Origin of the sequence: Bradyrhizobium betae, from assembly GCF_004123905.1 — a bacterium.
GTDB lineage: Bacteria > Pseudomonadota > Alphaproteobacteria > Rhizobiales > Xanthobacteraceae > Bradyrhizobium > Bradyrhizobium betae_A.
The window spans coordinates 164,895-276,671 of the sequence record NZ_MZXW01000016.1 but is presented as its reverse complement, the minus strand read 5'-3'; the positions used below and the strand labels follow the sequence as shown (position 1 = coordinate 276,671).

Sequence of the window (111,777 nt, the reverse complement as noted above, 5' to 3'; positions counted from 1 at the left end):
TGCTCAGCAGCGGCCTTCTCCTGCGCTTTCACGAATTCGGCCTGTTGGCGCTGGGATGTATCTTCAAGCGATCTAATCCGCGCCCGGATGTCGGTGCGGATATCGCGAAAATCGAGAGGCTTTCTAACTGTGACTGTCATGGCGAGAGTGTACATATCTGAGTGGGTCCATACGTGCAAGCCCATTGGGGGCAAGTGGGGTGGTTTGTTCACGAAAATTTCCTGACTGGCCTCAAGGCTACTGAGGCCAGTCATTGGTCAGTTAGTCTGACCCATTTGGTGAGTTTGCTACCTAATGCCGGAATTGCTCGAAGTCTCGATGATCGCGTCCGTCGCGGGCGAAATCAAAGGCGGCGCGCTGACGGCACAGCGGCCGTTCCGCAGCCCGCATCATTCCGCCAGCATGGCCGCGCTCACCGGCGGCGGCATGCGGGCAAAGCCCGGCGAGATCTCGCTCGCGCATCAGGGCGTGCTATTCCTCGACGAGCTCCCGGAGTTCGATCCGCGCGTGCTGGATTCGCTGCGCCAGCCGCTCGAGAACGGCGAGGTCGCGGTGTCGCGCGCCAATCATCGCGTGACCTATCCGGCGCGCTTCATGCTGGTCGCGGCGATGAATCCCTGCCGCTGCGGCAATGCGTTCGAGCCCGGCTATGCCTGCAAGCGCGGCCGCATTGATCGCTGCACCGGCGACTATCAGGCGCGCATCTCCGGTCCGCTGATGGACCGCATCGATCTGCGCATCGAGGTTCCCGCGGTGACCGCAGCCGATCTGATCCTGCCGCCGCCGGCGGAAGGCTCTGCCGAAGTCGCGGCACGGGTGGCGGCGGCGCGCGATATCCAGCTTGCGCGTTACGCCGGTGCGGGCATGCCGCATGTCCGCACCAATGCCGAGGCGCCCGCATCGGTGCTGGAAGAGATCGCCAAGCCGGACGCGCAGGGCCAAAAACTGCTGCGCGATGCCGCCGAGACGATGCGGCTGTCGGCGCGCGGCTATCACCGCGTGCTGCGGGTGGCGCGCACGCTGGCCGACCTTGATAGCGCCGACAAGATCGGCCGGCTGCATCTCGCCGAAGCGCTGTCCTACCGCGCACTCGCGGAGGATGTGCGCCAGATGGCATGATCATTCCGCGCATCAACCCGGCGGTAACGAGTTTCCTTTACGCTCTGCAAACCATAAGGCCCAAAGAGTTCCCGTGCGAGTTTCACACAGGGCCTGGCGAGTAGCGTGTCATGTTGCGTTTCAAGATCCTGGCTTCGGCCGTTCCCCTGTTGGCCGCCGCGATATTCGCCCGCGCCGAGGTCGGATCGGTCTCGCATCCCTGCATCGCCGTTGGCGACATCTCGGTCGAGCTGACGTCCCTGTTCTGGACCGCCGGCGTCCATGTCGCCTTCACCGACGATCCGTCGCGGGCCACGGTGCGGGTCCGGATCACCGAAGATGCCAACGAAGCCGACTTCACGGTCGTGGATGACGGTCTCGGCTCCGAGACGGACTCCTGCGAGGCCCATCCGGCGAACCGCCTGATTACGATCGCGGCGCAACCCGTCGATGGCGGTCCGGTGATCTATCTTTCCAACGACGGTCCGGCCGATTACCGCATCTATGTGCGCTCGAAGACCTTTTCGCAGCGCGAGGCCGCAGCCCTGATCGTCGGTGCCCATGGCGGCCAACGCCCGCTCCCGCTCCAGGCCGCCTCGCTTTAAGGCGTTAACACCTCGCTAACCCCGTTTGGAGGCCGCCCCAAAGCCTCAAGCTGTTCGCAAGGTCGGCAAGACATCGTCGCACCCGGCGGTGGCGGGATTTCGGACAAGAGTCGGGGTCGGTGACGATGGATCGGACGTTCCGGATCAAGGTGCGCATGCGCCGCTTCAGGCGACAGCATCCGCGCATCGCCTTCGCCATCCGCTCCTTCATGATCTTCTCGGCGACCTTTGGCGGCGCCTATGGTTTCGTCTCCGGCAGTCGCTCCGAGAACTCCGGCTACGACCCCAACACCTTCGCGATCGGCGCCAGCTTCCTGTTCGCGCTCGCCTGCCTTGGCCTCGCCACGCTCAGCATGCGGCTGCGCTTCGTCAACAAGCGGATGCGCGCGCTCGCCGCGCACAACGAGGCGCTGATCGACCGCAATTGGGAGCTGAAGGAAGCGGAAGAACGCGCCCGCAGCCTCTTTGAACAACAGGGCGATCTCATCGTGCTGCGTGACCATCAGGGCCGCATCACCTTTGCCAATGACGCCTATTGCGCGCTTGCCGGACAGGAACGTGGCGCGCTGGTCGGCACGCGCTTTGACTTCGACGTGCTGGAGCAGGGCGACAGCGCCCGCGAGAGCAACGGCACACGCATTCACGACCAGAGGATCACCACACCACTCGGCGCGCGCTGGATCGCCTGGCGCGAGGGCTATGTCCGCCTTGACGCCGGCCAGGCGGCCGAGTTGCAGAGCGTCGGGCGCGACGTCACCGACCGCACCGAGACCGAACGTGCGCTGTCCGACGCACGCGACCAGGCCGACGCCGCCAACCGCGCCAAATCGCGTTTCCTCGCGATGGCCTCGCACGAGATCCGCACGCCGCTGAACGGCATCATCGGCATGGGCGGGCTCCTGCTCGACACCACGCTGACGCCGGAGCAGACGACCTACGCCCGCGCAGTGAAAACCTCCGGCGAGGCGCTGATGGCGCTGATCGAGGAGCTGCTCGACTATTCCAAGATCGAGGCCGGCAAGCTCGATCTCGAGCAACGCCCCTTCGCGCTCTCGACCCTGATCGAGGAGATCACCGAGCTGTTGGCGCCGCGCGCGCAGGCCAAGCAGCTGGAAATTGCCGCCTATGTCGACGAGCGCCTGCCGCTCGAAGTCGTCGGCGATGCCGCGAGGCTGCGCCAGGTGCTGCTCAACCTCGCAAGCAACGCGATAAAATTCACCGCGAGCGGCGGCGTCGCGCTGATCGTCGAGCCCGGCATCTGGCCGAACGAAATCAGCTTTCTGGTCCGCGACACCGGCATCGGCATCGCAGCCGACGCGCAGCAGCGCATCTTCCGTGAATTCGAGCAGGCCGACGAGCGCGTCGCACGCACCTATGGCGGCACCGGGCTTGGGCTTGCCATCAGCGAGCGCATCGTCAAGCGCATGGGCGGCCGCATCACGCTCACGAGTGAGCCGGGCAAGGGCTCGACCTTCGAGGTCGCAGTGCCGCTCGCGCCATCGCAAACAGGCAGAGGTCAGACGGCGTTCCCGAGCCCTGACCTCTCGGGCAAGTCGATCCTGCTGATCGCCGAGGGCATCGAGGCCTCGCTGATCGCGCGGCGCCTGGAGCGCTGGGGCGGCCAGACCTGCCTGGTGACCGATGTTGCCGTGGCAGAGGCGCTGCTGCCGGAACGCTCATGGCACGCGGTCTTGGTCGATCGCTCGATCGGTCCTGCCATTACCGACCGGCTGGGCGAAGCGGCTCGCGCGCATGCGCTGCAACGGCTGGTGCTGCTGACGTCGAGCTCGCGCCATGACAAGCTCTCAGCGGCCTTCACCGGCTTCCTGATCAAGCCGCTGCGCGCGGCCTCGCTCGCCGCGCGCCTGGCGCTGACACCAGAGGTCGCCTCGCCCGAGCTCGCGCCGGAGCCGCCGGCCGAATCCACGCGCGCAGCGCCAGCAAAAGGGCTCTCGATCCTTGTCGCTGAAGACAACGAGATCAACGCGCTGTTGATGCGCTCGCTGCTGACAAAGCTCGGCCACCGCGTCGTCATCGCCGTCCATGGCGAGGCCGCGCTGGAATCGTGGCTTGCCGCTTCATCGGCCGGCACGCCCTATGATCTCGTGCTGATGGACATCCAGATGCCGCAGCTCGACGGCATCGAAGCGACAAAACGCATCCGCGCCCACGAGGCCGCCATCGGCGGCCACCACACGCCAATCCTCGCGCTCACCGCCAATACGCTGGTGGAGGATCGCTACGCCTGCTTCGAAGCCGGCATGAACGGGTTCTTGATCAAGCCGCTCGATCGCGACAAGCTGGAAGAGGCACTTGCCGGGCTGGCGGCGTCACGGCATCCGGCCGTCTGATCCAGCATTTCACGGGAACCTGATCTCGACCGGCAATCTGCAATTGAAATCGACTGCACGGCGCGCCACCATCCTCTGGGGCATTTGCATAGAGGATTTTGCGCATGCGTTTGCTTTTCCGCCTCGCAATCATTGTCCTTCTCGCTGGCCTCTCCCGGGCCGCCGCGGCCGATACGCCGGAACTCATCTCGTCGCTCAAGCAGGGCGGCTACGTGCTGGTCTTTCGGCACACCGCCACCGATGACAGCCAAAAGGATGTCTACCCTTTCAGGTTCGACGACATGAGCGCGCAGCGTCAGCTGAGTGAAAAGGGCAGGGACATCGCCCGCCAGATCGGGGCGGCGCTCAAGGAGCTCGCGATCCCGATCGGCGATGTCTACACCAGCCGGCTGAACCGCGCGATCGAGGCCGGCAAGCTGATGTCCGGCCGCGAGGTCAAGCCGGTCGATGCGTTGACGGACAGCAGCAATGCCAGCGCATCGGGAATGGCAAACCCGGCGGGTGCGAATGCAAAGGCTGGACAGGCCGTGCGTCAGTTCGTCGATGCATCTCCGCAGGCAGGCACCAACACGTTTCTGGTCACCCACAAGACGAACATCGCCGATGCCTTTGGCAAGGACGCCGGCGACGTGCAGGAAGGCGAGGCTTTCGTTTACCGGGCCAACAACCCCGGGCCCGCCATCTTTGCTGGGCGCATCAAGCCTGCGGATTGGATCGCCAAGGCCAGCAAGTAAACGACCCATGCGTCCGGCCGGAATGTGCCGTCCGGCGGCTTTGCCGGCTACGCGGCGTGAGCGAGAAAACGCGGCGCAGAGAGCCTATCCGGCGACCCCATGGTGCCCTTGAATACGGTGTCTGCCTGGGCTGCGCGCTTGCAATGCGGGCACACGAAAAGATGCGCGATGATCGGGGTGGGCTCGTCCGCCAGCAGTTCCGATCGGTACCATTTCATCTCGATATGGCAGTCCGGGCATGTGGGCGCTTCGAGTTGTTCCGCAGCGCTTCTGAGACGATCAACCATGGAGTCCCTCGCGTTTTCGAAGCCATAATCGAATACCCCTTGTCGGTCTGCAACAAAAGACACTCAGCCCGAAATTTTGCGAAGCCCACGTGCCGGCGCGTCTACAGCCGCCTGAGCGCCACGCTCTCCACCACGTGGTCGGGGCCCTTTTTCAAGATCAGCGTCGCGCGGGGGCGGGTCGGCAGGATGTTGTCCTCGAGATTGGCGAGGTTGGTGCGTTCCCAGATCGCGATTGCGGTCGCGGTGGCCTCCTCGTCCGACAACAGCGCGTAGCGGTTGAAGTAGGACTTTGGGTTGGTGAACGCGGTGTCGCGCAGTGCCAGGAAGCGCTTGATGTACCACCGCCGCAGCGCCGCTTCGTCGGCATCGATATAGACCGAGAAGTCGAAGAAGTCGGAGACCACGGGCACCGCCTTGCCGTCGCGCGGCAGCTTGCCGGTCTGCAGCACGTTGACGCCCTCGACGATCAGGATGTCGGGCTGGTCGATCTCGGCCCACTGGTTCGGCACGATGTCATAGGTCAAATGCGAATAGACCGGCGCGCGCACGTGGCGGCGTCCGGCCTTGATGTCGGACAGGAAACTCAGCAGCAGCGGCAGATCGTAGCTCTCGGGAAAGCCCTTCTTCTGCATGATGCCCTGCCGATCGAGCACCGCGTTGGGATAGAGAAATCCGTCGGTGGTGATCAGTTCGACCTTCGGGCGCGGCGACCAGCGTGCCAAGAGCGCCTGGAGCACGCGGGCCGTGGTGGACTTTCCGACCGCGACGGAGCCGGCGACGCCGATTATGTAGGGCATCTTGCGGTCGCGGATATTGAGGAACTGGCGCTCCGCGTAGTACAGGCGCTGCATCGCATCGACATAGATCGACAGCAGGCGCGACAGCGGCAAATAGATGTCCTCGACCTCCTGCAAGTCGAGGCGGTCGTGCAGCGAACGCAGCCGGTCGAACTCACCCGGCTCCAGCGTCATCGGCGTATCGTCGCGGAGTCGCGCCCAGTCCTCGCGCGTATAGACGCGGTAGGGATTATATTGCTGCTCGGGTGCGCGGATATCCATGACGCGACTTCTCCACCTCGGCTAGTTGCCGCTTTTGCGCGACGCCTTCTCTTCCAACCCTGACATGTTCGTCCGCTTGTCCAGCGCGGCCTCGACCTCTTCCAGCTTTACGCCGCGGGCCTTGAGCAGCACAAGGAAATGATAGAGCAGATCGGCGCCCTCGGCGATCAGATGCGCGCGATCGTTTTCGACTGCTGCGATGACGGTTTCGACTGCTTCCTCACCGAACTTCTTGGCGCAATGCTCGGCGCCCTTGTCCAGGAGCTTGCGGGTATAGGAGCCTTCGCCCCCGGCCGCGGCGCGGGCATCGATGGTCTCGGCCAGATCGTGGATCGTGAAACGCGACATCGGACTACCCGGAAACACACTTGGCAATAAACTTGGCCACGGAGGCCATTCCCCGTACGGCCTGTGTAGCATTTTTATGAGCAGGAGTCGTCAGGCATCCAGGCGCATGGGCAAGCCCCGCCGGGACATGTGCTCCTTGGCCTCGCGGATGGTGAATTCCCCGAAATGGAAGATCGAGGCGGCCAGCACGGCGGTGGCATGCCCGTCGCGAATGCCGTCAACGAGATGATCGAGATTGCCGACGCCGCCCGAGGCGATCACGGGAACAGGAACGCTGTCGGCAATCGCCCGGGTCAGCGGGATGTCAAAGCCCTGCCTTGTCCCGTCGCGATCCATCGAGGTGAGCAGGATTTCGCCGGCACCGAGCGAGACGACCTCTTGGGCGTATTCGATGGCGTCGATGCCGGTGGAGTTTCGACCGCCATGGGTAAAAATCTCCCAGCGCTCGCCGCCGCCCGCGCGCTTGACCCGCTTGGCGTCGATCGCGACCACCACGCACTGCTCGCCGAATTTCTCGGCCGCTTCCTTGACGAACTCGCGCCGCGACACCGCGGCGCTGTTGATCGAGACCTTGTCGGCGCCGGCGCGCAGCAGCGTCTTGATGTCGTTGACCTCACGCACGCCGCCGCCGACTGTCACCGGCATGAAGCAGGCCTCCGCCGTGCGCCGAACCACGTCCAGCATGATGCCGCGATTCTCATGGGTCGCGGTGATGTCGAGGAATGTCAACTCGTCGGCGCCGGCCGCGTCATAGGCGATCGCGGCCTCGACGGGATCACCGGCATCCCTGAGATCGACGAAGTTGACGCCCTTGACGACGCGGCCGTCCTTGACGTCGAGGCAGGGGATCACGCGCACCTTGAACATGTGACGTCTCCTAGGCGGCGCGCGCGTTGCGGATCAAAGTCAGGGCTTCGGCGGGATCGAGCCGGCCGTCATAGAGCGCACGGCCGGCGATCGCGCCGGCGAGCTTTTTGGCGCGCGGCGTCAACATCGCCTTGACGTCCTCGATCGAGGCGAGGCCGCCGGACGCGATCACCGGAATGGAGATGGCGTCGGCCAGCGCGATGGTCGCATCCAGGTTCAGGCCCTTGAGCAGGCCGTCGCGCGCGATGTCGGTGAAGATGATGGCGGCAACGCCGGCATCCTCGAAACGTTGCGCGATCTCCAGCACCGTCACCTGTGAGGTCTCGGCCCAGCCTTCGACCGCGACCTTGCCGTCGCGTGCGTCCAGCCCGACCGCGACGCGGCCGGGGAATTTTTTCGCAGCCGCCTTCACCAGCTCCGGATCGCGCACCGCGGCGGTGCCGATGATGACGCGGGTGATGCCCTTCTCGAGCCAGGCTTCGACGGTCGCGAGATCGCGAATGCCGCCGCCGAGCTGCACCGGGATCCTGATCGTCTTCAGCATCGCCTCGACGGCCTGCGCATTCACCGGCTTGCCGGCAAAGGCACCGTCGAGATCGACGACATGGAGATACTCAAAGCCCTGCTCGACAAAGCTCTGCGCTTGGGCAGCTGGATTGAGGTTGAACACGGTCGCGCGCGCCATGTCGCCTTGCTCGAGGCGCACGCACTGGCCGTTCTTGAGGTCGATCGCGGGAAAGAGAATCACGGTTTCCATCGCAAAAAGTTCGAGATCAGGGCCAGGCCAAAGCGCTGGCTCTTCTCGGGGTGAAACTGCGTGCCAATGGCGGTGTCCCTGGCGACAATCGCCGTGACAGGTCCGCCGTAATCGGCGCGCGCGAGCACGTCCGCCTCGTTGGCGGCGTTGAGGTGATAGGAGTGCACGAAATAGGCGTGCTGGCCCTTGGGGCCGAGCGGCAGCCGTTCCAGCACCGGATGCTCACGCAGCACCTCGAGCGTGTTCCAGCCCATGTGCGGGATCTTCAGGCTCTCGTCTCGCGGCGTGATCTTCTCGACGTCGCCGCCGATCCAGTTCAGGCCTTCGGTGATGACGTGCTCCTTGCCGCGGCTCGCCATCAGCTGCATGCCGACGCAGATGCCGAAGAAGGGCCGCGCCTTGACGCGCACCGCTTCGGTGATCGCCTCGACCATGCCGTTGACCGCATCGAGCCCGCGCCGGCAATCGGCGAACGCGCCGACGCCCGGCAGCACCAGACGGTCGGCTTCATACGCCCGGTCCGGATCGCTGGTGACGAAGACCTTTTGCGGATTCTCAAGGCTGCGCGCCGCGCGCTCGAAGGCTTTTGCGGCGGAATGCAGATTCCCGGAACCGTAATCGATGATGGCGACGCTCATCTTGACCCTCCCGGTTCTGGAAATAATCCAATGATGCCGCCGGCCGGAATTGGCGGCGGGTTCGAGAATTGCTGACCCGGCACACCGCGGGTCGGCGGCGGGCCGCCGCGATCGACGGCCCATTGATCGTTGACGATGCCGCGCTGTTTCTGGCTCCAGCGCTCGAAGAAACGGCGCTCGGCGGTGTCCTCGTCGTCGGCAATCACGACGTCGAGCTGGCGCCATTTGCCGCGCGACAGGGTCCAGCGGCGCAGGCTCGATGCTTCGAAGCCCATCAGCAGCGCGACGATGGTGTTGGCAAAGAAGATCGCGCTGCGGCCGACGCCGAGACTGGACAGCCCGGCGTCGAACGCAGCCAGGACAACCACCCAGCCGATCAGCGCCAGCCAAAGCCTGTTCCAGAGCAGCCAGAACGGCCCGAACACCATCGCCCAGAAATGGAAGCCGTCGCGCACGAACACGAACTTGTCGGTCGCGCGCAGATCGGCTCCGGCAGGAGAGGGAGCATGGACTGTGTAGACAGGCATGGTGATGCCCCGTTCTCTGAATTCAGTGATAGACGGCGCGTGCCGTCGGCCGAGAGGTCAGCCGCCGAGCGAGCCCTTGGTGGACGGGATTTCGCCCACAGCCTTCGGATCGATCGCGACGGCCGTGCGCAGCGCCCGTGCCAGACCCTTGAAGCAGGACTCGGCGATATGGTGGCTGTTATCGCCATATAGGGTCTCGACGTGGAGAGTCACGCCGGCATTCATGGCAAAGGCCTGGAACCACTCGCGGACCAGCTCGGTATCGAACTCACCGATCTTGTCGCGGGGGAAGTCGGCCTTGAACACCAGGAACGGGCGGCCCGAGATGTCGATGACCACGCGCGACAGCGTCTCGTCCATGGGCATGTGCACGCCGGCATAGCGGGTGATGCCCGCCATGTTGCCGAGCGCCTGCTTGACCGCCTGGCCGAGCGCGATGCCGGTGTCTTCGGTGGTATGGTGATGATCAATGTGCAGGTCGCCAACCGCCTTGACCGAGAGGTCGATGCGGGAATGGCGGGCGAGGAGATCGAGCATATGGTCGAAAAAGCCGATGCCGGTCGCAATATTGGCCACGCCGGTGCCGTCGAGGTTCACGGTGACCTCGATGTCGGTTTCCTTGGTCTTGCGCTTGATCGTCGCGGTGCGCATTGAAGGCTTTCGCTATGGTTTGGGCCGAAAACGCCGGTCTTTTAACAGCCAAATGACGCCTTCGCTACTGCGGGAACGGCCGGCCGGGCCTCTACTTCTGCCTATGGTGAGCGAAATTGGGCCCGGAGCGGCCCGTTGTGCCCCAGCCTCTGACCGCCTAAATCTGGCCGGACAACGAGGTATTTCATGCAGGACTCCCAAAACAGCTCGCCGGGCTGGCACGGCACCACGATCTTGACGGTCCGCAAGGACGGCAAGGTGGTGGTCGGCGGCGACGGCCAGGTCTCGATCGGCCAGACCGTGATCAAGTCCAACGCCAAAAAGGTCCGGAAACTCGGCAAGGGCGACGTCATCGGCGGCTTTGCCGGCGCCACCGCCGACGCCTTCACCCTGTTTGAGCGGCTGGAAGCCAAGCTCGAGCAGTATCCGGGACAGCTGACCCGGGCAGCCGTCGAGCTGGCTAAGGACTGGCGCACCGACCGCTATCTGCGGCGGTTGGAGGCCATGATGATCGTGGCCGACAAGGACGTCTCCCTGGTCCTGACAGGCACCGGCGACGTGCTGGAGCCCGAGTCGGGCGTGATGGCGATCGGCTCCGGCGGCAACTACGCGCTGGCCGCGGCCCGTGCGCTGCTCGACACCGACAAGGACGCCGAGACCATCGTCCGCCGCTCCCTCGACATCGCCGCGGATATTTGCGTCTACACCAACCGGAATTTGACGATTGAGACGCTGACGGCTGGGTAGGCGATGGCGCCAGCCTACACCTTCCGTCCAATGACTACGGCCGACCTGCCGCTGATCCGGCGATGGCTGGGCGAAGCGCATGTGCGGGAATGGTGGGGCGATCCGGACGACCAGTTTTCGCTCGTCAGCGGCGATCTCGATGAACCGGCGATGGACCAGTTCATCGTGTTGGCCGGCAACCGGCCGTTCGGCTATCTTCAATGCTACAAGCTTACCGCCTGGAACACGGGCCTTGGGCCGCAACCGGAGGGCACGCGTGGGATCGACCAGTTCATCGGCGAAGGCGACATGATCGGGCGCCGCCACGGTTCGACGTTCATCCGCGCGTTTGTCGATGAGCAGTTTCGCAGCGGCCTGCCGCGCATGGTCACCGATCCCGATCCGCGGAATGCACGCGCCCTGCGCGCCTATGAGAAGGCCGGCTTCGTCCGCGACCGCGTGGTCGAGACGCCCGACGGGCCGGCACTCTTGATGGTGCGCGAGCCATGACGCTGACGACCACGCATGAAAGCAGGGCCGCGTTCCCGCCCCTCGCCTGGGCCGGCATCGCATTGTTGCTGCTGGCGCTACAGGCCGCGATCCTGTTCGCGATGGGGCGCGTGCCGATCTGCACCTGCGGCTATGTCAAGCTCTGGCATGGCGTGGTGAACAGCTCGGAGAATTCGCAGCACGTCGCCGACTGGTACACCTTCTCGCATATCCTGCACGGCTTCCTGTTCTATGGCTTGACCTGGCTGCTGTTCGCGCGCCTGCCCTTCCTGCAACTGTCCTGGCCTGCCCGCCTGATCATCGCGATGCTGATCGAGGGCGCCTGGGAGATCGTCGAGAATTCGCCGTTCATCATCGAGCGCTACCGTGCCGGCACGATCTCGCTGGATTACTTCGGCGACAGCATCGTCAACTCGGTCTCTGACAATCTGTTCATGATGCTGGGTTTCCTCGCCGCACGCATGCTGCCAGTCCCGGTGACAGTCTTGCTCGGGCTCGCCTTCGAAATCATGCTCGCGCTCCATATTCGCGACAATCTGACGCTCAATATTTTGATGCTGATCCATCCGATCGAGGCCGTGAAACAATGGCAATCGGGTCCGCCCATCATCTGACAGCCAAAAAAGCAGCTTGTCGCCGCCCGCATCTGACCCTAGCTAAGGCCCTATGACAGACTTCTCGCCCCGCGAAATCGTTTCCGAACTCGACCGTTTCATCGTCGGCCAGGCCGACGCCAAGCGCGCCGTCTCGATCGCGCTGCGCAACCGCTGGCGGCGACAGCAGCTCGAAGGCTCCTTGCGTGAGGAGGTGCTGCCGAAGAACATCCTGATGATCGGCCCCACCGGCGTCGGCAAAACGGAAATCGCGCGGCGATTGGCAAAACTCGCGAACGCACCGTTCCTGAAGGTGGAAGCGACGAAATTCACCGAGGTCGGCTATGTCGGCCGCGACGTCGAGCAGATCGTGCGTGATCTCGTCGAGGTCGCGATCGCCCAGGTGCGCGAGAAGAAGCGCAAGGACGTGCAGGCGCGCGCGCAGCTCGCCGCCGAGGAGCGCGTGCTCGACGCTCTCGTCGGCGCCAATGCCAGCGCGGCGACGCGGGAGTCGTTCCGCAAGAAGCTGCGCGCCGGCGAGCTTAACGACAAGGAAATCGAAATCGAGACGCAGGGCTCTAGCGGCGGCATGCCGATGTTCGAGATCCCGGGCATGCCGGGCGCGCAGATGGGCGCGATCTCGATCGGTGACATTTTTGGCAAGCTCGGCGGCCGCAGCAAGACGCGGCGGCTGACGGTGGAGAGCTCGCACGAGATCCTCGTCAACGAAGAGTCCGACAAGCTGCTGGACAGCGAGCAGCTGACGCTGGAAGCGATCAGCGCGGTCGAGAACAACGGCATCGTGTTCCTCGACGAGATCGACAAGATCTGCGCCCGCGACGGCCGCGTCGGCGGAGATGTTTCGCGCGAGGGCGTGCAGCGCGATCTGCTGCCGCTGATCGAGGGCACCACGGTCTCGACCAAGCATGGCGCGGTGAAGACCGACCACATCCTGTTCATTGCCTCCGGCGCTTTCCACGTCGCCAAGCCGTCTGATTTGCTGCCGGAATTGCAGGGTCGTCTGCCGATCCGTGTCGAATTGCAGGCCCTGACCCGCGACGACATGCGTCGCATCCTGACCGAGCCCGAGGCCTCGCTGATCAAGCAATATGTCGCGCTGATGCAGACCGAGGGCGTCACGCTCGACATCACGCCTGATGCGATCGACGCGCTGGCCGACGTCGCGGTGGCCGTCAACTCCACCGTCGAGAACATCGGCGCGCGGCGGCTCCAGACCGTGATGGAGCGGGTGCTGGACGAGATCTCCTTCACCGCCCCCGACCGCAGCGGCGAGACCGTCAGGGTCGATGCCGATTTCGTGCAGAAGCACGTCGGCGACCTCGCCAAGAACGCGGATCTGAGCCGGTTTATTTTGTAATTTGTGGCGGTCGCGCTATGGATGCCGCGTGACCGCACCCATCCTGCAAAACCCCTGGCGCCTCCTGCTCGCGATCAACGCAGCGGTCATCGTCGGCGTGTTCGTCCACAAGATCCAGCTGCCGCCTTACGTCCCCTACATCCACCTCCTGGTCGACTACCATTTCGGCTTCATCAAGCGCGCGCTGATCGGGGCGATCGTCGCGCTATTCACGGACAAGGTGCCGGTCTCGCTGGTGTTCACACTCGGCGGAGCGACCTGGCTGGTGACGCTGGGGCTCTACGCAAGACTGTTTCAGAAGACGTTCAGCTTCACCGCGAAAACGCTGCCGCTGTTCGTCTTCATCGCGGGCTCGCCGTTCTTCCTGAAGAATTTCATGCACACGCTCGGCCATTTCGACATCTATGGCTGCGTGCTGGCGATCATCCTGCTGCTGATGCCGGCGGGCTCGCTGCTGTTTGTTGCGACGGCCGCGCTGTTCGCGATCATCCTTGTGCTGATCCACCACATCCATCTGCTGATGTATGTGCCGACGATCATCGCCATCGTCGTGATCAGGCATTATCTCGCCTATGGCTACAATCGCAGCAATGTCGCGTTCGGTGTCCTCGCCTTCGCCCTCGTCTCTGCACTGTTCTTCGCCGCGCAATTCCTGGGAACGATGCCGATCCCCGAAGCGGATTTCGTGGCGTATCTGAAGACCCGGATGGCCGATCCGTCCCGCACCGATCTGCTGCAGTTCGCCTACATCTGGTACCAGCCGCTGGCGAAGGAGATTTCGGACACCTGGGGCCGCCTGCCGCACAACATCCTGGGCGTGCCTGTCTTCGCGCTGCTGATCTGGCTGCACACGCCGCTGTGGCGTTTCTTCGCGAACCTGATCCGCGCGCTTGCAAGCGAGATGCACCGCCGCCTCGTCGTCGCGGCACTGATCGGTATCAGCCTCGCCTATCTCGTGATGTTCGCGATGGTGTTCGACTATTCGCGCTGGATCTCGAACTGGGCGGTCTGCATGTTCCTGATCCTGCATGCGGTCAAGATGCTGCCGGCGAAGCAGGAAGCGCCGCTGATTCCGGCGGAAGATCAGAAGACAAACATCTTCGGCCTGATCGTCACTTTGATCCCGCGCGTCGGGATCGTGCGGCCGTTCTAGAATCTCGCCCGGCGAATTCGCACATAAAGCGCGCCCTCGCCGCCATGGCCGATGCCGGCCTCCTCGAACCCGACCACGAAGGCGCGGAATTCCGGCAAGCTCAGCCATTCCGGCACCTGGCGGCGCAGCACGCCGCTTTCGCCGCCGCTGCGGCCCTTGCCGGTGATGACGAGCACGAAGGTCAGGCCGTCATGATGGGCGCGGTGCAGGAAACCGGTCAGCGCGCGATGGGCGCGCATCTGGGTCATGCCGTGCAGGTCGAGCCGTGCCTCGATCTCGCTGCGGCCGCGCGACAGTTTTGTGCGCTCGCGCTTGCCGAGCGGCGCCAGTGGCGGCATCGCCGGTTTTGGCACGCGCGGCGCAGGCGCAGCGGCAGTCGGACGTGGCGATGGCGCAGGTCTCGCCACCGGTGCTGCGGGTGAAGGCTCAGTGCGTGGCGGGGCGTGCGTCTTTGCCACGCGATGCTTCCTCAGCGGCTTGACCTGCTTTGCGACAATGTCCCACAGCTCGCGCTCTTCCTCGCTCAGCGCACGACGGCGCGGCGAAGGACGAGGCTCCAGCACGGGCGGACGGGACGATCGCTTCATTGCTGCCGATGGGGACGATTCTTCGCGGGCCGGCGCGGCTCGGGAGTGGGCTCGATCACGGGGCGCGGCACCGGCAACGGGACTGGACCAGCGACAGCGACCGTCTCACTCTTGTCCGGCGCCACAGCCGCCGGCTTGGCCTGATCGGTCTGCGGAAACAGCTTTGCGATCTTCACCGAGGGCCGCGGGTCCGGAACCGGCAGCTTTGCGGCACGCGCGCTTGGATCGAGGCCCTTCGGCACCAACATGACAAAATGCATGGGATGGCGCAGCCGGCCGGAGACCCGGCCGGCATCCGCGCCGGCACCGAAATAGAGATCCGCGCGGGCAGGTCCAATGATGGCGGAACCAGTGTCCTGCGCGATCATCAGCCGATGGAACGGCGTCTTGGCGCGATCGGACTCGATCGGCAGTTCGCCCTCGATGAAGAACGGCGTGCCATAGACATGCAGCGATTTGTCGACCGCGATCGAGCGGCCGGCCGTCAGCGGGATACCTTGCGCACCCACCGCCTCGTCCTTGTCGGAGAGGTTGACCTCCCGGAAGAAGATATAGGCGCGGTTCTGGCGCCGCAGCTCCTTGGCGCCATCGGGGTTCTGCGTCATCCACTCCCTGATCTTCTGCATCGACATCTCTTCCCTCGGGATGATGCCGCGCTCGATCAGGATGCGCCCGACGGCCGTGTAGGGATAGCCGTTATAGGCGTCATAGTTGAGCCGGAGGGTTGTGTCGTCGTCGAACTTGATCCGGGCCGAGCCCTGGATCTGGGCGAACAGCAAATCGGTCGGGTCCTTCAACCAGGCGATCTCCAGCCCGCGGCCGGCGATCTTGCCGTCCTCGATCTCGCCGCGATCGTAATAGGGCACCAGCTTGCGGCGGCCGATCTTGCGGTAAACAGGTCCCTTGTTGGGCAGGCTGACCGAATCCTGCTTGTAGCCGCGCACGAACAGGTTCGATGGGCGGCGATAGACCGGAACGTTGTAGACGTCAGTCTGCGTCCGCGATCCCTCCAGCACCGGCTCGTAATAGCCGGTGACGAAACCGTCGGGCTCGCCGAGGCGTGAGATGCGTAGCGGCGCAAAATTCTCCTCGAAGAAGGTCCTGGCTTTGGCGTCGTCACTGAGCTCCAGCGATTTGGCGGCCCGGCATGGCTCGCTCAGCGAGCCGGCAAGTGCCTTTGGCTCGGCCGCGCCGGTCTGCGCATTGATCGTCCGGCAGCTCGCGCGAAAGGTCTTGTAGGCGGCGAGATGATCGTCGTCGCTCCAGCCCTTCACGTCGGCCCAGGCCAGCGGCAGATATTGCGCGCCGGGGATCTCGAAAGGCAGGGGAAGCTGCGGATAGGGCAACGCCCGCGGCGGAGCGGCAGGCAGTTCCGGGAGATGATGGTGATGGCTGCGATAGTGGCGCCGCGCCGCCTCGGCGCCGAGTGAAAACGACGACAGCACGACGGCACCCGCGCAAAGCGCCGTCGCGCTGTTCTTCAAAAAGACCTTAATTCGCGCTTCCGGTGCCAACCAGCTTCCAGTTCGGATCGCGAGAGGTGATGTCGCGGGCGAAAGTCCAGATGTCGGTGATGTCGGCGACCGTGTCGGCGCTGCCGTCAACGATGTTGCCGGCCTTGTCGCGGGTGGCCGAGATCATCTGCGAGACGAAGCGGATCGTGAGCTGGGCCGTGCGGTCGCGCAGCTCGGCGCCGACGAGCTCAGCCTTGTCGATCGAGACGAAGCGCGTCTCGGTCTTCTGCTCGTTCTTCTCGCGCTCCTTGATGGCGGCGTCGAAGCTCTCATAGACCTCCGACGACAAGAGATCACGCAGCGCGCGGCGATCGCCATTGGCAAAAGCCAGCACGATCATTTCATAAGCGCCGCGGGCGCCGGAGATGAAATGGCGGGGGTCGAAGGTGGAATCCTTGTCGACGATGGCGTCGAGACCCTGGGCGAGCGCGGTGCCCGGTTCAGTCAGGCCCTTCCAGCGGTCGGCGGGCGGGGTCGGCTCGGCCGTCGGCGCCAGCGGCGCCTGGTCAATCACCTTGCCCGGCATGGTCACGACGTTCTTGTCCTGGGCACCCCCCAGCGCGTTGCGGGCAGCAGTATGGTCGAACGGCGGCCGCTCGTTGCCCGTGCGCTGCCCCAGCACACTGCGCAGCCTCAGAAAGATGAAGACCGCCAGCGCCAGGAAGATGATGGTGTAGATGTCCACGTCGTATTCGCTTTCTGGTCTTCGCGAGAAGGGGCCGACTAGAAGGGTTCGTCGCCGGGAAAATCAATCCGGCCAGTAGACCGTTCCATACGGAAACGGCAAGTCTACATCACCATTTTAGGTCCGCGCGTCAGGTCCGTGGGATGTAGGCACGAAATCTCGCCCGGCCAATGGCGCCTTTTGGCACAGCGCCGAGTGTAGCGCGTTTTATGCTTAAGGGGAAACCCGATCCGGCCCGGAAATCGCGCATCTTCAAGCGTTTAAGGCGCAATTTCGTCGAAAGACCACCTCGAACGTCACAGTTGTGGGCCCGGTCTGGATCCCCCGTCCGGGACCGTTCGTCCTTGTGGAACGAGGCGGCCCTATGTTAGCCAACCGCCGCGAAATTCAGCCCCAATCGGGTAAGGAGACACTTTGATGACCAACGGTAACGGCACCCCTCCCGAGGCGGCCCAGGCTCCCCAGCTCAACGTGCTGGCGCAGTACACCAAGGACCTCTCGTTCGAAAATCCGAACGCGCCGACGTCGCTCCAGCAGCAGGGCCAGCCGCCCCAGATCAATATCCAGATCAATGTCGGCGCCAACAATCTCAGCGACACCGAGTTCGAGGTCACGCTGTCGGTCGAGGGCAAGGCCGAGACCGCGGGCAAGATCATGTTCTCGTTCGAGCTCGCCTATGCCGGCGTGTTCCGGATCACCAACGTGCCGAAGGAAAACCTGCATCCGCTGGTCATGATCGAATGCCCGCGCCTGCTGTTCCCGTTCGCCCGTGAGATCATCGCCACCGCGGTGCGCGACGGCGGGTTCCCGCCGCTGATGCTGGATCCGGTCGACTTCGTTGGCCTCTATCGTCAGAACATGGAGCGGCAAATGGCCGCTCAGCCGACCAGCGGGCAGGCCTAACCGGCCGGAGGCGTGGCTGGAGCGGGCAAAAACTCGTTCCAGATCGCCTTGTCGCCGAGCGTCGCGATGAAGGCCCGGTGGGCCTCGCGCTCGGCATCGGAAACCCGCGGCGCGAGCGGCACCAATCGCTGCCGCCGCGGCGTATCGCCAGCGGCATTAACGCGAATATCCTCGCCTTCCGACGCCAGCAGCAGCTGCGACTGCCGCGCCCCGACCAGATCGACATAGACTTCGGCGAGCAGTTCGGCGTCGAGCAGCGCGCCGTGCTTGGTGCGGTGTGAATTGTTGATCGAATAGCGCGAGCAGAGATCGTCGAGCCGGTTCGACACGCCGGGATGCTTGCGCCGCGCCAGCAGCAGCGTATCGACCAGCCGCTCACGCGGGACCGCGGGGCGCTTGATCTTGTCGAGCTCGGCATTGATGAAGCCGATGTCGAACGAGGCGTTGTGGATCACCAGCGGCGCATCGCCGATGAATTCCAGAAAGTCGTCGACGACCTCGTGGAACAGCGGCTTGGTCGAGAGAAACTCGGCCGACAGCCCGTGTACCGCGAACGCTTCCGCCGGCATGTCCCTCTCAGGGTTGATGTAGACGTGATACGTCTGTCCCGTCGGCATGCGGTTAAGTATTTCGACGCAGCCGATTTCGACCAGGCGATCACCGCGGAGCGGATCGAGGCCGGTGGTTTCGGTGTCGAGGACGATTTCGCGCATGATTTTGGGATGCCGTGCAAGAAGCCGTGTAAGAGCGGCGAATCAGGCTCGCCGCTGCGGCATCTTAACGACCTCGGCCAGGATGTGCGCGATTTGGGCGCGCACCGGTTCAAGTCCGTGTGACGTATCCACCACGAAATCGGCCCGCTTGCGCTTCTCGGCATCCGGCGTCTGCTTGGCGATGATGGCATCGAGCTTTGCCTCGTCCATCGTGCCGCGCGCCAGCACCCGCTCGCGTTGAATTTCTGGCGAGGTCGAGACCACGACGATGGCGTCGACCCGCTTCTCACCGCCGGTTTCGAACAGCAGCGGAATGTCGAGCACCACGACCGGTGCCTCGGCCGCTTCTGCGTCGGCAAAGAATTTTTGCCGGGAAGCGCCTAGCATCGGATGGACGATCTGCTCGAGTTGCTTGATCGCGGCGGGATCGTGCACCACGCGCGCCGACAATTTTGGCCGGTCGACCTTGCCGTTCACGGTGGTGCCGGGGAAGGCGGCCTCGATCGCAGGCGCGGCCTCGCCCTCGTAGAGCTGGTGGACGGCCGCATCGGCGTCGTAGACGGGCACGCCGGCCTCCGCGAACAATTTCGCGGTGGTGGATTTGCCCATCCCGATCGAGCCGGTTAGTCCCAGGATCCGCATCAGCGCCCAGCCATATTTATCGTCTACACCGCAATTAGCTGTTCGCTCCGCAGGAACGCAAGCAGCGGCAGCAGCGGCAGGCCGAGAATGGTGAAATGATCGCCCTCGATGCGCTCGAACAGGTGGATACCCAGACCTTCAAGCTGATAGGCGCCTACGCTTGTCGTGACCGCATCGCCGGCGGCGTCGAGATAGGCCGAGAGCTCGGCCTCGGTCAGCACTCGCATGGTCATGCGGGCCACCGAGACATCCTCGAAGACAATCTTGCCGTCATGCGCGACGGCCACCGCGGAATTCAGCTCATGGCTGTTCCCGGCGAGATCCCGCAGCTGTGCCAACGCCTGCGCGCGGCCGGCGGGCTTGTTGAAGAGACGTTCGCCGAGCGCCAGCGTCTGATCGGCGCCGATCACATAGCTTCCGGGACGATTGGCCGAGACCGCCTTGGCCTTCTCGCGCGCCAGCAGCAGGCCGATCTCGCGCGGATTGGAAAGTTTTGACGCAGCCTGGATGCCGCGCTCGTCGATGTCGGCGGTCACAGCCTCAAATTCGAACCCGGCATTGGCCAGCAGCATTTTTCGCGCGCTGCTTTGCGACGCCAGGATCAATGGAGATTTGCCGCGCCACAGACCCATCGTGAAAACTAGTCCCAAGACTATTAAGAGGGCCGGTTACGCTGGCGATCGCTGTAGAGTTTCATGATTGCCGCCGCGGTTTCCTCGATCGAGCGACGCGTGACGTCCAGCAGCGGCCAGTCATGCTTGGCGCTCAGCTTGCGCGCGAACGCGACCTCCTCGGCGACCAACTGTTTGTCGGTGTAGGAGTCGCTGCTGGAATCGGCACCCATCGAGAGCAGGCGGTTCTGACGCACCTGGATCAGGCGTTCCGGCGTCGCGTGCAGGCTCACGACCAGCGGTCGCGTCAACGTCTCCAATTGCGCCGGAACCGGAATGCCGGGAACCAGTGGCACGTTCGCGGTGCGGATGCCGCGATTGGCGAGATAGATCGATGTCGGCGTCTTCGAGGTGCGGGAGACACCGACAAGCACCACGTCGGCATCGTCGAGGCCTTCGACATGCTGACCATCGTCATGGATCATCGTGTAGTTCAGCGCGTCGATGCGTTTGAAATATTCCGCGTTGAGCACGTGCTGGGCGCCGACGCGGCCGGTGGTCGCTGCTCCAAGATAGGCTTCGAACAACTGCATCACCGGACCGATGATGGACAGGCTCGGAACGTTGATCCCTTTGCACTTGTCCTCGAGCCGGGAGACCAGATCTTTCTCCAGCAGCGTGAACAGCACGATCCCTGGTGCCTCCTCGATCTCGTCGAGCACACGGTCGAGCTGTTTCTGGCTCCGCACCAGCGGATAGACATGCTCGACCGGGGTGACATTGGCGTACTGCGCCGCGACGGCGCGTGCGACCGTGATCAGCGTCTCGCCGGTGGAGTCGGAGACCAGGTGCAGATGGAAATAATTGGTCGAGGTCGGCACAAAAACTCTTTGTATGAGGACGGTGTGGTTTGTGGATTTCTGTGGACCTTAACCCCTCGGAAAGGGATGTGCGACAGCAGGGGCGGGACAACTGCCAATTTTGTTCACACCACTGCCCATCGGAACAAGTCCGACACCCCGCCGAGAGGAAAACGGGATTGCGCGGACAACCCCCTTGATAAGCTGCCGACAGAAACCCGCAAGTCTTTGAAGCTGGATGGCTTATCGCGAGCCGCCGGAGCTATCCGGGATATGTTGATGGATGTGAACAAGCGCGGGTGGACCGGCGGATGGAATTGCATGAGTCCAATCCACCGTCACATAGACTCAAACCTTAAGAATCTAAGATTCTTAGATTTAGGAGGAGCGCTGCGGACGGATATGTGTGCAGGTAAGACCTTAACGAGTTCTTACTATCCCCAGCGTTCCCTGATCTGAGCGAAGCCGGATGCAAAACATGTTCGAAGACGTCTACCTCTGGATCAAGGCGCTGCATGTGATCGCCGTCATCTCCTGGATGGCGGGCATGCTCTATCTGCCCAGGTTGTTTGTTTATCACTGCGAAGCCGAAATCGGCTCGAGGCAGTCGGAAACCTTCAAGGTGATGGAGCGCCGGCTGCTCAAGGCCATCATCAATCCCGCCATGATCGTCACCTGGCTCGCCGGGCTCTATCTCGCCTGGTCCGGCCATTGGTTCACATTCGGCTGGCTGCACGTAAAACTGGCACTGGTCCTGGCGATGTCCGCGGTCCACGGCTTTTTTTCCCGCTGGGTGAAGGACTTCGCCGCCGACCGGCGCCCGCGGAGCCAGAAATTCTATCGGATTATCAATGAGGTGCCGACCGTCCTGATGATTCTCATCGTCATCATGGTGATCGTGAAGCCGTTCTAGGCAGGGTTCGTGAATGATCGCTCAGCGCTTCGGCTTGCGGAGTGGGAAGCGATTTTCTATATTGAGGTTATCCCACCCAACGCAGGCGGATGTGGTTGTGTCTGAGCTTTCCAGAGGCCGGACACCGCATCAGGTTTGAAGCCTCACCGGCACTTAACCTTGCCAGACCTGCGGACCTTATCTTTCTCACGTCCGCATTTCAGAGCCTCCTCGCACCCCCTCCCAAGGTTACCCCACAGGACCACCCCAATGCGGGAAATTAAACTCCAGGACCTCAAGTCGAAAACCCCGGCCGAGCTTGTCTCGTTCGCGGAAGAGCACGGGGTCGAGAACGCCAGCACGATGCGCAAGCAGGAGCTGCTGTTCGCCATCCTCAAGCAGCTTGCGCTGGCTGAGACTGACATCGTCGGCGAAGGTGTCGTCGAGGTGCTCTCCGACGGTTTCGGCTTCCTCCGCTCGCCCGATGCGAATTATCTGCCGGGCCCGGATGACATCTACGTTTCGCCCTCGCAGATCCGCCGTTTCGGGCTGCGCACCGGCGACACCATCGAAGGCCACATTCGCAGCCCGAAGGAGGGCGAACGCTATTTCGCGCTGCTGAAGGTCAACACGCTCAATTTCGAGGATCCGGAAAAGGCCAAGCACAAGGTTAATTTCGACAACCTCACGCCGCTGTTTCCGAATCAGCGCTTCCGCATGGAAATCGACGATCCGACGCGAAAAGACCTGTCTGCAAGGGTGATCGACATCGTCGCGCCGATCGGCAAGGGCCAGCGCGCCTTGATCGTCGCTCCGCCGCGCACGGGTAAAACCGTGCTGATGCAGAACATCGCGCACTCGATCACGCACAATCATCCCGAATGCTATCTGATCGTGCTCCTGATCGACGAGCGTCCGGAAGAAGTCACGGACATGCAGCGTTCGGTGAAGGGCGAGGTCGTGTCCTCGACCTTCGACGAACCGGCAGTGCGTCACGTCCAGGTCGCCGAGATGGTGATCGAAAAAGCAAAACGTCTGGTCGAGCATGGCCGCGACGTCGTCATCCTGCTCGATTCGATCACTCGCCTCGGCCGCGCCTACAACACCGTGGTGCCGTCATCCGGCAAGGTGCTGACCGGCGGTGTCGACGCCAACGCGCTGCAGCGCCCGAAGCGATTCTTCGGTGCCGCCCGCAACATCGAGGAGGGCGGCTCGCTGACCATCATCGCGACCGCGCTGGTCGATACCGGCAGCCGCATGGACGAAGTCATTTTCGAAGAGTTCAAGGGCACCGGTAACTCGGAGCTGATCCTGGACCGCAAGGTCTCGGACAAGCGCACCTTCCCGGCGATCGACATCTCGCGCTCCGGCACCCGCAAGGAGGAGCTCATCACCGATCCGCAGGTGCTCAAGAAGATGTACGTGCTCCGCCGCATCCTCAACCCGATGGGCACGATGGACGCGATCGACTTCTTGCTCGACAAGCTGCGCTCGACCAAGAGCAATTCGGAGTTCTTCGATTCCATGAACACCTGAGCCAGGTGCAGCAAAAAAAGTGCAGCAAGAAATCAGAGGGCGCCTTCGGGCGCCCTTTTTGTTGGGCGCCTTTGCTGCAGCAAATGCGCAGCATGGACAAAGGTCCAACCCGGATCAGAATTTCACTTAAGATATTGATATATAAATATAATACTTGACCACACGAACGAGCGTTCCGTCGGAGAAAAAGGATTTCGCAGCGAGAATGCTGCAGCTATGTTGCGGTGCAATATAGCGGTCTTGCTGCAGGATTTGCTGCAGCAAAATCGCCCCGCCTGGTGATCGAAACGGGTGTTTGCCTTTTCGGCGGCAGCCGGACAAATAGGCCATGCACCCGCGAGACCAGACCATCTTCGCGCTGTCGTCCGGCCGTCCGCCGAGTGCGATCGCATTGGTGCGCGTGTCCGGACCGCAGGCTGGCCTGGCGCTGACGACCCTGGCGGGCAAGTTGCCCGCGCTGAGGCAGGCCAGCCGCCGGCTGCTCCGTGACGGCGCCGGCCAGCCGATCGACGACGCCGTGGTGCTCTGGTTTCCGGGGCCGGCAAGCGCGACCGGCGAAGACGTCGCCGAATTCCACGTCCATGGCGGACGCGCGGTGCTCTCGGCACTCCTCGCCGCAATTTCGAATATTCCGAATACGCGCGCGGCCGAGCCCGGCGAGTTCACGCGGCGCGCCTTCGAGAACGGCAAGCTCGACCTCACCGAAGCCGAGGGCCTCGACGATCTCATTCATGCCGACACGGACCGCCAGCGCCGCCAGGCGCTCCGCCAGCTGCAAGGCCTGCTCGGCGATCGCGCGCGTGACTGGCGCGAGCGCATCATCGAGGCGTCCGCGCTGATCGAGGCCGGCATAGATTTTTCCGACGAGGGCGACGTGCCCGCCGAGTTGAGGGCGCCGGCGGTGAAGGCGATCAAAGCGCTGCATGACGAAATTGCAAAAGTCCTTGCGGCACAGGGACAAGCTGAGCGCCTCCGTGACGGCCTGGTGGTTGCAATTGCCGGTCCGCCGAACGTGGGCAAGTCGACGCTGATGAATCAGCTCGCACGACGCGAGGTCGCGATCGTCTCGCCGCACGCCGGCACCACGCGTGACGTCATCGAGGTGCAACTCGATCTCGATGGCTATCCGGTCACAGTGATCGATACCGCCGGCATTCGCGAGACCGATGATCCCGTCGAGCAGGAAGGCGTGCGCCGGGCACGGGCACGGGCCGAGGACGCCGATGTCGTGTTGTGGCTTACGGGCCCCGAGGCGAAGGTCGAAGAGCGAGCGACTGGGACCGCGCCGGTCTGGATGGTCCGCAACAAGATTGATCTCGGCGTCTCGGCGGTCGGGGTGGACGCCGACAGGTCCTTCGCGATTTCGGCGCGGCGAGGGGACGGATTGCCGGAGCTGATCAATGCGCTGGTTGAATTCGCGGCCGAATGCTTTGGAACCAGCGAGGGCGCCCTGGTGACCCGGACACGTCAGCGGGATCTCTTGCATCGGGCATCAGACAGCTTGCGTCGAAGCCTGGAGCTTGTAGAGGAGGGCGAAGAGCTCGCCGCCGAAGAGCTGCGCGCCGCCGCCTATGCCCTGGGCCGGCTGCTCGGTCGGGTGGACGTCGAGGACGTCCTTGGAGCCATTTTCCAGAAATTCTGTATCGGAAAGTAGTGCTAGTTCTTCAATGTAGAACTAGCACTTGTTCCATTGTTTGCGTTTCACCTCAAACACGAGGCGGTTCCAGCTGTTTCACGTGAAACACGTCTGATTTACTCCCGCGGCGAGAGCAGGGGTGCTGGGAGCGGAGCGCACGCCCCAACCTCGTCATTGGGAGGAGCCTTGCGACGAAGCAATCCAGGCTATCTCCGCGGTGGGATTCTGGATTGCTTCGCTCGCAATGACGGAGTTTGCGGCAATAGCCCTGCTCGACTGCTCGTTCCATCCGCCGTGCACGACCCATCTTGTTTCACGTGAAACAGCAGTCCTTCCCACGCCCTCCTACTGTGCATGGGGTTGTTTTCGCGAAAATGAGTCCGGTACCCCCCGGCCACCCGCGTTTCACGTGAAACAGCCGCCTCGGCCAGTTTCCACTTCCGGCTTTTTCCGCTCTGGGATAGAAGTCCCCCATGCGAACAGTGCGAGAGAGTTTCGACGTCATCGTGATTGGCGGCGGCCACGCCGGCTGTGAGGCCGCGGCTGCGTCTGCCCGGATGGGCGCGACCACCGCCCTGGTGACGCACCGTTTCGCCACCGTCGGCGCGATGTCCTGCAATCCCGCCATCGGCGGTCTCGGCAAGGGCCATCTGGTTCGCGAGGTCGACGCGCTCGATGGTCTGATGGGTCGGGTCGGCGATGCCGGCGGCATCCAGTTTCGCGTCCTCAACCGTCGCAAGGGTCCAGCTGTCCGTGGTCCCCGCGCCCAGGCGGATCGAAAGCTCTATGCCGCTGCGATGCAGGCCGCGATCCGGGAGACCGAGGGTCTTTCGGTCATCGAGGGCGAGGCTGACGAGCTGATCGTGGTCGAGGGGCGGGTGACCGGACTGCGCCTGGCGGACGGCCGGGAGCTTCAGGCGGGGGCGGTGGTCGTCACCACCGGCACCTTCCTTCGTGGTCTGATCCATCTCGGTGAGAAGAACTGGCCCGCCGGCCGCGTCGGCGAAGCGCCTGCGATGGGTCTTTCGGCCTCCTTCGAGCGGGCCGGTTTCACCCTTGGACGGCTCAAGACGGGCACTCCGCCGCGTCTGGACGGCGCCACGATCGACTGGTCTGCGGTCGAAATGCAGCCCGGAGACGAGCCGCCGGAGCCGTTCTCGGTCATGACGGAGCGGATCACCACCCCGCAGATCCAGTGCGGCATCACCCGGACCACGGCTGCCACACACGAGGTGATCCGGGCCAATGTCCATCGCTCCCCAATGTACTCCGGCCAGATCAAGAGCTCCGGACCGCGCTATTGCCCCTCGATCGAGGACAAGATCGTCCGCTTTGGCGATCGCGACGGCCATCAGATCTTCCTGGAGCCGGAAGGGCTCGACGACAGCACGGTCTATCCCAACGGCATTTCGACCTCGCTTCCTGAAGAAGTTCAGCTCGCGATCCTCGCTACCATCCCCGGTCTGGAGCGGGTGAAGATGGTCCGTCCGGGCTACGCCATCGAATATGATCACATCGATCCCCGTGAACTCGATCCGACCCTCCAGACCAAGCGTCTGCGTGGTCTGTTCCTAGCCGGGCAGATCAACGGCACCACCGGATACGAAGAGGCCGCCGGGCAGGGCATCGTGGCCGGTCTGAACGCGGCTTTGGCCGCGAGTGGTGCCGCACTGACGGTGTTCGACCGTGCCGACGGTTATCTCGGCGTGATGATTGATGACCTCGTCACCCGCGGGATCAGCGAGCCCTATCGGATGTTCACCTCAAGGGCGGAGTACCGGCTGACGCTACGGGCCGACAATGCCGATCAGCGCCTGACCGAGAAGGGGATCGCGCTTGGATGTACCAGCAATGCCCGGACCCAGCATCATCGTGCCAAGATAGAGGCGCTGAACGCGGCCCGGACGTTGTCGAAGTCGCTGACCATCACGCCGAACGAGGCGATCAAGCACGGCCTGTCCCTGAACCGGGATGGCCAGCGCCGCTCGGCCTTCGAGCTGATGGCCTATCCCGATATCGGCTGGAGCCAGGTCCGTGCGATCTGGCCGGAATTGTCGGGCATCGACCCTGTGATCGCCACGCATCTCGAGATCGACGCCAAGTACGACGTCTATCTTGAGCGCCAGAGCGCCGACGTCGAAGCCTTCCGGCGCGATGAGGGGATGGTGCTGTCGGAGGTCGACTACCAGCAGGTCCCCGGTCTCTCCAATGAGGTGCGGGCTAAGCTGGAGAAGGCGCGGCCGTTCACGGTCGGCCAGGCCGGCCGGATCGACGGCATGACGCCGGCGGCACTCGGCATCCTCGCGGCCTATCTCCGCCGCGAGGCCCGGAAGACTTCCAAAGCAATCGCATAGGCGTTTCACGTGAAACAGCGCGGATCGGGCGGGGACAAACCGCTATCGCGACGACCGGGAGCGGGCGAGGGCGCTGCTCGTCGTCCGGACCCGGCGCCAGTCAAACCGAAGCTCGACAAGGGCAGCGCCAACGACCAGGCGCTCGACGCCATCATCGCCGCGGACAAGCGCGCGGCGCTGAAGCTCGCCCCCGTTTCACGTGAAACCGAGGATCGGCTCGATCGCTACATCGCGCTGTTCCGGGAGTGGCAGGCCAAGACCAATCTGGTCGCGCCCTCGACTCTGCCAAACCTCTGGACCCGGCACATCGCTGATTCGCTTCAACTCGTTGATCTTGCGCCAACTGCAAAACGCTGGGCCGACCTCGGCAGCGGCGGCGGCTTTCCCGGCGTCGTACTGGCCTGCGTCATGGCCGGGACGCCCGACGGCCGCGTCCATCTGGTCGAGCGAATCGCCAAGAAGGCCGCATTTTTGCGTGAAGCGATCCGCATCACCACATCACCAGGAGTCGTACATCTCGCTGAGATCGGGGATAATGTGGATAGAATCACCGGCCCCGTCGATTGCGTCACCGCGCGCGCACTAGCTCCGCTACATCAACTTATCGGCTTTGCGGAGCCGCTGATGCGCCAAGGCGCAAAGGCGTTATTTCCAAAGGGTCAAGATGTAGAGGCTGAATTGACCGAAGCCGCTAAATATTGGATTATTCAGCCGCAGCTCCACCGAAGCCGTACCGGCGATGGTTGGATCGTGGAGCTGACATCCGTCGACCGACGCGGCTGAGGCGTTCAGGGGTTGAGTGGGGGAATTTGCGATGAGCGTGATTGACGAACCGCAGCAAGGACAGACCGCTGAAGTCCCGCATGGTCACCCGCGCATCCTCGCGCTGGCGAATCAAAAGGGCGGTGTGGGAAAAACAACCACAGCGATCAACCTCGGTACAGCACTCGCGGCGATTGGCGAGCGCGTCCTGATCGTCGATCTCGACCCGCAGGGCAACGCCTCGACCGGCCTCGGCATCGACCGCCGCAACCGCTCCTGCTCGACCTACGACGTGCTGATCGGCGAAGCGAATTTGCGCGAAGCGGTGGTGTCGACAGCGGTGCCGCGCTTGCATATCGCGCCCTCGACCATGGATCTCTCCGGCCTCGAGCTCGAGCTCGGCACCACGCCCGGGCGCGCGTTCAAGCTGCGCGACGCGATCGGCGCGCTCAACAACAACGTCTCGCCTGATGCGGATTACACCTATGTGCTGATCGACTGCCCGCCCTCGCTGAACCTGCTCACAGTGAATGCGATGGCCGCGTCGGATGCGATCCTGGTGCCGCTGCAGTGCGAGTTCTTCGCGCTCGAAGGTCTGTCGCAATTGCTGCAGACGGTGGAGCAGGTGCGCTCGACACTCAACCCGAACCTGTCGATCCACGGCATCGTGCTGACCATGTTCGACTCGCGCAACAACCTCTCGAACCAGGTCGTCGCCGACGTCAGGCAGTTCATGGGCGAGAAGGTCTACAAGACCATGATCCCGCGCAATGTGCGCATCTCGGAAGCGCCGTCCTACGGCAAGCCGGTCTTGGTCTACGATCTCAAATGCGTCGGCAGCGAAGCTTATCTGCGGCTCGCGACCGAAGTGATCCAGCGCGAGCGTGAGCTGCGGGTCACGCATTGAAGCGACGTTGATTCGTAGGATGGGTAGAGCGAAGCGAAACCCATCATCACACGCACGAACAGCGATGGGTTTCGCTTCGCTCTACCCATCCTACAAGTTTCGATAATTCAGTTCTGGAGTGCTGCACCGTGAATCCAAGGGAGCTGGCGATGGCCGACGAAGCGCGTTCGCGACTGGGCCGGGGTCTTGCAAGTCTGATCGGTGATGTCGGCGGCGAGGCGCAGCATGTCGATCGTCCGCGCGCACAGCGCAAGGTGCCGATCGAATTCATCAAGCCCAACCCGCGCAATCCGCGCCGGACTTTTTCGGACACCGAGCTGAGGGAGCTGAGCGACTCCATCAAGCAGCACGGCGTGATCCAGCCGATCGTGGTGCGGCCGGTGAAGGGCGCGCAGGATCGCTTCGAGATCATCGCCGGCGAACGGCGCTGGCGCGCCTCGCAGATGGCGGGTCTGCATGAAGTGCCGATCGTGCCGGTCGACATCAGCGACAGCGATGCGCTGGAATTCGCGATCGTCGAGAACGTGCAGCGCGAAGACCTCAATCCGATGGAAGAGGCGCTCGGCTATCACGCGCTCGCCAACGAGTTCAAACGCAGCCAGGACGACATCGCAAAGGTCGTCGGCAAGAGCCGCAGCCATATCGCCAACATGATGCGGCTGACCAAGCTGCCGGCCGAGGTGCAAGCCTTGATCACGAGCGGCGAGCTGACCGCGGGTCACGCCCGTGCGCTGATCGGCGTGCCCGATCCGCTCGCGTCCGCCAAGCGCATCGTCGAGGAAGGCCTCAACGTCCGCCAGGCCGAAGCGCTCGCGCATGGAGAGGGCGTGCCGGAGCGCAAGCCGCAAAAGGCGCGCAGCACCGGGGGCAAGGAAAAGGACCCGGACACGATTGATCTCGAAAAGCGTGTCAGCGACGCGCTCGGCCTGAAGGTCACGGTGAGCCACCGCGACCCCGGCGGCTCCGTGCAGATCAACTACCGCAACCTCGATCAGCTCGACGAAGTGATGAAGCGGCTGGCGAAGGGCGTGCTGTAGGCGCCCGCACTCTCCACGTCATTGCGAGCGTAGCGAAGCAATCCCGAGTCTTTCCGCGAAGGGATTCTGGATTGCTTCGTCGCAAGGGCTCCTCGCAATGACGTGGATAGAGTCGCGTTTAGCCCCGCCGCTTCGCGTTCGCCGCGATCGCCATCAGCGTGCGCTGGGCGATGGCGGCGGCCAGCGTCGATTGCTTGCGGGTGTCGAGCGCAGCGGTTGCGAGCTGCTCGATGATGCCGGCAAGCCGCGCCACGCTGAAATTGCGCAGTGCTGTCTCCACCGCCGGCTTTCGCGAAAAATGCAGCCGCGGATAACCGCCGTCGAGCACGGCGGAGGCAGGCTGGCCGTCGGCGATCGCGAGCGCGGATTTGTGCAGCCACGCGGCCTGGCGCTGTGCGGCGGAGATGATCACGCCGGGATAGGTTCCGGCGATCATGGCTTTTGCGAATTCGGTCTCGACGATGTCGGGCCGGCCGGCGAAGGCGCCGTCGACGATCGGATCGAGCTTCAGCTCGGACGCGTCTGCGACCACGGACATCACATCGTCCAGCGTGATCTCGCCGTTGCCGTGGGCATAGAGGGTGAGCTTGCGCAGCTCGTTGCGCGAGGCCTGGCGATCGCCGCCGAGCAACGACATCAGCGCGGCGCGGGCATCCTGCGCGATACGCAGATTTGCGATGCGCAGCTCGTCTTCCATCAGCTTGGTGAGGTCGCGCTCGGTGTCGGGATAGCAGCCGATCGCCACGGCTGCCTTGGCCTTCTCACAGGCTTTGCGCAGCGGCGATTCCGGGCGCAGCTCGCCGGCCTCGATCACGATGCGGCAATCCTTCACACCCATCTCCGCCAGCGTGTCGACTCCGCTGGCAAAGCTGCGCGAGCCGGCGCGGATGCGGACGGCGCGGCGGCCGCCGAACAGCGGCACCGTCATGGCCTCGTCCACAAGGCGCGACGGCTCGGCCGAGAGCTCGTCGCCGTCGAGTTTTACAAGCGAGAAGGGATCGTTGGGATCGTCGACGGCCGAGGCGATCAGCGCATCGGCGCGCTCACGCACGAGGCCGGCGTCGGGACCATAGAGCAGGATGATCGGTCGGCCCGCATCGGGGCGGGCGAGGAAGGCATCGATCTCTTTTCCGCGTAGCGCGACCATGCCGCCTCAAGCGCGTCATCCAGGGCGGCCCTGGGGCGCCCCGAGATAACGGGAATGAACTGAACTAAGTGCCCGCGGTGAAGAACGAGGCGAGCCGGGTATTGATGTTCTCGGCAATCTCGTTGGCGGCACGATCCTCCGCATCGCGCACGGCGCGGTTGCGGGAGAAGCGCTGGTAGGAGCCGGGCATGTCATAGGACACGCGCGAGAATGTGGTGCCGGTCATCACCGACTTGCCGCTCGCAACCTCGATCAGATTGTACTGGCAATCGATGCCGTAATTTTCAGTTGTTGGCAGAGCGGTGCTGGGATCGACGATCAGAGACGATCGGCTGGAGTTGAAGCGGATCACCAGGCGGTGGGTCGGCGGCATGCCGGTGGCTGTGCCATAGAGCTTGAAGGCGAGGGCGTTGCGGACCTCGACGCCGACGCGGGCCTCGCGGGAGGCGTTCGCCTTGTCGATCGGCGGCAGCTCGACGCCCATCAGCTTCTCGCGCAGGCCGGGGATGCCGTCGGTGCGCTCGGCATACATCGGCTGGAAGCAGCCAGCCGTCAGCGCCGCCAGAGCGGCGACCGCCAGCAAGCGGGCTGCGATGCGGATCCTAGCCGACAACATTCACGATCCTCTTGGGGACGATGATCACCTTGCGGACGGGCTTGCCGTCCAGGGCCAGCTTTACCGCATCGAGCGCCAAAACGGCAGCCTCGATTTCCGGATTTTGGGCCGCTGTTGCAACTGTGACCTCACCCCGCTTCTTGCCGTTGACCTGGACCACCAAGGTCACGGCGTCTTCAACCAGCAAATCGCGTTCGATTTGGGGCCAATTGGCCTGCGAAACCAGCCCGGAGTGGCCCAGCACCTGCCAGCACTCCTCGGCCAGATGCGGCATCATCGGGGAGAACAGCTGGACCAGGATCTGGCTGGCCTCCCGGATCGCCCAGGCCAAGTCAGGGGTAGGCTGTTCGGGGCGCTGGAGCACCTCCGAAAACGTATTGGTGAATTCACGGATATGGGCGAGGCAGACGTTGAAGTGCAGCCGCTCGACGCCGGTGGTGACCTTGTCGAGCGCGCCATGGGCGGCCTTGCGCAGGAGGAGCGCATCCGGACCGAACGAGGCCGGCCGGGCCGCGGGGGCCGCCTTGCCCGGTTCCACCGAATCGTTCACCAGCCGCCACAGCCGCTGCACGAAGCGCGAGGCGCCCTGGACGCGCTCGTCGCTCCAGATCACGTCGCGGTCGGGCGGGGAGTCTGACAGCATGAACCAGCGGGCGACGTCGGCGCCGTAGGTCGCAATGATGTCGTCGGGGTCGACCGTGTTCTTCTTCGACTTCGACATTTTCTCGATCGCACCGATCAGGACGTCCTCGCCGGTCGCGAGCAGCGTTGCGCGGCGGCCGTTGCCGCCGACCTCGATCTTCACCTCGGCCGGCTGCACCCAGCTGCCGTCGGCCTTCTGGTAGGTCTCGTGCACCACCATGCCTTGCGTGAACATGCCGGCGAACGGCTCGTCCAACGCAATGTGCCCGGTCGCCTTCATCGCGCGCGTGAAGAAGCGGCTGTACAGCAGATGCAGGATCGCGTGCTCGACGCCCCCGATATACTGGTCGACCGGCAGCATCCGGTTGGCGACGGCCGGGGTCGTCGGCGCGTTCTCGTTCCAGGGATCGGTGAAGCGGGCAAAATACCAGGACGAATCCACGAAGGTGTCCATGGTGTCGGTTTCGCGCTGGGCCATGCCACCGCATTTGGGGCAGGTGACGTGCTTCCAGGTCGGGTGATGGTCGAGCGCGTTGCCCGGCTTGTCGAAGCTGACATCGTCCGGCAGCACCACCGGCAGGTCGGCGTCCGGCACCGGCACCACGTCGCACTTCGGACAGTGGATGACGGGAATCGGGCAGCCCCAATAGCGCTGGCGTGAAATACCCCAGTCGCGCAGGCGGAAATTGACCTGTCGCTCGCCGACCGGCGCGTTGCCGCGCAGCTCGTTTTCAAGGCGTTTTGCGACTTCGTCCTTGGCCTGATCGATGGTCATGCCGTCGAGGAAGCGCGAATTGATCATGCGGCCGTCACCGTCATAGGCGGTGTCGGTGATGACGAAGGTCTTGGGGTCCTGGCCCTCGGGGCACACCACCGGAACGTTGCCGAGGCCATACTTGTTGACGAAGTCGAGGTCGCGCTGGTCATGCGCGGGGCAGCCGAAGATCGCGCCGGTGCCGTATTCCATCAGCACGAAGTTGGCGACATAGACCGGCAGCTTCCAGCTCGGGTCGAACGGATGGACCGCGCGGATGCCGGTGTCGAAACCCTGCTTCTCCGCGGTGTCGATGATCGACTGGGCAGTGCCGATCTTCTTGATGTCGGCGATGAACTCCGCGAGTTTCGGGTTCTTCGCGGCCGCGGCCTGCGCCAACGGATGATCCGCCGAGATCGCCATGAACTTCGCGCCGAACAGCGTGTCCGGTCGCGTCGTGAAAATCTTCAGCTCGCTCTCGCCGGCCGGCGTCGTCGCCGGATCCAGCGCGAAGCGGACCAGCAAGCCTTCGGAGCGGCCGATCCAGTTGCGCTGCATCAGCCGCACCTTGTCGGGCCAGCGATCCAGCCCGTCGAGTGCGTCAAGCAGCTCCTGCGAGTACTTCGTGATCTTGAAGACCCACTGGCTCATTTCCCGTTGTTCGACAACGGCGCCCGAGCGCCAGCCGCGGCCGTCGATCACCTGCTCGTTGGCGAGCACGGTCATGTCGACGGGATCCCAGTTGAGCTTGCGCTTCTCGCGCTCGGCGAGGCCGGCGCCGAGCATGTCCAAAAACATCTTCTGCTGATGCTTGTAGTAGCTGGGGTCGCAGGTCGCGAATTCGCGCGACCAGTCCAGCGACAGCCCGATCGAGCGGAGCTGCTTCTTCATCGCGGCGATGTTGTCGTAGGTCCAGGCTTTCGGCGCGACCTTGCGCTCGATGGCGGCATTCTCGGCCGGCAGGCCGAAAGCGTCCCAGCCCATCGGGTGCAGCACGTTGAACCCCTTGGCGCGCATGAAGCGGGCCAGCACGTCGCCGAGGGTGTAATTGCGGACATGGCCGATATGGATGCGCCCGGACGGGTACGGGAACATCTCGAGCACATAGTATTTCGGCCGCGAATCGTCGTTCTTCGAGACGAAGATCGCCTGCTGGTCCCAGGCAGCCTGCCAGCGTGGTTCGGCGTCGCGGGCGTTATAGCGTTCGGAGGTCATGGAATCGTTGGGTTTTCGTGGATTCGGCCGTCTAAAGAGGCCGGACTAGGCCATAGAAGTCCTCGGGGGGTCAATGGGTTGCCGCAGGCCGCGGCACCCCGCAATGCTGGTCCGCAAAAGTACGGAGCGGCCTATTGGGACCGGATTAAGGGGTCGGTGCGAGGTTGGCTGGCAACAGCACCCGCCAGGCGATGGATTCAGGCTTCGACGATCTCGATTACGACTACGCCGCGTCCATCGCCGGACGGGCGGTGCGGAGCATGGCCGAACAGCGGATTCCGCCGACGCCGACCAATTTTGCCGTCTGGTTCCAATATTTCGCAGGCAGCCATGACGATTTGCGCAACGCCATCGATCTCCTGATCGACCATAACCGTCCCTTCGATATCAGGACCAATCAGGATCTGTTCGAGACCTACGTCGCGCCCCAGGCCGCCGCCATCGGGACGTCGGAGCGGCTCCATGCCCTGATGGGCGCCGCGAAGGAGTTTCTGGCGACTGCGATCGCCGACAACCATTCGCAGATGCAGGCGATCAGCGGGGTCGCCGACCAGGGCAAGGCCGGTGTCAACCCGAAGGCGCTGGTCGCCCAACTCATGGACGAGCTGGCCCGTGCCGCCACGCGGACGACGCGTCTGGAGGCGGGCTTTGCTGAAAAGGCCCGCGAGCTCGACGTCATCAGGGATTCGCTGTCCAAATCCGAGGAGCGTGCGCGGACCGACACGCTGACGGGGCTGGCGAACCGGCGGGCACTCGACGAATTCCTGCGCAAGGCGCAGGTGACTGCGGACTGGGGCGAGCCGCTCAGCGTGTTGATGCTCGACATCGATCACTTCAAGGCTTTCAACGACGATTTCGGCCACGGTGTCGGCGACCAGGTGCTGCGTCTGATGGCGAAGGTGTTGCGCGAAAAGGTTCGCGAGCCGGATCTGCCGGCCCGCTATGGCGGGGAGGAGCTGATCACCGTGATGCCGGGTGCCGATCTCGCCACTTGCGCCGTGGTCGCCGAGCGCATCAGGCGCGCGATCGCCGAATGCACGATCACGCGCCGCTCGACCGGCGAAATCCTGCCCAGCATCAGCGTGTCGATCGGTGTGGCGCAGTATCGGTCCGGTGAAGCGATCACCGATCTCATCGAGCGCTGCGACCGCGCGCTCTATCTCGCCAAGGGCGGCGGCCGTAATCGCGTGGTGACGGAAGCCGAGGTCGATCGCGTCGGAGCTGCGGGCTAGGCGCTCGCCGCCAGCATCATATCCGTTGCGCCGTGGTCGATCACCATGATGCCGTGCTCGACGACGTTGTTGCGGCCGCGGTGCTTTGCGGCGTAGAGCGCGGCGTCGGCGGCTTCGATCAGGTCGCCGGGGCGCAGGCTCTCATTCGGCTTCGTCGCGGCGACGCCGATCGAAACGGTGACGATCATATGGGCGGAGGTGATGTGCGGCAGGCAAAGTCTCAGCACGGCCGCGCGCGCCTGTTCGCCGATCTCGACGGCGCGGTTCACATCGGTGTTCGGCAGCAGCAGGCAGAATTCCTCGCCGCCATAGCGCGCCGCAAAGCCCATCGTGTCGGCGGCGATGCCGGAGAGCGATTCGCCGAGCCTGGTCAGGCAGGAATCGCCTTCGAGATGGCCGTAGGTGTCGTTGAAGAGCTTGAAGTGGTCGACGTCGATCATCAGCAGCGCGAGGTCGCTGCCATATTGCTGCGCGCGCATCCACTCGAAGTCGAGCCGGCTCTGGAAGCCGCGGCGGTTGGCGAGGCCCGACAGCATGTCGATCGAGGCCATCACGGTCAGGCGGTCATTGCTTGCGATCAGCTCGCGCTCGCGCTGACTGAGCTGCGCGGCCATCGCATTGAAGGCGCGCGCCAGCGGCACGAACTCGGCCGGCAGGCGATTGCGCGCCGCGCGCGCCGACAGGTCGCCCTCGCCGAGGCGCTTGGCCATGTCGGCCAGCATCTCGATCGGCTTGATCACGAGCTTTTCAGCGGCGATGAGCGCGCCAAGCAGGACGAACACGACGACGAAAGCGAGCTGGAGATAGGCGGTGCGGATGTCGCGGCTGACCGCCGCGGACACCTTGTCCTCGTCGATGCTGGCGATCAGGCGAGCGTTGGTGCCGGCGATGCGGATATAGCTCACCGCGCGGCGGGAGCCGTCGGCGGCGAGGAAAGAGAGCGAGCCTTCGTCCTGGTCCGACCGCAGCGCCTTGTCGGCAATCGCCGACATCAGCGGCATGTTGTCGAGGGGACGGCCGATCGCGCTGTACTGGTCAGCCGGTGCGGCCAGCACGGTGCCGGCGCTGTCGACCAGCACGGCCGTGATGCCGGCACGGCCGCCGAGATTGTTCATGACCTTCGACATCCAGTCGAGGTTCACGGTGGCGAGCACGACGGCATCGGCGACGCCGCTGAACGCAGACACCGGGTAAACCGCCATGACGGTCGGCGACGGCACCGGCCGCGACAGGATGAAATCGCTCAGCACGAAACGGCCGGTTTCCTGCGCCTGCTGAAAGTAGGGCCGGTCACTGAGATCGAGGCCGACATACATGTTGTTGGTGGCGCACTGGATGCGTCCGTCCTGACCGGCGATGAGAAGCGTGCGGATCCAGGGCAGGTTCGACGGCAGGCTCGCGCGCAGCACGTCGCAGCTCTTGCTGATGCCGCCGGCGGAGGCGCGGATGAAGGCTTCCGATTTCAGGATGGTCTCGACCGACGAGATCACCTCGCGCTGTGCATCGGCGCTGTGTCTTGCAACGGTGGTGAATTCGGCCGCGGCCTGCGCGATCTGCTTCGCGCGGGTGTCTTCGAGCGAGCGGACGCGCTCGAACATCAAGGGCGTCACCAGAATCACCGCGAGCAACGCGAGGCGCGCCCGGATTCCGAGAACCTGCTTGAGTTTCGCTCGTTTGCGGTTGAAACTGAGTTTTGCCATATCCGCTGCCCACCCCGCGGGCTAAGGTAAAGCGAAGGGTTCAAAAACTCTTTCTTGAACTCGGTAAAATTAGAAACAGCACCGCAACAATCCGGTCCGATCCGACGTCATGACAGAAGAAAACGCCGCGCCGGTAACCGGCCATTCACCAAACGGGCTCGCCGCGGTCGAGGCCGAAATTGCACGCGCCTGCAAGGAAGCGCGTCGCGATCGCACCTCCGTCACGCTGATCGCGGTGTCGAAAACTTTCGACGCGGATTCAATTACCCCGGTCATCGCCGCTGGACAGCGCGTATTTGGTGAGAATCGGGTGCAGGAGGCCAAAGGCAAATGGCCGGCGTTAACGTCTGCTTACTCCGGTATCGTGCTGCATCTGATCGGGCCACTGCAATCCAACAAGGCGAAAGAGGCGGTGGCGCTGTTCGATGCCATCCATTCGGTTGACCGTCCGAGCATTTGCCAGGCGTTAGCCAAAGAAATCGAATCCCAGAAAAAGCACCCGGAACTGTTCGTCCAGATCAACATCGGCGAGGAGCCGCAGAAAGCCGGCGTCGCGCCGGGCGAGGCCGATGCCTTCCTCGCGAGCTGTCGCGACACCTACGGGCTGACGATCTCGGGGTTGATGTGCATCCCGCCGGTTGACGAACCGCCGGCCGCCCATTTCGCGCTGACCGCCAAGATCGCCGCGCGCAACGGTTTGAAGAAGCTCTCAATGGGCATGAGCGCGGATTTCGCCACAGCCATCATGTTAGGTGCCACGCATGTCCGGGTGGGGAGTGCGATCTTCGGGCATAGGTAGGAGCCGTCATCGACGGCCGCGCGCCATACGAACTCTCGATTTCGTCATTGCGAGCGAAGCGAAGCAATCCAGAATCTTTCCGCGGAGGGACTCTGGATTGCTTCGCTTCGCTCGCAATGACGCGTGGAGAGAGGCGCGCTCGCAATGACAGCGGAGTGCGTGGCGGCCTACACAAACCCCACCGACGCCTTCCCCAACACCCCAAAATCCACCGCAAAATGATCGCCGGCCCGGATCGGCAGCGGCGGATGGCATGTGCCTGTCGTGACCACCTGCCCTGCCCGCAAGGTGATGCCGAGCCCGCGCAGCTCGTTGGCAAGCCAGGCGAGCGCAACGCGGGGATCGCCGAGCACGTTCTTGCCATGGCCGAGATAGTGCTGGCCGCGCAGCGTGATCTGCGGCCGTTCCTCGACGAGATCCATCGCGCGCCAATTCGCCGATGTCGCCGCGCCCAGCACGAACAGATGCGCGCAGGCATTGTCGGCGATGAGCTGCGCCTCACCGGCGCCGGCGAAATCGGAAAAGCGCGAATCCGGAATCTCGATTGCGGGATGCAAGCTGTCGACGGCGGCCAGCACCTCATCGACGGTGTAGGATGCCGCGCGCGGCGGCAGATCGCGGCCCATGCGGAAGGCGAACTCGGGCTCGCCGACGCGCATCTCGTTGCCCTTCATCGGAACGGTGCCGCCATCGGCAATCAATGTGTCGCTCATGATGCGACCGGCCAGCGGTCCCGCGACATTGATGTGCTTCTGTCCCGATTCGCTAGTCGCCGCGATCTTCCAGCCGAACAGGTTTCCAAGCGATTGGGTCTCGAGCACGGCCTGCACGGCATAACCATCAGCGCGGCTCTGTGGTCGCAACTTTGCCTCCAGCGCATCACACTTGGTGCCGTCACGCCAATGTTTGACGAGGACGTGCGAAGCGGTGGCGATCTGATCCTTGTCGAGCATGTGCCTTCACCCGATGATGATTTTTGTTTTTGGTCCCAGCCGCCGCAGCAATTGTAGCATCGCCGCCCTGGTCATGGAGACGCAGCCCGCGGTCGGCCCGAAATTGTCGCGGGCGAGGTGCAAGAACACCGCGCTGCCGTGGCCGGCGATGCGCGGCCTGGTGTTGTGGTCGATTTCGATGATGAAGTCATAGAGATGGTCGGCCCGTTTGAGCCGGTCACCGCCCTGCTCCCGGTCGAGCCGGATAGCCTGATTGTAATGGCGGTCGTTGGGGTCCTCGCACCAGGCATCTAGGTCGCCGATGGTCCTCGCCGGCAAAAAAGTCCTGGGACGGCTGTGCCGGTCGCCCCGCCACCACAATTGCCTGGGACGAAAACTGCCCCTGGGCGTGCCGCCATCGCCCTCGCGCTTGTTGGCCAAAATGCCGCCGCGCCCCAGGGCCACCGGAATGGTGAGCGCTCCGGCCGTCAGCCAGCCCCGGCGTGGATTCCCGGCGGCAGGCTTAACGCGGATCGCGGAGAGTGGTCCGGAGCTCCGATTTCGGCTATAACTAACTGACACAGCTTTGTTTTTCATGTGAACGTGCGATGTCGAATTCATTACAGGACATTCATCAAAACGCCCTGCTATTTTGAGTTAGAGTGGTTCTGGCTTGTGAATCGGTAACAGCCCACTACTTCAAGACGAACAACAATAATAACGGCGACCCCTAAACTTCCCTCTCGGCTGGGTGCAGCATGGATGCGCGCCGCGCCGGACCCCAAAAGGATGACCCCCTATGGCCAATGCCCGCAAGATCCTGATCGTGGATGACGATACCGATCTGCGCGATACGTTGGTGGAGCAATTATCGCTGCACGAAGAATTCGAAGCCTCCGCCGTCGATACCGGCGCCAAGGGTGCCAGCGCCGCAAAGGCCAATTCCCCCGATCTCGTCCTGATGGATGTCGGCCTGCCCGATACCGACGGCCGCGAAGTGGTCCGCTCCCTGCGCAAGGGCGGCTTCAAGGCCCCGATCATCATGCTGACCGGGCATGACACCGATTCCGACACGATTTTGGGCCTGGAATCCGGCGCCAACGACTATGTCGCAAAGCCTTTCCGCTTCGCCGTGCTGCTGGCTCGCATCCGCGCCCAGCTTCGCCAGCACGAGGCCAGCGAGGACGCGGTGTTTTCGGTCGGCCCCTATTCCTTCCGCCCGGGCTCCAAGATGCTGACCGCGGCCAATGCGCGAAAAGTCCGGCTGACCGAGAAGGAAACCGCCATCCTCCGCTTCCTCTACCGGGCTGGCCAGATGCCGGTGTCGCGCGAGACCCTGCTGCAGGAGGTCTGGGGCTACAATTCCGGCGTCACCACCCACACGCTGGAAACCCACATCTACCGCCTCCGCCAGAAGATCGAGAAGGACGCCGCCAACCCGGAGATCCTGGTCACGGAAGCCGGTGGCTACAAGCTGGTGCCGTGATACGTTCCAAGGGTGTGCGAATCGTTTTAGATCGCGTGCCCTTGAACCTCGGATCTGAATGTCAATCGACGACGACGTAGCGCTTCTCGAGCGTGTCCCGACACTGCGCCTGTTGGGAGATGCCTCGTTGCGCATGCTGGCGATCGGCTCCGAGCAGCGTAACTTCGTCCGCGGCGACACCCTGTTCAATCTCGGTGATGATGCGGATGCCGGCTACGTGGTCCAGCGCGGCACCTTCCGGGTCGATGACGGCGCCGGCGCCGAGATGATCGCAGGTCCCGGCGCGCTGATCGGCGAGCTCGCGCTGGTGGTGCCGATGAAGCGGCCGTCGAGCGCGACCGCGCTGGAGCATGCCTCCGTCATCCGCGTCGCGCGCAGCCTGTTCCAGCGCGTGCTCGAAAGCGATCCCGCCGCCGCCGTTCGTCTCCGCGACGAATTCGCGGTGCGCTCCAGCCAGATTGCGAGCGATATATTGATGGCAGGTGCGAAGCTGACCAGCTGAGAGCTTCGCTCCATCCGGGCTACGGGACCTCAGACTTCCAGCGTCACCGTCACCGGGACATGATCCGACGGACGCTCCCAGCTCCGCGCGTCGCGAAGAATCTTGAAATCGCTGACCGCATCCTTCAGCGCGCGCGAGACCCAGATGTGATCGAGCCTGCGGCCGCGGTCGCCGACGGTCCAGTCGGCGGAGCGGTAGCTCCACCACGTATAGACCTTTTCCGACATCGGGATGCGCTCGCGCGCGACATCGATCCATTCGCCGGCTGCGAGCGCCGCTTGCAGCTTCTCGGTCTCAACCGGCGTGTGCGAGACCACTTTCAAAAGCTGCTTGTGCGACCACACGTCGTTCTCGTGAGGGGCGACGTTGAGATCGCCGACCAGGATGTGGCGATCCTCACCGCGCGGATGCAGCGGCTCGCACGCCTTCATCTCGTCGAGGAAGCGGAGCTTGTGGTCGAATTTTTCATTCAGCGCGGGATCGGGAATGTCGCCGCCGGCGGGCACGTAGAAATTATGCAGCACCAGCGGCTTTGCGATACTGGCCTTCCCGCCGAACGATACCGAGATGTGGCGCGAATCCACCTTGTCGCAGAAGGTACGGATGTCGGTGGACTCGAACGGAATCTTTGAGACGATGGCGACGCCGTGATAGCCCTTCTGCCCGTTCAGCGCGACGTGCTCATAGCCGAGCCGCTTGAAGCGCTTGAGCGGAAAGGCATCGTCGATGCACTTGGTCTCCTGGAGGCACAGCACGTCAGGCCGCGCGCTCTTGAGGAATTTCGCGACCAAATCGATGCGCAGCCGCACCGAATTGATGTTCCAGGTTGTCAGGGAAAAACGCATGAGGGCTGCGTCTTAGCATGGATCGGCGTGGGGAAAGCACCTGTGCGCTATAGGCCGGTTCGGCCATCCACGACAATCTCTCGTGCCCCGGACGCTGCGCGGCACGAAGTGACGCGCTGCTGAGCCGGGGCCCATCTGAGCCGCGCATTGGATCCCGGCTCTGCGCAGCAACGCCAAGAGCGTTGCAGCGCGTCCGGGACACGAGACCTAGCCCGGCGACGGTCCGTAGTTGGTGAAGTCGATCTTGAACATGCCGGGATCGAGCTTCTTGGTCGCGTCGAGATTGTAGACCGCGATCGTGGTGTCGTAGCCCTGCGGGTCGGTGACGGTCCACTGCTTCAACTGGCCGTCCTTGGCACCGAACATCAGCATCAGGCGGCTGGTGCCGACCAGCGCCTGCTTCTCTTCGATGGTGACGCTGACGAAGATATCGTCGGCGGAGACGCTGACGACGTTGGTGTCCTTCATCAGATCGATACGGTCGGACAGCAGGAAGCGCAGCGGCGTCTGCGACAGCGGATAGACATCCTGGGTCGCGAGCTTGCGGTCGCGCACCACCAGCGAGGATCCGTCGGCGACGATGTCGATCGGGCTTGGCGCGTCATATTCGAAACGCACCTTACCGGGCTTCTGGATGTAGAAATCGCCTTGCGTCTTGCTGCCGTCGGGGCCGACCTGGACGAAATTCCCGACCAACGTCGACAGCGACGACAGATAGGCGCTGACCTTGGCCGCTTGTGCCTTCTGGTTGGCATCAAAGGTCTGGAAGATGCTGCTCGGGACGTTGCGGCGCGGATCGGGGATGACCGGATTCGGCGGCGTCTGGGTCGCGCCCGTGACAGCCGGCCCGCCGGCCGATGCTCCGGCATCGCGGCCCTTCGGCGCGGGTTTCGGCACGGGCACGCTTTGCGCGAACGACGCCGCGGTCACCATCGCGGCGGTGACGAGAAGCACGCCGGCCACGCGCGCGCTTCGCGCGGCGATGGTGGCAGCGAATCGAATGTCCGGATGTCTGATCAACGCGTCGTCCTGTATGGCTGGGCGCCTTTTTAGCGTGATTTCGGGCAAAAGCAGATAACGATTTCGCGTGAAATCATGTTTTGAGGCCCCTCGCCTCACATATGGCTGTCTTCTTCCTCGACCAGAATCTCGCGCTTGCCGGCGTGGTTGGCGGGGCCGACGATGCCTTCCAGTTCCATCCGCTCCATCAGCGATGCGGCGCGGTTATAGCCGATCTGGAGCCGGCGCTGGATGTAGCTGGTCGAAGCCTTGCGGTCGCGTTTGACGATGGCAACGGCCTGCTGGAAGAGATCGCCGCCGCCATCCGCGCCCATGCCGCTGGCGTCGAACACGGCGCCGCCGTCCTCGTCCTCAGTCGGCTCTTCGGCGGTAACAGCTTCAAGATATTCCGGCTGGCCCTGCGTCTTGAGGTGGCGCACCACCTTCTCGACTTCGTCGTCCGACGCAAACGGTCCGTGCACGCGGCTGATGCGGCCGCCGCCGGCCATGTAGAGCATGTCGCCCTGGCCGAGCAGCTGCTCGGCGCCCATTTCGCCCAAAATGGTGCGGCTGTCGATCTTGGAGGTGACCTGGAAGGCGATGCGGGTCGGGAAGTTCGCCTTGATGGTGCCGGTGATGACGTCCACGGACGGACGCTGCGTCGCCAGGATCACATGCAGGCCAGCGGCGCGCGCCATCTGCGCGAGGCGCTGCACCGCGCCTTCGATGTCCTTGCCGGCGACCATCATCAAATCGGCCATTTCGTCGACGATGATGACGATGTAGGGCAGCGGATCGAGCGAGAGCTTCTCTTCCTCGTAGATCGCCTTGCCGGTCTCCTTGTCGAAGCCGGTGTGCACCGTGCGCGTCGGCTCTTCGCCCTTGGCCTTCAATTCGAGCAGGCGCGTGTTGTAGCCGTCGATGTTGCGCACACCGAGCTTGGCCATGTTCTTGTAGCGCTCTTCCATCTCGCGCACGGCCCATTTCAACGCGACCACCGCCTTCTTCGGGTCGGTCACGACGGGGGTGAGCAGATGGGGAATGCCGTCATAGACGGAGAGTTCGAGCATCTTCGGATCGACCATGATCAGCCGGCATTGATCGGGGCGCAGCCGGTAGACCAGGCTGAGGATCATGGTGTTGATGGCGACCGATTTGCCGGAGCCGGTGGTACCGGCGATCAGCATGTGCGGCGTGCGCGCGAGGTCGATGATGACGGGGTCGCCGCCGATAGTCTTGCCGAGGCAGAGCGGAAGTTTCGCAACCGAATCGACAGTCTCTTTGGTGACCAGCAGTTCGCGCAGATAGACCTTTTCGCGATGCGCGTTTGGCAGCTCGATGCCGATGGCGTTGCGGCCGGGCACGACCGCGACGCGCGCCGACAGCGCGCTCATCGATCGCGCGATATCGTCGGCGAGGCCGATCACGCGCGACGACTTGATGCCGGGCGCCGGCTCCAGCTCGTACAGCGTGACCACCGGACCCGGATTGGCCTTCACGATCTCGCCGCGCACGCCGAAATCTTGCAGCACGCCTTCCAGCGCGCGCGAATTGGCTTCCAGCTCGGCCTTGCTGAGCGGCTGGCGATCGCCGGCCTTGGGCGCGGCCAGCACGGAGACGGACGGAAGCTCGAACTTGTCGGAGGATTTTTTGGAAGCCGCTTTTGGCGCAGCTTTCTTGCGTGGGGCACGCGCGGCGGGCTCTTCGTCTTCCTCCTCGTCTTCCTCTTCTTCGTGCTCCTCCTCGTAGTCCTCATCTTCGGACTGCGGCGAGATCGGTGGTGCCGCGCGGCCGCCGCCGAGATTCGGCTCATGGCGGCTGAACGCAACGGCCTTGGTCTTCGGCCCGCTCGAAACCAGTGAACGGTAAGCGGCACCACACAGCCAGATCAGTCGTGCCTTGGTACTCATCAGCGCATGGAACAACCAGCCCAGTGACACCGAGCCGCGATCGCTCTCTTCGTTTTCGTCGAGCGGCTTGTCGTCATCCTCGATGTCCGCGAGCTCCTCGTCGTGCTGGCGCGCGCCGAGACCGCAGGCGATCAGGAAAGTCGCGGCCATGCCTGCGAACAGGATCACACCGAGCACCGTGCGATAGATCGTGCCGGGTGGCCCGAAAATCACCGCAGGCGCGCGTACCAGCGCATCGCCGACCACACCGCCTAAACCGGTCGGCAGCGGCCATGCGCCGCCATGCGGCCAGCAGCTGACAAAGCCTGCCGCGATCACCGTGCAGAGGATCCAGCAGCCGAGCCGTAGCGCTTCGCGGTCGAACGGGCGATGCGTCATCATCCGCCAGCCCCAGACCGCAACGGTCAGAACCAGCATGATCGCGCCGAGCCCGAGGATCTGCATCGCAAGGTCGGCGCCGATTGCGCCGGCATAGCCGAGGATGTTGCGGATCGGCCGCGAGGTGGCGTGGCTGAGGCTCGGATCCTGCACCGACCAGGTCATCATCGCCGCCGAGGCGAGGCCCGACAGCGTGATCAGGCCGAAGCCGGTGAGCTCGCGCACGCGTCGCGTCAACGCCTCGCGGATCGACGGCGGCAGATGGCCCACCAGTGGAATGACACGTTCGATTGCCGACATGCTCACGGGCCCCGCCTAACCCAGAGTCTCGACCAGGCGATGCAGCGCCGCCGCCGTGGTCTCCCCATCCTGCACCAGCGCGAGGCGAATGTAGCCTGCGCCGGGATTGAAGCCGTCGGGCTGGAGCCGCGCCAAAAAGCTGCCGGGCACCACGCGCACGCCTGCTTCCTTGAAGAGTCTTAGACACACCGACACGTCGTCGCCGAGCTCGGACGTGTTGAGCCAGACGCAGAAGCCGCCGTCGGGCCGGCGATAGCCGTAACGATTGCCGATGATCTGGTCGGCGAGATCGAACTTGATCCGGTAGAGCCTGCGGTTCTCCTCGACATGCGCTTCGTCGCCATAGGCAACGGTTGCGACATGCTGGAGCGGCACCGGCACCTGGGGCGCTGCGATGTTGCGCAGCTCCAGGAACATGCCGATGAATTTTTTGTCCCCGGCGGCGAAGCCGACACGCAGGCCCGGCAGATTGGAGCGCTTCGACAGCGACTGGAACGCGGCCACGCGGGTGAAATCGGGGCCGGCGCATTCGAGCGCGCTGCCGGGGGCCTCGCGGGTGTAGATCTCGGAGTAGCACTCGTCGCTGAGGATCATGAAGTTGTAGCGATCGGCGAGTTGCTTCAGGCGCGTGAAATAATCGCGCGATGCGACCGAGCCCTGCGGATTGGCTGGCGAGGCCAGATAGAACGCCACGGTGCGCGCCAGCGTCGTTTCGTCGATCGCGTCGAGATCGGGCAGGAAGCCGTTTTCGACGGTGGTCGGCAGATAGACCTGTTCGCAAGCTGCGGCACCGGCGCCGGCGCCATAGACCGGATAAAACGGGTTCGGCATCAGGATAGCGGGCTTGCCGGGCTTCGGGCCGACATAGCGCGCTGCCGCGATCGCGGCGAGGAACAGCCCCTCTCGGCTGCCATTAAGGACGAGCATCTCGCTCTTGGGGTCGAGCGCGCGCGGCAGCCTGAAGCGTGATGATAACCAGGCGCTCGCTGCATTCCGGAACGGCTCGGTGCCCTGGTTCATCGGATAACGGCCGAAATCGGCGATGTGCTTGGCGAGCACCGGGCCGACGAAATCGGGCACCGGATGCTGCGGCTCGCCGACCGCGAGCGAAATCAAGGGCTTGCCGGGCTGATGCGGCGCCAACAGCTCGTTCAGCCGGACAAAGGGCGAGCGTGCTGAATCGGAGCTACCACCGCCCTGCGGCGCACGGGATGAAGCGGTCATAGCCATTCTGGGCGCCAGTACTCTTGGAACAGCCGGTCGCACCAAGGCGCCGGCGGGAAGCGGTTCAGTTCACCATAGATAGGGCGAGGTTAAGACGCGATTAACCATCGGCTTTCCGCGCTATCAAGAGTCATTTGCGTGACCCGGCCGCGTCCCTGAAACGTGGATGCCCGGGACAAGCCCGGGCATGACGAGTTTCGCGGTATAGGCGCGGCTAGTGCCCCGGCAGCTTCTCGAACGTCGCCATGCCTGCGGGGATCGCGTGGAATTCCTGCTTGTCGCAGGTGTAGATCGCCATCTGCGGCTGGAACTGGTTTGGCTCGTCCAGCGTGCCGACCTTCAGGATTGCGGCGGGCAGGCCCGGAACCTTCGTCACCAGATGCGTGCCGCATTCGGCGCAGAATTCGCGCGTGACGGCGCGCTCGAGGTCCTTGCGGGTGAACTGCTTGGGTTGTCCGGTGATGTAACTGAAGCCGGCCGCCGGCATCGCGATGAAGGTGTTGGGCGCACCGCCCGAGATGTACTGGCACTCGCGGCAATGACACTGGGCCTGCATCATCGCATCGCCCTCGGCGACATAGCGCACTTCGCCGCAATAGCATCCGCCTTCCAAACGCATGACGACCTCCCGATTGTTTTTCGTTGTGGTCGCTATTTCTGCGCCGGCAATCTGGAATGGCAATCGTTTTCTTCTGCGCGCGAGACAAAAAGAAAGGGGCTCCAACTTGCGCTGGAGCCCCTCAACGGTCGGGGCATTGCCGGGTATGTGCCCAAACCGTAGTTGTGGACGCGGCCCCGAGGAGAGCCGCGCCCGGGAGGATCGTTACATGTTGTAGGCGCGCTCGGTGTGCTCGGTGATGTCGAGACCTTCACGCTCGGTCTCGACATTGGCGCGGAGGCCAACGATCACATCGACGACCTTGTAGAGGATCGCCGAACCGATGCCCGACCACACCAGCGTGGTGCAGACGGCCTCGATCTGGGAGATCATCTGCGCGGTGAAGTCGTAATCGGCAACCTTCGGCGGGATCGCCGTGTAGTCGATGATGCCCGCGCCGCCGAGGGCCGGGTTCACCAGGATGCCGGTGCCGAGAGCGCCGACGATGCCGCCGATGCAGTGCACGCCGAACACGTCGAGCGAGTCATCGTAGCCGAGCGCGTTCTTCACGACGGTGCAGAAGAACAGGCAGACCACGCCGACCACGAGACCGAGGACGATCGCACCCATCACGCCGGAGAAGCCGGCGGCAGGGGTGACGGCCACGAGGCCCGCGACAGCGCCGGAAATGACGCCGAGCACGGAGGGATGACCCTTCACGATCCACTCCGCGAACATCCACGACAGCGCGGCGGCTGCGGTGGCGACGAAGGAGTTGGTCATGGCAAGGGCAGCGCCGCCGTTGGCTTCGAGGTTGGAGCCGGCGTTGAAGCCGAACCAGCCGACCCAGAGCAGCGAGGCGCCGATCATCGACATGGTCAGCGAGTGCGGAGCCATCAGCTCCTTGCCGTAGCCGGTGCGCTTGCCGATCAGGAGAGCGCCGACGAGACCTGCAATGCCGGCGTTGATGTGCACCACGGTGCCGCCAGCGAAGTCGATCGCGCCCTTCTTGAAGATCCAGCCGGCGTCGGCGTTGATCTCGTCGAGCTTGGCCTGAGCCGCGGTCTTCGCTGCGCCATCAGCCGCAGCAGCAAGAGCCTTGGCCGCATCCTGGATCGCGTCCGGGCCGGGCCAGTACCAGACCATGTGCGCGATCGGGAAGTAGATCAGCGTGACCCAGAGCGGGATGAAGAGGGCGATCGCCGAGAACTTCATGCGCTCGGCGAAGGCGCCGACGATGAGGGCGGGCGTGATCGCCGCGAAGGTCATCTGGAAGCACACATAGACGAGTTCCGAGATGTTGGCGTCGACCGAGAAGGTCGCGGCCTTCGAGTCGGTGGTGACGCCCATCATGAAGGCCTTGGAGAAGCCGCCGATGAAGTCGGAACCGCCGGTGAAAGCGAGGCTGTAGCCGTACACAGCCCAGATCACGGTGACGACGCAGACGGTGTAGAACACCTGCATCAGAACCGAGAGCATGTTCTTGGAACGGACGAGGCCGCCGTAGAACAGCGCGAGGCCGGGGATCGTCATCAACAGCACGAGCACTGTCGATGTCAGCATCCAGGCGTTGTCTCCCTTGTTGACCGTTGGCTCGGCATAGGCTGCGGTCGCAGCGAACAGGCCGACTGCGAGAGCCGCCAATCCCGCGCCATAGGGACGCTTAAACGTCATTGTATTCACTCCTGATTGGTAAAGGTTGAGCGCGAAATCAGAGGGCCGCGGCATCGGCCTCGCCGGTGCGGATGCGAACCGCATGGTCGAGGTTGATGACGAAGATCTTGCCGTCACCGATCTGTCCGGTTTTCGCGGCGGACGTGATGGCGTCGATGGTCTTGTCGACCTGGTCGGAGGCGACAGCGACCTCGATCTTGATCTTGGGCAGGAAGCTCACGGCATATTCGGCGCCGCGATAGATTTCCGTATGGCCTTTCTGACGGCCATATCCCTTGACTTCCGTCACCGTAAGACCGTGAACGCCGATGGCGGTCAGGGCGTCACGGACTTCTTCCAGCTTGAATGGCTTGATAATCGCCATAACAATTTTCATGGGTCCTATCCCCGCTTGGGCCCGGTCCGGACGTGGCCGGGCGTTTCTCGACTGGTTCGCCACGAGGGAGAAAGTTCACTACGCGGGCACAGCCAGCACCCATAGAATCAAATGCCGTGCCAGATCGGGCGACTTGCCTAACGGACTATGAAAACGGGTGTTTTCGCGTTTGACGCGTATTGCGGCGCAGTGCGCTATTACGTCGCGCTCATTGCGTGATCACGCCTGATCAAAAAGAAGGCACGACAGGCTGCCGACACAATGCTGCTCATGTGTCGGGCAGCCGAAAGGTATCCAAATATGGGATGGAAGCCTTGCCGTGCTGCGAAATTATCGCGCCCTTCGCGGCCGTGCTCACGGGATACGCGCAAATGCGCGCAACGAATTCGCCGGCTTGAGGCCGCTGTCGGCCGATCAGGCGGCGTCACGCTCCGCGAACACCCTGTCGATCAGGCCCCATTCGACCCCCTGCTGCGCGGTCATGAAGTGGTCGCGGTCCAGGGTCCGCTCCACCTCCTCCTCGCGGCGCCTGCAATGCTGCGCGTAGAGCCGGATGAGGCGCCGCTTGGTCTCCTGCATTTCGGTGGCATGGATCAGGATGTCGGACGCCTGGCCCTGAAAGCCGCCGAGCGGCTGATGCACGTGGAGGCTGGCATTGGGCAGCGCGGCGCGGTGACCGGGCTCGCCCGCCATCAGCAGGAACGAGCCCATCGAGCGTGCCGTGCCCATGCACAGCGTATGAACCGGTGCCTTGATGAACTGCATGGTGTCGTACATCGCCAGCCCACTGGTGACCACGCCGCCATAGGAATTGATGTAGAGGTTGATCGGCTTGTGCGGATTCTCCGCCTCCAGGAACAAGAGCTGCGCGCAGACGAGGCCCGACATCGCATCATTGACCTCGCCGTTGAGGAAGATGATGCGCTCGCGCAGCAGCCGCGAGTAGATGTCGAAGGATCGTTCGCCGCGCGCTGATTGTTCGACGACCATAGGGACGAGCTGAAGCATGTCGCGCATCGGCGACCTCCATGGCTGCAGGTGATGAAGTCTTGCTGGTGTCAGGCGGCTGCGCGCATCAGGCAGCAATTGCTGTTGGCCGGCTTCGGCAGCTTCGTTCCGATGTCGCAGGCTTGCTGGATGATGCGAAAGCGGGTGCCGCCTGACACGTTCGGCTCGATCCGGAAGATGACGTGGCTTTCGTGATAGGGCGGTTCGGAATCACGAAGCCGGAAGCGCACCTCTTCGCCAGGGATCGATGTTTCCGGCTCGGCGCCCGCAAGGTCGCAATCCGGCAGCCAGCGCTCACGCAATTCAGGAATGGTCACGGCGCGCCAGACTTTTGCCGGCGGTGCGTCGAACTCATATTCGAGCACCAGCTTTGCGTCGGGACGATCAGCTTCGACTGCGTCGCTCATTGATCCATATCCTTCAAGAGATCGGCGAGTGCGTCCATGCGCTTCGGCCAATAGGCGCGGTACCGCGCAAGCCACGCTCCGATGGCAACGATTCCGTCCGGGTCGACTTCGTAATTCACAAAGCGGCCTTGCCGCTGCTCGCGCACGAGGCCTGCCGCGCGCAGCACCGAAAGATGCTGCGACATCGCCGGCTGGCTGATCTCCAACCCGTCGCGCAAAGTGCTGGCATTCAGGCTTCCGCCAGCGAGCTTCTCAAAGACCTTGCGGCGCGTCGGGTCGGCCAGCGCCTTGAAGATGTCGGCTTCGATCATGACAACACATAAGCACGCGCTTATGTGTTGCGCAAGCCCTTAGTACTAAGCCTTACTGCAAAGCCTCGCCATGCTGCGAAATGTCGAGCCCTTCGAGTTCATGCTCGCGCGATACGCGCAAGGGAACGAACAGCGCGACCAGCTTGAGCAGGACAAAACTCACGCCCGCCGCCCAGACGAAGGTGACGGCGACCCCGTAAAGCTGGATCAGGAGCTGCTGCGGATGGCCCTCGATCAGGCCGGCCGTGCCGCCGATCGCGCTGGTCGCGAACACGCCGGCCAGCAGCGTGCCGGTCAGGCCGCCGATGCCGTGGACGCCGAACACGTCGAGCGAATCGTCATAGTTGAAGCGGTGCTTGAGCCAGGTACAGGCCCAGTAGCAGACCGCGCCGGCGACGATGCCGATGACGATGCCATGCCAGGGCGCGACGAAGCCCGAGGCCGGCGTGATGGTGCCGAGACCTGCCACCGCGCCGGAGATCATGCCGAGCACGGATGGCTTGCGCCGGGTCGACCATTCGATCGCGCCCCAGGTCAGCGCGCCGGAGCAGGCCGCAAGATGCGTCGCGATGATCGCCAGCACCGCGCGCGAATTGGCTGCGCCCGCCGAGCCGCCGTTGAAGCCGAACCAGCCGACCCACAGCAGGCCGGTGCCCATCACCGCGAGCGACAGATCGAACGGCGAGAGGTTTTCGGTGCCGTAGCCATGACGGCGCCCCATCACCTTCGCCGCGACGAGGCCGGCGGTGCCGGCCGACAGATGCACGACGAGGCCGCCGGCGAAATCCAGCACGCCCATGCTGGCGAGGAAGCCGCCGCCCCAGACCCAATGCGCCAGCGGAATGTAGACGAAGATGAACCAGGCCACCGAGAACACGAGATAGGCGGAGAACCGCATGCGGTCGGCGACCGAGCCCGCGACCAGCGCCACCGTGATGATCGCAAACGTCATCTGGTACAGCATGAACAGCGCTTCCGGGATCGTCTTCGCCGCCGGGTTGACGCTGTCCATGGTCATGCCCGCGAGAAACCAGCGGTCGAGCGTGCCGATCCACGGGCCGTCGCCGACAAAGCAGAGCGAATAGCCGAACGCGACCCAGAGAATCGAGATGATCGTCACCGCGGCAAGGCTCTGCGCCATGGTCGCAAGCACGTTCTTCTTGCGCACCATGCCGGAGTAGAACAGCGCGAGACCCGGGATCGTCATCATCAGCACCAGCGCGGTGGCGACGATCATCCAGGCGGTGTCGGCGGTGTTGATCTCGGAGGCTGCGGCATGCGCCGGTGAAGCCATGATCGACAAAAATCCGACCGGCGCAGCCATAAATGCTGCCCGGCGCAACAATCCCGCCATGTCGTTTCCCCAGCAGTGATGACGTCGCACGCTGTGGCGTCGTTGCCCGGTGCGATCGAAGTAGACTTGTTAAAGTTTAAAGCGCGTCGCTGTCGGTTTCGCCGGTGCGGATGCGCAGCGCATGGTCGATCGGCGTGACGAAGATCTTGCCGTCGCCGATCTGCCCGGTGCGCGCCGTCGCGGTGATCACGGCGACCGCCTTGTCGGCAACGTCGGAGGCGACCGCGATCTCGATGCGCAGTTTTGGCAGGAAGTTCACGACATATTCCGCGCCGCGATAGATCTCGGTGTGGCCCTTCTGGCGGCCATACCCCTTCACCTCGGTCACGGTCATGCCGTGGACGCCGATCGCCGTCAGCGCCTGGCGGACTTCATCGAGCTTGAAGGGTTTGATGATCGCGACGACGAGTTTCATGGTCAGGCCTATTCCCCGGGATGCGCAGCGCCGTATGTCCCCGGCGCAGCGTCAATCTGGCATCTTTCCGGGCAAATGGCATAAAAATGTTGCAGGTTGAAGCGGAAAAACGTTTGGCCAAGGGCGATCATGTGAACGGCCGCCTCTGTACAGGGCAGCGGTTCATCCAGCACAATGCATTTTTGGCATGGATGCGGTGAACCGAAGCGTGCCAGCCGGTACATAAGTATGTTTGAGGGGGACGTTCCATGGCGAGTTGGTTCTACGCATCCGAGGGCAAGCAGCAGGGGCCCTATCCGGAAGGGCAATTCCGCGACCTGGTCGCGCAAGGGATTGTGCGCCCGGATACGCTGGTGTGGTCCGAGGGCATGGCCGGCTGGCAGAAAGCCGCCGAAATCCCCGGCCTGATCGGCGGCGGCGGCGCACCCCCGATGATGCCGGCCGGTGGGCCGCCGATGATGGGCGGCAGGGGTTACGGTGGCGGGTCGCTGTCGGCTGATTTCAGCGCGTTCGGCCTTCTCGGCCGCGCCATCGTGTTCGTCATCGGCATGCTCCTGGTGATCCCCGCACCCTGGGTTGCCGTCTGGTTCTACAAATACGTCACGTCGCATATTCAGGTGCCGGGCCGCCCGAACTTCGGCTTTGCCGGTCAGCCGATGGACATCTGGTGGGCGTTGATGGCGAATGCCCTGCTGACTTATGCCGGCGCGACCGGCATTTCATACGCGCCGCTGCTTGCCACGATCGTCAATGCCTTCCTGGCCTGGGTGATCCTCCGCTGGATCGTGGCCAATCTCAGCTCGAATGGTGAACGGCTGCCGCTCTCGTTCCAGGGCAGCGCGATCGGCTATGTCGGCTGGTATCTGCTCATGCTCATCTCGACCATCACCATCATCGGCTGGGCCTGGGTCCTGGCGTACTGGATGCGCTGGATATGCCGCAACACCGAGGGTACGCGGCGCGAGATCGTATTCAGCGGCAGTGGCTGGCAGATCCTGTGGCGGACCGTCGTGTTCTCGCTGGCCTGCAGCTTCATCATCCCGATCCCGTGGATGCTGCGCTGGTACGGCAACTGGTACGTGGCGCAATTCGGCCTCGTGGATCGTGCTGCGGCCGCCGCTCGCGGCTACTGACTGCTACCTCCGCTCGCGCACGGAGCCTTCCTGCGCGACGGAGGCCACCAGCGTGCCATCGGGCTTGAAGATCGAGCCGCGGGTCAGGCCGCGGCCGTCCTGTGCGCTCGGTGAATCCTGCGCATAGAGCAGCCATTCGTCGGCGCGGAACGGGCGGTGGAACCACATCGCGTGGTCGAGGCTCGCCGGCATCATGCGCTTGTCGAACAACGTGCGGCCATAGCGCGCCATGATCGCATCGAGCAGCGAAAAATCCGAGGCGTAGGCGAGCGCACACATGTGCAGCGCCGGATCGTCGGGCAATTTCGCCGCGGTCCTGATCCAGACGTGAATGCGGCCGTCCTCGATCTTCTGGCCGAAATAACGGCCGAGCTCGACGGGACGCAGCTCGATCGGACGATCGGATTCATAGTAGCGGCGAATGAAGTCCGGCATCTCGCGGAACATCGGCTGCTTCGCCACTTCCTCGGCGGTGAGCTTCTCGGGCGGCGGCACCTCAGGCATCTTGTCCTGATGGTTGAAGGCGCCCTCCTCCTCGGCGTGGAAAGACACCATGATCGAGAAGATCGCGTTGCCATGCTGGATCGCGGTGACGCGCCGTGTCGAATAGCTCTTGCCGTCGCGCAGGCGCTCGACCTGGTAGATGATCGGGATCTGCGGATCGCCCGGCAGGATGAAATAACAATGCAGCGAATGCGGCAGCCGGCCGTCGACCGTCCTGCAGGCCGCAACCATCGCCTGCCCGATCACCTGGCCGCCGAACACCCGTTGCCAGCTCGTCTTCGGGCTGCTGCCGCGGAACAGATTTACCTCGAGCTGTTCGAGGTCGAGGATCGAGATCAGGTCGATCAGGCTTTTTGACATGGTGGTGCTTTCTTGCCGTCATCCCGGACGAGCGCTCCGGAATGACACAATGGGGCTCTCCGCCCTTGTTTCACCGCACTGTTTCGCCCACCTCAAGTCTGCTAGCAAGACCAGGAATGAGCCGGGAAACTAGATATGTCGGTACAGGGTAGCATTGTCATCGGCGGGGGCGCGTTTGCCGGCCTCGCACTGGCTCTGGCGTTGCGCCAGGGGCTCGGGCCCGAGATCCCCGTCATCGTCGCCGATCCCGCGCTTGCCACACGGCCGAGCCGCGACCCGCGCGCGACCGCGATCGTGGCCGCCTGCCGCCGCCTGTTCGAGGCGATCGGCGCCTGGGACGATGTCAGGGGCGAGGCGCAGCCGATCCTCGACATGGTCGTCACCGACTCCAAGCTGGAGGACGCCACCCGCCCGGTGTTCCTGAACTTTGCCGGCGATGTCGCGCCGGGCGAGCCCTTCGCGCACATGGTCGAGAACCGCCGCCTGATCGATGCGCTGGTGGTGCGTGCCGAGGCCGAGGGCATTGATCTCCGCGCCACCACGGTCGCGTCTTACGATGCGCGTGCCGAGGGCATCGACGTGACGCTCGGCGACGGCAGCGTGATCGCAGCGAGCCTCCTTGTCGCGGCCGATGGCGCGCGGTCAAAGCTGCGCGAGCGCGCCGGCATCGCCACCCATGGCTGGGAGTATGACCAGTCCGGCATCGTCGTTACCGTCGGCCATGAGCGCGATCACGAGGGCCGTGCGGAGGAGCACTTTTTGCCCGCAGGTCCGTTCGCCATCCTGCCGCTCTCGGGCAAGCGCTCGTCGCTGGTGTGGACCGAGCGCCGAGCTGAGGCCGCGCGCATCATTGCGCTGAGCGACGAGGAGTTTCACGGCGAGCTCGAGCAGCGTTTTGGTTTGCATCTCGGCGAGGTGAAGGCGCTCGACAAGCCGCGCGCATTCCCGCTGTCCTATTTCGTCGCGCGCTCCTTCATCGCCGAGCGCCTCGCGCTGGTCGGCGATTCCGCGCATGTCATTCACCCCATTGCGGGCCAGGGTCTCAACATGGGGCTGAAGGATGTCGCCGCTCTGGCCGAAGTCGTCGTCGATGCCGCTCGGCTCGGCATGGATCTCGGCGGCGGCGACGTGCTCGAGCGCTACCAGCGCTGGCGCCGCTTCGACACGATGGCGATGGGCGTTGCCACCAACTCGCTGAACTTCCTGTTCTCCAACCAGTCGACCTTGCTGCGCACCGTGCGTGACATCGGTCTCGGCCTCGTCGACCGCGCTCCGCCGTTGAAGAATCTCTTCATCCGCCAGGCTGCCGGGCTGACGGGTGAGATACCGCGGTTGTTGAAGGGCGAAGCGTTGTGAGGGGGGCGAATGGTGAGTAGCGAATAGCGAGTAGGCCCATTCGCTACTCGCCATTCCCTATTCGCCATCCTCAATCGATCTTGCGCGCCTCTTCCGGCAGCATGATCGGGATGCCGTCGCGGATCGGATAGGCGAGCTTGGCGCTGCGCGAGATCAGCTCCTGCTTCGCGGAATCGTACTCCAGCGGGCCCTTGGTCAGCGGGCAGACCAGGATCTCCAGCAGCTTGGGGTCGACGCTGTTTTCGGGGCGTTCGGTGGGCGCGTTCATTGTGGTCTCCGGCGATCGGTTGCCTCTAGCACAGAAAACCACGGTCTAGGCGGAAACCATCCGCATAATTTCGTCGAGCAGGCCGTGGAGCCGCGCCGCCGGCACCGGTGTGCCAGACAGGGCAAAGCCGAGAAACGTCCAGTACAGGATCTGCGCGCGGGCCTGCGCGGTCGCAGGGGCAAGTCCGCGCTGCTCCAGGAGCTGCTCGATATAGTCGATCCTGCGGCGGTCGATCGCGCGGACCGCGCCTTGCGCGGCTGCATCGAATGCCGCCCAGTTGCGCACGGCGCGTTCCAAATCGAGCCGCGCGCCAAAAGTCCGCCGTAGCAGCGCCTGCAGCGGCTCGTCGCTTCCGGCCTCGACATCGGCGATGATCTGCTCGGCCGCAATCTCTCGCCAGCGTTTCAGCACGGCGGCATGGAACGCGCCGAGATCGGCAAAATGCCAATAGAAGCTGCCGCGGGAGACGCCCATGGCCCTTGCGAGCGGATCGGCCTTCAGGGCCGTGAAGCCATTTTTGGCAAGCACCTTCAGGCCTTGCCTGATCCAGTCGTCGGCGGAGAGCTGCTCGGTCATGTCGGTTCCCGAAATTCGACCATACATTAGTGTATTGACAGGCCGTGGACCAGCGCCTATCTCACCATACACAGATGTATGGAAACATCCTCGGGAGCTTCGTCGATGCGTGACCTCTTGCTCCAATGTGCCGGCGCCGCCGCCATCGCCGTCGCCCTCATCCATGGCATCCTCGGGGAGACCAAGGTGTTTCCCCGTGCCCGGATCGAGCCGGAGCGGCTCCGGACGCTGATCCGCCTGGTCTGGCAGGCCTCGACCGTCGCCTGGATCGGGGGTGGCGTGCTGCTGATCGCGGCGCCCTGGATGGGCTCGGAGCCGGCGCGCCGCTGGATCGTCGTCACCATGGCCTGCGTGTACGGCCTGTCCGCGCTCGCCAACGCATGGGCGACGCGTGGCCGCCACTTCGGCTGGATGGCGCTCAGTGCCGTCGTCGCGCTCGCAGTGGCCGGCTACTAGCAACGCGGCTCTTGCCTGTGAGGCGTAAGGCCGCAGCGGCCGTTCAAATGCGTGCTGCTTACGGAACGCGCTGATCTTTTTCGGATCGTTAGAACAACTCTAAAGCCGTGCAGCCCCGAACCGGATTGACTTCACCCTCTCTTTTGCTTCCTTCGGTCCCGCTTCGCGCCACGCGCGCACACGACAGAGGAGGAGACGTTCGTGAAGGTCATTCGTGTTGTTGCCATCGCACTGACGATCGGGATTGGGATGAGCTCGGCGGCCATGGCCGACGGTTTCAAGGACTGCACCAAGCTCGACAAGGCGTCGTGGAAGCCGGCCAGCGAAGCTGAAGCCAAGGCCAAGGCGCTGGGTTACGAAGTGCGCCGCTCCAAGATCGAAGGCTCGTGCTATGAAGTCTACGGCGTCAAGGAAGGCAAGACTTTCGAGCTGTTCTACAGCCCCGAAGATCTCAGCCTGAAAAAGACGGTTGCCAAGTAAGGCTCAAGGATAGTCCCGGCTTGATCGACAAAGCGGTACCAGAAGCGCGCGGGGTGTCCGTCAGGACCCCCGCGGATCGAACTGGACCGCGAACGGTCGCAGTCTGGGACCTCCCGCTACGCCTCTGGCACTGGGCTCTCGCGGCCAGTGTTCTCGCCGCGTGGTTCACTCCCACCGTCTACGACGGCCTGCACCGCATCCTCGGCTATACGGTGCTCGGGCTCCTGGCCTTCCGTTTGGTCTGGGGCTTTTGGGGAAGCCGCTATTCGCGCTTCCGCATGGTCGGCGTCAGGCTTCGTGCTGCGCCGGGCTATCTCTGGAATCTGCGTCGCGGCATGACGGGCCGCTATATTGGTCTCAATCCGGCGGGCACGTTGATGCTGGTGGCGCTGCTGCTGTCGCTCGCCGTTTCGGCGATCACGGGCGCGATGTCGGTGACCGTTACGTTCTTTGGCGTGTGGTGGATCGAGGACACCCACGCTTATGCGTCGGATGCCGTCATCGTGCTGGTCGTGCTGCACGTCGTGGGCGTGGCGCTGATGGGAATTCTCCAGCGCGAGAACCTCGTGCGCGCGATGATCACTGGGCGCAAACGCATCCGCAGTCACTCCTGAGGCGAGACGAATTTTGGGGCGTGCCACGTAGTTCTACGGGAAGCGGAACCTCACCCGCAGCACAGACTACCACCAGCGCCACATTGTCGAGATGACGTTTACCTCACGATAGGCATGCAACTGGGCATTGCAAAAAATTAACGCGGAGAAAGTCCGATCGGATCAATCGTCACACATATTGACGAGGGAGCGATTACCATGTTCCGCGTTTTTACGTGCCTTACGGCAGAGCATGATTGGCGGCTTGTCGTGCTCGCTGGTCTGGTCTGCTTCGCCGCGAGTATTGTAGCCGTCAGCATCTTTCGTCGCGCGATCGCGTCGCAGGCCTGGGCGCGGGTGATCTGGATTGCGATCGCCGGCGCCGCCATCGGCTACGGAATCTGGGCAACGCATTTTGTTGCAATGCTCGCCTACGAGCCCGGCGTCTCCACCGGTTACGGCATCGCGCTGACTGCGCTGTCACTCGCCGCGGCGATGATCCTGACCTCTGTCGGCTTTGGCGTTGCCGTGAACAATTCCGGCCGCTGGCGCGCGCCTGCCGGCGGCGGCATCATCGGTGCCGGCATTGCGAGTATGCACTATCTCGGGATGTGGGCCCTCGAAGTGCCGGGTCGCGTGAGCTGGTCGCCGGAGCTGGTGTTCATCTCGATCGTCCTCGGCACGGCCTTGGGCTACGCTGCACTCGCGGTTGCCCTCGGCCGCAAGGACCTATGGGGCGCGCTTGCTGCCGCGGTGCTGCTGACGCTCGCAATCGTGTCGCACCATTTCACGGCCATGGGGGCCGTGCAGATCGTTCCAGACCCGACGCTGACAAGCGGTGCGTTGTCGCTTTCTCCTACCTTCCTCGCCGTGGCAATTGCGGGTGTGGCCCTATCGGTGCTCGGGATGAGTCTCATCGGCGTGCTGGCGGATCGTCGCCTTGCGACCAGAACCAGTAGATTCGAGGAAATCATCAGGGAGCTTTCGCTCGCCAGGCAACAGGTGGAAGATTCGCAAAAGGAATTCCAGGACCAGAAACTCAGGCTGGATACGGCCATCAACAACATGGTCGAGGCTCTCTGCATGTTCGATGCGGAGAAGCGGCTCGTCGTCAGCAACGAGCGTTATGCCCTGCTCTATCGGCTACCGCCGGAACTGCTGAGAACGGGGACACCGCACGCCGACATCATCAGGCATCGTGTTGTGAGCGGCATCCTCAGGGGCGACGCCAGCGAAGGCGCTGCCGAGCAATTCACGTCGAAACTGGCCGCGCTGCCGTTCGATGCAGTCTCGAGCAGGATCGACGAGTTTGCGGATGGTCGGTTGATCTGCGTGACGCGCCAGCCTATGGCCGGCGGCGGATGGGTGGCCACCCATCTCGACGTGACCGAGCAGCGCCGGTCCGAAGCCAAGATCACCCATATGGCGCAACACGATGCGCTGACCGATCTGCCAAATCGCGTGCTGCTCAGAGAGCGGATGGAGCATGCCATTGCAGTTACGCGCAACGGCGGCGTCGATCTGGCCGTGCTCATGCTCGACCTCGATCGCTTCAAGGAAGTCAACGACACGCTTGGACATCCGACAGGCGATTCCCTGCTGCGCGCCGTTGCAGCGCGTCTGCGCGAATGCACCACGGAAACCGCGTTGATCGCGCGACTGGGAGGCGACGAGTTCGCGGTGATCGATTACGTAACCAATCCGGCCGTGGAGGCCGCCGCCCTGGCCGAGAACATCAGAAAGGCGCTTTGCGAACCGTTCGATCTCGGCGATCACCGGGTCACGGTGGGCACCAGCATCGGCATTGCCATCGCGCCGCGCGATGGCAATGATTCCGACGTGATCATGAAGAGCGCGGATCTCGCCCTCTACTCGGCCAAGAGTGGTGGACGTGGTGCATTCCGTTTCTTCGAGCCGGAACTCGACGAGCTCATGCATGCGCGACGCAACCTGGAGCGCGACATGCGGGTTGCGATTGCCGGCCGTCAATTCGAGCTCCACTACCAGCCGTTCGTCACCCCCGCGACCGGCAAGGTCCGCGGCTTCGAGGCTTTGCTCCGCTGGCATCACCCGCAGCACGGTCTGGTCATGCCGGGCGAATTCATCCCGCTTGCGGAGGAGACCGGCTTGATCGTGCCTCTGGGAGAATGGGTCTTGAGAACGGCCTGTGCGGAAGCCGCCAAATGGCCTGCGCATGTCAGGGTTGCGGTCAACCTGTCTCCCGCTCAATTCAGGAGCAAGGAGCTTGTTCCGGTCGTGATCGGCGCACTGGCGAGTTCGGGAATTGCTCCGCATAGGCTCGAGCTCGAGGTCACCGAGACGGCGGTCATGCATGACAGCGAAGCTGTCTTCGCAGTTCTCGGTCAACTGCGCGAGCTCGGTGTGCGAGTAGCCCTGGACGATTTCGGCACCGGCTATTCGTCGCTGAGCTTTCTACAAAGATTCCCGTTCGACAAGATCAAGATCGACCGCAGTTTCGTCAACGAACTATCCAGCGCAAGCGCAGAGGCGCGCCATCTCGCGCGAGCCGTGGTTCGTTTCGCAGTCAGCCTCGGCAAGACGACGACCGCCGAAGGCGTCGAAACCAAGGAGCAGCTGGACATCCTCCGTGAAGAAGGGTGCGTCGAAACGCAGGGCTATTATTTCAGCCGGCCGATGCCTGCATCCGATATCGCGAGAATGCTGCGGCGAGGTGCCGGAGCAGCCGTCCGCGCTGCCTGAGCATTCAGGCCTTCACTGCAACGGCGGATCCCCGCTGGTGCGCTTCTTGGCGAGGTCCATCTCGGTCACCGCGATCAGGATCTCGGCGCGGGTCTTCAGATCCATCGCCTCCAGCATGGCCTGCTTCTCCGCGGGGCCATAGGGCGACATCATCGCCAGCGCGTTGACGAGCGCTTCGTTGGGCGCGCTCTCGACGCCCTCCCAATCGACCTTGAGATTGTTGGCTTTCAAGAAGTCCGCCAAAACCGCCAGCAGCGCCTCGCGATCGACCTCCTCCTCACCTATGCGCGCGGTGAAATCGTCGACGAAGGCGAAAAAATCCACCTTGCACTGGCGGTAGGCGGTGAGCACTTCCAGCTCCTCGATCACCCTGAAGCGCGAGACGCCGGTGAGCTCGAGGATGTAACGGCCGTCGCCGGATTCGGCGAGCTGGGTGATGCGGCCGACGCAGCCGACCCGGAACAGCGCCGGCTTGTCGGAGTTCTTCGGCGAGTGCGCGATATCCGGCTGGATCATGCCGATCAGGCGGTGGCCGTCGCGCAAGGAATCGTCGACCATCGAAAGGTAGCGCGGCTCGAAGATGTTGAGCGGCATCTGGCCGCGCGGCAGCAGCAGCGCGCCCGGCAGCGGAAACACCGGAATGATTTCCGGGAGGTCGGCGGGGCCGCGATATTCGATGTTGATCGGCATCTGGTCCCCGCTGACCGCGTTAGTTCACCGCGCTTACGAAAACAGGATCGTCGACAGGCGCTTGCGTCCCTCGACGGTTGCATCATCAGTGCCGCCCCAGGCCTCAAAGAACTGCACAAGCTGCTTGCGGGCGCCATCGTCGTTCCATTTGCGGTCGCGCTTGATGATCGCGAGCAGCTGCTCGGTGGCAGCCGTGCGGTTGCCCTGCGCATTCAGCGCGGTCGCAAGATCAAATCGTGCCTGATGATCGAGCGGGTCTGCGGCGACTTTCTGTTCCAGCTCGGCCACCGGCCCCAGTGATTCCGCCTGCTCGGCGAGATCGATCGCGGCCTGCACGGCCTTCACCGCGGGATCGTTGCGCTTGGATTCCGGCACCATGGCCAGCGTCTGCTTGGCCTGCTCCATCGCGCCGGAGACGGCGTAGCATTTTGCGAGACCGGCGAGGGCGGCGATGTTGGTCGATTCGTGCTGGAGCACTTCGGCATAGATCTGGGCGGCCGCGGCGGCATCGCCCTCGGCGAGCACGGCCTCGGCCTCCTGGAGAATCTCGGCGGTGTTCGCCTCGCCCGGCGCCGTGATGCCCTTGGTCACCTTTTCGATGAAGGCGTTGAGCTGGCTCTCCGGCACTGCGCCCATGAAGCCGTCCGCGGGCTGGCCGTTGACGAAGGCGATCACGGCCGGGATCGACTGGATGCCCATCTGGCCCGGAATCGCCGGGTGCTGGTCGATGTTCATCTTGACCAGCTTGACCTTGCCCTTGGCCGCCTTGACCGCCTTTTCCAGCATGGGGGTGAGCTGCTTGCAGGGGCCGCACCACTCCGCCCAGAAGTCGATCAGCACCGGCTGGCGCTTCGATTCCTCGATGACGTCCTTCACGAAGGTCTGGGTGGTGGTGTCCTTGATCAGATCGGCCGCAGCCGGGTTTGCGGCTCCGTTACCTTGGTCGATGATCGTCACGGGATCCCCTCGTCTGATGTCTGGAATGGCGGGCTCTTTAGCACGTCGCCAATTCATATGCTTGTTGTCGGCTCCTAAATTGGGCCGGGACGGCCGAATTTCAATCCATTGGAACCGATTCCCCGGGTCCGGGGCATTTCCGGGCCATTTGGCCGCATTCGGGGTCCATATAGAGCCCGGATTGCGAATCTATCCCGCCGGTAGCTGTTGCATTCCCCGCCCGGTTTTGGCATACGACAGCCGTTGCCGGGCGCGTCACGCGGTCGACACAGGATGCGGGTGTAGCTCAGTGGTAGAGCACGACCTTGCCAAGGTCGGGGTCGAGGGTTCGAGCCCCTTCGCCCGCTCCAATTTTTCCCAGAGCATCCAGCCAAACCGGGTCGGGCCGTGGTTTCCACGCCGCTGGCGGCTGGCTCGGATTTCATATGACAATCGTGGTCAACCGGTACGCTCCAATTGCTTGAGGCGATCGGGTTCGACGAGGGATCTTTTCCGACGAGCGGCTTCTGGCAAACACTTTCACCAAGTCCCAACCCTCTGGATTCAGACGGACGGATTGTTGTTCGTTTCGGTCTTTCAGAAGGCTCCGCCCCAGCGAAGGGGGCAAGAAATTCTAGGGGTTTTCAGGGCTTGCGGGCCATGGAGACCTCGGGAGAGCTCTGACTTAATGGAATTTCAGGCCTTCTCGTACTATATTGACGAGAAGGAGAATCCATGCCCGACCAACGTTCCGCGACCAAGCCCCACTATACTGCTGGCGTCATCCAGCGGTTGGCGACCGCCAACAACGTGGCGGTCGTCGTGACGCCGAACGATGTCTTTGCCCATCACGTGACGCGGCTCTCCGGCGACGACGTGAATTTCGATCCTATCGAGAAAACCATCGTCGCGCTTCAGCGTGCCGGGATTTTGGATCGTGTTCAGGCCGTGCGCCTTCAGGCACGTTATCTTCGCGAAAGCCGTCCGTGACGTTTGATCCATTCGGGGATTTCACGACGCGCGGCTATTTGCGCAACGTCGCGAAGGCTAAGGACCCCGATATCGTTCAGCGCCTCGTGCATAATTCTTTCCTGACCGGCATCGATTCAGCCTTGGATCACCTCAAGGCGCGGCCTTCTTTGAGCTATGACGACGTTTTAAAAACGCACAAACGCTCTTCGAGGCCGTATTCCCATGGGCTGGAGAAGATCGACACACAAACGCGTCCCACATCCACGTGAAAAAGGGCGCTATCTTCTTCGCTCATCCCGACGACATTCGCAAAGCAATCGACTACGCGCTGGAGAAGGGACAAGACAAGGCGTTCATGGCGGAGAAGGCCGGCGAAGTTATGGGCTATCTCGCTTATGGCCACCCGTTCCTCGACGGTAATGGCCGCACCATCATGCTGGTCCATGCCGAACTTGCGCGCCGCGCGGGCATCGGCATCGACTGGTCGGCGACGGATAAGGACAAATACCTTGCCGCTTTGACGGAAGAACTCGAAGAGCCAGGTAAAGCAAGCTCGATGCCTACCTGAAGCCATTCATCCGCAAGGGCTCGGAAATGAAAGACATTGCGGATGCGATCAAGGCCGCGCCGGGGTTGGACGGCGGCAACGCGGATACGGTCGCGGGCGAGACCAGTAATCCAACGGTCACGGCGCAATACGAGGCGCAAGCAGTCAAGCGCAAGGGCAGCCAAGGTGCTGCGCTGAAAGACAAATAAGACCAAACTCAGCTTAGTAGGCTGTGCCGCGCGAGTGCGCGAACAGGCTCAATGCGCATCGCGCACCGAGCCGCAGGATACAGCGGTACTGGAGATATCGAATTGGCTCGCGTTGAGCGACCTAGTCAATAATCGGAGCAGCCTCGTGAAACGGAAGGGCTGGAAGGGAAAGAAGCCGAAGAGAAGTCCGACGCTGGCCGTCGTTCGCCCGGCTCCGCCGATCTTTGAGCCAAGGATTTGCCCGTGGCTGGTAACGCTCAAGGCGAACCCGAAGGCGTTCAGGGAGCTTTACGACGTAGCGAGGACCTATGCCAAGGAAACCGACCGTTGGTGTGAGGTGCAGCCGTGGGCGCATTAAATGCTGGAGTCTGCGGAGGAATTTGTCTGCGGTGTTCTAACCATAGGGCGCTTCGCCCGCTCCAATTTTTTCCAGAGCATCCGAATCCCGTAAGCGCAATTCGCTTCGGCTTGCCTCGAGCGAGAGCCGCGGCTCAGGGGATCAATCCCGAGACGCGATAGGCCTCGATCGTGCGGTCGTAGACCGAGATGTCGTTGCGGCCGCGTGCAATGAGCTGCGCGCCTGCGATCGCGGCGTAGATCGCCATCGCGCGTTCGTTTCTCTCCGCTTCGCTAGCCGAGGGCTTCGCCGTCGCCAGCGCGCGCGCGATCCACGCGATATTCATCCGCGGAAAGCGATCGATCTCGTGCCTCACCTCGTCGGGAAGATCGTCGAGCTCAGCGCTCATAATGCCGCTCAGGCACATGCGATTGCCGTTGGCGAGCGCGGCGCGGAAGATCTCGACATAGCGGTCGAAGCGCGCATGCGGATCGGGCACCGTAGCGAGGATATCCTCCAGATAGACGGCGCCCTCCTCGGCGTAGCGCTGTGCTAGGGCCACGCCGAGATCGCCCTTGGTCGGGAAATGATAGTGCACGCTGGCACTCTTGATCCCGACCTCCTTGGCCAGCTCGCGAAAGCTCAGCGCGGTGTATCCGCGCGCCTGCACGGTGGCGCGCGCGGCGGCCAGAACGGCCTCTCGCATGTCGGTTTTGGTCTTCGCCATCGAAATCGTTACCTATCGATCGATAGATAGCTGTTGACCTAGGCGAGGGGAAGGGGGTAACGAGGCGCCGCCATTACCTATCTATCGATAGACAGACAAAGAGGTGTCACATGAAAATCTACGATCGTCCAGGCTTTCCCAACCCCGCCCGCATCCGCATCGTGCTCGCCGAAAAGGGGCTCGACTCCCAGATCGAATTTGTCCCGATCGACCTCATTGGAGCCGAGCACAAGAGTCACGCGTTCCTGCAAAAGAACCCGTCCGGGGTCCTGCCCGTGCTCGAACTCGACGACGGCACTTTCATCTCCGAATCCACGGCGATCACCGAATATCTCGATCACCTGGACGGCCACCCCACGCTGACGGGTACGACGCCGAAACAGAGAGGGCTGATCCACATGATGCAGCGGCGCGCGGAGGCCGAACTGATCGATCCGGTCGGCGAGTACTTCCATCATGCGACACCCGGGCTCGGCGCGAAGCTTCAGGCCTTCAAGAGCCTCGACTGGAGCGGCCGCGCCGATTGGGGACGGCGGCAGGGCGAACGTGCGCGCGCCGGAATGATCTATTTCAACGGCGTGCTGGAGCGGCAGCCCTACGTCGCGGGCGACGCGTTCTCCATGCCGGACATCACCGTCTTTGCCGGCCTGATGTTCGCCGAGGCGGCCGGCCTCACGATCCCTGACAATTCGGCCGCCCTCGCCGCCTGGCGCACGCGGGTTGCCGACCTGCCCAGCGTGAAAAATCGCAGCGGCCAGGCTTTTCTCGCCGACGATGCCCGCCGCCTCGGGCTGTAATTGACGGGAAGCTTTTCCCGGCACTAACGATTGCCGGACGGCGGTCGACGCGCGAGGCAGGTTGAATCCGTTCGGTTCTGCCTCGCACGTCGCCGCAGGACGATCCGGAGGTGCGATGACAATCCTGGTTACGGGCAGCGCCGGCCATCTCGGAGAGGCGACCCTCCGCACCCTTCGCGGGCGGGGCTCATCTGCGCGCGGGATCGATCTGAAGCCCTCTCCCTTCACCGACGCCGCCGGCTCGATCGTCGATCCCGACTTCGTGCGACGCCAGATGGACGGCGTCACCTCCGTCATCCACACCGCGACCCTGCACAAGCCACATGTAGCGACCCACAGCAAACTGGACTTTGTCGACACCAACGTCACCGGCACGCTCAATCTGCTCGAGGCGGCGGTGGCCGCTGGCGTCCGCAGCTTCGTCTTCACCAGCACCACCAGCGTGTTCGGATCGCAGCTCCGGCCCGAAGCCGGACAGGCCGCGGTGTGGGTCACCGAGGGTCTCCCGCCGGTGCCGAAGAACATCTATGGCACCACAAAACTGATGGCGGAGACTCTCTGCGAGCTGTTCTTTCGCGAGCGCGGTCTGCCGGTGATCGTCTTGCGGACCTCACGCTTCTTCCCGGAGGACGATGACGACCCGGAGGTGCGCTCGGCCTACCCGCTGGACAACGCGCAGGCCAACGAGCTGCTCTATAGACGGCTGGATATAGCGGACGTGGTGAGTGCCCATTTGCTCGCCGTCGAGCGTGCGCCGGACATCGGCTTCGCCCGCTATATCGTGTCGGCCACGAGCCCGTTCGAGCAACATCACCTCGGGGTGCTGGCGCGCGACGCGGCGGGTGTCGTGCGCGACCTCTATCCGGATTGCGAGCAGCTCTACGCCGCACGTGGCTGGCGCTTATTCCCTGAGATCGACCGCGTCTATGTCAACGCGCGGGCGCGGCGCGAGCTCGGCTGGCGGCCCGGATTCGATTTCGCGCATGTGCTGCATAGCCTTCGTGCAGGACAGGATTTCCGCAGCGCGCTGGCGCGCGAGGTCGGATCGAAAGGCTACCATGACGCGCAGTTTGACGACGGGCCCTATCCCGTCGCCTCGTAAGCGCCGTGTTTGTCGTTTTGCTCGACGCATCAGATGTCTGCGCGGAGTCACCGGACGCAAACTGGCCTTTGCCGTTCTACTGTGCATGGGGTTGTTTTCGCAGTTTTGTGCGAGCCGACCCTCGCGCTGCCTCCAAATTAAGCCATGCGCCATTTTGATTCCGCGTTGCAGCGAGATCATTGCCGCTGCCGCATGCGCGGCGAGAGAAAATCCGTCTCAACTTTTATTGAGCGCAACCGCACTGCACCCGACGCGCTTCTCACCGCCGGCAGATGTGCTAACCTTTTCGTGTCTGCCTCTCGACAGACTGAAAACTTCGCCTCTCGACTAGCATAACAAAATAACGTGCAGCCCTGACGGCTGCCTTAGGGGAGTGACGCGATGACATCGATGTTCCATCGATCCGTGTTGGCGCTTGCGGCCGTAGCCCTTCTTGCGGGGACCAGCGTTGGCAATGCGCAGCAGCAGGACAAGAACCGGCAGCTGAAGAAATACGAATCCGGCACCAAGGAGTTCTGGACCCATCCGCCGGACGACTGGTTCCTCGGCGACGAGACCGAGGCGCAGAAGGGTCTCGCTCCGCCGTCGGGCCCGCCGACCGGCGCGTCGGAGGCCGAGCTCGCGGCGATGATGAAGAAGATCAAGCTGCCGGCCGGCTTCAAGATCGAGGTCTATGCGCCCGGCGTTCTCGCCGCGCGGCAGATGGCCTGGGGCGACAAGGGCACGCTGTTCGTCGGCTCGTTCGGCCTTGGCAACGTCTATGCCATTAAGGACAACAACGGCAAGAAGGAGGTCAAGACCATCCTGAAGGGGCTGAACATGCCCACGGGTCTGGCCGTCAAGGATGGTGCGCTCTATGTCATCGCGGTCGACAAGCTGATCCGCTACGACGACATCGAGAACAAGCTCGACAATCCCGGCGAGGGCAAGGTCGTCTATGACGACATGCCGTCCTATGCCGCGCATGGCTGGAAATACATCGCGGTCGACAAGGACGGCTGGTTCTATCTGCCGTTCGGGCCGCCCTTCAATGTCGGCATCCCGCCCACCAGCGTGTCGCAGATCCGGCGCGTCGATCCCAAGACCGGCAACGCCGAGATCTACGCGCTCGGCGTTCGCAACTCGGTCGGCGGCGACGTTGATCCGCGCTCCGGCAAATACTGGTTCACCGAGAACGCGCGCGACTGGATCAGCGACGATCTGCCCAGCGACAAGCTGAACATGATCTCGAAGATCGGCGAGCACTTCGGCTATCCCTACTGCCACCAGGGCGATCTTCCGGATACGAAGTTCGCGATGGGCCACAAATGCTCCGAGTTCACGCCGCCCGTGCTGAACCTCGGCGCCCACGTCGCTCCGCTCGGCATGAAGTTCTATACCGGCGACCAATTCCCCGCCGAGTACAAGAACAACATTCTGATCGCCGAACACGGCTCCTGGAATCGTCACAAGTACCAGGGTGGCAATATCACGCGCGTGATCGTCGGTCCCGACGGCAAGAATGCCAAGAAGGAGGTGTTCGCCTCCGGCTGGATCGAGGGTGACCAAGGCTATCTCGGCCGTCCCAACGACATCATCCTCGCCAAGGACGGCTCGATCCTCGTCGCCGACGACTGGGCCGGCGCGATCTATCGCATCAGCTACAGCAAGAAGTAGCCGCGGGTAAAACGGAGGCTGCGGTGGCCGCGAGGTGCCGCAGCCTCTTTCATTTCAAGGTCACACACTGTCGTTCCGGATTGCATGCGACCCGCGCGCAAGTCCGGAACCCATAACCCCGACTGGTGGTTATGGACTGCGGGCCCCTCTCGGGGCGAGTGACGTGCTTGCTAGTTCAGGATGGAATCATGCGCCGCCAGTTTTCTTCGTATATCGTCGGCGCGCTATCGCTCGCAGTATTCGCATTCGTCCCAGCCCTGGCCGCCGATAATGCCGCGATCAAGGAGAAGGCCGCGGTCTGCTCCGGCTGTCACGGCGAGAACGGCATTTCGCAGACCGAGAACATCCCCTCACTGGCCGGCCAGCCCGATCAGTTCATCCAGTGGCAGCTGGTGTTCTTCCGCGCCGGCTCGCGCAAGAACGACCAGATGCAGCCGATCGTCGAGGAGATCACCAACGAGGACATCCGCAATTTCGGCGCCTATTTCGCGCAAATGACGCCGGCGAAGGCCGAGGAAGACAAAGATCCGGACCTGTCGAAAAAGGGCGCGCAAGTTGCCGTCGGCCGCCGCTGCGCTTCATGCCACACGGATAGTTTTGCCGGCACCAAGGCCGTCGCGCGGCTCGCGGGCCAGCGCGAGGAATATCTCGTCAAGGCATTGCACGACTACAAGACCGGCCAGCGCGTCGGCGGCGGTGTCGCCGCGATGGCCGATGTCGCCTATCACATGAGCGACGAGGAAATCACCGCCGTCTCGCACTATCTCGCGTATTTCAAGTAGCGCGAGGCTACCCCGCCCGCTGCTTCTCGTACGCCTTCAAATGCGTGTACGCGATGCGCAGCTTCGGCACCGGCACTTTTGCGGCATCGGCACGCGCGATGAGATCGCCGATCACGTGATCGGCCTCGACCGGAAGGCCCGCCTTGATGTCGCGGAACATCGACGCGGTCATCGGTGAGCCCTCGGTGGTGATGTTGCCCTTCACGCGTTCGAAGAACGGTCCGCCCGGCGTGTAGCCCGACGCGGTGGCGATCGCGCTGGTCTCATCCAGCATGCCGAGCAGAAAATCCCGGCCGCCGGGGGCGGCAAGGATGTTGCCGACGGAGGTGCGCATCAGGCTCGTCGACGCGGCGAGCGAGGAGAGGAACACCCACTTCTCCCACATGTCCTGCATGATGTTCTGGCTGACGGTGGCCCCAACGATGCCGCTCTTGAAGGCCTCATCGATGGCCCTGACGCGATCCGACAATTGCCCGTCGCGTTCGCCGTAATTGAGCGACTGCATCGGTTGGAGCTGCACCACCTCGCGCTTCTCGTTCAGTGTCGCGGCGATGGCGCAGAGGCCGCCGAGCACGCGCTCCTTGCCGAATTTCTGGTCGAGCGTGTCGAGATGCTTCATGCCGTTGAGCATGGGGATGATAGCCGTATCAGGCCCGACTGCCGCGGCGAACGACTTGATGGCGTCGTCGAGGTCGAACGCCTTGCAGCTGAGCAGCACGACGTCGAACTTGTCCTTGAGCGCGTCGGCCTGCACGGTGGGCGGATTTTTCAAGGTCACATCGCCATTCGGGCTCTTGATGACGAGACCGGCGCTCGCCAGCTCGCCGGCGCGGCGTGGCCGGACCAGGAAGGTGACGTCGCGGCCGGCCTGCAACAGCCTGCCACCAAAATAGCCGCCAATGGCGCCGGCGCCGACCACGAGGATACGCATGGGATTGTCCTTATTGTTGCTATTGGCGGTCTATCTATAGTCGTCATTGCGAGCGAAGCGAAGCAATCCAGAATGCTACCACGATCACATTCTGTCGCCGGAGAATGAAGGTCCCCTACTCGCCCGACACCATCTCCTCGACCTCGCGCAATTGCTCCTTGCCGAAGAACATCTCGTTGCCGACGAAGAAGGTCGGCGAACCGAACGCGCCTCGGGCGACCGCTTCCTCGGTGTTCTTGATCAGCTTGCCCTTCACCTCGGGCTCCTGCGCGCGAGCGAACAGTTTTTGGGCATCGAGGCCGGAGGACGCCAGCGCCTTGGCTGCAACCTCGGGGTCGTCCATCTTCTTCGGCTCGCGCCACATGTGATGGAAGGCGGCATCGACATATTTTTCGAATACACCCTCGGCTTGCGCCGCGATCGCAGTGCGCATCAGGTTCAGCGTGTTGACGGGGAAGTTGGGATTGAAGACGTAAGGCTGGACCTTGAAGCGCTTGATGAAGCGTTCGGTCTCGACCGCCTGGAATTCACGCTTGTTCTTGATGCCCGCGAGCGTCTCGGCCGGCGACTTGTTGTTGGTCGATTTGAAGATGCCGCCGAGCAGGATCGGCACATATTCGAACTTGACGCCGATGCGGCTTTCGATCGCGGGGATCGCGAGATGGCTGAGATAGGCGTTCGGGCTGCCGAAATCGAACAGGAATTGCGGGGCTGTGCGGGTCAAAATCGTTCTCCCTGACCGGGCTTTTGATCTGGCTTTTCATCCATTGTGGCGCAGGGCGCGCCACAGGTCTACCGTTTAATGACGGTCATAATACCTTGATGATTCCGTCAGATCAGGCGCCGGATCGCCCGCTTGCGCCACACCAGAAGGTAATAGCCCATCTGCAAGACGAACATGGCGCAGAACACGATCGGATAGGCAGCCCACACGCCCTTCAGGCCGACCGTGCGGCTCAGGATCACCGCCGCCGGCAGTTCGATCGCGACAATGGCGAAGATCGACAGCAGCATCGGTGTCAGCGCCACGCCAGCGGCACGCATCGCGCCGGAGAACACGGTGGCTAGGCCAAACGGCACCGAGCTCCACAAGGCGATATAGAGTAATCCCTTCGCCAGATCGAGCACGGCGCCGTCGGTGATGAAGACGCCGAGCACCGCGCGTGGCGCCAGGTAGATCAGCGCGACCAGCCCGCCGGTCAGCACGAGGTTGAACGCAAGGCCGGTGCGCACGATACCATCCAACCGTGCCCTGTCACCGCCGCCAATCGCCTGCGCGCCGAGGATCGAGACCGCGATCGAAATCGACATCGCCGTGAATTGCGTGTAGCCCATCACCTGGTTCACCGCGCCATAAGCGGCCGTGGCCTCTGACCCATAACCGTTGACGAGGCCGAGCAGCACCAGCTCCGCAATCGCCATCACCACCATGCCGATCGCGCTGGGCAATCCGATGCCAAGGATTTTTCCGAGCACGGCGCCGTCGAGCCGCATATGACGCAGCAATGCAACGTCCGGCGCGAGCGCATGTTTCCTCCGCAGCAGATAGACGGCCAGCGCGATCAGCGTCAGCGCGTTGGCAATCGCGGCCGCCCAGGCCGGGCTGGTGATGCCGCACGCGGGCATTCCGAACGCCCCGCGGATCAGCATCGGCGTCAGGATCAAGCCGATTGTCGTCGACAACGCCAGTGCCAGCAGCGGCGTGAGCGCGTCGCCAACGCCACGGATCATCGCCGTCATCAGCAGGAAGACGAAGCCGAGCGGCATCGTCAGCAGCATGATGCGCGCATAGGCGCTGGCCTGGTCGAGAATGTCTGCGGGCGTCGCGAGCATCGTCATGAGTTGCCGGCTGAAGATCCCGCCGACCAGTGCAATCGATATCGACAGCAACAGGCCGACCGCAAGCGTCGTACCGACGACGCTCTTGATCCGGCCGTGCTCGCCCGCGCCAAACGCCTGGCCGATCAGTACGGTGGCACCGGTACTCAGACCCATGACGAAGGCGAACAGGAAGAAGAACACCGGGAAGAACGTCGAGACGGCCGCGAGCGCGTCGACGCCAATCATCTGGCCGAGATAGACATTGCTGACGGTACCGAACAGCGATTGCAGCGCATTGCTCAGCATCAGTGGCGCGAGGAAGCGAAGGAACGTGGTCCAGAGCGGTTTTGGGGAGGACATGGCTGTGTCTTTCATCATGGCGCAGAAAGCCGTTGCCGCGCAATGCGCGGCTCGGCCGTCGATGGGGGGTGAGAAAGCGCCTTAGGCGCGGTCGCTGTAGGCGAGCTTGACGATGTGGTCGCGGATATCAGTCGGCCAGTCCGCGATCAGTCCGGCGAAGCGGCGCCGGTCATCCGCAAACAGCGCGCGCGAAGCCTCCTCGAATTGCGGGAGGTTGCCGGCCATGGTCGACATGAAGTGATAGGCCGCATCGCGCGCCTGCCGCTCACGGTCCTTGTCGCCGCTGGAGCGCCTCGCCTCGTCGACGAGTTTTCGCAGCGCGACCGAGGCACCACCAGGTTGCGCGCTGAGCCACTCCCAGTGCCGCGGCAACAGCGTCACCTCGCGCGCGACCACGCCGAGTTTTGGCCGGCCGCGCCCGCGCGGCTCGCTCGGTGGTGCGCTCTCCTCCACCGGGGGCGGGATAAGCTTTGCCAACCGCGCCAACACCTCGCGATCCCCGCCGCGCAGGTCGAAGTCGATCGATCGGCCCGTGCCGTCCTCGAAGATGACGATGGGCTCGTCCGGCCGTGGCGCCATCCGCTTGACGACCAGCGCAACCTCTCCTGCCGGCCCGGACACCAGGCGACGCTGCCCCTGAAAGGCGGTGAAAGTCTTCTGCATTGAAATCATTGCCATATTGATCGATGTTGACCTTTTTAATACCCGGGTAAATCCTAGAGGTCAATATACCCGGGTGAAAATATCCATCCGGATGGCTCGACATTGCGATCCCGGGCTGGCACGAACGCGCGGCTGATCGACCACGCCTAGCCCCGGGGACCACACGATGCTGACCGTTCATCACCTCAACAATTCCCGCTCGCAGCGCGTGTTGTGGCTGCTCGAAGAATTGGGCGTGCCCTACGAGATCGTGCGCTACGAGCGCCAGCCCGACATGCGCGCGCCGAAGGAGCTGCGCGCCATTCATCCGCTCGGCAAATCGCCTGTGATCACCGACAACGGCAACACCGTCGCCGAGTCAGGCGCGATCATCGAATATCTCATTGCGACCTACGGCAACGGCCGCCTGATTCCGCCGCCTGATACGCCGGAGCGGCTGCGCTACACCTACTGGCTGCACTATGCCGAGGGATCCGCGATGTCGCCGCTGCTGCTGAAGCTGCTGTTCACGCTGATGCCGAAGCGCGCGCCGGCTTTGCTGCGCCCGCTGGTGCGAAAAGTCTCGAATCAGGCGCTCACCGCGCTGGTCAATCCGCAGCTCAAGCAGCACATGGATTATTGGGAAGGCGAGCTTGCGAAGAGCGAGTGGTTTGCCGGCAACGAATTCACCGCCGCCGACATCCAGATGAGCTTTCCGCTGGAAGCCGCGCAAGCGCGTGGTGGGCTCGAGCTTGGCCATCCCAAGGCGATGGCGTTCCTGGAGCGCATCCATGCGCGGCCGGCTTACGCCCGAGCCCTCGAGAAGGGCGGGCCGTATCAGGTGGGGCGGTAAGTTTCCTCACCGCCCCGGGATGACCTGTCAGTCCGCGTGCAGCACGCGCCCACGCGTCTCCGGCAGCGCGAACGCTGCGATGAAGAACAGCGCGTAGGCCACGACTGCGAACATCGCTATCGCATTCGCAAGCGATGTTGTCGCTGAGAGCGAGCCGACGAGGAACGGAAACAACGCGCCGATGCCGCGGCCGAAATTGTAGCAAAAGCCCTGGCCGGAGCCGCGCAGCCGCGTCGGATAGAGTTCGGTCAGGAACGCGCCGATCCCCGAGAAATAGCCCGAGGCGAAGAAGCCGAGCGGGAAGCCGAGCACCCACAGGATCTCGTTGGTCAGCGGCAGCTGCGTGTAGAGCAGCACCACCGCCATGGCGCCGATCGAGAAGATCAGGAACAGATTGCGCCGTCCGATCCGGTCGGCGAGCCAGGCGCCGGTGAGATAGCCGATGAAGGAGCCGATGATCAGCGTCGAGAGATAGCCGGTCGAGCCGACAATCGAGAGATGCCGTTCCTTGGTCAAAAATTGCGGCACCCAGAAGGTGACGGCGTAATAGCCGCCCTGGCAACCCGTCGCCATCAGCGAGGCCAGAATCGTGGTCTTCAGGATCGGGCCGGAGAAGATCTCCCATAGTGCGGGACGATCGCCACTCGCCGCCTGCTTCGCGCGGGCTTCGGCCGCGATCTCCGGCTCGGTGACCGAGCGGCGGATGTAGAACACCAGCAGCGCCGGCAGCGCGCCGATCACGAACATCCAGCGCCATGCGGTCTCCGGCGGCAGAGCCGAGAACAGGATCGCCTGCGACAGCACGGCGAGACCCCAGCCGACCGCCCAGCCCGATTGCACCGAGCCGACCGCGCGTCCGCGATATTGCGGCCGGATCGCCTCGCCCATCAGCACGGCGCCGGCCGCCCATTCGCCGCCGAAGCCGAGGCCGAGCACGGCGCGCGCGATCAGGAGCTGGTCGAAATTCTGCACGACCGCGCAGACCAGCGAGAAGAACGAGAACCAGATGATGGTGATCTGAAGCGTCCGGACCCGGCCGATATGGTCGGAGAGATAGCCGCCGAGCCAGCCGCCGATCGCGGACGCCAGCAGCGTCACCGTGCCGGCGAGGCCGGCCGAGGCCGCGTCGACCTTCCACAGCGCGATGATGGTGCCGATCACCAGCGGATAGATCATGAAGTCCATGCCGTCGAGCGCCCAGCCCGCGGCGCAGGCCCAGAACGTCCGCCGCTCCGGCGCGTTCATGTCGCGATAGAAGGCGAGAAGGCTGGTATCCTCGATCTCGGCGCGTTCGATGCGCTGGTTCGGATCGGCTGTGGTCATGTGCGTTTCCCCGGCAGTTTCTTGAAACTGCGCGGTCGTAGCACGCGCGGCAGCGAGCGCAAACGGGCGGGCGCTCCCATTTCATGCAAGGGCAGGGTTACTGTCCTGCGGCTTCCGCGCCACGCGTGCGCGGATCCGGCGCGCCGAGCGGCCCGTTCGGCGTGACGAGAATCGAGTTAGCCGAGGTCTGCCCCATCGGCTCGACGACGAGGTGATCCATCGCCTTCAGCTGAAACAGGACATCGTCGGGAAAGCCGCGCTCGATGCGCACCTCGTCCGGCAACCATTGATGGTGCAGCCGCGGCGCGGCGACGGCGGCGGCCACGTCCATTTTATAGTCGAGGACGTTGACGATCACCTGGAGCACGGTCGAGATGATGCGGCTGCCGCCGGGCGACCCCGTCACCAGCACTGGTTTGCCGTCCTTGAGCACGATGGTCGGCGACATCGACGACAGCGGCCGCTTGCCGGGCCCGGGCAAGTTGGCCTCGTAACCGACGAGGCCGTAGGCGTTGGAAGCGCCGACCGCCGCGGTGAAATCGTCGAGCTCGTTGTTGAGCAGCACGCCGGTGCCGTCGGCGACCAGGCCGACGCCATAGCTGAAGTTCAGCGTGTAGGTGTTGCTGACGGCGTTGCCGCGGCTGTCGACGACCGAGTAATGCGTGGTGTTGGTGCCTTCGCGCGGCGCCGGAGGAGCGGACACGATCTGCTTCGACGGCGTGGCGCGATCGGCGGAGATGCCGGCGCGCAACTTGGCGGCATAGTCCTTCCCGATGAGTGTCTCGATCGGCGCATTGACGAAGGCGGGGTCGCCGAGATAGCGCGCGCGATCCGCATAGGCGCGCTTCATGGCTTCGATCAGCAGATGCAGCGACGCCGGCGAACCCTGCTTCAGGTCGGCGAGCTGAAAGCCTTCGAGGATGTTGAGCGTCTCCGCCAGCACCACGCCGCCAGAGGACGGCAGCGGCATCGAGACGATGTCGTAGCCGCGATAGCTGCCGCGCACCGGCGCGCGGATCACCGCAGAATAGGATTTCAGATCGGCTGGCGTCATGATGCCGCCGGCGTCGGAGAGGGCCTTGGCCAGTTTTTCGGCGACCGGCCCTTCATAGAAGCCGCGCGGGCCTTGCGCCGCGATCGCCGACAACGTTTCGGCGAGATCGGTTTGCGTCAGCCGGTCGCCTTCACCGAGCGGTGTGCCATCAGGGCGTGAGAAGATTTTGGCTGAGGAGGGCCAGCGCGCGAGCCGCCGGTGCCAGCCCGGCAGCGTGTCGGCCATGTCGTCGCTGAGAACAAAACCGTCGCGAGCGAGCGCGATCGCAGGTTCTATCAATTGCGCCAAGGTGAACTGGCCTGAGCCGTATTTCTCCAGCGCCAGGGAAAGTCCGGCAACGGTGCCGGGTACGCCGACGCCGAGTGCGGAATCGCGCGACTTCGCTGGATCGGGCTTGCCATCGGCGTCGAGAAAGATTTGCGGGGTGGTCGCCGCCGGTGCGGTCTCGCGATAATCGATTGTAATGTCTTCGTGACGCTCAGCCGAATGGATCACCATGAAACCGCCGCCGCCGATATTGCCGGCGCGTGGATAAGTCACGGCCATCGCAAAGCCGGTGGCGACTGCGGCATCGACCGCATTGCCGCCGCGCCGCAGGATGTCGGCGCCGACCTGCGCCGATATCTTTTCCTGCGCCACCACCATGCCGTGCTCGGCGGGAACGGCATGCACCGTGTCGAGCGCGGGCGGGGCATAGGCCCGTCGCGCATCCTGTGCGGTGGCCGGTGCAAGACCAAACGCCAGAGTGGCAATGAAGGCGAAGAATGTCCGCCGTGTCGAAAATGACGCCATCATCAAACTTCCGCCGTTGGCCTTCAGACTTTCCCTGGGCCAGTTCACACGCGTCACCGCAATGCTATACGGTTTGCCCCGAGAGCGGCAAAACTGTTCGTGATGAGGACTTTGGAATGACGACGATCGCCCCGGATGCGCGCTTGGCCAGCGCACCACGGACCTATCCGCCGCGCGCAGCCGTCGTCAGCTGGATCTTCTTCGACTGGGCTGCGCAGCCCTATTTCACGCTGATCACGACCTTCGTGTTTGCGCCCTATTTCGCCACCAGCATTGCGCCAGATGCCGCCACCGGGCAATCGCTGTGGGGCTTTGCGATGGCGGCGGCGGGTCTTGCCATCGCGCTGATGTCGCCGGTGTTGGGGGCCATCGCGGATGCCTCGGGCCGCAGGAAGCCGTGGATCGCAGGATTTGGCGCGCTGCTGGTGCTGGCATCCTGCACGCTGTGGATCGGCAAGCCCGGCGATCCCAGCATCATTCCGCCCCTGCTCACCGCAGTCGCGCTCGCCAGTGTCGGCGCGGAATTCGCCACCGTCTTCAACAACGCGATGATGCCGACTTTGGTGCCGCCGGAGCGGATCGGCCGGCTTTCGGGCACCGGCTGGGCCACTGGCTATATCGGCGGCATCGTCAGCCTGATCATCGTGCTCGGCTTGCTCGCGGCCAATCCAGAGACCGGACGCACGCTGCTCGGCCTCACGCCGCTGTTCGGGCTCGATCCCGCAACCCATCAGGGCGACCGCGCCGCCGGGCCGTTGACCGGGCTGTGGTTCATCATCTTCGTGACACCGCTGTTCCTGTTCACGCCGGATTACCCGGCGAAGCGTCGGGTGCGGGAGGCGCTGCGCGAAGGCCTTGCCGAGCTGAAGCAATCGATCAGGAGCTTGCCGCAGCAGAAATCGCTCGCCGCATTCCTGCTCGCCAACATGATCTACACCGACGGATTGGTGTCGCTGTTCGCGTTCGGCGGCATCTATGCCGCCGGCACCTTCGGCTGGCACACGATCCAGATCGGCACCTTCGGCATCATGCTTGCAATTGCCGGCACCTTTGGCGCGTGGCTTGGTGGCAAGCTCGACGATCATCTCGGACCGAGACGCGTGATCGCCGGCAGCTTACTGCTCCTCCTGCTCGCGGTGGCGGCGATCCTTCTGGTCGACAAGGACAGTGTCCTGTTCGTCAAGGTCGCGCCGCCTCTTCCGGGCGCTCCGATGTTCTCGAGTGCCGCGGAACGCGCTTATCTCGTGCTGGGCTGTCTCATCGGCGCAGCCGGCGGCCCGCTTCAGGCGGCATCACGCACGCTGCTGATCCGCCTCGCGCCGAAGGATCGCATCGCGCAGTATTTCGGCCTGTTTGCGTTGACCGGAAAAGTCACGTCCTTCATCGGCCCGCTGCTGATCGGGGTGATCACCGCGGCAACGGCGAGCCAGAAGGCCGGCATGGCCGTGCTGGTGGTGTTCTTCGTGGCGGGGTTCGCGCTGCTGACGCGCGTGCGGGAGTAGCCGCACCACGCGATTTCACCGCCGTCATTGCGAGGAGCGCAGCGACGAAGCAATCCAGACTTTCTCTGCGGAAGCAGACTGGATCGCTTCGCTGCGCTCGCAATGACGCGGTGGCTACCGCTAGCCTATCAGTGCCTGAAGTGCCGCGTTCCCGTGAACACCATGGCGATGCCGTGCTCGTCGGCGGCCTTGATCACCTCGTCGTCGCGCATCGAGCCGCCGGGCTGCACCACCGCGGTGGCGCCGGCCTCGATGCAGGCGAGCATGCCATCGGCGAACGGGAAGAACGCATCCGACGCCACGACCGAGCCCTTGGTGAGCGGCTCGGCGAGCTTCAGCTCGTTCGCCGCATCCTGCGCCTTGCGCGCCGCGATCCGCGCTGAATCCACCCGGCTCATCTGGCCCGCGCCGATACCGACGGTGGCGAGATCCTTGGCGTAGATGATGGTGTTGGACTTGACGTGTTTTGCGACCCGGAACGCGAATTTCAGGTCGCGCATCTCCGCATCCGAAGGCGCACGCTTGGTCACGACCTTGAAGGTCATGTCGTCGACCACGGCGTTGTCGCGGCTCTGCACGAGGAGACCGCCGGCCACCGTCTTGGCGGTGAGGCCGGGGGCGCGCGGGTCGGGCAGGCTGCCGGCGAGCAGCAGCCGCAGATTCTTCTTCCCGCCGATGATGGCGATCGCCTCTTCGCTCGCGTCGGGCGCGATGATCACCTCGGTGAAGATTTTTGTGATCTCGCGCGCGGTGTCGGCATCGAGCGCGCGGTTCATCGCGATGATGCCGCCAAAGGCCGAGGTGGAATCGCAGGCCAGTGCCTTGCGATAGGCGTCGACGAGGTTCGAGCCTTCCGCGACGCCGCAGGGATTGGCGTGCTTGACGATGACGCAGGCCGCGGTGCGCTTGGTGTCGAACTCGCCGATGCATTCATAGGCCGCATCGGTGTCGTTGATGTTGTTGTAGGAGAGCTCCTTGCCCTGAAGCTGCCGCGCGGTCGAAACGCCCGGGCGCTTGTCGGGCGTCGCGTAGAACGCCGCGGTCTGGTGCGGGTTCTCGCCGTAGCGCAGCGACTGGATCAATCTGCCGCCGAAGGCGCGGAAGTCGGGCGCGTCGATCTCAAGCTGGCGGTTGAACCAGTTCGAGATCGCGGCGTCGTAAGCGCCGGTGCGCGCATAGGCCTTTGCCGCAAGCCGGCGGCGCAGTTTCAGCGTGGTCGCGCCGTTGTTGGCGGCGAGTTCATCGAGGACGGCCTTGTAATCATCGGCCTCGACCACGACGGCGACGTCGTCATGGTTCTTGGCGGCCGCGCGGATCATCGCGGGGCCGCCGATGTCGATATTCTCGATGCAATCCTCGAAGCCCGCGCCTTTGTCGACGGTCGCCTCGAACGGATAGAGATTGACGACGAGCAGATCGATCGGCGCGATGCCGTGCGCCTTCATTGCGTCTGCATGCTCCTTATTGTCGCGGATCGCAAGCAGGCCGCCATGCACCTTCGGATGCAGCGTCTTGACGCGGCCATCCATCATCTCGGGGAAGCCGGTGAGGTCGGACACGTCCTTCACCTTGAGGCCGGCCGCGGCGATCGCTTTCGCGGTGCCGCCGGTCGAGACCAACTCGACATCATGCGCGGCAAGCGCCTTGGCGAACTCGATCAGGCCGGTCTTGTCGGAAACGGAGAGAAGTGCACGGGTGACGCGGCGGGGATGGTCAGTCATGAGCAAGATCCTCTGTCTTAAGGAGTGTCTATGCCCAGGCGCGCGGCGGATATGTGTCGCGCTTCCCGATGGTGCTCCATCCAAGGTCGCCAGTCGCGCGAACGAGGGCTCGATAGCAGTTTTCAGCCAGTTTCACAACGCCAGACAGGACTGGCAGACGCGCGTTTAAAGCGGAAGTTCCGGTTCGCGCCGGGCGTTGCGGCGGGCATTGGTGACCGCTGGCGAAGCGCTCGAGCGTACAAAACTCCAGCGGATCGAGGGCGCCTGCCGCGCATCTTGCCGGATCACGATCTGCGCGGTGCGGCGCGGGCCGTCGTTGCCGGCCAGGAACACGCTGTCCTCGAGGTCGACCTTGTCGTCGAGTGCTTCAAAGGTCCAGACATCGCGGTTCGGCAATACCAGCATGACGCCGCGGGCATCCGACAGTCGGCTCGCCTTCACCGCCGGATGCAGATGGAAGCGCAGCGCGAAATGGGCATCCGCGCCCTTGAATCGCCCGCCCTGGGGCGGCGACAGCGTGTCCTCGCCGTCGATGCGTGCGCCGTCATTGGCGATCATCAGCACGCGGCGATGGATCGCGCCGAATTTGGCGAGATAGCCGTCATGCGAGGTCGTGAGCAGCGTGCCGTTCTGCACCACCTCGCGATAGCTCTCCACCTCGACCGGACCGCTGGTGACGGGCGAGCCGTGCAGCAGCCGCTTCATCGCCGACATCTCGACGAACTGGCATGAGGACGTGTCGTGATAGGTCAGCGTCGAATGCGCCGCAGTGCCGCGCGCGAATGGCCGCCAATTGTCGCGTCCCGTGGTCGGCATGCCGCAATTGGTGACGATGCGGCTGATGCCGGAAGAAAGCTCGAACGACAGGCACCCGGCATGGGCGTCATGGCTGACGCCGGCCGGCGGCGGCGGGCCGGCGTCGATGATCACGGTGGTCTGGCCGGCATCGAGGCGCTGGAAGCCGGTATGCGGCATGTTCGCCATCGGTGCGCCGTGGGTGTCGTCATAGGCGAGCAGCGTCGCGAGCAGGTCCGACGGCGTCGCGCTCATGCCATTGAACAGTGCGAAATTGCCGTCGCCGTGCCGGAAGAAACGCAGCATCGGCATCATGCGGTCGATCGCGTTGAGCAGCGCCGGCGGCGGCGCGATGTTGCGCGCGGCAAAAGTCTGCCGCAGCGGCAACAAATCGATCAGCAGCTCGATCAGCGCGCCTGGATTGCGGGAGATGTGGCCGCCATCAGGCAGGATCTGCCGCTGCAATTCGTCCGAGAGTTTCTTCGACGCGCTGCGGATCTGACCCGCCTGGTTGGCGAGGCACAGCGCCGCGTAACACAGCGCGATCAGCACCTGAAGTTTTGGGACGCCGTCCGGAATGTTCACCATGGTGTAGCGCAGGAAGCGGATCTCGCGTGCCAGCGCGCGCAGATAACGGCGGTAGAATTTGTTGTCGGTGTCGTTGAGCACCAGGGGTGCTTGCGACAGCAGCGAGATCACGCGCCTTGCCAGCACGTCGGCGCGCCGCGCGACGGCGCGGCGCTTGTTGGCGGGATTGGCGATCCAGTCCTCGACCAGCGCGCGCGCATTGGCCCGCGTCAGCGCGGTGTCGGCGGCCCGCAAATGGCGCAGCCAGCCGAAGCCGAGCAGCGCGACCTCCCAATCCTCCGACGGCGGTTCGAGATCGAAGATCGAGCGGCCGTGGCAATTGACGATCTTGCCGGCGAAGACGAAGCGCCCAGCATAGATCTCGGCGGCGCGGGTCGCATCCGCTGTGCGCAGATCATGCGGCGCGATGATCAGCCGGTCGGTGCGGCCCGGCCAGACCCGCGACAGCGCAACGGAACCGCCGCTCGCGCGCGCGAGCATGTTCCGCGCGAAGCGGTTCATCACCAGCGTCGAGATACGTCTGCGTTGAGCGACCGACACGCCTTGCCTTGAAGGGGGAGAGGATTCCGACGAATCCTTATTAATCCTAAAATCGGCCGTCTAACACCACCTTGAACGGCGCGAATCAGCGCCGTGGTTGCAAAAAACCAGTGCAAAATCAGGATTTAACGAGCCGGGCTGCGAAAAATCCGTCGAGCCCGCCGAGCTTGGGATCATCGTGCGGCAGGTGGCTCGGCAGGGTCCGGAGGTCGCCGGCGGCGGTGATGATCTCGCCGAGTCCGGAAACCTCAGCTGCATCGACCGGCACGCGGCGAAGTGCTGGCTCAGCGGCCAGCAGCGTGGCGACGGCCTGCTCGCCCTCTTCGGGTTCCAGCGAACATGTGCAATAGACCAGCGTGCCGCCGGGCTTGAGCAGCGAGACCGATTTGCGCAGCAGCCGCTGCTGGAGAACGGTCATCGCGGCGATGTCGGATTGCTGGCGGAGCCAGGACACGTCGGGATGGCGGCGGATCGTTCCGGTCGAGGTGCAGGGCGCATCGATCAGGATGCCGTCAAATCGCTCAGGCGGGCCGGTCCATTCGACGGCGTCGGCGACGACAGTCTCGGCCTGCAGCGACAGCCGCGTCAGATTCTCGCGCAGGCGTGCCACCCGGGCCGGCGAGCGGTCGAGCGCCGTGACATGCGCGCCGGATTGCGCCAGTTGCGCGGTCTTGCCGCCGGGGGCGGCGCAGAGATCGGCAATGGACTTGCCCTCGATGTCGCCGAAAAGGCGCACCGGCAGCGCGGCGGCCGCGTCCTGCACCCACCATTGTCCTTCAGTGAAGCCGGGCAGCATGGTCACCGCACCGTGCAGCACCGTGCGTACCGATCCGGTCGGCAGCACTTCACCGTGCAGCCGGCTCGCCCATTGCGCGGCGTCGGACTTCACGGTCAGGTCGAGCGACGGCTCATGGCCGAGTGCGAGCGCCATGTCCCTTGCGGTCGCCTCGCCGTAATGCGCGCTCCAGCGCGCCAGCAACCAGGGCGGCAGGTCCAGCGATTGCGTGGAAACCTCTTCGACCAGCGCCTGGCCCTCGCGCGCGCAGCGGCGCAACACGGCATTGACGAGGCCGGCATAGCGCGCGGCGCGCCGGTCGGATTGTACCAGACGAACGGAGAGATCGACCGCGGCGTGGTCGGGCACGTCCATCCAGAGAATCTGGGCGGCACCGATCAGCAGCGCGCTCTGCGCGCGCGGAGCGTCGGAGGGGATGCCCTTGTCGAGCAGGCGCGACAGCACATGGCCGAGCGTGCCGAGCCGGCGCAGGATGGTCGCGACCAGACGGCGCATCAGCGCACGGTCACGGTCGGCCAGCGTCTTCAATCCGGGATGGGCGCCGGTACCATCGAGCTGGTCATCGAGCGTCCGGTGCTTGTGCAGCACGCCGTCGACGATGTCGGCAGCAATCCGCCGCGCCGCGAGACCGGGCACTTCGGACGGAGGGGCAAAACGTTGAGATGGCATGCGGAAGCAAGGTTCTGAGCGAGCGGCAGTTCCGCCGATATGGCGCGCATGCCTTAAGAACGGCAGCTTTGGCATGCGAATATGCCAAATGTAAGAATGACCTCTGGCGTTTTCAGCCCCTCGCGGCCATTTCAGCAATGCGTTATTGGACGTCGCGTATGTCGCGACCCTGCGCTAGGACCCCGGACGATGAACGACCAGACCCCCGCTCCCGATCGCAAGCCCTTGCCGCCGGCAGCCCGGCGCGCGCTGGCCGAAGCCGAGGCGCGCCGGCAGGCTGCGGCGGCTCATGTCGAGGCAGCGCCGAAGGAATTGCAGGGGCCAAAGGGACCCGAACCCACGCGCTATGGCGATTGGGAACGCAAAGGCATCGCCTCGGATTTCTGACGCTCTGGTCACATAAGGCTCTCTTGCCGGCCCGGCCGACTCAGCCCTAGCGTGCGCGGATGTCGCGCTTCGATCCCAGCCATCCCTATCGGCCTACTTACAACGGCTCGCCGTTTGGCCGCCGCTTCTCCGGACTGGTGCCGTGGATGTTCGTGGTCGGTGTGGTGGTGGCGATCGTGCTCACCTTCAGGCACGGGACGAGCTGGCCGATCCCGCACGCGACGGATCGTCAGTCGCGCGATGCCGAGATCATCCTCCAACAGGCCGGCAATCCCGATATTCGTCAGCCGGTAGATGTCATCCGCATCATCGACGGTGACACGTTTCTCGCCCGCGTGCATCAGCGCGACGGACGCGATCTCGTTGCGCGCGTTCGCCTGCGCGGCATCGATGCGCCAGAGATGAAGGCGTCTTGCCAGCAGGAATTGGACAAGGCCGAAGCCGCCGCGGATGCGTTGCGCGCGCTGCTCGGCCAGGGCGGCGTCACGATCTATAATCTCGGCACGGAAAAATACGGGCGCGTCCTCGCTGACGCCGCGACCAAGCGCACCGCTAACGTCTCGGCCATGCTAGTCGCCGGCGGCTATGCGCGCAGCTACAATGGCGGTCATCGCGACGGCTGGTGCGGACGCGGCTGGCGCTTCTGGTAACAAAAAAGCCGCATCAAATGACGCGGCTTTCGCAGTCCTGTCCTGACTCTTGCTCAGCGCGCTACGACCACCGTCGTGCCGACCGAGACGCGGCTGTAGAGATCGGTGATGTCGTCGTTGAGCATGCGGATGCAGCCATAGGAGACGAAGCCGCCGACCGAGCCCGGCACGTTGGTGCCGTGGATGGCATATTCGCCGCCGGCCAGCGTCATTGCCGCAACGCCCATCGGGTTGCGCGGCGACCCGCCCGGGATCACGTCGGGAAGCTGCGGCTTGTCGCGCCTCACTTCGGCGGGCGGCGACCAGGCCGGATTGCGATACTTGCCGTCGATGCGGGTGGTGCCGGCCCACTGCTTGCCGGATTTGCCGACGCCGACCGGATAGCGCACGGCGTGGCCGTCATCGAGAATGAGATAGAGCCGCCGCTCGCTGGTTTTGACCACGATGGTGCCCGGCGAATAGTCGGCCACGTGCGTTCCCACCATTTCCGGCCGCGCCTGCGCCGCCGTCGACATCAAGACCCCTGCCCCGATGGTGGCGGCCAGCGCCACAGCAACCTTGATCGACATCGATACTTCCCCTTGCCCAAACGGATCGTTCAAAATGGACGCAGTACCCGGCAATTGCCTGCTCACCCCGACATTCTTAACCGCGCTTGTTAACCGGATGGTTTCTACGCGCGGCCGCCGAGGGCCAGCCAGCAGAGGGAACAAAGGAAATGTTCGAAACAAAGTAAATGACCTGAAAACAACACTCGGCCGGAAAGATGCGGCCGTGCCGGCACGCGCCCTGACAAGAGCGTGAGGATGTGAACAGGGGTTGTTTTGGGAGGGGGCAAGCTGACGCGAAAGACAGTCTCGTGTCCCGGACGCGGCGCGGCATGAAATGACGCGACGCAGAGCCGGGACCCAGCATTTTCTTTACATGGAGGTGTGGGCCCCGGCTCTGCAGGCGCACCGCTAAGAGGCGCTGCGCTGCGTCCGGGGCACGAAGCCTTGGCTTACGCCGGCTTCTTGTTCTGCCGGTTCTTGACGAGATCGTCGACCACGGCGGGATCGGCCAGCGTCGAGGTGTCGCCAAGGCTGCCCGGCTCGTCCTCGGCGATCTTGCGCAGGATACGGCGCATGATCTTGCCCGAGCGGGTCTTGGGCAGGCCCGGTGAGAATTGGATCTGGTCGGGCGCGGCGATCGGGCCGATCTCCTTGCGCACCCAGGTCACGAGCTCCTTGCGCAGGTCGTCGGTCGGCTGCACGCCGGCCATCAGGGTGACATAGGCATAGATGCCCTGGCCCTTGATGTCGTGCGGGTAACCGACCACGGCGGCTTCCGAGACCTTCTCATGCGCGACCAGCGCGCTCTCGACTTCCGCGGTGCCCATGCGGTGGCCGGAGACATTGATGACGTCGTCGACGCGGCCGGTGATCCAGTAATAGCCGTCCGCATCGCGGCGGCAGCCGTCGCCCGTGAAATACTTGCCCTTGTAGGTCGAGAAATAGGTCTGCTCGAAGCGGGCGTGGTCGCCATAGACCGTGCGCATCTGGCCCGGCCAGGAGCGCGTCAGGCACAGATTGCCTGACGTCTCGCCGTCCAGCACCTTGCCGTCTGCATCGACGATTTCAGGCACCACGCCGAAGAATGGCTGCGTCGCCGAGCCCGGCTTGAGTTTCGTCGCGCCCGGCAGCGGCGTGATCAGAATGCCGCCGGTCTCGGTCTGCCACCAGGTGTCGACGATCGGGCAGCGGTCGTCGCCGACGACACGGTGATACCACTCCCAGGCTTCGGGATTGATGGGCTCACCGACCGAGCCGAGCAGGCGCAAGCTCGTGCGCGAGGTCTTCTTCACGGGCTCGTCGCCCGACTGCATCAGCGCGCGGATCGCGGTTGGTGCGGTGTAGAAGATGTTGACCTTGTGCTTGTCGATGACGTTCCAGAACCTGGAATTATCCGGGTAATTCGGCACGCCTTCGAACATCAGCGTGGTCGCGCCGTTCGCAAGCGGCCCGTAGAGAATGTAGCTGTGGCCGGTGACCCAGCCGACGTCGGCGGTGCACCAGTAGATGTCGCCGTCGTGATAGTCGAAGACGTATTGATGCGTCATCGCGGCGAACACGAGATAGCCGCCCGAGGTGTGCAGCACGCCCTTGGGCTGGCCGGTCGAGCCCGACGTGTAGAGGATGAACAGCGGATCCTCGGCGTGCATGTGCTCAACCGGGCATTCCGTCGTCACCATCGCCGCCGCCTCGTGATACCAGAGGTCGCGGGTCGGGTTCATGTCGACCGTGCCGCCGGTGCGCTTGACCACGACGACCCAGTCGACGCCGTCGGCCTTGGCGAGCGCTGCGTCGACATTCGCTTTCAGCGGCACCTTCTTGCCGCCGCGCAGGCCTTCATCCGCGGTGATGATCACCTTGGACTGGCAGTCGTTGATGCGCTGGGCGAGGCTGTCGGGCGAGAAGCCGGCGAACACCACGGAGTGGATCGCGCCGATGCGCGCGCAGGCCAGCATCGCATAGGCCGCTTCCGGAATCATCGGCAGGTAGATGGTGACGCGGTCGCCCTTCTTGACGTTGCGGGTGCGCAGGATGTTGGCCATCCGGCAGACCTCGTCGTGCAGCTCCTTATAGGTGATGTGCTTCGACTGCGAGGGATCGTCGCCTTCCCAGATGATCGCGGTCTGGTTGGCGCGCTTGTGCAGATGCCGGTCAATGCAATTGTGGGCGACGTTGAGGATTCCGTCCTCGAACCATTTGATCGAGATGTTGCCGGGCGCGAAGGACACGTTCTCGATTCTGGTCGGCGCGTGCATCCAGTCGATGCGCTTGGCCTGCTCGGCCCAGAATGCGTTCGGGTCCGAGATCGAGCGGGCGTACATCTCCTTGTACTTGGCTTGGTCGACCCAGGCGCGCTTCGCCCACTCCGCCGGGACGTCGTAGATCTTCTCGGACATGTTTCCCTCCACATACGGCAAGCCGAACCCAAGCGACTGGCGGGCCGACTTGATCGTTGAACCGATTATGCGTCGGGCTAACCGGACCCGACAAGGTGCACAAGCTGGACCTTCGGCGAGCCGCTCGCCATGCGGAGAATCAAGCTGCACGGGCCGGCTGTCGCAAATCTGAAACGGGCCGAAAGGGCGCTTTCCGCTCTTCACCCAAATCCCCGGAAGTGGCCCGTGCAGGGCGCCCATGCGTCGCAGGAGGTATTTAGAGACCGTTTCTCACTGATTCGGGACTCGCAATGCGGTTCGGAACACCCTAAGTGGCTAATCCGGGTCCGGAAGAGACCCCTTGGAACAAACGTCAGAACAGCGGCATTGAACGGTAACAGACAGGGTCAAGGCTTAACACTATGATGGATCAGCAGAATCTCGGGACGATGCGGCCCGCTTCGGCCGATCCTGCTGCCATTGCGCTGGCCAAAGCCCTCGGACAATGGCCGAAACCGGCCGGTTCCAACCGTCCTAGCCCGAAAAAGGTCTTTGATTCAGCTTCCCCGGTCGCGGTCGAGGAGCTGGCCAAGGAGCTGGGCCTGCGGCTCGGTGACCAGAACGAGCTGAAGATCCGCCGGATCAAGCGCGGCAAGGGCTATTCCTTCGTCCGTCCCAACGGCGCCCATATCCGCGACGCCCGCACCATCCGCCGGCTGCACGCCATGGCGGTGCCGCCGGCCTATCGCGAGGTCCGCTATTCGGCCGATCCGACCACCCATCTTCAGGCGGTGGGTCGCGACGCCGCGGGCCGGCTGCAATATCGCTATCACGCCGACTGGGAGAAGGTCCGCGAGCATCGCAAGGCGCATCGTCTGGAGAAGCTCGTCGGCGCGCTGCCAAAGATCCGGCGCAAGGTCTCGGCGTTCCTGTCGGGCGACGAGCCGACACGCGAATTCGCGCTCTCGGCCGTGATCGAGCTGATCGCCCGCACCGCGATCCGTCCCGGCAATGAATCCTATGCCCGCCTCAACGGCACCCGCGGCGCCACCACGCTGCTGAAGTCGAACGTCACGCTGGAAGACGATTGCTTCGTGCTGACCTTCAAGGCGAAGGGCGGCAAGGCGGTACGCAAGGAATGTGACGCCGCCAAGCTGGTGCGCGCCATCGGCATTTTGCAGGGCGTTCCCGGCAAGCGCATGTTCCAGTATCGCGACGCCTACGGCATCGTGCGCGCGGTCAGCACCACCCAGGTGAACGCCTTCCTGCGCGAGATCGCCGGCATCAAGATTTCGCTGAAGGATTTTCGCACGCTGATGGCCTCTGCCGTCGTCGTGGAATCGCTGTCGCGGATCACGCCGGCAACCAGCCAGCGCGGCCGCAAGAAGCAGGTGCTGGAGGCGATCCGCGCCGCCGCCGACAAGCTCTCCAACACGCCGGCGATCTGCCGCAAGAGCTACGTCCACGACACCATCGTCACCGCCTTCGAGGACGGCATCCTCGAACGTTTTGCGGCGACCATGAAAGGCCAGCGTTCGCAGGCCCGGCGCGAGCAGCTGTTGCAGCAGGTGGTGGCGACCGCGGCCGTTTGACTTTCCCGTCGCTACGTCTTGTCTGAAACACCCTTGTCGGGACCGGGATCGCTGCCCGCGGCTGCGCTCGTGAGCCGTTCCAGATAATGCGCCCATCCCGTCGCGTGCGCGGCCGCCTGCTCTTCGCTTGGCAGCCCGCTATGGGTCATGCGCAGCAGCGTGCCGCCATCGCGCTCGATCAGGTCGATCTCGATCAGGCTCGAGCCGGGCGGCACTTCCTGACCGCCCTCCCATCCGAATGTGTAAGCGAGACGATGCACCGGCACGACCTCGCGGAACGCGCCGCGGGCAACGCCGCCGCGCGGGCCGACGCCCTTGAGCAGATAAAGTCCGCCGGGATGCGGCTCGGTGGTCGCGTCCGAGCCCATCCAGCTCAGGATCTTCTCGGGGTCGGTCAAATAGGCGAAGACGGTGGCGCGCGGGGCTGCGATCTGGGTCTCGCGACGCACTACGAACGGCTCGGTCATCGGCGATCATCCCTGGGCTGACACTGGCACATGGCGGCGCCAAAGCGGGCCGTCAAGGATTGCCCGTGACAAAGACGGCCCACCTTCGTCATCATCGGGCCATGCAGCTCTCCCCGACCCTCGCCTGGCTCGTCGATGCCGCCGCCGATAGTTCCGGAGCCGACCGCCTGCTTGCGGAACTCGGCGCACATCTGGTCGCCGACGGCGTGCCGCTTGCGGCAGGCAGTCTGACGCTGGAGGTGCCGCATCCGCTGATCGCGAAACGAACTTGGCTGTGGCGTGCGGACAACGGCCGAGTGATCGAAGCGCTCGGTTTCGCACCGGGCGGATTGGCGCCCGATCTGCCCGACGATGCCGGCCGCCGCTGGTTGCGCGACATCGCAGGCGGCGAGGTGCACGAAGATGCCGTCGGACGGCCCGATGGGCCGTTGCTCGGCTGGATCGGGCCGCGTCCGTTCACCGCAGATGAAACTGAACAATTACATCAGGCCGCGCGCTTTGCAGCGACGCCCCTTGCCGTGCTCGCTGCACGCGCCACGTTGCGGGCGACACTCGATGCCTATCTCGGCAAGCGCAGCGCGGAGCGGGTGCTGGCGGCGCCGCTGCGGCGCGATCTCGGCGAAACCATTCAGGCCGCGCTGCTCTATGCGGATTTGCGCGGCTTCACGATCCTCTCGGAAACCACCCCGCCCGCCGCCGTCATCGCGGCGCTCGACGCCTGGTTCGATCGCATCGCCGGCGCCGTTCACGCCTTCGGCGGCGAAGTGCTGAAATTCATCGGCGACGGCGTGCTCGCGATTTTTCCAGTGGTCGAGGGGTCACCGCGCCGCGCCTGCGAGGCGGCCCTGCGCGCGGCAGGCGCGGCGGAGGCCGGGATGGTGTATCTCAACGCGGAGCGTGGCGCCCAAGGATTGCCGCCGCTCGCATTCGGCGCCGCACTCCATCTCGGCGAAATGCTCTGGGGCAATATCGGCGCCGCCAACCGGCTGGATTTCACCGCGATCGGTCCCGCCGTCAATCTCGCCAGCCGGCTCGAGGGATTGTGCAAGCCGCTTGGCAGGACGGTGCTGGTGTCGGGCGCGCTCGCGGCGGAGACGGAGATGCCGCTCGTCGCGCTCGGATCGCATCCGCTGCGCGGGATTGCTTCGCCGTGCGAGGTGTTTGCGCTGCCGGAGACGCAAGCTCGGATCTCGTAGCCGGATCAAGCGCAGCGTAATCCGGGGGCGTGCCTCATGAAGGCTTTCCCGGATTTCACTTCGCTCCATTCGAGCTATGGCAGCAACTAAATCCCGCCCATCTTGCAGACGAGCTTCCACTCTTCGGCGGTCACCGGCTGCACCGACAGGCGCGAATATTTCACCAGGGCCATGTCGGCGAGCTTCTTGTCCGCCTTGATCGCGGCCATCGTCACCGGTGTCTTCAGGGGCTTGTCGGCCTTGATGTCGACGCAGACGAATTTTTCGGTCTTGTCGGTCGGATCGGGGTAGGCCTCCTTGATAACTTCCGCGATGCCGACGATCTCCTTGCCCTCGTTGGAATGATAGAAGAACGCCTTGTCGCCCTTCTTCATGGCCACGAGGTTCTGGCGCGCGGTGTAATTGCGCACGCCGGTCCAGGCCTCGCCCTTGGCGCCCTTCGCCACCTGCTGGTCCCAGGACCACACCGACGGTTCGGATTTCACCAGCCAGTAGTTCATCGCAACTTGCCCCATTCTCTTACTCACGTTCCGCGACAATACAGCCACGCGGATGCCCGCGACAAGCGCGGGCATCCGATATCCATCGCAGCACTCATTCCTTCAGATATCGATCGAAGAACTTTGCGATGTCGGTAAAGGCTTCCCTGGTCTCCGGCACATTGATGTTGAATTGGTACTGCGCGTGAGACTGGCCTTCATAGACATTGAGATCGGCGATCACGCCGGCGCGGCGCAATTTGCGATGGGTGCGGACCGTGTTGCTGAGGAACAGGTCGCGTGTACCCGATGTCAGGATGGTCGGCGGAAAGCCCTTGAAGTCGCCATAGATCGGCGAGATGTAGGGCGTCTTCAGGTCTGTCCCGTTGGCGTAGAGCTTTGCGGCGCGGCCGAGCCAGCCGTCCCAGGTCACCAGCACGTTGTCGACCCACTCATTGCTGGCATAGGTGTCGCCGAGCTTGTCGATATCGGACCATGGCGTGCCCGGCGCGATCGCCGCCGGCTTCGGAAGCTTCTCGTCCTTCCCGCAGCACCATTGCGAGCGTCATTGCACCACCCGTCGACGTGCCGAAGATCGCCATCCGGCGCGCGTCATTTGTTTTCGTGACCTCCTTCCAGACCGCCATCGCATCGTCCATCGCGGCGGGATAGGGGAAGTCGGGCGGCATGCGGTAGTCGACCGAGATCACCTTGAAGCCGCCGAAGCCCGCCATCATGATCGCTTCCGGCAGCGCGGCTTCGCCGGGTCCGAACACATAGCCGCCGCCATGGACATGGACCAGAAGGCGCCGACGATTCTCCGGCGGGATCTTGCTCGGCGTGACGATGAAGCAATGCACGCCGGCGATCTTGGTCTCCTCGACCTTGACGCCGAGCTTCTCCTTCATCGCGGGAACATTGGCAATCGACAGCTTGGCGCGGCGATCGATCAGCTCCTTCCATTCCGCCGGCGTCTTCGGGTCCGCATTGAAATGCGGCGGAAACGGCGCGCCGATCATGGCCTGCATGTCGGAGCTGACGTCATTCGACGGATTGGTGATCGACTTGACGGGCGCGACCCGCTTGCCGTTTTCGGCATTGGCCGCCGCCTCGTTCCTGGCGAGTTCGTCATAGGCGAGTGCGGCCTGGGTGTAGGCGGCGGTGGGTAGTGCAATGGCGGCAAGTGTGATGATGGCGATCGAAACGATCGCCTGATGCGGTTCGCGCATGCGTTCTTCCCCTGGATCCGTTTCGTTGTTGTTGGACCGGGATCCTGCGGTGTGCCGCTAGGCTAGACCAGCGTGCACAGGCCGTGAAGTGCTACCTGCGACGCGAAGGCCGCGGCTATTCCTCGGCTTTGAACGGCCGCGTCAGCAGCCCCTCGATCGCAGCGTCAATCGTCAATCTGCCGTCCAGGATGGCGGCCACTGCTTGCGAGACCGGCATATCGACATTCGCAGCGGCCGCGAGCTCGACCAGCACCGGCGCGGTAAATGCGCCTTCGGCAAGCTTGCCCGCCGGCGCAGTCTCTCCGCGACCGAGCGCTATCCCGAGCGCAAAATTGCGCGATTGCGCGGTCGAACAGCTCAGCAGCAGGTCGCCAAGGCCGGAGAGGCCCGCGAGCGTCTCCGTGCGCGCGCCGCAGGCACGGCCGAGCCGCGCCAGCTCGCTGAAGCCGCGTGTGGTCAGCGCGGCGAGCGCGGAAGCGCCGAGGTTGCGGCCGACCACGATGCCGGCGGCAATCGCCAGCACGTTCTTGGCCGCGCCGCCGATCTCGACGCCGCGGACATCCGTCGTGTGATAGGGCCGGAAGGTTGCCGAGCCCAGCGCCTGCACCAGGCGGCTCGCCAGCTCTTCATCCTTCGCCGCCAGCGTCACCGCCGTAGGCAGGCCGCGCGCGACGTCGTCGGCGAAGCTCGGGCCCGACAGGATCGCCGGCTGCGCGTGAGATGCGGCCTCGGCGATCACATCGGTCATGAATTTATGCGTGCCGTGCTCGATGCCCTTGGCGCAGGCGACGACCGGCGTCGGGTTTGCCATGTGCGAGGCCAGCATGTTGACGGCGCCGCGCAGATGCTGCGCTGGCGTCGCGATCAGCAGCATGTCCGCGCGCGCGGCGAGCGCGAGGTCGCTGGTCACAACGATCTCCGGCGCCAGTCGTACACCGGGCAGCCGCGGATTGTCGCGGGTAGAGGCGATGCGCGCGGCATGTTCCGCATTGCGCGCCCACAGCGTCACGTTTCGTCCGGCCCGCGCCGCCACCGTCGCCAGCGCCGTGCCCCAGGCACCTGCGCCGATCACCGCGACGGACTGGAACGCGGTCATGGCTAGTATCCCGCTCGCGTCTTGCCGTAGCCGGCCGGCGCAGTCGCGTTGGCATCGAGCAGCCAGCGCGCACGCGGCTGGGCTTCCATCGTATCGGTGAGGCCGAGTGCGAGGCGCTCGGCGCCGGCCCAGGCGATCATCGCGCCATTGTCGGTACAGAGCGCGGGCGGCGGCATGATCAATTGTGTCTGCGCCTGCCTGGCAACGTCATCCAGTGCGCCGCGGATCGCTTGGTTGGCGGCGACGCCGCCGGCGGCCACCAGTGCATGCGGTGCGCCGAACCGCTCGCGGAAAAGCCGCAGGCCGACGCTGAGCCGGTCAGCCGTCGAATCCAGCACGGCGGCCTGGAAGCTTGCGCAGAGATCACTGATGTCCTGCGGCGTGATCTCGGGGAGCCGGCTCGCCTCGGTGCGGACCGCGGTCTTCAATCCCGACAGGGAGAAATTGGCATCGGGGCGGCCCTGCATCGGCCGCGGAAGCGCAAAGCGCGTGGCATCGCCGTTTGCCGCCGCGCGCTCGACCTGCGGACCGCCGGGATAGGGCAGGCCCAGCATCTTCGCAACCTTGTCGAAGGCCTCGCCGATGGCATCGTCGACGGTGGTGCCGAGCCGCACATATTGGCCGACGCCGGTGACCGCGACGATCTGGGTATGGCCGCCCGAGGCGAGGAACAGGCAATAGGGAAATTCGATTCCGTCGGTCAGGCGCGGCGTCAGCGCGTGCGCCTCCAGATGGTTCACCGCGACCAGCGGCGTGTCGTGCACCATCGCGATCGCCTTCGCGGTGGTGAGCCCGACGATGACGCCGCCGATCAGCCCCGGCCCCGCAGCCGCTGCGACACCGTTGAGCTGGGCATAGTCGATGCCGGCCTCGTGCATGGCACGGTCGATGATGCCATCGAGCACGTCGACATGCGCGCGGGCGGCGATCTCCGGCACCACGCCACCGAAGCGGGCATGCTCCTCGATCTGGGACCGCACGATGTTGGACAAAATCTTGCCGCTGCCGTCAGGCGCGCGCTCGACCACGGCCGCGGCGGTCTCGTCGCAGGTGGTTTCGATGCCCAATACCAGCATTGGCGAATTGTTATCCAATTTGCGCCCTTGCGCTCATCCGGAAACCAGAGTTCTGGTACGTCCGGTAGCATTCCGGGGTCGGCTTGTGCAATCGTCACGCGCGGCCATCCCAGCGAATGCGTCACCGTCACGCGGTTCGGGAACACCAGCGATGTCCATCCTTGTCACACGGCCGCATCCCGACAATGAGGCGACGGCGGACAATTTGCGCGCACGAGGGCATGTGGTGTTGCTCGCGCCGGTGCTCAAGTTCGAACCGGTCGCTTTCCACGACGAGAGCGAGGCGAACTATAGCGCCATCATCGTCACGTCGGCCAATGCGATCCGTGCTGTCGCGCCGTTGTTGCAAGATCCTGGCTCAAAAGACCTCGATCTGTTGAAGCTGCCGCTGTTTGCGGTCGGAGAACACACCGCAGCAGCTGCCCGCGATGCCGGCTTTGTCGAGGTGATCGTCGCCGGCGGCGATGCCGCGGCCTTGCGCGACAAGGTCGTTCAAAGTGCGCGCGAGAAGGTGCTGAAAAAGAAAGGCACGTTGCTGTACCTCGCCGGCGCTGATCTGTCGCGCGATCTCAGTGGTGAGCTCGGAGCCGAAGGATTCAGCGTGGTGACGCAGACGACTTATCGCATGGCCCCGGTCAAGATTCTCCCGCGCGACGTCTGCGACGGCTTTGCCGCGCATGGCATCGAGGCGGTGCTGCATTACTCCCGGCGCAGCGCGCGGGCCTTCCTGGAGGCGGCACGGGACGAAGGTGTCGAAATCTCGGCGCTGGCGATCCCGCAATGTTGCCTGTCGGAGACCGTCGCGGCGGTGTTGCGCGATGCCGGGGCGTCGCAGGTTCTGGTGGCCGCGTCGCCGGACGAAAACGCCTTATTTGGCACCTTGGAGCGTGCTTTGCGGACCCGTTTGGCGTAAGAGGTCGGGCCGAATCCGACGCAATCGGGTCCCATTTTGGGCATGTAAGTGTGAGGAACCGTCACGATGGCCGACGACAAGCCTGAAGACGCAGGCAAGCCTGAAGACGCAGGAATGGCCCCCGAGCCCGGCCGCGCCAAGCGCACCCCGCCCACCATCGACCTCGAGGCGACCGAAGTCTCCACCCAGCCGCAGGACGTGGCGGGTGAGCCCAAGGCTCACCACGCGGCCGAGCAGGCTGCGCATGGTCAGGCCACGGTTGAAGAGACCAAGCCTGAAGACGTCAAGGCCGCGGAAGCCAGGCCCGAGCCGCAGCCCGCCGAGGAACAGCCTCCCGTCGCGTCCGCACCAGTATCACCCTGGGTTATCGCTCCTTTGTCTGGTGCCGTTGCAGCGGCGCTCGTGATCGCGGTCGGCTGGGTGTTGAGCTGGCCCACGGTGCAGGCGCCGCCGGCCGCGCCGCAAGTGACGAGCGCGACCGTCGACGCACTGAGCGGTCGCGTTGCCGCCGTCGAAGCCAGGGCCAGCAAGCCCGCCGCCGATCCGGCCATGGTGGCGCGGATCGACGCGCTGGAAAAATCAGCGAGCGCCTTGCGCGGCGACATCGCCAATCTGCGTGCGCAGTCCGACAAGACTGCAAGCGCTCTCAACGGTACGACCTCTCCACCGCGTCCGGCGGCACCTGATCTTGTCGCTCTCAACGACCGCATTTCGCAGCTCGAGCGCGCCAGCACGACCGCCCGCGCCGAGCTCGTGCAGCAGGGCGAGAAGATCGCCGATGCCAGGACGATGGACGACAAGCCGCTGCGCCACGTGGTCGCGGCGGCCCTGCTCGATGTCGCCGTGCGCCACGGCGATCCCTACCAATCGCAATTGACAGCGGCGCGGTCGCTGGCGGCCAAGCCCGAACTGCTGAAACCGCTCGATACGTTCGCTGCCGCCGGCATCCCGACGCCGGTCGCGCTGAGCCGCGAGCTCCTCAACATCGTGTCAAAACTGTCGCCGCCGGCTGAGGCGCAGACCAGCGGTGCCGGCATCGTCGAGCGCCTTCAGGCGGGAGCCTCAAAGCTCGTCCGCATCGAGCGTACCGACGGAGTTGGCAACGACCGCGGCGCCATCGTCGCGCGGGTCACGGCTGCCGCGCTCCGCAACGATTTCGTCGAGGCGCGGCGCGAGCTGAAGATGTTGTCAGAGACCGATCGCGCGCCAGCACAGGCCTGGCTCGACAAGACCGATGCCCGCGACGCCGCACTTGCGGCCTCCCGCAAATTCGCCGACGACGCCATGGCAAATCTCGCCAAGCCTGCTCAATAAGATTCGCGCAACAATCCGCGCGTATAGGGATAGCCATGCTTCGCATCGTCCTTTTCCTCGTCCTGATTGCGCTCGCTGGCGCCGGCGCGGCCTGGGTGGCTGATCAGCCCGGCAATGTCGTGATGACCTGGGGTGGTTATCGCGCTTCACCGAGCATTCCCGTATTTGTCCTTTGCCTTGGCATATTCGCAGTCGTGATCGTGCTGCTCTGGAGCATCGTGACGATGATCTGGCGCATGCCTGGACGCATGCGCCGCCGCCGTCATGACAAGCGTCATGCGCGCGGTCGCCACGCCATCACCCACGGCCTGCTCGCGATCGGCCATGGCGACACCGCGCTCGCCCGTCGGCACGCGGTCGCGGCGCGGCGTCATGCGCCCGATGATCCTCTCGCGCTGCTGTTGCATGCGCAGTCGGCGCAGCTCGACGGTAATCGTGACGAGGCGCAGCGTGCCTTCCGCGCCATGGCCGAGCGCGAGGATACGCGCCTGCTCGGCCTGCGCGGCCTGTTCATCGAGGCGCAGCGCGCCGACGACGCGGTCGGCGCCGTCATGATCGCGGAGGAGGCGATCAAGCTGTCGCCGTCCTCGACCTGGGCTTCGCATGCGGTGCTCGGCTTCCGCTGCGCCCGCGGCGACTGGAGTGGCGCGCTGGCGATCCTCGATTCGAATCTGTCCGCCGGCCTGATCGACAAGCAGGCCTATCGCCGGCAGCGCGGCGTACTGCTCACGGCGCGCGCGCTTGAACTGGAGACGATGGATCGCGACGTCGCGCGCGAGAGCGTGATGGAGGCGATCAAGCTCGCGCCGACGCTGGTGCCGGCCGCCGTGCTCGCCGCGAAATTCGAGAGCGAGGCGCATCAGGTGCGCCGCGCCATGAAGCTGGTCGAGGCCGCATGGCTCGCCAATCCGCATCCTGATCTCGCCGACGCCTATGCCCACGTGAAGCTCGGCGATGCCGCGCGGCAGCGCTTGCAGCGGGTCGAGACGCTCGCGGCGAAGACGCCAGCCGGCAAGCCCGGCCATGTCGAAGGCCAGCTGGCGATTGCCCGCGCCGCAATTGACGCTTCCGAGTTCGCGCGCGCGCGCGCCGTGCTGGCGCCCTATGTCAACGATCCGACCCAGCGCGTCGCACTGCTGATGGCCGAGATCGAGCGGACCGAGCACGGCGATGGCGGCCGAGCCCGCGCCTGGACCCTGCGCGCGGTGCGTGCCCGCCACGATCCGGCCTGGACCGCGGACGGCTATGTCAGCGACCGCTGGCACCCGGTCTCCCCGGTCACCGGCCGCCTCGATGCCTTCCAGTGGCAGACGCCGGTCGCGAGCCTTCCTTCCGACAAGGGCGCCACGATCGAAGCCTCGGCCTTCGAGGAAGCGATGCTGGCGGCCCCGCCGCCGAAGCGCGTGACAGCGGCCCAGAGTGAAAGCACGGCGGAACCGGCCGTGACGGCACCGGCTCCGCTGCCAGCCGCACAGGACAATTCGCCTCCTGAGGCCAACGAAACTGCCAAGGAAACGGCCAAGGAAACTGCCAAGGAAGCCATCAAGGAAGAACCTACGGTCGCGCCCGCCGAGCCCGTCAATCCGGCCCCTGCGGCCGCCGAATCATCGCCGGCGGCGGCAACGCCGGTGTTCCGGACCCGCGCCGATCTTGGCAAGCCTGCACCGGCCCCGATCCCCGCCGTCATCCCGATCGTCCGAGCGCCCGATGACCCCGGGGTCGATGACGAGGGCCCGAGCGATGAATTTACGGAACAAATCGGCACGCCCAGGGGCCATGCAAAGGCCCAGGCCGGCGGCTGGCGCGGTTTCTGGTCCCGCTGGGGCGCGTGAGGCGCATTTCGAAGCCGGCTCCACCTTGCCAATTCGGGCCATGCCCGATATCAGGAGCGCGCGTATCGGGACCGGTATCGCCGGGCCCCGGCAGGGTTCGCCGCAATAGCTCAGTTGGTAGAGCACGTCATTCGTAATGACGGGGTCGGGGGTTCGAGTCCCTCTTGCGGCACCAGCGCCTCCCTTCATCCCATCGTCACAGGCCGATTTATTGCTCACGGAGACCGGCCGGCGTGCGCGTTGCGCTCTGCGCTTGCGTCTCTACGATGTGTCGCCGGCAAATGCGCGTGACGGAGCAAGTGGTGGGGACGGAGAATAGCGCCGGGACGACGGAGTCTTCCCGGCAGGTTTACGACGATGCATGACATCCTCGTCGCTGTCGTTGCGATGCTGGCCTTCGGCTGCATCGGCCTGCCGTTCTCGCTGCTTCTGCCATCGCATCGGTTTTTAGTTCGATGGGCGCTCGCGCCTCCCCTAGGCCTCGGCCTGCTGGCCGCAGCGACGGCCGTATTTTACGTTCACGGCATTCTCGCGCCGTGGACCACCATGGCGATTCTCCCGATAGGTGGCCTTGCGCTCGCGGCAGCACTGCTGGCGGGCCGTCCGCTCGCGATCCCTCGCCGAATGACCGTGATTGTTGCGTCGGCCATCGCTCTCATCGTCATCATCTGCCTAGCGCCGGCCTGGGTCGGCGGATATCGCTTCAGAGTTTTCCAAGGCAACGTCTACGACCACATGCTTTACGTCGGCTCGGCGGTCGCTTATCGAGCTGTCGACTACACCCATCTGGTGGTCCGATCCAATGCGGACCTGCCGGATCCAATCTTCCCGATGGCCCTGTGGTTCGTCGATTGGCGCGGCGCAGTTTCGATGATGCTTGGCGCAATTGCGGCTCTGACGAGCGGGAGTGCCGTTGATTGCGCTTATCCATATATGGTCGCGCTGCAGCTCAATATGCTCTTCGCAGCACTGTTCGTCTTCACCAACGTTTTGGCGTTAGGACGATGGATGGCCGCGATATGCGCAACCGCGCTCACGATCGGATTCTTCGAGCAGTATATTTTCGATATCAATGCAATGTCGCAGCTGGCGGGACAGCCACTCTTCCTGCTGTTGTTCGGCTTCGCTGTTCTTGCTCTCGATAAGGATCGCTTCGGTACTGGCGGAGCAGCAGTCTGGCGGATGATCGCGATATTCGCGGCCCTGATCGCCGGTATCTTCTTTCTGTATCCGGAGCCACTTACCGTCTACGGGCCGGCGATCGGCATCGCAGTCGTCTTCGCACTTCGCTTTCGCGATTCGTGGCAGGCTGTCCCTGTTGCCGCCGTGGGGATCAGCGGCGGCATTGCCGCCGGCCTGCTCTTGTGCGTTCCGTTGTGGTCGGGAACTGGAGCGTATGTCGTAAGAGTTCTAAGCCAGGCTGCCGGCGAAACGCCCGATTGGTGGAATTATTTCCAGCGCTATCTGTTCGGCCGCGAAGAGTCCTATCTCGATGTCATCGGCGGTCACGCGAGCAGTCCGGGCCATTTGCTTGACGCCTGTTTTTCATGGCCGGTAGAGGCGACAGTCGCGGCGCTCGGTCTCTTTGAACTTCTGCCGACATCCGGCTGGCCAGTCGTGCTCGCTGTCGTCTGGAAGCTTGTGCTGTACGGTTTCGTCGGCATGCTGCTGATGAATATCGCCGCGGCGATCCTGTGGGCTTGGCGCAATGAGCCGGAGATGCCCAGGACACGTTTCCTCCTTGGCAGCATCGTGGGCTGCCTCGTCCCGCTCGGAATATTGGCTACCGGCCACGGCTGGGCTGCCGGCAAAGGCTTGGCCATGGCCGCGCCGATGCTGTTTACGCTCCTGGTCTCTCCACTCCTGACAGGGCCCAAGAATCCGACAGGCGTCATCACGAGCAGTCTCGTCATTCTGTGTCATCTGTGCCTTGGCCTGGCGCGGCCATTCCTCGTCGCCGGTCATGCATTGCCCGGGCTCCCGACCGCCTCGGCGCACGTGGAAATGCAGAAGGCGGCGCTCGACTGGGACTATCAGCGCATCAGCTCGGAGATCAGGACCTGCAAGGGCCTCGTGATCGAGACGTCCAATCCGATGATGGACAATCTGCTGCGGCGCATCGCTGTTGAAACCGGGATTCCCTGGGCCGCTCCGAAGACGATGAGTTGGTCCAGCAAATCGGGCCAGCACCATTTCCCGTCCGGGTGGGAGCAATTCGATTGCCTCGCGGCGGCCGATCGGCTGTCGTCGGGCGATGGAAGAAAACTCGTCGATCTCGCAATGGAGCATACCGCGCGAGATTTTCTCAATGGGCGTCGAGACAACCTCGAATTCGGAACAAAAACTCCGTCAGGCATCAAAACGACGGGGCTGTACGGACTCGAAACGACACCAGGTGGCGATCTTCAGTGGGCTGGTCCGAAAGCAACGTTCGAATTTCCCAACAGGCCGTCTCCAGCACGAACACTGCAATTCCGGATTTGGCCAATGCCTGTGTCGGGAGATCGGATCGGCATACGCATCAACGGCAAGGAGATATTCGCGGGATCTCCGCCTCAATCGTTGCTGTCGCGATCATTGGACGAATTCGCGGGCGACGAGACGCTTCGGCTCGAAATCGAGACCAATGCTGCGACTCATTTCCCCGGCGACCCGCGTGAGCTCGGCTTCGCGATCAGGGAATTGAGCCTGCGCCGATAATGAATCGACGGAAACGGCCAGGTTGGCAGAACATTCGCGACTTGCGTGATTTCGATCACATAACGTCGCGCGGACCTCCCGTAATGTCCCGGTCACGCAAACACGGGGAGATTTCACATGCGCAAGATCATTCTGGTTGCCGCCATGGTCCTGGTTTCCGCATCTGCCCAGGCAGGCGACCGCAGCCTGTCGATGTCCGCGGCGACGGACCACAGCTCCGCTTCGCAAATCATCACGACCGCGGCCCCGGCGACGCAAATCAGCGAAGTCGCACCAGCCGTCGAGGCTCCGAAATATGTCGATCGCCCGCCGGCAATCCCGGCTCCTCCGGCTCCCGCCGCCGCCCCTGCGCCCGCTGCAGCGACTGCTCCTGCCGTGACCACGACGGCTTCAGCACCGACCGCAACTCAGCCTGCGCCAAAGACAACCGCAAAGGCCAGCAAGCCGAAGTCCAAGCACGCCTGGACCGAGCGCCGCATCATCAGCGAGCTGCATCGCCACGGGATCTATTGGTAAGTCGCAGCTTCCCCCAAAAAGCAAATGGCCGGGCGAAAGCCCGGCCATGCGCGTATTGAAGCGCGGTCGCTTACTGCGAAACCGTCTGCACCACGCTTGAGATCGGACGCGTGGTCGTGCTTGCGGTCGGCACCTTCAGATCCTTCATCACCGCCTCGTCATACTCCGGCAGTGACTGGAGGGTCGTCTTGGCCTTCATCTGCACGACCTTGTAGCCGCCGGCCTTCAGCCGCGCGAGCAACGCCGGCATGGCTTCGCCGGTATGCTTCTGGAAGTCGTGCATCAGGATGATGCCCTTGCCGAGCTTGTCGAGCCTGGTCATCACGGTCTCGATGATCTTCTCCGGCGTGGCACCTTTCCTGAAGTCGAAGGAGTCGATGTCGGTCGAGAACATCGCGACGTTGCGGGTGCCGAAATAGCTCACGATCGCCGGATTGTGCTGGAGCTGCGGGAAGCGGAAGAACGGTGCCGGGTTGGTGCCGAGCGCGTATTTCACCGCGCTGATACCCTTTTCGACCTCGTCCTTGGCCATTTGCTCCGTCATCTTCTTGCCGTTCAGGTTGACGTGCGACCAGGTATGCGTGCCGACCGTGTGGCCCTGGGCCAGCACCTGGCGCAGGATTTCCGGATGATAGGTCGCATGCTTGCCGACCGAGAAGAACAGGCCCTTGGTGCATTCATCCGCGAGAGCCTTCAGCACTGCGGGCGTGTTCACCGGCCAGGGACCGTCATCGAAGGTCAGCACGACTTCCTTGTCGGTCAGGAAGTCGAACTGCTTGAAATGATCGAAGCCGAAGCCGGGGCCGCCTGTCGTGTCGATCTCGACCACGCGGGAGACGCCGAGCGCATTCGGATTGGCGCAGGCCTGCTTCTGCTGAACCGGCATGGCCGGAGTGGGCGGAGGTGCCGCCTGAGCAAGTGCTGCCGGCTTGCCGGCGATCGCCGCGGTGGTCTCGACGTCATCCTTGGCGGCGAGCTTGGCCTGTGCCGGCAATGGATCGGCGGCACGGGCGGCGACTGTCTTGGGAGCGCCCTGATCGGCGCGCGAGGAATAATAAAACCAACCGCCGGCGGCGATTACGACCGCCGCAAGGACACTGGCCAGCATGAGGCCCAACGCATTACGCATCGCTACTCTTTCCAATTATGCAACCAAACCAGCGGAATTCCCCGCGCGACGAGCCATTAATGCGAAGGAACAGTTAACGTGACACCAACACGACAGCGTTTGCGTCGGATTTTCAGCGAGGTGCGCCAACGTGACCGATGTCACAGTTGGGGTGCGGCCCGTGACCGTCATCACAGTGGAAACTGTTTTGCTGGAGCATCGTAGTTCCCATCAACAACGGGTCCGCCACGGCGGCGCCACTGGGAGCTTCAAATGACCAAGTCGTTTACTGCCAAGTCCTTCTCTGCCAAGTCCCTGACGAGCAAGATCCGCGACACCAGCCTGGCCCTCGGCTTTGCCACCATCGTCTCGATCGTTTCGACGACCTCGAGCTTCGCCTTCTCGTCCGAAGCGCAGCAGCAGTGCACTGGCGACGCCTTCCGCCTCTGCTCGTCGGAAATCCCCAACATCCCGAAGATCACGGCGTGCATGATGAAGCATCGCTCCGATCTGAGCGCCGGCTGCCGCGCGGTGATGGACAAGGACCTCGCCAAGGGCGCGTCGCGCAAGGTCGCTGACGCCCAGGACCAGTAAGAGACCGCCAGTAAGCGCGCAGCTCGAGATCGTTGCGTCGGTTAGCTCCCCTCGCGATGTGCCCCGGCGTCACGCCGGGGCCACGCGGTGGTGCCATCCAGCCTGCCAATAAAGCCGTTGCGGCTCAGGGATCGTCGCACTAGCTTCGCCCGCATGTTCTTCCGGGTAAGAGGCATTACGCGATGACCAGATTTCTTTTCATTGTTTCTTTGATTCTGTGCGCGTCCAGCGCATCCGCGCAACAGCAGCCCGGTCACGATGCTTGCGCACGCGATGTCACGCGCTTCTGCCGCCCGGTGATGAACAATGGCGATGGTGCGGTGCTCGCCTGCCTCAAGCAGAACCGCAGCAAACTGAGCAAGGGCTGCGACAAGGTGCTGACTGAACACGGGCAGTAGGACGCGGCGAAGCAAGACCTACGTGCTGCTGCCCGCCGCGGTCGCGACCACCGGCAACACCTCTGCACTCGCACGGTCCGGCGTCTCTTCTTTCCACCGTACCGAGCCGAACGGACGCTCCAGCATGCGGCGGATCCGCACCGGATCGGGGCCGATGTGAAAATCGATCGCCTGCTGATGCAGCGCGCGCTCGGACTGGGTCGAACGGTTGCGCTGACGCAGATAGTCGAACCAGGTTGGGCAGTGATAGCGCTCGGTCCACAATTCGGGGTCGGCGATGTCGCGCGCAATCGACCAGCCGTAAGCGCCGTTGCGCTGCCGGGAGAGCTGCACGTCCTGCATCACGTTGTGGAACGCACGCGCGTTCTCCTGGGCGACCCGGTATTCGATCTCGACCACCAAGGGACCACTGCGCCCGGTGATCGACAGCTTCACCTCGGGATCGGCGAGCACGTCGGCGTCCTCGTTGCGCGCGCCGACGCGCGGCATGGTAAGCCAGAACCCCACCAGCGGCGAGACCAGCATCAGGCCGGCCGCCGTCAGCAGCGCGACCTTGACGCCGGCATAGTCGGTGAGATGGCCCCAGCCCCAGGCGCCGATCGCGATGCCGCCTGATATCGAGGCCTGGAACGCCGCGAGCGAGCGGCCCGCGACCCAGCGCGGCGCCGAGAGCTGCACGCCGATATTGAACAGCGCCACCGCCGCCATCCAGACCGCGCCGGCGAGCACCAGCGCAGCCGCAGTCAGCACCGGTTCGCTGCTCACGGCGAGCGCCGCCATCGCGAATGCCATCGAGATGGTGCAGGCGCGGATCGCGGCCTCGCCGCTCATGCGCTTGCGCAGTTCGTGGATGTTGAGCGCGCCGACGACAGCACCCATGCCGAAGGCGCCGAGCATGATGCCGTAGGTCTGCGCGCCGCCATGCAGCAGATCGCGCGCCACCAGCGGCATCAGCGCCATGATGGCGCCGCCGCACAGGCCCATCACCAATGTGCGCAGCAGCACGATCTTGATCGGCGGCGAATTGGTGATGTAGCGGAAGCCCGAGACCATGGCGCGGTTGAGTTTTTCGCGCGGCAGCCGCGAGGGCTCGGTATTGCGCCGCCAGAGCAGCAGCACCATCAGCAGCGGCAGATAGAGGATCGCATTGCAGGCAAAGGCCGCCACCGCGCCGAGCGATGCGACGATGACGCCGCCGACCGCAGGGCCGAAGCTGCGCGCGATGTTGTAGCTGATGCCGTTCAGCGCGACGGCCGACGGCAGTGCATCGGGCGGCACCTGCTCGCTGACCGAAGACTGCCAGGCTGGGCCGAACAGCGCGTTGCCGCTGCCCACCACGAAGCAGAAGGCGAGCAGCAATTCCGGTGTGATCAGCTTGAGCCAGGCCAGCACCGTCAGCGCCGTCGCGCCGGTCAGCGCGATCGCGAGCGAGACCAGGGTGACGATGCGGCGGTCATACATGTCGGCAATGGCGCCGGCCGGCATCGAGATCAGCATGATCGGCAGCATCAAGGCGGTCTGCACCAGCGCCACCTTGTCCGCCGAGGCCGCCATCTGCGTCATCGCCCAGGCCGCGCCAACGCCCTGGATCAACAGGCCGAGATTGGAGAGCAGGCTGGCGAGCCAGATACGCCGGAATACGGTGTACCGCAGGGGGGCGGTGATGCCGTCGCCGGCGAATTTCTGACGGTTCGGCTGCTCGGTCATATCCCCTTCCAAATGGGCTGGCAGAAGTGATCTTGGAGTGGTCTTGGGTGATTCCGGCAAGATCAGTGATGCCCGCGAAAGTCCTTCGCTGTCCAGTGGTTAGGCCGCTATAAGCGGTGCAAAGACGCTAGTTTTGCCGGGGAGGAACAGATGAGGCTGTCGCGACGGACGATCCTGCTGGGGGCGGGCAGCTTGCCTTTCGCAGTTGCGAGCTTGCGGACCGGCGCGTTGGCCCAGACCACACCCGCCGCCGCGCCAAGCGAGGTGCCGCCGATCCTGTTTGTCCATGGCAATGGCGACTACGATGCGCTCTGGATGACCACGATGTGGCGGATGGAGTCCAACGGCATCGCCCGTGATCGCATGATGGCGATCAATTTCACCGATCCCAATGCGCGGAGCGACGACAAGGTCGAGCAAGCCAGCCGCTCCTCGACCGAGGACCAGCGCCGCGAGCTCGCTGCTGCCATCGCCGAACTGAAGCGCCGGACCGGTGCGGCGCGCGTGGCGTTGGTTGGCAGCTCGCGCGGCGGCTATGCGATCCGCAATGTCATCAAAAATGGCGGGGCCGGCGATGTCAGCCACGCCGTGCTGTGCGGCACACCCAATCACGGCGTGTTCGCGACGGATGACCAGCCGAACAACGAGTTCAACGGCCGCGGCAGTTTCCTGCGTGGCCTGAACGAGGGCGAGAGCGAGGTGACACCGGGCACGGCCTTCCTCACGCTTCGCAGCGACGGCATGGACAAATATGCACAAGCCGACGGCCGTTTCATCGGCAAGCCCGGTACGCCGACCGGCGTCACGGTCGAAGGGCCGGAGCTGACGGGCGCCACCAATCTCGTGCTCGGCGCGCTCGACCATCGCGAGGTGGCGTTCCATCCGCGTGCCTTCCGCGAGATCTACAAATTCATTGTCGGACGTGAGCCATCGCGCATCGCGATCGTTCCGGAGCAGAGCGTCAGGCTGAGTGGCCTCGTCACGGGCACGCCCGGCGGCGTCTCGACCAATCGCCCGGTTGCGGGTGCAACCGTCGAGATATTCCGCGTCGATCCTGATACCGGCGAGCGCAAGGGCGGTGCCGTGCATAACGCGAAGACCGGCGCCGATGGTCGCTGGGGGCCGGCGCAGGTCGATCCCGCCTGGTCGCTCGAATTTGCCCTCGCGTCGCCGGATGCGCCGACGACTCACATTTACCGCTCGCCCTTCCCGCGCTCGTCCGACGTCGTGCATTTGCGCGCCGCCCGCCCGCTCGGACCGGCCGACAAGGATGCCGGCGCCGTCGTGATCATGTCGCGGCCACGGGGTTATTTCGGCCTGCCGCGGGACGTCGTGCTGTTCGCCGGCAAGGAGCCTGATGACGTCAAGCCGGGCGTGCCCACGGATTCGGCAGCAACCTTGCGGCTTCCAATCGGCGAGGTCGGGCGTAACATCGTGGCCCAATTTGGCGAAGAACGAATTGTGGCACGCCTCTGGCCTGCCGCCGAGAACAGGATTGCGGTTGCCGAGCTGACTTATTAGCTATTTGCCTGCGTCCCATCTGCGGGAGAGAGCCATGAATATCGCCAGCGTGCGTCGGCCCATCATCCCTCCGACGCCGCCGCGTGCGCCCGACGACATGTCGTTCTTCGGCCGGATCGCGGTGATCAGGCAGAACATGATCGCAACCTGGGGGCAGCGTGCCTATGAGGAAGACGTCATCAAGGGCCGCTTCTTCCTCCGCAACAGTTTTATCCTGAACCGCCCGGATGCGATCCGGCATGTCCTGCTCAGCAATTACGAGAATTATTCGCGCACGCCGGCGGGCATCCGCATGTTGCGTCCCGTGCTTGGCGAAGGTCTTCTGATCGCGGAAGGCCATTCCTGGACGTTTCAGCGCCGCACGCTCGCGCCGGCCTTCACGCCGCGCGCGACCGCGAACCTCGTCCCGCACATGACGGCGGTGCTTGACGAGACGATTGCGAAGCTTGACACGCAGACCGGCGCGCCGGTCGATCTGCGCGAGATCATGCAGCGCATGACGCTGGAGATCGCCGGGCGCACGATGTTCTCGTTCGGCATGGATAGGCACGGGGCGACCTTGCGCAATTTCGTCATGGAGTATGGTGAGCGGCTGGGACGGCCGTATCTCCTCGACATGCTGCTGCCGGTGTCCTGGCCGACCCCGATGGATCGGGCTCGCGCCCGTTTCCGCAAGCGCTGGACCGAATTCGTGGCGACGCTGATCGCCGAGCGGCGCAAGATGGGCAAGAAGGACGGCGCGCCGCCGCGCGATCTGTTCGACCTCATGGACGAGGCGCGCGATCCTGAAACCGGCAAGGGCTTTTCCGACGAGCAGCTTGTCGACGAAGTCGCGACCATGATCCTTGCCGGTCATGAGACGACCGCGACCGCACTGTTCTGGGCGCTCTATCTGCTCGCGCTTGATCCCGACACGCAGGAGGAGGTGGCGTCCGAGACCCGCGGCGAACATCTCGACAGCATGGCGGACATCGATCGGCAGAAGTTCACCCGCGCGGTGATGGACGAGACCATGCGGCTCTATCCGCCCGCCTTCCTGGTCGCGCGCGCCGCGCGCGAGAAGGACAATGCGGCCGGAATAGAGATCGGCAAGGGCGACATCATCATGATCGCGCCATGGCTGCTGCACCGGCACGAGAAGCTGTGGGATCAGCCGAACGCGTTCATTCCAAAGCGATTCATGTCGAAAGAGGCACCCGACCGTTTCGCTTATTTGCCGTTCGGCGCGGGCCCGCGCGTCTGCGTCGGTGCGCCGTTCGCGCAAGCCGAATCCGTGCTGGCGCTGGCCCGGCTGATCGGCGCATTCCGTGTCGAGCTTGCCGACAGGGTTCCCGTGATCCCGCACGGTGTGGTCACGACCCAGCCGGACCGCTCACCCCTCTTCAGCATCACACGTCGGTGACAGACGTTCGTCTGGCCGATGGCGTGATCCAACACAGATAGAGTTACGCCATGAGCGACATCCAGGCCCAGTTTTCCGTTCTGAAGCAGACCGCCGATGCGAAAGTGGTCGACGAGATCACTCGCCTGATTGAGGACGGTGAAGATCACGAGCTCAACCGCGTCAATGTTCTCGACTTCGCCAAGCAGCATGGGGTGGACGAGGAGCATGCCATTTCCGCCTTCCTGCATGCGGCGCGACTCGGGCTGTTCGATCTCGGCTGGAACGTGCTGTGCCCGGGCTGCGGTGGCGTGCTTGGCGCCCACTCGACGCTGAAGGCGCTCAAGCCGGACGATTATCACTGCGCGCTCTGCGCCTGCGGCTACAAGGCCTCCGTCGACGATCAGGTCGAAGTCTCCTTCACCGTGAACCCGCGTGTGCGACGCATCGCGGCGCACGACCCCGACACGCTTCCGGTGTGGGAGTATTTCAAGCAGGTGTTCTGGAGCTCCGGCGTCGACTTCAACAAGGAATCGTTTGCGACCCTGGCCAACGAGGTGACGCTGGACACGATGGAGCTGCCGGCCGGCGAGAAGGCGACCATGTCGCTGCAACTGCCGAACGACTTCATCATCATCTTCGAGCCGGTGACGCACGCGGCCCATTTCATCGACGTCCAGGGCGAGCCGACCAAAGACCGCCAGCAGCTCGCCATCATGTACAACAGGGTGCAGGCGCCGACGGGGACCACGACCATGCGGCCGGGCCCGCTGCGGCTGTCGCTGGAGAACCAGGCCGGCGTGCGCGTGCTGCCGTCGGTGTTCATCGCGGCCGAGGCGCTTCACCACCTGATCGGCCAGCGCAAGCCGTTCCTCACCGCCAAGCGGATGCTGTCGAACCAGACCTTTCGCGATGTCTTCAAGGCAGACAATCTCAGCCTCGACCAGCGGCTCCAGATCACCTCGCTGACCTTCCTGTTCACCGATCTGAAGGGGTCGACGGCGCTCTACGAGCGGGTCGGTGATCTCGCCGCGTTCGATCTCGTGCGCGCGCATTTCCATGCGTTGCTCGAGATCATCTCGTCCGAGAAAGGCGCGGTGGTGAAGACCATCGGCGATGCCGTGATGGCGACTTTCATCCGTCCCGAGCACGCGATCGTCGCGGGCTTGCGGATGCGCTCGGCGATGGAGGAGCTCAACAAGAAGCGCGAGACAGCCGATCTCATCGTCAAGATCGGCATCCACGAAGGGCCGTGTCTTGCGGTGATGCTGAACGAGCGGCAGGATTATTTCGGCCAGACCGTCAACATCGCGGCCCGCGTGCAGAGTCTTTCGACCGCGCAGGAGATCCACATCACCGGTCCTGTGCTCGATGCGCCCGCTGTGGCGGAAGTGCTGAAGCAGCGCGAAATCAGGCCGATCCAGAAACAAGCCGCATTGCGCGGCATCGCCGACAAGATGGTGGTGTACGAGATTCCGTGACGGCTTCCCAAGTCCGCCACACTCTCCGTCATTGCGAGCGAAGCGAAGCAATCCAGAGTCTTTCCGCGGAGACAGTCTGGATTGCTTCGTCGCAAGAGCTCCTCGCAATGACGGCGTGGATGCGGATGCGCGTTACACTCTCCGCTGTCGTGCCTGGGCTTGTCCCGGGCACCACGTTCTTCGCGCCGTGCGTGGATGGTCGGGACAAGCCCGGCCATGACGCCTAACCACCGCCTCCAGATTGCCGAAACGTAATACGCGCGCGGAACTGACGCACGTTGCGCCGGTTGAGTTTCCCGCTCATATAATGCTGGTAACAGCCGCGCCCCCGCGGCGTCATCGATCTCGGTAGGATCCTATGCTCGACGGCCTGCGCCAATTCATCGCCGACATTGTTGCTCCCCATGCCGGGGATCGTGCATTCGGCGATAGCGATTACCGGCTGGCGGCGACCGCGTTGTTGGTCCACGTGATCTCGCTGGACGGTGAGCCGACCGCGGCCGAGCAACGCAAGCTGCACAGCCTGATCGAAAGCCATTTCGGGCTCGATCGCGGCACCGCCGATCGCTTGATCGCGGATGCGACCCAGGTCGAGGGCGATGCGGTCGATCTCTACCATTTCACCAGCGTCATCATGCGCTCGCTCGACGAAGCGGGGCGCAAACGCATCGTCCAGATGATGTGGGAGCTGGTCTATGCCGATGGCCAGGTCTCCGAGTTCGAGGACAATGTCGTCTGGCGCGCCTCCGACCTGCTCGGGATTGCCCAGCGCGACCGGATCGACCTGAAGCATGCGGTCGCGGACCGTGCTGGCGGTCAGGTCAAGGACAGCGCCATCGGCGGCTGAGCTGCTCTGAGATGGCCAATTGCCGGTTGTACCG

At 64.1% G+C, this 111,777-nt stretch carries 107 protein-coding genes, 2 tRNA genes, 3 pseudogenes and 1 riboswitch (1 of these 113 cut by a window edge); of the genes and pseudogenes, 54 read left to right on the top strand and 58 right to left on the bottom strand.

Annotation, left to right across the window (positions count from 1 at the left end):
• Positions 1-155 carry the 5' end (the start) of a hypothetical protein gene (locus B5V03_RS11510; protein ID WP_129270201.1) on the bottom strand. The gene continues 376 nt to the left of window position 1, outside the view, so only the first 155 of its 531 coding nucleotides appear in the window; it begins with the start codon at positions 153-155; its stop codon lies off the left edge, out of view.
• Positions 156-300: 145 nt separating this feature from the next.
• Here B5V03_RS11510 and B5V03_RS11505 point away from each other — a divergent pair.
• From B5V03_RS11505 to B5V03_RS11490, 4 genes and pseudogenes are all read left to right on the top strand, one after another.
• Positions 301-1,119, top strand: a pseudogene (locus B5V03_RS11505) (ATP-binding protein); the annotation flags it as partial.
• A gap of 110 nt (positions 1,120-1,229) precedes the next feature.
• Positions 1,230-1,703: a hypothetical protein gene (locus B5V03_RS11500; RefSeq protein WP_129270197.1), complete on the top strand. Its 474-nt coding sequence runs from the start codon at positions 1,230-1,232 to the stop codon at positions 1,701-1,703.
• Positions 1,704-1,828: 125 nt separating this feature from the next.
• Entirely contained in the window at positions 1,829-4,054 is a 2,226-nt protein-coding gene (locus B5V03_RS11495) for an ATP-binding protein (RefSeq protein WP_164987937.1), read from the top strand.
• 104 nt (positions 4,055-4,158) lie between these two features.
• Positions 4,159-4,788, top strand: coding sequence for a histidine phosphatase family protein (locus tag B5V03_RS11490; protein ID WP_164988027.1), 630 nt, complete (start codon positions 4,159-4,161; stop codon positions 4,786-4,788).
• 47 nt (positions 4,789-4,835) lie between these two features.
• Here the strand turns inward: B5V03_RS11490 and B5V03_RS11485 are convergent, their stop codons facing one another.
• The 8 genes from B5V03_RS11485 to hisB form a co-directional block, all read right to left on the bottom strand.
• Positions 4,836-5,075, bottom strand: a complete 240-nt coding sequence (locus tag B5V03_RS11485; RefSeq protein WP_129270191.1) for a hypothetical protein — start codon at positions 5,073-5,075, stop codon at positions 4,836-4,838.
• Between the two features lie 101 nt (positions 5,076-5,176).
• Positions 5,177-6,133 carry a type I pantothenate kinase gene (gene coaA / locus B5V03_RS11480; protein ID WP_129270189.1) on the bottom strand — a complete coding sequence of 319 codons (957 nt, stop codon included), beginning with the start codon at positions 6,131-6,133 and terminating at the stop codon, positions 5,177-5,179.
• A 21-nt stretch (positions 6,134-6,154) separates the two neighbouring features.
• The gene (locus B5V03_RS11475; RefSeq protein ID WP_129270187.1) at positions 6,155-6,481 is read right to left on the bottom strand and encodes a phosphoribosyl-ATP diphosphatase; all 327 of its coding nucleotides are present in this window, start codon (positions 6,479-6,481) and stop codon (positions 6,155-6,157) included.
• A gap of 90 nt (positions 6,482-6,571) precedes the next feature.
• Entirely contained in the window at positions 6,572-7,348 is a 777-nt protein-coding gene (hisF, locus tag B5V03_RS11470) for an imidazole glycerol phosphate synthase subunit HisF (RefSeq protein ID WP_129270185.1), read from the bottom strand.
• A gap of 10 nt (positions 7,349-7,358) precedes the next feature.
• Positions 7,359-8,096, bottom strand: a complete 738-nt coding sequence (hisA, locus tag B5V03_RS11465; RefSeq protein ID WP_129270183.1) for a 1-(5-phosphoribosyl)-5-[(5-phosphoribosylamino)methylideneamino]imidazole-4-carboxamide isomerase — start codon at positions 8,094-8,096, stop codon at positions 7,359-7,361.
• Positions 8,093-8,743, bottom strand: a complete 651-nt coding sequence (gene hisH, locus B5V03_RS11460) for an imidazole glycerol phosphate synthase subunit HisH (protein WP_129270181.1) — start codon at positions 8,741-8,743, stop codon at positions 8,093-8,095. Before hisH ends, hisA begins: the two co-directional genes overlap by 4 nt.
• A complete protein-coding gene (locus B5V03_RS11455; RefSeq protein WP_129270179.1) occupies positions 8,740-9,270 on the bottom strand; it encodes a DUF2628 domain-containing protein in 531 nt (176 codons plus the stop codon). Before B5V03_RS11455 ends, hisH begins: the two co-directional genes overlap by 4 nt.
• A gap of 57 nt (positions 9,271-9,327) precedes the next feature.
• Positions 9,328-9,921, bottom strand: a complete 594-nt coding sequence (hisB, locus tag B5V03_RS11450) for an imidazoleglycerol-phosphate dehydratase HisB (RefSeq protein WP_129270177.1) — start codon at positions 9,919-9,921, stop codon at positions 9,328-9,330.
• Between the two features lie 186 nt (positions 9,922-10,107).
• Between hisB and hslV the strand changes: the two genes are divergently transcribed.
• From hslV to B5V03_RS11425, 5 genes are read left to right on the top strand one after another with little or no spacing between them, the layout of a single operon-like run.
• Entirely contained in the window at positions 10,108-10,668 is a 561-nt protein-coding gene (gene hslV / locus B5V03_RS11445; RefSeq protein ID WP_129270175.1) for an ATP-dependent protease subunit HslV, read from the top strand.
• Between the two features lie 3 nt (positions 10,669-10,671).
• Positions 10,672-11,157, top strand: coding sequence for a GNAT family N-acetyltransferase (locus tag B5V03_RS11440; protein ID WP_129270173.1), 486 nt, complete (start codon positions 10,672-10,674; stop codon positions 11,155-11,157).
• Positions 11,154-11,771, top strand: coding sequence for a DUF2585 domain-containing protein (locus B5V03_RS11435; protein ID WP_129270171.1), 618 nt, complete (start codon positions 11,154-11,156; stop codon positions 11,769-11,771). Before B5V03_RS11440 ends, B5V03_RS11435 begins: the two co-directional genes overlap by 4 nt.
• 52 nt (positions 11,772-11,823) lie before the next feature.
• The gene (gene hslU / locus B5V03_RS11430; protein WP_129270169.1) at positions 11,824-13,128 is read left to right on the top strand and encodes an ATP-dependent protease ATPase subunit HslU; all 1,305 of its coding nucleotides are present in this window, start codon (positions 11,824-11,826) and stop codon (positions 13,126-13,128) included.
• Between the two features lie 28 nt (positions 13,129-13,156).
• Positions 13,157-14,281, top strand: a complete 1,125-nt coding sequence (locus tag B5V03_RS11425; RefSeq protein WP_129270167.1) for a hypothetical protein — start codon at positions 13,157-13,159, stop codon at positions 14,279-14,281.
• Here the strand turns inward: B5V03_RS11425 and B5V03_RS11420 are convergent.
• Genes B5V03_RS11420 through B5V03_RS11410 form a run of 3 tightly spaced genes read right to left on the bottom strand, consistent with a single transcriptional unit; the run spans position 14,278 to position 17,067 of the window.
• Complete coding sequence (locus B5V03_RS11420) at positions 14,278-14,868, bottom strand: Smr/MutS family protein (protein ID WP_129270165.1); 591 nt, start codon at positions 14,866-14,868, stop codon at positions 14,278-14,280. The genes B5V03_RS11425 and B5V03_RS11420 overlap by 4 nt on opposite strands.
• On the bottom strand, positions 14,865-16,382 hold the full coding sequence (mltA, locus tag B5V03_RS11415; RefSeq protein WP_164987936.1) for a murein transglycosylase A: 1,518 nt from the start codon (positions 16,380-16,382) through the stop codon (positions 14,865-14,867). The genes B5V03_RS11420 and mltA overlap by 4 nt, the downstream gene beginning before the upstream one ends.
• Positions 16,360-17,067, bottom strand: a complete 708-nt coding sequence (locus tag B5V03_RS11410) for a Tim44/TimA family putative adaptor protein (protein WP_129270163.1) — start codon at positions 17,065-17,067, stop codon at positions 16,360-16,362. The genes mltA and B5V03_RS11410 overlap by 23 nt, the downstream gene beginning before the upstream one ends.
• Before the next feature lie 417 nt (positions 17,068-17,484).
• Between B5V03_RS11410 and secB the strand changes: the two genes are divergently transcribed.
• Entirely contained in the window at positions 17,485-17,970 is a 486-nt protein-coding gene (gene secB / locus B5V03_RS11405) for a protein-export chaperone SecB (protein ID WP_129270160.1), read from the top strand.
• Here the strand turns inward: secB and dnaQ are convergent.
• Genes dnaQ through B5V03_RS11385 form a run of 4 tightly spaced genes read right to left on the bottom strand, consistent with a single transcriptional unit; the run spans position 17,967 to position 20,817 of the window.
• A complete protein-coding gene (gene dnaQ / locus B5V03_RS11400) occupies positions 17,967-18,683 on the bottom strand; it encodes a DNA polymerase III subunit epsilon (protein ID WP_129270158.1) in 717 nt (238 codons plus the stop codon). The two genes, secB and dnaQ, sit on opposite strands and share 4 nt — an antisense overlap.
• Positions 18,684-18,725: 42 nt before the next feature.
• Positions 18,726-19,325: a dephospho-CoA kinase gene (gene coaE, locus B5V03_RS11395; RefSeq protein WP_129270156.1), complete on the bottom strand. Its 600-nt coding sequence runs from the start codon at positions 19,323-19,325 to the stop codon at positions 18,726-18,728.
• A gap of 23 nt (positions 19,326-19,348) precedes the next feature.
• Positions 19,349-19,957: a Maf family nucleotide pyrophosphatase gene (locus B5V03_RS11390; RefSeq protein WP_129270154.1), complete on the bottom strand. Its 609-nt coding sequence runs from the start codon at positions 19,955-19,957 to the stop codon at positions 19,349-19,351.
• A gap of 23 nt (positions 19,958-19,980) precedes the next feature.
• Positions 19,981-20,817 carry a pyruvate, water dikinase regulatory protein gene (locus tag B5V03_RS11385; protein ID WP_129270152.1) on the bottom strand — a complete coding sequence of 279 codons (837 nt, stop codon included), beginning with the start codon at positions 20,815-20,817 and terminating at the stop codon, positions 19,981-19,983.
• Between the two features lie 457 nt (positions 20,818-21,274).
• Here B5V03_RS11385 and hemJ point away from each other — a divergent pair, with 457 nt between their 5' ends.
• The 7 genes from hemJ to B5V03_RS11345 all read left to right on the top strand — a co-directional run bounded on the left by hemJ (position 21,275) and on the right by B5V03_RS11345 (position 29,920).
• Positions 21,275-21,709 carry a protoporphyrinogen oxidase HemJ gene (hemJ, locus tag B5V03_RS11375; RefSeq protein WP_129270150.1) on the top strand — a complete coding sequence of 145 codons (435 nt, stop codon included), beginning with the start codon at positions 21,275-21,277 and terminating at the stop codon, positions 21,707-21,709.
• A gap of 249 nt (positions 21,710-21,958) precedes the next feature.
• A complete protein-coding gene (gene rho / locus B5V03_RS11370) occupies positions 21,959-23,224 on the top strand; it encodes a transcription termination factor Rho (RefSeq protein WP_028133442.1) in 1,266 nt (421 codons plus the stop codon).
• A 328-nt stretch (positions 23,225-23,552) separates the two neighbouring features.
• Entirely contained in the window at positions 23,553-24,878 is a 1,326-nt protein-coding gene (gene mnmE, locus B5V03_RS11365; protein WP_129270148.1) for a tRNA uridine-5-carboxymethylaminomethyl(34) synthesis GTPase MnmE, read from the top strand.
• A 455-nt stretch (positions 24,879-25,333) separates the two neighbouring features.
• A complete protein-coding gene (gene mnmG, locus B5V03_RS11360; RefSeq protein ID WP_129270146.1) occupies positions 25,334-27,214 on the top strand; it encodes a tRNA uridine-5-carboxymethylaminomethyl(34) synthesis enzyme MnmG in 1,881 nt (626 codons plus the stop codon).
• Positions 27,215-27,364: 150 nt separating this feature from the next.
• The gene (gene rsmG / locus B5V03_RS11355; RefSeq protein ID WP_245502225.1) at positions 27,365-27,997 is read left to right on the top strand and encodes a 16S rRNA (guanine(527)-N(7))-methyltransferase RsmG; all 633 of its coding nucleotides are present in this window, start codon (positions 27,365-27,367) and stop codon (positions 27,995-27,997) included.
• Between the two features lie 31 nt (positions 27,998-28,028).
• Positions 28,029-28,883, top strand: a complete 855-nt coding sequence (locus B5V03_RS11350) for a ParA family protein (protein ID WP_129270142.1) — start codon at positions 28,029-28,031, stop codon at positions 28,881-28,883.
• 149 nt (positions 28,884-29,032) lie between these two features.
• Positions 29,033-29,920, top strand: a complete 888-nt coding sequence (locus B5V03_RS11345; RefSeq protein ID WP_164987935.1) for a ParB/RepB/Spo0J family partition protein — start codon at positions 29,033-29,035, stop codon at positions 29,918-29,920.
• A 118-nt stretch (positions 29,921-30,038) separates the two neighbouring features.
• Here the strand turns inward: B5V03_RS11345 and holA are convergent, their stop codons facing one another.
• The 3 genes from holA to leuS form a co-directional block, all read right to left on the bottom strand.
• Complete coding sequence (gene holA, locus B5V03_RS11340) at positions 30,039-31,067, bottom strand: DNA polymerase III subunit delta (RefSeq protein ID WP_129270138.1); 1,029 nt, start codon at positions 31,065-31,067, stop codon at positions 30,039-30,041.
• 64 nt (positions 31,068-31,131) lie between these two features.
• Positions 31,132-31,683, bottom strand: coding sequence for an LPS assembly lipoprotein LptE (locus tag B5V03_RS11335; protein WP_129270136.1), 552 nt, complete (start codon positions 31,681-31,683; stop codon positions 31,132-31,134).
• On the bottom strand, positions 31,670-34,294 hold the full coding sequence (gene leuS, locus B5V03_RS11330) for a leucine--tRNA ligase (RefSeq protein ID WP_129270134.1): 2,625 nt from the start codon (positions 34,292-34,294) through the stop codon (positions 31,670-31,672). Before leuS ends, B5V03_RS11335 begins: the two co-directional genes overlap by 14 nt.
• A gap of 191 nt (positions 34,295-34,485) precedes the next feature.
• Here leuS and B5V03_RS11325 point away from each other — a divergent pair, with 191 nt between their 5' ends.
• Entirely contained in the window at positions 34,486-35,526 is a 1,041-nt protein-coding gene (locus B5V03_RS11325; protein WP_206736151.1) for a GGDEF domain-containing protein, read from the top strand.
• On the opposite strand, the gene B5V03_RS11320 is transcribed toward B5V03_RS11325, so the two are convergent.
• On the bottom strand, positions 35,523-37,226 hold the full coding sequence (locus tag B5V03_RS11320; protein ID WP_129270132.1) for a diguanylate cyclase domain-containing protein: 1,704 nt from the start codon (positions 37,224-37,226) through the stop codon (positions 35,523-35,525). The two genes, B5V03_RS11325 and B5V03_RS11320, sit on opposite strands and share 4 nt — an antisense overlap.
• 109 nt (positions 37,227-37,335) lie before the next feature.
• On the opposite strand from B5V03_RS11320, the gene B5V03_RS11315 reads away from it, so the two are divergent.
• Entirely contained in the window at positions 37,336-38,025 is a 690-nt protein-coding gene (locus B5V03_RS11315; RefSeq protein WP_129270130.1) for a YggS family pyridoxal phosphate-dependent enzyme, read from the top strand.
• A 167-nt stretch (positions 38,026-38,192) separates the two neighbouring features.
• On the opposite strand, the gene B5V03_RS11310 is transcribed toward B5V03_RS11315, so the two are convergent.
• The gene (locus tag B5V03_RS11310) at positions 38,193-38,978 is read right to left on the bottom strand and encodes a 2-keto-4-pentenoate hydratase (protein ID WP_129270128.1); all 786 of its coding nucleotides are present in this window, start codon (positions 38,976-38,978) and stop codon (positions 38,193-38,195) included.
• Between the two features lie 6 nt (positions 38,979-38,984).
• Positions 38,985-39,554 (bottom strand): L,D-transpeptidase family protein, encoded by a 570-nt coding sequence (locus B5V03_RS11305; RefSeq protein WP_164987934.1) that lies wholly within the window; start codon positions 39,552-39,554, stop codon positions 38,985-38,987.
• A 202-nt stretch (positions 39,555-39,756) separates the two neighbouring features.
• Here B5V03_RS11305 and B5V03_RS11300 point away from each other — a divergent pair, with 202 nt between their 5' ends.
• Together B5V03_RS11300 and B5V03_RS11295 are read left to right on the top strand one after the other, a co-directional pair.
• Positions 39,757-40,443 carry a response regulator transcription factor gene (locus B5V03_RS11300; protein WP_008142830.1) on the top strand — a complete coding sequence of 229 codons (687 nt, stop codon included), beginning with the start codon at positions 39,757-39,759 and terminating at the stop codon, positions 40,441-40,443.
• 58 nt (positions 40,444-40,501) lie between these two features.
• Positions 40,502-40,945: a cyclic nucleotide-binding domain-containing protein gene (locus tag B5V03_RS11295; protein WP_129270124.1), complete on the top strand. Its 444-nt coding sequence runs from the start codon at positions 40,502-40,504 to the stop codon at positions 40,943-40,945.
• 29 nt (positions 40,946-40,974) lie between these two features.
• Here B5V03_RS11295 and xth read toward each other — a convergent pair whose 3' ends face one another.
• The 12 genes from xth to B5V03_RS11235 all read right to left on the bottom strand — a co-directional run bounded on the left by xth (position 40,975) and on the right by B5V03_RS11235 (position 52,744).
• Positions 40,975-41,790, bottom strand: a complete 816-nt coding sequence (gene xth / locus B5V03_RS11290) for an exodeoxyribonuclease III (protein ID WP_129270122.1) — start codon at positions 41,788-41,790, stop codon at positions 40,975-40,977.
• Positions 41,791-41,997: 207 nt separating this feature from the next.
• A complete protein-coding gene (locus tag B5V03_RS11285) occupies positions 41,998-42,753 on the bottom strand; it encodes an outer membrane lipoprotein carrier protein LolA (RefSeq protein ID WP_129271181.1) in 756 nt (251 codons plus the stop codon).
• A 152-nt stretch (positions 42,754-42,905) separates the two neighbouring features.
• On the bottom strand, positions 42,906-45,383 hold the full coding sequence (locus B5V03_RS11280; RefSeq protein ID WP_129270120.1) for a DNA translocase FtsK: 2,478 nt from the start codon (positions 45,381-45,383) through the stop codon (positions 42,906-42,908).
• A gap of 9 nt (positions 45,384-45,392) precedes the next feature.
• On the bottom strand, positions 45,393-46,607 hold the full coding sequence (locus B5V03_RS11275; RefSeq protein WP_164987933.1) for an aminotransferase class I/II-fold pyridoxal phosphate-dependent enzyme: 1,215 nt from the start codon (positions 46,605-46,607) through the stop codon (positions 45,393-45,395).
• Positions 46,608-46,815: 208 nt separating this feature from the next.
• Positions 46,816-47,220: a GFA family protein gene (locus B5V03_RS11270; protein ID WP_129270116.1), complete on the bottom strand. Its 405-nt coding sequence runs from the start codon at positions 47,218-47,220 to the stop codon at positions 46,816-46,818.
• 204 nt (positions 47,221-47,424) lie between these two features.
• Positions 47,425-48,873 (bottom strand): ammonium transporter, encoded by a 1,449-nt coding sequence (locus B5V03_RS11265; RefSeq protein WP_129270114.1) that lies wholly within the window; start codon positions 48,871-48,873, stop codon positions 47,425-47,427.
• Positions 48,874-48,910: 37 nt separating this feature from the next.
• Positions 48,911-49,249, bottom strand: a complete 339-nt coding sequence (locus B5V03_RS11260) for a P-II family nitrogen regulator (RefSeq protein ID WP_008142813.1) — start codon at positions 49,247-49,249, stop codon at positions 48,911-48,913.
• Positions 49,250-49,663: 414 nt separating this feature from the next.
• Positions 49,664-50,266: an ATP-dependent Clp protease proteolytic subunit gene (locus B5V03_RS11255; protein ID WP_129270112.1), complete on the bottom strand. Its 603-nt coding sequence runs from the start codon at positions 50,264-50,266 to the stop codon at positions 49,664-49,666.
• 41 nt (positions 50,267-50,307) lie between these two features.
• Entirely contained in the window at positions 50,308-50,664 is a 357-nt protein-coding gene (locus B5V03_RS11250) for an SRPBCC family protein (protein WP_129270110.1), read from the bottom strand.
• Positions 50,661-50,975, bottom strand: a complete 315-nt coding sequence (locus tag B5V03_RS11245) for an ArsR/SmtB family transcription factor (RefSeq protein WP_129270108.1) — start codon at positions 50,973-50,975, stop codon at positions 50,661-50,663. Before B5V03_RS11245 ends, B5V03_RS11250 begins: the two co-directional genes overlap by 4 nt.
• Before the next feature lie 52 nt (positions 50,976-51,027).
• Positions 51,028-52,329, bottom strand: a complete 1,302-nt coding sequence (locus B5V03_RS11240) for an ammonium transporter (RefSeq protein WP_129270106.1) — start codon at positions 52,327-52,329, stop codon at positions 51,028-51,030.
• 76 nt (positions 52,330-52,405) lie between these two features.
• Positions 52,406-52,744 (bottom strand): P-II family nitrogen regulator, encoded by a 339-nt coding sequence (locus B5V03_RS11235; RefSeq protein ID WP_008142802.1) that lies wholly within the window; start codon positions 52,742-52,744, stop codon positions 52,406-52,408.
• 248 nt (positions 52,745-52,992) lie between these two features.
• Between B5V03_RS11235 and B5V03_RS11230 the strand changes: the two genes are divergently transcribed.
• A complete protein-coding gene (locus B5V03_RS11230; protein WP_129270104.1) occupies positions 52,993-53,877 on the top strand; it encodes a DUF4339 domain-containing protein in 885 nt (294 codons plus the stop codon).
• Positions 53,878-53,880: 3 nt separating this feature from the next.
• Here B5V03_RS11230 and tesB read toward each other — a convergent pair whose 3' ends face one another.
• Entirely contained in the window at positions 53,881-54,741 is an 861-nt protein-coding gene (tesB, locus tag B5V03_RS11225) for an acyl-CoA thioesterase II (protein ID WP_129270102.1), read from the bottom strand.
• A gap of 135 nt (positions 54,742-54,876) precedes the next feature.
• Between tesB and B5V03_RS11220 the strand changes: the two genes are divergently transcribed.
• A complete protein-coding gene (locus B5V03_RS11220) occupies positions 54,877-56,097 on the top strand; it encodes a ubiquinone biosynthesis hydroxylase (RefSeq protein ID WP_129270100.1) in 1,221 nt (406 codons plus the stop codon).
• A gap of 70 nt (positions 56,098-56,167) precedes the next feature.
• Here B5V03_RS11220 and B5V03_RS11215 read toward each other — a convergent pair whose 3' ends face one another.
• Both B5V03_RS11215 and B5V03_RS11210 read right to left on the bottom strand, forming a co-directional pair.
• A complete protein-coding gene (locus B5V03_RS11215) occupies positions 56,168-56,365 on the bottom strand; it encodes a Trm112 family protein (protein ID WP_092027743.1) in 198 nt (65 codons plus the stop codon).
• A 45-nt stretch (positions 56,366-56,410) separates the two neighbouring features.
• Positions 56,411-56,941, bottom strand: coding sequence for a TetR/AcrR family transcriptional regulator (locus B5V03_RS11210; protein ID WP_129270098.1), 531 nt, complete (start codon positions 56,939-56,941; stop codon positions 56,411-56,413).
• Between the two features lie 105 nt (positions 56,942-57,046).
• Between B5V03_RS11210 and B5V03_RS11205 the strand changes: the two genes are divergently transcribed.
• The 4 genes from B5V03_RS11205 to B5V03_RS11190 all read left to right on the top strand — a co-directional run bounded on the left by B5V03_RS11205 (position 57,047) and on the right by B5V03_RS11190 (position 61,191).
• Positions 57,047-57,397: a hypothetical protein gene (locus tag B5V03_RS11205; RefSeq protein ID WP_129270096.1), complete on the top strand. Its 351-nt coding sequence runs from the start codon at positions 57,047-57,049 to the stop codon at positions 57,395-57,397.
• A 201-nt stretch (positions 57,398-57,598) separates the two neighbouring features.
• On the top strand, positions 57,599-57,877 hold the full coding sequence (locus tag B5V03_RS11200) for a PepSY domain-containing protein (RefSeq protein ID WP_129270094.1): 279 nt from the start codon (positions 57,599-57,601) through the stop codon (positions 57,875-57,877).
• A gap of 20 nt (positions 57,878-57,897) precedes the next feature.
• Positions 57,898-58,491, top strand: a complete 594-nt coding sequence (locus B5V03_RS11195) for a cytochrome b/b6 domain-containing protein (RefSeq protein WP_129270092.1) — start codon at positions 57,898-57,900, stop codon at positions 58,489-58,491.
• Positions 58,492-58,689: 198 nt separating this feature from the next.
• Positions 58,690-61,191 (top strand): bifunctional diguanylate cyclase/phosphodiesterase, encoded by a 2,502-nt coding sequence (locus B5V03_RS11190; protein WP_129270090.1) that lies wholly within the window; start codon positions 58,690-58,692, stop codon positions 61,189-61,191.
• Between the two features lie 12 nt (positions 61,192-61,203).
• Here B5V03_RS11190 and B5V03_RS11185 read toward each other — a convergent pair whose 3' ends face one another.
• A complete protein-coding gene (locus B5V03_RS11185; protein WP_129270088.1) occupies positions 61,204-61,881 on the bottom strand; it encodes an LON peptidase substrate-binding domain-containing protein in 678 nt (225 codons plus the stop codon).
• 33 nt (positions 61,882-61,914) lie between these two features.
• On the bottom strand, positions 61,915-62,838 hold the full coding sequence (gene trxA / locus B5V03_RS11180) for a thioredoxin (protein WP_164987932.1): 924 nt from the start codon (positions 62,836-62,838) through the stop codon (positions 61,915-61,917).
• Positions 62,839-63,113: 275 nt separating this feature from the next.
• Between trxA and B5V03_RS11175 the strand changes: the two genes are divergently transcribed.
• From B5V03_RS11175 to B5V03_RS42250, 5 genes and pseudogenes are all read left to right on the top strand, one after another.
• Positions 63,114-63,188, top strand: a tRNA-Gly gene (locus B5V03_RS11175).
• 364 nt (positions 63,189-63,552) lie between these two features.
• The gene (locus tag B5V03_RS11170) at positions 63,553-63,807 is read left to right on the top strand and encodes a hypothetical protein (protein WP_129270086.1); all 255 of its coding nucleotides are present in this window, start codon (positions 63,553-63,555) and stop codon (positions 63,805-63,807) included.
• A complete protein-coding gene (locus tag B5V03_RS42260) occupies positions 63,804-64,058 on the top strand; it encodes a hypothetical protein (RefSeq protein ID WP_245502195.1) in 255 nt (84 codons plus the stop codon). Before B5V03_RS11170 ends, B5V03_RS42260 begins: the two co-directional genes overlap by 4 nt.
• Positions 64,046-64,357, top strand: a pseudogene (locus tag B5V03_RS42255) (Fic family protein); the annotation flags it as partial. The gene B5V03_RS42260 and the pseudogene B5V03_RS42255, both read left to right, overlap by 13 nt.
• A gap of 26 nt (positions 64,358-64,383) precedes the next feature.
• Positions 64,384-64,545 (top strand): hypothetical protein, encoded by a 162-nt coding sequence (locus B5V03_RS42250; RefSeq protein WP_245502194.1) that lies wholly within the window; start codon positions 64,384-64,386, stop codon positions 64,543-64,545.
• Positions 64,546-65,036: 491 nt separating this feature from the next.
• Here B5V03_RS42250 and B5V03_RS11160 read toward each other — a convergent pair whose 3' ends face one another.
• Positions 65,037-65,609, bottom strand: a complete 573-nt coding sequence (locus B5V03_RS11160) for a TetR/AcrR family transcriptional regulator (RefSeq protein WP_129270084.1) — start codon at positions 65,607-65,609, stop codon at positions 65,037-65,039.
• 110 nt (positions 65,610-65,719) lie between these two features.
• Between B5V03_RS11160 and B5V03_RS11155 the strand changes: the two genes are divergently transcribed.
• The 4 genes from B5V03_RS11155 to B5V03_RS11135 all read left to right on the top strand — a co-directional run bounded on the left by B5V03_RS11155 (position 65,720) and on the right by B5V03_RS11135 (position 69,946).
• On the top strand, positions 65,720-66,406 hold the full coding sequence (locus B5V03_RS11155) for a glutathione S-transferase family protein (RefSeq protein ID WP_129270082.1): 687 nt from the start codon (positions 65,720-65,722) through the stop codon (positions 66,404-66,406).
• 115 nt (positions 66,407-66,521) lie between these two features.
• The gene (locus B5V03_RS11150; protein WP_129270080.1) at positions 66,522-67,508 is read left to right on the top strand and encodes an NAD-dependent epimerase/dehydratase family protein; all 987 of its coding nucleotides are present in this window, start codon (positions 66,522-66,524) and stop codon (positions 67,506-67,508) included.
• A gap of 381 nt (positions 67,509-67,889) precedes the next feature.
• On the top strand, positions 67,890-69,164 hold the full coding sequence (locus tag B5V03_RS11140; protein WP_129270078.1) for a PQQ-dependent sugar dehydrogenase: 1,275 nt from the start codon (positions 67,890-67,892) through the stop codon (positions 69,162-69,164).
• A 188-nt stretch (positions 69,165-69,352) separates the two neighbouring features.
• Entirely contained in the window at positions 69,353-69,946 is a 594-nt protein-coding gene (locus B5V03_RS11135; RefSeq protein ID WP_129270076.1) for a c-type cytochrome, read from the top strand.
• A gap of 7 nt (positions 69,947-69,953) precedes the next feature.
• Here the strand turns inward: B5V03_RS11135 and panE are convergent, their stop codons facing one another.
• From panE to B5V03_RS11115, 4 genes are all read right to left on the bottom strand, one after another.
• Positions 69,954-70,877, bottom strand: coding sequence for a 2-dehydropantoate 2-reductase (panE, locus tag B5V03_RS11130; protein ID WP_129270074.1), 924 nt, complete (start codon positions 70,875-70,877; stop codon positions 69,954-69,956).
• A 115-nt stretch (positions 70,878-70,992) separates the two neighbouring features.
• Positions 70,993-71,601, bottom strand: coding sequence for a 2-hydroxychromene-2-carboxylate isomerase (locus B5V03_RS11125; protein ID WP_129270072.1), 609 nt, complete (start codon positions 71,599-71,601; stop codon positions 70,993-70,995).
• Positions 71,602-71,708: 107 nt separating this feature from the next.
• A complete protein-coding gene (locus B5V03_RS11120) occupies positions 71,709-73,058 on the bottom strand; it encodes an MATE family efflux transporter (protein WP_206736141.1) in 1,350 nt (449 codons plus the stop codon).
• An 81-nt stretch (positions 73,059-73,139) separates the two neighbouring features.
• The gene (locus tag B5V03_RS11115) at positions 73,140-73,736 is read right to left on the bottom strand and encodes a DUF2239 family protein (protein WP_129270070.1); all 597 of its coding nucleotides are present in this window, start codon (positions 73,734-73,736) and stop codon (positions 73,140-73,142) included.
• A 151-nt stretch (positions 73,737-73,887) separates the two neighbouring features.
• On the opposite strand from B5V03_RS11115, the gene B5V03_RS11110 reads away from it, so the two are divergent.
• On the top strand, positions 73,888-74,553 hold the full coding sequence (locus B5V03_RS11110) for a glutathione S-transferase family protein (protein WP_129270068.1): 666 nt from the start codon (positions 73,888-73,890) through the stop codon (positions 74,551-74,553).
• A 27-nt stretch (positions 74,554-74,580) separates the two neighbouring features.
• On the opposite strand, the gene B5V03_RS11105 is transcribed toward B5V03_RS11110, so the two are convergent.
• The gene (locus tag B5V03_RS11105; protein ID WP_129270066.1) at positions 74,581-75,876 is read right to left on the bottom strand and encodes an MFS transporter; all 1,296 of its coding nucleotides are present in this window, start codon (positions 75,874-75,876) and stop codon (positions 74,581-74,583) included.
• A gap of 97 nt (positions 75,877-75,973) precedes the next feature.
• Entirely contained in the window at positions 75,974-77,725 is a 1,752-nt protein-coding gene (gene ggt / locus B5V03_RS11100; protein WP_129270064.1) for a gamma-glutamyltransferase, read from the bottom strand.
• 113 nt (positions 77,726-77,838) lie between these two features.
• On the opposite strand from ggt, the gene B5V03_RS11095 reads away from it, so the two are divergent.
• A complete protein-coding gene (locus B5V03_RS11095; RefSeq protein ID WP_129270062.1) occupies positions 77,839-79,224 on the top strand; it encodes an MFS transporter in 1,386 nt (461 codons plus the stop codon).
• 128 nt (positions 79,225-79,352) lie between these two features.
• Here B5V03_RS11095 and purH read toward each other — a convergent pair whose 3' ends face one another.
• From purH to B5V03_RS11080, 3 genes are all read right to left on the bottom strand, one after another.
• Positions 79,353-80,945 carry a bifunctional phosphoribosylaminoimidazolecarboxamide formyltransferase/IMP cyclohydrolase gene (gene purH / locus B5V03_RS11090; RefSeq protein WP_129270060.1) on the bottom strand — a complete coding sequence of 531 codons (1,593 nt, stop codon included), beginning with the start codon at positions 80,943-80,945 and terminating at the stop codon, positions 79,353-79,355.
• Between the two features lie 25 nt (positions 80,946-80,970).
• Positions 80,971-81,052: riboswitch (ZMP/ZTP riboswitch) on the bottom strand.
• A 58-nt stretch (positions 81,053-81,110) separates the two neighbouring features.
• Complete coding sequence (locus B5V03_RS11085; RefSeq protein WP_164988026.1) at positions 81,111-82,829, bottom strand: heparinase II/III family protein; 1,719 nt, start codon at positions 82,827-82,829, stop codon at positions 81,111-81,113.
• Between the two features lie 157 nt (positions 82,830-82,986).
• Entirely contained in the window at positions 82,987-84,333 is a 1,347-nt protein-coding gene (locus tag B5V03_RS11080; RefSeq protein ID WP_129270056.1) for an RsmB/NOP family class I SAM-dependent RNA methyltransferase, read from the bottom strand.
• Positions 84,334-84,522: 189 nt separating this feature from the next.
• On the opposite strand from B5V03_RS11080, the gene B5V03_RS11075 reads away from it, so the two are divergent.
• Both B5V03_RS11075 and B5V03_RS11070 read left to right on the top strand, forming a co-directional pair.
• Positions 84,523-84,720 (top strand): DUF1674 domain-containing protein, encoded by a 198-nt coding sequence (locus B5V03_RS11075; RefSeq protein ID WP_129270054.1) that lies wholly within the window; start codon positions 84,523-84,525, stop codon positions 84,718-84,720.
• A gap of 59 nt (positions 84,721-84,779) precedes the next feature.
• Positions 84,780-85,370, top strand: a complete 591-nt coding sequence (locus tag B5V03_RS11070) for a thermonuclease family protein (protein WP_129270052.1) — start codon at positions 84,780-84,782, stop codon at positions 85,368-85,370.
• A gap of 53 nt (positions 85,371-85,423) precedes the next feature.
• Here the strand turns inward: B5V03_RS11070 and B5V03_RS11065 are convergent, their stop codons facing one another.
• Together B5V03_RS11065 and acs are read right to left on the bottom strand one after the other, a co-directional pair.
• The gene (locus tag B5V03_RS11065) at positions 85,424-85,939 is read right to left on the bottom strand and encodes a L,D-transpeptidase (protein ID WP_129270050.1); all 516 of its coding nucleotides are present in this window, start codon (positions 85,937-85,939) and stop codon (positions 85,424-85,426) included.
• Between the two features lie 431 nt (positions 85,940-86,370).
• Positions 86,371-88,317 (bottom strand): acetate--CoA ligase, encoded by a 1,947-nt coding sequence (acs, locus tag B5V03_RS11060; protein WP_164987930.1) that lies wholly within the window; start codon positions 88,315-88,317, stop codon positions 86,371-86,373.
• Positions 88,318-88,718: 401 nt separating this feature from the next.
• Here acs and B5V03_RS11055 point away from each other — a divergent pair, with 401 nt between their 5' ends.
• Positions 88,719-89,888, top strand: a complete 1,170-nt coding sequence (locus B5V03_RS11055) for a DNA topoisomerase IB (protein WP_129270046.1) — start codon at positions 88,719-88,721, stop codon at positions 89,886-89,888.
• 11 nt (positions 89,889-89,899) lie between these two features.
• Here B5V03_RS11055 and B5V03_RS11050 read toward each other — a convergent pair whose 3' ends face one another.
• The gene (locus tag B5V03_RS11050) at positions 89,900-90,355 is read right to left on the bottom strand and encodes an SRPBCC family protein (RefSeq protein WP_129270044.1); all 456 of its coding nucleotides are present in this window, start codon (positions 90,353-90,355) and stop codon (positions 89,900-89,902) included.
• Positions 90,356-90,456: 101 nt separating this feature from the next.
• Here B5V03_RS11050 and B5V03_RS11045 point away from each other — a divergent pair, with 101 nt between their 5' ends.
• A complete protein-coding gene (locus B5V03_RS11045; RefSeq protein ID WP_164988025.1) occupies positions 90,457-91,551 on the top strand; it encodes an adenylate/guanylate cyclase domain-containing protein in 1,095 nt (364 codons plus the stop codon).
• A gap of 86 nt (positions 91,552-91,637) precedes the next feature.
• Here the strand turns inward: B5V03_RS11045 and B5V03_RS11040 are convergent, their stop codons facing one another.
• From B5V03_RS11040 to tsaD, 4 genes and pseudogenes are all read right to left on the bottom strand, one after another.
• Positions 91,638-92,051 carry an EVE domain-containing protein gene (locus B5V03_RS11040; RefSeq protein WP_129271178.1) on the bottom strand — a complete coding sequence of 138 codons (414 nt, stop codon included), beginning with the start codon at positions 92,049-92,051 and terminating at the stop codon, positions 91,638-91,640.
• A gap of 94 nt (positions 92,052-92,145) precedes the next feature.
• Positions 92,146-93,259 (bottom strand): annotated as a pseudogene (locus tag B5V03_RS11035) (alpha/beta hydrolase).
• Positions 93,260-93,374: 115 nt separating this feature from the next.
• On the bottom strand, positions 93,375-94,355 hold the full coding sequence (locus B5V03_RS11030) for an NAD(P)H-dependent glycerol-3-phosphate dehydrogenase (RefSeq protein WP_129270040.1): 981 nt from the start codon (positions 94,353-94,355) through the stop codon (positions 93,375-93,377).
• 2 nt (positions 94,356-94,357) lie between these two features.
• The gene (gene tsaD / locus B5V03_RS11025; RefSeq protein ID WP_129270038.1) at positions 94,358-95,431 is read right to left on the bottom strand and encodes a tRNA (adenosine(37)-N6)-threonylcarbamoyltransferase complex transferase subunit TsaD; all 1,074 of its coding nucleotides are present in this window, start codon (positions 95,429-95,431) and stop codon (positions 94,358-94,360) included.
• Between the two features lie 151 nt (positions 95,432-95,582).
• Between tsaD and B5V03_RS11020 the strand changes: the two genes are divergently transcribed.
• The 6 genes from B5V03_RS11020 (at position 95,583) to B5V03_RS10995 (ending at position 102,706) form a co-directional block, all read left to right on the top strand.
• Positions 95,583-96,344, top strand: coding sequence for a uroporphyrinogen-III synthase (locus tag B5V03_RS11020; protein ID WP_129271177.1), 762 nt, complete (start codon positions 95,583-95,585; stop codon positions 96,342-96,344).
• Between the two features lie 66 nt (positions 96,345-96,410).
• Complete coding sequence (locus B5V03_RS11015) at positions 96,411-97,658, top strand: COG4223 family protein (protein ID WP_129270036.1); 1,248 nt, start codon at positions 96,411-96,413, stop codon at positions 97,656-97,658.
• Between the two features lie 35 nt (positions 97,659-97,693).
• Complete coding sequence (locus B5V03_RS11010) at positions 97,694-99,490, top strand: heme biosynthesis HemY N-terminal domain-containing protein (protein ID WP_129270034.1); 1,797 nt, start codon at positions 97,694-97,696, stop codon at positions 99,488-99,490.
• 99 nt (positions 99,491-99,589) lie between these two features.
• Positions 99,590-99,665: transfer RNA gene (locus tag B5V03_RS11005), tRNA-Thr, on the top strand.
• A 182-nt stretch (positions 99,666-99,847) separates the two neighbouring features.
• Entirely contained in the window at positions 99,848-102,190 is a 2,343-nt protein-coding gene (locus B5V03_RS11000; protein WP_129270032.1) for a hypothetical protein, read from the top strand.
• A gap of 117 nt (positions 102,191-102,307) precedes the next feature.
• Positions 102,308-102,706: a hypothetical protein gene (locus tag B5V03_RS10995; protein WP_129270030.1), complete on the top strand. Its 399-nt coding sequence runs from the start codon at positions 102,308-102,310 to the stop codon at positions 102,704-102,706.
• Between the two features lie 70 nt (positions 102,707-102,776).
• On the opposite strand, the gene B5V03_RS10990 is transcribed toward B5V03_RS10995, so the two are convergent.
• Positions 102,777-103,835: a polysaccharide deacetylase family protein gene (locus tag B5V03_RS10990; RefSeq protein ID WP_129270028.1), complete on the bottom strand. Its 1,059-nt coding sequence runs from the start codon at positions 103,833-103,835 to the stop codon at positions 102,777-102,779.
• A 252-nt stretch (positions 103,836-104,087) separates the two neighbouring features.
• Here B5V03_RS10990 and B5V03_RS10985 point away from each other — a divergent pair, with 252 nt between their 5' ends.
• Both B5V03_RS10985 and B5V03_RS10980 read left to right on the top strand, forming a co-directional pair.
• Complete coding sequence (locus tag B5V03_RS10985) at positions 104,088-104,408, top strand: hypothetical protein (protein ID WP_129270026.1); 321 nt, start codon at positions 104,088-104,090, stop codon at positions 104,406-104,408.
• A gap of 182 nt (positions 104,409-104,590) precedes the next feature.
• Positions 104,591-104,806, top strand: a complete 216-nt coding sequence (locus B5V03_RS10980; RefSeq protein WP_129270024.1) for a hypothetical protein — start codon at positions 104,591-104,593, stop codon at positions 104,804-104,806.
• 18 nt (positions 104,807-104,824) lie between these two features.
• On the opposite strand, the gene B5V03_RS10975 is transcribed toward B5V03_RS10980, so the two are convergent.
• Complete coding sequence (locus tag B5V03_RS10975) at positions 104,825-106,513, bottom strand: MFS transporter (protein WP_129270022.1); 1,689 nt, start codon at positions 106,511-106,513, stop codon at positions 104,825-104,827.
• A gap of 150 nt (positions 106,514-106,663) precedes the next feature.
• Here B5V03_RS10975 and B5V03_RS10970 point away from each other — a divergent pair, with 150 nt between their 5' ends.
• From B5V03_RS10970 to B5V03_RS10955, 4 genes are all read left to right on the top strand, one after another.
• Complete coding sequence (locus B5V03_RS10970; RefSeq protein WP_129270020.1) at positions 106,664-108,034, top strand: hydrolase; 1,371 nt, start codon at positions 106,664-106,666, stop codon at positions 108,032-108,034.
• A gap of 34 nt (positions 108,035-108,068) precedes the next feature.
• A complete protein-coding gene (locus tag B5V03_RS10965; protein ID WP_129270018.1) occupies positions 108,069-109,436 on the top strand; it encodes a cytochrome P450 in 1,368 nt (455 codons plus the stop codon).
• A 50-nt stretch (positions 109,437-109,486) separates the two neighbouring features.
• The gene (locus B5V03_RS10960) at positions 109,487-110,896 is read left to right on the top strand and encodes an adenylate/guanylate cyclase domain-containing protein (protein ID WP_129270016.1); all 1,410 of its coding nucleotides are present in this window, start codon (positions 109,487-109,489) and stop codon (positions 110,894-110,896) included.
• Positions 110,897-111,254: 358 nt separating this feature from the next.
• Positions 111,255-111,743, top strand: a complete 489-nt coding sequence (locus B5V03_RS10955) for a TerB family tellurite resistance protein (RefSeq protein ID WP_129270014.1) — start codon at positions 111,255-111,257, stop codon at positions 111,741-111,743.
• Positions 111,744-111,777 lie beyond the last annotated feature (34 nt).

Bases quoted from the DNA above. Each gene is read 5' to 3' on its own strand.
- B5V03_RS11500 (WP_129270197.1), top strand. From the start codon at position 1,230: ATGTTGCGTTTCAAGATCCTGGCTTCGGCCGTTCCCCTGTTGGCCGCC.
- B5V03_RS11495 (WP_164987937.1), top strand. From the start codon at position 1,829: ATGGATCGGACGTTCCGGATCAAGGTGCGCATGCGCCGCTTCAGGCGA.
- B5V03_RS11490 (WP_164988027.1), top strand. From the start codon at position 4,159: ATGCGTTTGCTTTTCCGCCTCGCAATCATTGTCCTTCTCGCTGGCCTC.
- B5V03_RS11485 (WP_129270191.1), bottom strand. From the start codon at position 5,075: ATGGTTGATCGTCTCAGAAGCGCTGCGGAACAACTCGAAGCGCCCACA.
- coaA (WP_129270189.1), bottom strand. From the start codon at position 6,133: ATGGATATCCGCGCACCCGAGCAGCAATATAATCCCTACCGCGTCTAT.
- B5V03_RS11475 (WP_129270187.1), bottom strand. From the start codon at position 6,481: ATGTCGCGTTTCACGATCCACGATCTGGCCGAGACCATCGATGCCCGC.
- hisF (WP_129270185.1), bottom strand. From the start codon at position 7,348: ATGTTCAAGGTGCGCGTGATCCCCTGCCTCGACGTCAAGGACGGCCGC.
- hisH (WP_129270181.1), bottom strand. From the start codon at position 8,743: ATGAGCGTCGCCATCATCGATTACGGTTCCGGGAATCTGCATTCCGCC.
- B5V03_RS11455 (WP_129270179.1), bottom strand. From the start codon at position 9,270: ATGCCTGTCTACACAGTCCATGCTCCCTCTCCTGCCGGAGCCGATCTG.
- hisB (WP_129270177.1), bottom strand. From the start codon at position 9,921: ATGCGCACCGCGACGATCAAGCGCAAGACCAAGGAAACCGACATCGAG.
- hslV (WP_129270175.1), top strand. From the start codon at position 10,108: ATGCAGGACTCCCAAAACAGCTCGCCGGGCTGGCACGGCACCACGATC.
- B5V03_RS11440 (WP_129270173.1), top strand. From the start codon at position 10,672: ATGGCGCCAGCCTACACCTTCCGTCCAATGACTACGGCCGACCTGCCG.
- B5V03_RS11435 (WP_129270171.1), top strand. From the start codon at position 11,154: ATGACGCTGACGACCACGCATGAAAGCAGGGCCGCGTTCCCGCCCCTC.
- hslU (WP_129270169.1), top strand. From the start codon at position 11,824: ATGACAGACTTCTCGCCCCGCGAAATCGTTTCCGAACTCGACCGTTTC.
- B5V03_RS11420 (WP_129270165.1), bottom strand. From the start codon at position 14,868: ATGAAGCGATCGTCCCGTCCGCCCGTGCTGGAGCCTCGTCCTTCGCCG.
- secB (WP_129270160.1), top strand. From the start codon at position 17,485: ATGACCAACGGTAACGGCACCCCTCCCGAGGCGGCCCAGGCTCCCCAG.
- dnaQ (WP_129270158.1), bottom strand. From the start codon at position 18,683: ATGCGCGAAATCGTCCTCGACACCGAAACCACCGGCCTCGATCCGCTC.
- coaE (WP_129270156.1), bottom strand. From the start codon at position 19,325: ATGCGGATCCTGGGACTAACCGGCTCGATCGGGATGGGCAAATCCACC.
- B5V03_RS11390 (WP_129270154.1), bottom strand. From the start codon at position 19,957: ATGGGTCTGTGGCGCGGCAAATCTCCATTGATCCTGGCGTCGCAAAGC.
- hemJ (WP_129270150.1), top strand. From the start codon at position 21,275: ATGTTCGAAGACGTCTACCTCTGGATCAAGGCGCTGCATGTGATCGCC.
- rho (WP_028133442.1), top strand. From the start codon at position 21,959: ATGCGGGAAATTAAACTCCAGGACCTCAAGTCGAAAACCCCGGCCGAG.
- mnmE (WP_129270148.1), top strand. From the start codon at position 23,553: ATGCACCCGCGAGACCAGACCATCTTCGCGCTGTCGTCCGGCCGTCCG.
- mnmG (WP_129270146.1), top strand. From the start codon at position 25,334: ATGCGAACAGTGCGAGAGAGTTTCGACGTCATCGTGATTGGCGGCGGC.
- B5V03_RS11350 (WP_129270142.1), top strand. From the start codon at position 28,029: ATGAGCGTGATTGACGAACCGCAGCAAGGACAGACCGCTGAAGTCCCG.
- B5V03_RS11345 (WP_164987935.1), top strand. From the start codon at position 29,033: ATGGCCGACGAAGCGCGTTCGCGACTGGGCCGGGGTCTTGCAAGTCTG.
- holA (WP_129270138.1), bottom strand. From the start codon at position 31,067: ATGGTCGCGCTACGCGGAAAAGAGATCGATGCCTTCCTCGCCCGCCCC.
- B5V03_RS11335 (WP_129270136.1), bottom strand. From the start codon at position 31,683: ATGTTGTCGGCTAGGATCCGCATCGCAGCCCGCTTGCTGGCGGTCGCC.
- leuS (WP_129270134.1), bottom strand. From the start codon at position 34,294: ATGACCTCCGAACGCTATAACGCCCGCGACGCCGAACCACGCTGGCAG.
- B5V03_RS11325 (WP_206736151.1), top strand. From the start codon at position 34,486: ATGGATTCAGGCTTCGACGATCTCGATTACGACTACGCCGCGTCCATC.
- B5V03_RS11320 (WP_129270132.1), bottom strand. From the start codon at position 37,226: ATGGCAAAACTCAGTTTCAACCGCAAACGAGCGAAACTCAAGCAGGTT.
- B5V03_RS11315 (WP_129270130.1), top strand. From the start codon at position 37,336: ATGACAGAAGAAAACGCCGCGCCGGTAACCGGCCATTCACCAAACGGG.
- B5V03_RS11310 (WP_129270128.1), bottom strand. From the start codon at position 38,978: ATGCTCGACAAGGATCAGATCGCCACCGCTTCGCACGTCCTCGTCAAA.
- B5V03_RS11305 (WP_164987934.1), bottom strand. From the start codon at position 39,554: ATGAAAAACAAAGCTGTGTCAGTTAGTTATAGCCGAAATCGGAGCTCC.
- B5V03_RS11300 (WP_008142830.1), top strand. From the start codon at position 39,757: ATGGCCAATGCCCGCAAGATCCTGATCGTGGATGACGATACCGATCTG.
- B5V03_RS11295 (WP_129270124.1), top strand. From the start codon at position 40,502: ATGTCAATCGACGACGACGTAGCGCTTCTCGAGCGTGTCCCGACACTG.
- xth (WP_129270122.1), bottom strand. From the start codon at position 41,790: ATGCGTTTTTCCCTGACAACCTGGAACATCAATTCGGTGCGGCTGCGC.
- B5V03_RS11275 (WP_164987933.1), bottom strand. From the start codon at position 46,607: ATGGCTATGACCGCTTCATCCCGTGCGCCGCAGGGCGGTGGTAGCTCC.
- B5V03_RS11270 (WP_129270116.1), bottom strand. From the start codon at position 47,220: ATGCGTTTGGAAGGCGGATGCTATTGCGGCGAAGTGCGCTATGTCGCC.
- B5V03_RS11265 (WP_129270114.1), bottom strand. From the start codon at position 48,873: ATGACGTTTAAGCGTCCCTATGGCGCGGGATTGGCGGCTCTCGCAGTC.
- B5V03_RS11260 (WP_008142813.1), bottom strand. From the start codon at position 49,249: ATGAAAATTGTTATGGCGATTATCAAGCCATTCAAGCTGGAAGAAGTC.
- B5V03_RS11255 (WP_129270112.1), bottom strand. From the start codon at position 50,266: ATGCGCGACATGCTTCAGCTCGTCCCTATGGTCGTCGAACAATCAGCG.
- B5V03_RS11250 (WP_129270110.1), bottom strand. From the start codon at position 50,664: ATGAGCGACGCAGTCGAAGCTGATCGTCCCGACGCAAAGCTGGTGCTC.
- B5V03_RS11245 (WP_129270108.1), bottom strand. From the start codon at position 50,975: ATGATCGAAGCCGACATCTTCAAGGCGCTGGCCGACCCGACGCGCCGC.
- B5V03_RS11240 (WP_129270106.1), bottom strand. From the start codon at position 52,329: ATGGCGGGATTGTTGCGCCGGGCAGCATTTATGGCTGCGCCGGTCGGA.
- B5V03_RS11235 (WP_008142802.1), bottom strand. From the start codon at position 52,744: ATGAAACTCGTCGTCGCGATCATCAAACCCTTCAAGCTCGATGAAGTC.
- B5V03_RS11230 (WP_129270104.1), top strand. From the start codon at position 52,993: ATGGCGAGTTGGTTCTACGCATCCGAGGGCAAGCAGCAGGGGCCCTAT.
- tesB (WP_129270102.1), bottom strand. From the start codon at position 54,741: ATGTCAAAAAGCCTGATCGACCTGATCTCGATCCTCGACCTCGAACAG.
- B5V03_RS11220 (WP_129270100.1), top strand. From the start codon at position 54,877: ATGTCGGTACAGGGTAGCATTGTCATCGGCGGGGGCGCGTTTGCCGGC.
- B5V03_RS11215 (WP_092027743.1), bottom strand. From the start codon at position 56,365: ATGAACGCGCCCACCGAACGCCCCGAAAACAGCGTCGACCCCAAGCTG.
- B5V03_RS11210 (WP_129270098.1), bottom strand. From the start codon at position 56,941: ATGACCGAGCAGCTCTCCGCCGACGACTGGATCAGGCAAGGCCTGAAG.
- B5V03_RS11205 (WP_129270096.1), top strand. From the start codon at position 57,047: ATGCGTGACCTCTTGCTCCAATGTGCCGGCGCCGCCGCCATCGCCGTC.
- B5V03_RS11190 (WP_129270090.1), top strand. From the start codon at position 58,690: ATGTTCCGCGTTTTTACGTGCCTTACGGCAGAGCATGATTGGCGGCTT.
- B5V03_RS11185 (WP_129270088.1), bottom strand. From the start codon at position 61,881: ATGCCGATCAACATCGAATATCGCGGCCCCGCCGACCTCCCGGAAATC.
- B5V03_RS11170 (WP_129270086.1), top strand. From the start codon at position 63,553: ATGCCCGACCAACGTTCCGCGACCAAGCCCCACTATACTGCTGGCGTC.
- B5V03_RS42250 (WP_245502194.1), top strand. From the start codon at position 64,384: ATGAAAGACATTGCGGATGCGATCAAGGCCGCGCCGGGGTTGGACGGC.
- B5V03_RS11160 (WP_129270084.1), bottom strand. From the start codon at position 65,609: ATGGCGAAGACCAAAACCGACATGCGAGAGGCCGTTCTGGCCGCCGCG.
- B5V03_RS11155 (WP_129270082.1), top strand. From the start codon at position 65,720: ATGAAAATCTACGATCGTCCAGGCTTTCCCAACCCCGCCCGCATCCGC.
- B5V03_RS11150 (WP_129270080.1), top strand. From the start codon at position 66,522: ATGACAATCCTGGTTACGGGCAGCGCCGGCCATCTCGGAGAGGCGACC.
- B5V03_RS11140 (WP_129270078.1), top strand. From the start codon at position 67,890: ATGACATCGATGTTCCATCGATCCGTGTTGGCGCTTGCGGCCGTAGCC.
- B5V03_RS11135 (WP_129270076.1), top strand. From the start codon at position 69,353: ATGCGCCGCCAGTTTTCTTCGTATATCGTCGGCGCGCTATCGCTCGCA.
- panE (WP_129270074.1), bottom strand. From the start codon at position 70,877: ATGCGTATCCTCGTGGTCGGCGCCGGCGCCATTGGCGGCTATTTTGGT.
- B5V03_RS11120 (WP_206736141.1), bottom strand. From the start codon at position 73,058: ATGTCCTCCCCAAAACCGCTCTGGACCACGTTCCTTCGCTTCCTCGCG.
- B5V03_RS11115 (WP_129270070.1), bottom strand. From the start codon at position 73,736: ATGGCAATGATTTCAATGCAGAAGACTTTCACCGCCTTTCAGGGGCAG.
- B5V03_RS11110 (WP_129270068.1), top strand. From the start codon at position 73,888: ATGCTGACCGTTCATCACCTCAACAATTCCCGCTCGCAGCGCGTGTTG.
- B5V03_RS11105 (WP_129270066.1), bottom strand. From the start codon at position 75,876: ATGACCACAGCCGATCCGAACCAGCGCATCGAACGCGCCGAGATCGAG.
- ggt (WP_129270064.1), bottom strand. From the start codon at position 77,725: ATGATGGCGTCATTTTCGACACGGCGGACATTCTTCGCCTTCATTGCC.
- B5V03_RS11095 (WP_129270062.1), top strand. From the start codon at position 77,839: ATGACGACGATCGCCCCGGATGCGCGCTTGGCCAGCGCACCACGGACC.
- purH (WP_129270060.1), bottom strand. From the start codon at position 80,945: ATGACTGACCATCCCCGCCGCGTCACCCGTGCACTTCTCTCCGTTTCC.
- B5V03_RS11085 (WP_164988026.1), bottom strand. From the start codon at position 82,829: ATGAACCGCTTCGCGCGGAACATGCTCGCGCGCGCGAGCGGCGGTTCC.
- B5V03_RS11080 (WP_129270056.1), bottom strand. From the start codon at position 84,333: ATGCCATCTCAACGTTTTGCCCCTCCGTCCGAAGTGCCCGGTCTCGCG.
- B5V03_RS11075 (WP_129270054.1), top strand. From the start codon at position 84,523: ATGAACGACCAGACCCCCGCTCCCGATCGCAAGCCCTTGCCGCCGGCA.
- B5V03_RS11070 (WP_129270052.1), top strand. From the start codon at position 84,780: ATGTCGCGCTTCGATCCCAGCCATCCCTATCGGCCTACTTACAACGGC.
- B5V03_RS11065 (WP_129270050.1), bottom strand. From the start codon at position 85,939: ATGTCGATCAAGGTTGCTGTGGCGCTGGCCGCCACCATCGGGGCAGGG.
- acs (WP_164987930.1), bottom strand. From the start codon at position 88,317: ATGTCCGAGAAGATCTACGACGTCCCGGCGGAGTGGGCGAAGCGCGCC.
- B5V03_RS11055 (WP_129270046.1), top strand. From the start codon at position 88,719: ATGATGGATCAGCAGAATCTCGGGACGATGCGGCCCGCTTCGGCCGAT.
- B5V03_RS11050 (WP_129270044.1), bottom strand. From the start codon at position 90,355: ATGACCGAGCCGTTCGTAGTGCGTCGCGAGACCCAGATCGCAGCCCCG.
- B5V03_RS11045 (WP_164988025.1), top strand. From the start codon at position 90,457: ATGCAGCTCTCCCCGACCCTCGCCTGGCTCGTCGATGCCGCCGCCGAT.
- B5V03_RS11040 (WP_129271178.1), bottom strand. From the start codon at position 92,051: ATGAACTACTGGCTGGTGAAATCCGAACCGTCGGTGTGGTCCTGGGAC.
- B5V03_RS11030 (WP_129270040.1), bottom strand. From the start codon at position 94,355: ATGACCGCGTTCCAGTCCGTCGCGGTGATCGGCGCAGGTGCCTGGGGC.
- tsaD (WP_129270038.1), bottom strand. From the start codon at position 95,431: ATGCTGGTATTGGGCATCGAAACCACCTGCGACGAGACCGCCGCGGCC.
- B5V03_RS11020 (WP_129271177.1), top strand. From the start codon at position 95,583: ATGTCCATCCTTGTCACACGGCCGCATCCCGACAATGAGGCGACGGCG.
- B5V03_RS11015 (WP_129270036.1), top strand. From the start codon at position 96,411: ATGGCCGACGACAAGCCTGAAGACGCAGGCAAGCCTGAAGACGCAGGA.
- B5V03_RS11010 (WP_129270034.1), top strand. From the start codon at position 97,694: ATGCTTCGCATCGTCCTTTTCCTCGTCCTGATTGCGCTCGCTGGCGCC.
- B5V03_RS11000 (WP_129270032.1), top strand. From the start codon at position 99,848: ATGCATGACATCCTCGTCGCTGTCGTTGCGATGCTGGCCTTCGGCTGC.
- B5V03_RS10995 (WP_129270030.1), top strand. From the start codon at position 102,308: ATGCGCAAGATCATTCTGGTTGCCGCCATGGTCCTGGTTTCCGCATCT.
- B5V03_RS10990 (WP_129270028.1), bottom strand. From the start codon at position 103,835: ATGCGTAATGCGTTGGGCCTCATGCTGGCCAGTGTCCTTGCGGCGGTC.
- B5V03_RS10985 (WP_129270026.1), top strand. From the start codon at position 104,088: ATGACCAAGTCGTTTACTGCCAAGTCCTTCTCTGCCAAGTCCCTGACG.
- B5V03_RS10980 (WP_129270024.1), top strand. From the start codon at position 104,591: ATGACCAGATTTCTTTTCATTGTTTCTTTGATTCTGTGCGCGTCCAGC.
- B5V03_RS10975 (WP_129270022.1), bottom strand. From the start codon at position 106,513: ATGACCGAGCAGCCGAACCGTCAGAAATTCGCCGGCGACGGCATCACC.
- B5V03_RS10970 (WP_129270020.1), top strand. From the start codon at position 106,664: ATGAGGCTGTCGCGACGGACGATCCTGCTGGGGGCGGGCAGCTTGCCT.
- B5V03_RS10965 (WP_129270018.1), top strand. From the start codon at position 108,069: ATGAATATCGCCAGCGTGCGTCGGCCCATCATCCCTCCGACGCCGCCG.
- B5V03_RS10960 (WP_129270016.1), top strand. From the start codon at position 109,487: ATGAGCGACATCCAGGCCCAGTTTTCCGTTCTGAAGCAGACCGCCGAT.
- B5V03_RS10955 (WP_129270014.1), top strand. From the start codon at position 111,255: ATGCTCGACGGCCTGCGCCAATTCATCGCCGACATTGTTGCTCCCCAT.